The 114089-nt window shown below is 72.4% G+C and carries 94 protein-coding genes, 1 tRNA gene and 3 pseudogenes (2 of these 98 cut by a window edge); 44 read left to right on the forward strand and 54 right to left on the reverse strand.

Features of this window, described 5'->3' with window-relative positions; genetic code table 11:
• A protein-coding gene (locus AB0E98_RS12700; RefSeq protein ID WP_361701663.1) for a HAMP domain-containing sensor histidine kinase crosses the window boundary here: on the forward strand, positions 1–140 show its 3' end. It extends 1159 nt beyond the left edge of the window; 140 of the gene's 1299 nt are visible here — the last part of the coding sequence; its start codon lies off the left edge, out of view; the stop codon is at positions 138–140.
• Positions 141–208: 68 nt separating this feature from the next.
• On the opposite strand, the gene AB0E98_RS12705 is transcribed toward AB0E98_RS12700, so the two are convergent.
• The 5 genes from AB0E98_RS12705 to AB0E98_RS12725 all read right to left on the reverse strand — a co-directional run bounded on the left by AB0E98_RS12705 (position 209) and on the right by AB0E98_RS12725 (position 5789).
• A complete protein-coding gene (locus AB0E98_RS12705; RefSeq protein WP_361701664.1) occupies positions 209–2854 on the reverse strand; it encodes an FtsX-like permease family protein in 2646 nt (881 codons plus the stop codon).
• A gap of 106 nt (positions 2855–2960) precedes the next feature.
• On the reverse strand, positions 2961–3722 hold the full coding sequence (locus tag AB0E98_RS12710; RefSeq protein WP_361701666.1) for an ABC transporter ATP-binding protein: 762 nt from the start codon (positions 3720–3722) through the stop codon (positions 2961–2963).
• Positions 3722–4426 carry an ATP-binding cassette domain-containing protein gene (locus AB0E98_RS12715; protein WP_361701668.1) on the reverse strand — a complete coding sequence of 235 codons (705 nt, stop codon included), beginning with the start codon at positions 4424–4426 and terminating at the stop codon, positions 3722–3724. The genes AB0E98_RS12710 and AB0E98_RS12715 overlap by 1 nt, the downstream gene beginning before the upstream one ends.
• The gene (locus tag AB0E98_RS12720) at positions 4390–4824 is read right to left on the reverse strand and encodes a hypothetical protein (protein WP_361701669.1); all 435 of its coding nucleotides are present in this window, start codon (positions 4822–4824) and stop codon (positions 4390–4392) included. The genes AB0E98_RS12715 and AB0E98_RS12720 overlap by 37 nt, the downstream gene beginning before the upstream one ends.
• Positions 4825–5360: 536 nt before the next feature.
• Positions 5361–5789, reverse strand: a complete 429-nt coding sequence (locus AB0E98_RS12725; protein WP_361701670.1) for a hypothetical protein — start codon at positions 5787–5789, stop codon at positions 5361–5363.
• Positions 5790–6253: 464 nt separating this feature from the next.
• Here AB0E98_RS12725 and AB0E98_RS12730 point away from each other — a divergent pair, with 464 nt between their 5' ends.
• The 3 genes and pseudogenes from AB0E98_RS12730 to AB0E98_RS12740 form a co-directional block, all read left to right on the forward strand.
• Complete coding sequence (locus tag AB0E98_RS12730) at positions 6254–7252, forward strand: helix-turn-helix domain-containing protein (RefSeq protein WP_361701672.1); 999 nt, start codon at positions 6254–6256, stop codon at positions 7250–7252.
• Between the two features lie 80 nt (positions 7253–7332).
• Positions 7333–7668, forward strand: coding sequence for a hypothetical protein (locus tag AB0E98_RS12735; RefSeq protein WP_361701674.1), 336 nt, complete (start codon positions 7333–7335; stop codon positions 7666–7668).
• 314 nt (positions 7669–7982) lie between these two features.
• Positions 7983–8135 (forward strand): annotated as a pseudogene (locus AB0E98_RS12740) (acyl-CoA dehydrogenase family protein); the annotation flags it as partial.
• 10 nt (positions 8136–8145) lie between these two features.
• Here the strand turns inward: AB0E98_RS12740 and AB0E98_RS12745 are convergent.
• A complete protein-coding gene (locus tag AB0E98_RS12745) occupies positions 8146–9171 on the reverse strand; it encodes an alcohol dehydrogenase (protein ID WP_361701676.1) in 1026 nt (341 codons plus the stop codon).
• Between the two features lie 206 nt (positions 9172–9377).
• Positions 9378–10301 (reverse strand): hypothetical protein, encoded by a 924-nt coding sequence (locus AB0E98_RS12750; RefSeq protein ID WP_361701677.1) that lies wholly within the window; start codon positions 10299–10301, stop codon positions 9378–9380.
• A gap of 113 nt (positions 10302–10414) precedes the next feature.
• Between AB0E98_RS12750 and AB0E98_RS12755 the strand changes: the two genes are divergently transcribed.
• The 4 genes and pseudogenes from AB0E98_RS12755 (at position 10415) to abc-f (ending at position 14495) form a co-directional block, all read left to right on the forward strand.
• Positions 10415–10876 (forward strand): MarR family transcriptional regulator, encoded by a 462-nt coding sequence (locus AB0E98_RS12755; RefSeq protein ID WP_361701679.1) that lies wholly within the window; start codon positions 10415–10417, stop codon positions 10874–10876.
• A 112-nt stretch (positions 10877–10988) separates the two neighbouring features.
• Positions 10989–11948: pseudogene (locus AB0E98_RS12760) on the forward strand (quinone oxidoreductase); the annotation flags it as partial.
• Between the two features lie 67 nt (positions 11949–12015).
• Positions 12016–12621 (forward strand): TetR/AcrR family transcriptional regulator, encoded by a 606-nt coding sequence (locus AB0E98_RS12765; RefSeq protein ID WP_361701681.1) that lies wholly within the window; start codon positions 12016–12018, stop codon positions 12619–12621.
• A 221-nt stretch (positions 12622–12842) separates the two neighbouring features.
• Positions 12843–14495, forward strand: coding sequence for a ribosomal protection-like ABC-F family protein (abc-f, locus tag AB0E98_RS12770; protein WP_361701682.1), 1653 nt, complete (start codon positions 12843–12845; stop codon positions 14493–14495).
• Positions 14496–14502: 7 nt separating this feature from the next.
• On the opposite strand, the gene AB0E98_RS12775 is transcribed toward abc-f, so the two are convergent.
• The 5 genes from AB0E98_RS12775 to AB0E98_RS12795 all read right to left on the reverse strand — a co-directional run bounded on the left by AB0E98_RS12775 (position 14503) and on the right by AB0E98_RS12795 (position 22454).
• Complete coding sequence (locus AB0E98_RS12775) at positions 14503–15729, reverse strand: cytochrome P450 (RefSeq protein ID WP_361701683.1); 1227 nt, start codon at positions 15727–15729, stop codon at positions 14503–14505.
• Positions 15730–15779: 50 nt separating this feature from the next.
• Positions 15780–17000, reverse strand: a complete 1221-nt coding sequence (locus AB0E98_RS12780) for a cytochrome P450 (protein ID WP_361701685.1) — start codon at positions 16998–17000, stop codon at positions 15780–15782.
• Positions 16997–20119, reverse strand: coding sequence for an amino acid adenylation domain-containing protein (locus AB0E98_RS12785; protein WP_361701687.1), 3123 nt, complete (start codon positions 20117–20119; stop codon positions 16997–16999). The genes AB0E98_RS12780 and AB0E98_RS12785 overlap by 4 nt, the downstream gene beginning before the upstream one ends.
• A 75-nt stretch (positions 20120–20194) precedes the next feature.
• Positions 20195–20674 (reverse strand): pyridoxamine 5'-phosphate oxidase family protein, encoded by a 480-nt coding sequence (locus AB0E98_RS12790; protein WP_361701688.1) that lies wholly within the window; start codon positions 20672–20674, stop codon positions 20195–20197.
• Positions 20675–20888: 214 nt separating this feature from the next.
• Entirely contained in the window at positions 20889–22454 is a 1566-nt protein-coding gene (locus tag AB0E98_RS12795; protein ID WP_361701690.1) for an MFS transporter, read from the reverse strand.
• A gap of 179 nt (positions 22455–22633) precedes the next feature.
• Between AB0E98_RS12795 and AB0E98_RS12800 the strand changes: the two genes are divergently transcribed.
• From AB0E98_RS12800 to AB0E98_RS12815, 4 genes are all read left to right on the forward strand, one after another.
• Entirely contained in the window at positions 22634–23104 is a 471-nt protein-coding gene (locus tag AB0E98_RS12800; RefSeq protein ID WP_361701691.1) for a hypothetical protein, read from the forward strand.
• Entirely contained in the window at positions 23101–26010 is a 2910-nt protein-coding gene (locus AB0E98_RS12805; RefSeq protein ID WP_361701693.1) for a BTAD domain-containing putative transcriptional regulator, read from the forward strand. Before AB0E98_RS12800 ends, AB0E98_RS12805 begins: the two co-directional genes overlap by 4 nt.
• A gap of 67 nt (positions 26011–26077) precedes the next feature.
• Positions 26078–26884 (forward strand): MerR family transcriptional regulator, encoded by an 807-nt coding sequence (locus AB0E98_RS12810; protein WP_361701694.1) that lies wholly within the window; start codon positions 26078–26080, stop codon positions 26882–26884.
• On the forward strand, positions 26881–28098 hold the full coding sequence (locus AB0E98_RS12815) for a glycosyltransferase (protein ID WP_361701696.1): 1218 nt from the start codon (positions 26881–26883) through the stop codon (positions 28096–28098). Before AB0E98_RS12810 ends, AB0E98_RS12815 begins: the two co-directional genes overlap by 4 nt.
• 100 nt (positions 28099–28198) lie before the next feature.
• Here the strand turns inward: AB0E98_RS12815 and AB0E98_RS12820 are convergent, their stop codons facing one another.
• Positions 28199–28579 (reverse strand): DUF4440 domain-containing protein, encoded by a 381-nt coding sequence (locus AB0E98_RS12820; protein WP_361701698.1) that lies wholly within the window; start codon positions 28577–28579, stop codon positions 28199–28201.
• Positions 28580–28721: 142 nt separating this feature from the next.
• Between AB0E98_RS12820 and AB0E98_RS12825 the strand changes: the two genes are divergently transcribed.
• The gene (locus AB0E98_RS12825) at positions 28722–29621 is read left to right on the forward strand and encodes a helix-turn-helix domain-containing protein (protein WP_361701700.1); all 900 of its coding nucleotides are present in this window, start codon (positions 28722–28724) and stop codon (positions 29619–29621) included.
• 169 nt (positions 29622–29790) lie between these two features.
• Here AB0E98_RS12825 and AB0E98_RS12830 read toward each other — a convergent pair whose 3' ends face one another.
• The 3 genes from AB0E98_RS12830 to AB0E98_RS12840 form a co-directional block, all read right to left on the reverse strand.
• Positions 29791–30309: an AAA family ATPase gene (locus AB0E98_RS12830; protein WP_361701701.1), complete on the reverse strand. Its 519-nt coding sequence runs from the start codon at positions 30307–30309 to the stop codon at positions 29791–29793.
• Between the two features lie 91 nt (positions 30310–30400).
• Positions 30401–32293, reverse strand: coding sequence for an ABC transporter ATP-binding protein (locus tag AB0E98_RS12835; RefSeq protein WP_361701702.1), 1893 nt, complete (start codon positions 32291–32293; stop codon positions 30401–30403).
• Positions 32290–34119, reverse strand: coding sequence for an ABC transporter ATP-binding protein (locus AB0E98_RS12840; RefSeq protein ID WP_361701703.1), 1830 nt, complete (start codon positions 34117–34119; stop codon positions 32290–32292). Before AB0E98_RS12840 ends, AB0E98_RS12835 begins: the two co-directional genes overlap by 4 nt.
• Before the next feature lie 122 nt (positions 34120–34241).
• On the opposite strand from AB0E98_RS12840, the gene AB0E98_RS12845 reads away from it, so the two are divergent.
• Positions 34242–35234, forward strand: a complete 993-nt coding sequence (locus AB0E98_RS12845) for an aminoglycoside phosphotransferase family protein (RefSeq protein ID WP_361701704.1) — start codon at positions 34242–34244, stop codon at positions 35232–35234.
• Between the two features lie 34 nt (positions 35235–35268).
• On the opposite strand, the gene galE is transcribed toward AB0E98_RS12845, so the two are convergent.
• Together galE and AB0E98_RS12855 are read right to left on the reverse strand one after the other, a co-directional pair.
• A complete protein-coding gene (gene galE, locus AB0E98_RS12850; protein WP_361701706.1) occupies positions 35269–36231 on the reverse strand; it encodes a UDP-glucose 4-epimerase GalE in 963 nt (320 codons plus the stop codon).
• Positions 36228–36773, reverse strand: coding sequence for an HAD family hydrolase (locus AB0E98_RS12855; RefSeq protein ID WP_361701707.1), 546 nt, complete (start codon positions 36771–36773; stop codon positions 36228–36230). Before AB0E98_RS12855 ends, galE begins: the two co-directional genes overlap by 4 nt.
• A 71-nt stretch (positions 36774–36844) precedes the next feature.
• Here AB0E98_RS12855 and AB0E98_RS12860 point away from each other — a divergent pair, with 71 nt between their 5' ends.
• The gene (locus AB0E98_RS12860) at positions 36845–37981 is read left to right on the forward strand and encodes a glycosyltransferase family 4 protein (RefSeq protein WP_361701708.1); all 1137 of its coding nucleotides are present in this window, start codon (positions 36845–36847) and stop codon (positions 37979–37981) included.
• A 268-nt stretch (positions 37982–38249) separates the two neighbouring features.
• On the opposite strand, the gene AB0E98_RS12865 is transcribed toward AB0E98_RS12860, so the two are convergent.
• Positions 38250–38441 (reverse strand): hypothetical protein, encoded by a 192-nt coding sequence (locus tag AB0E98_RS12865; RefSeq protein ID WP_358217696.1) that lies wholly within the window; start codon positions 38439–38441, stop codon positions 38250–38252.
• Positions 38442–38551: 110 nt separating this feature from the next.
• Here AB0E98_RS12865 and AB0E98_RS12870 point away from each other — a divergent pair, with 110 nt between their 5' ends.
• Together AB0E98_RS12870 and AB0E98_RS12875 are read left to right on the forward strand one after the other, a co-directional pair.
• On the forward strand, positions 38552–39781 hold the full coding sequence (locus tag AB0E98_RS12870; RefSeq protein WP_361701711.1) for a low temperature requirement protein A: 1230 nt from the start codon (positions 38552–38554) through the stop codon (positions 39779–39781).
• Between the two features lie 38 nt (positions 39782–39819).
• A complete protein-coding gene (locus tag AB0E98_RS12875) occupies positions 39820–40938 on the forward strand; it encodes a P1 family peptidase (protein ID WP_361701712.1) in 1119 nt (372 codons plus the stop codon).
• A 25-nt stretch (positions 40939–40963) separates the two neighbouring features.
• Here AB0E98_RS12875 and AB0E98_RS12880 read toward each other — a convergent pair whose 3' ends face one another.
• Entirely contained in the window at positions 40964–41932 is a 969-nt protein-coding gene (locus AB0E98_RS12880) for a transporter (RefSeq protein WP_361701713.1), read from the reverse strand.
• Between the two features lie 103 nt (positions 41933–42035).
• The gene (locus tag AB0E98_RS12885) at positions 42036–43559 is read right to left on the reverse strand and encodes an MFS transporter (RefSeq protein WP_361701714.1); all 1524 of its coding nucleotides are present in this window, start codon (positions 43557–43559) and stop codon (positions 42036–42038) included.
• Positions 43560–43675: 116 nt separating this feature from the next.
• Here AB0E98_RS12885 and AB0E98_RS12890 point away from each other — a divergent pair, with 116 nt between their 5' ends.
• Complete coding sequence (locus tag AB0E98_RS12890) at positions 43676–44638, forward strand: YafY family protein (RefSeq protein ID WP_361701715.1); 963 nt, start codon at positions 43676–43678, stop codon at positions 44636–44638.
• Between the two features lie 93 nt (positions 44639–44731).
• Here AB0E98_RS12890 and AB0E98_RS12895 read toward each other — a convergent pair whose 3' ends face one another.
• The gene (locus AB0E98_RS12895; protein ID WP_361701716.1) at positions 44732–45736 is read right to left on the reverse strand and encodes a sigma-70 family RNA polymerase sigma factor; all 1005 of its coding nucleotides are present in this window, start codon (positions 45734–45736) and stop codon (positions 44732–44734) included.
• 462 nt (positions 45737–46198) lie between these two features.
• On the opposite strand from AB0E98_RS12895, the gene AB0E98_RS12900 reads away from it, so the two are divergent.
• Positions 46199–46633: a hypothetical protein gene (locus AB0E98_RS12900; protein WP_361701718.1), complete on the forward strand. Its 435-nt coding sequence runs from the start codon at positions 46199–46201 to the stop codon at positions 46631–46633.
• Between the two features lie 112 nt (positions 46634–46745).
• Here the strand turns inward: AB0E98_RS12900 and recQ are convergent, their stop codons facing one another.
• From recQ to AB0E98_RS12935, 7 genes are all read right to left on the reverse strand, one after another.
• Positions 46746–48779 (reverse strand): DNA helicase RecQ, encoded by a 2034-nt coding sequence (recQ, locus tag AB0E98_RS12905; protein ID WP_361701719.1) that lies wholly within the window; start codon positions 48777–48779, stop codon positions 46746–46748.
• A 129-nt stretch (positions 48780–48908) separates the two neighbouring features.
• Complete coding sequence (locus tag AB0E98_RS12910; protein ID WP_361701721.1) at positions 48909–50978, reverse strand: restriction endonuclease; 2070 nt, start codon at positions 50976–50978, stop codon at positions 48909–48911.
• Positions 50979–51045: 67 nt separating this feature from the next.
• A complete protein-coding gene (locus tag AB0E98_RS12915) occupies positions 51046–51660 on the reverse strand; it encodes a hypothetical protein (protein WP_361701722.1) in 615 nt (204 codons plus the stop codon).
• A 107-nt stretch (positions 51661–51767) separates the two neighbouring features.
• A complete protein-coding gene (locus AB0E98_RS12920; RefSeq protein ID WP_361701724.1) occupies positions 51768–53837 on the reverse strand; it encodes an RICIN domain-containing protein in 2070 nt (689 codons plus the stop codon).
• 88 nt (positions 53838–53925) lie between these two features.
• Entirely contained in the window at positions 53926–55584 is a 1659-nt protein-coding gene (locus AB0E98_RS12925; protein WP_361701725.1) for a sigma-70 family RNA polymerase sigma factor, read from the reverse strand.
• Positions 55585–55819: 235 nt separating this feature from the next.
• Positions 55820–55892: transfer RNA gene (locus AB0E98_RS12930), tRNA-Arg, on the reverse strand.
• A gap of 111 nt (positions 55893–56003) precedes the next feature.
• Entirely contained in the window at positions 56004–57362 is a 1359-nt protein-coding gene (locus AB0E98_RS12935; RefSeq protein ID WP_361701726.1) for a M6 family metalloprotease domain-containing protein, read from the reverse strand.
• Between the two features lie 246 nt (positions 57363–57608).
• On the opposite strand from AB0E98_RS12935, the gene AB0E98_RS12940 reads away from it, so the two are divergent.
• Both AB0E98_RS12940 and AB0E98_RS12945 read left to right on the forward strand, forming a co-directional pair.
• A complete protein-coding gene (locus AB0E98_RS12940) occupies positions 57609–58295 on the forward strand; it encodes a TetR/AcrR family transcriptional regulator (RefSeq protein ID WP_361701727.1) in 687 nt (228 codons plus the stop codon).
• A gap of 75 nt (positions 58296–58370) precedes the next feature.
• On the forward strand, positions 58371–59873 hold the full coding sequence (locus AB0E98_RS12945; RefSeq protein ID WP_361701728.1) for an MFS transporter: 1503 nt from the start codon (positions 58371–58373) through the stop codon (positions 59871–59873).
• Between the two features lie 101 nt (positions 59874–59974).
• Here AB0E98_RS12945 and AB0E98_RS12950 read toward each other — a convergent pair whose 3' ends face one another.
• The gene (locus AB0E98_RS12950) at positions 59975–60490 is read right to left on the reverse strand and encodes a MarR family transcriptional regulator (RefSeq protein WP_361701729.1); all 516 of its coding nucleotides are present in this window, start codon (positions 60488–60490) and stop codon (positions 59975–59977) included.
• A gap of 135 nt (positions 60491–60625) precedes the next feature.
• Here AB0E98_RS12950 and AB0E98_RS12955 point away from each other — a divergent pair, with 135 nt between their 5' ends.
• Together AB0E98_RS12955 and AB0E98_RS12960 are read left to right on the forward strand one after the other, a co-directional pair.
• Positions 60626–61405 (forward strand): class III extradiol ring-cleavage dioxygenase, encoded by a 780-nt coding sequence (locus tag AB0E98_RS12955; RefSeq protein ID WP_361701731.1) that lies wholly within the window; start codon positions 60626–60628, stop codon positions 61403–61405.
• Between the two features lie 112 nt (positions 61406–61517).
• Positions 61518–62399: an AraC family transcriptional regulator gene (locus AB0E98_RS12960; RefSeq protein WP_361702120.1), complete on the forward strand. Its 882-nt coding sequence runs from the start codon at positions 61518–61520 to the stop codon at positions 62397–62399.
• Positions 62400–62419: 20 nt separating this feature from the next.
• On the opposite strand, the gene AB0E98_RS12965 is transcribed toward AB0E98_RS12960, so the two are convergent.
• Positions 62420–62968: an EF-hand domain-containing protein gene (locus tag AB0E98_RS12965; protein ID WP_361701733.1), complete on the reverse strand. Its 549-nt coding sequence runs from the start codon at positions 62966–62968 to the stop codon at positions 62420–62422.
• 241 nt (positions 62969–63209) lie between these two features.
• On the opposite strand from AB0E98_RS12965, the gene AB0E98_RS12970 reads away from it, so the two are divergent.
• Complete coding sequence (locus tag AB0E98_RS12970; RefSeq protein ID WP_361701734.1) at positions 63210–63767, forward strand: hypothetical protein; 558 nt, start codon at positions 63210–63212, stop codon at positions 63765–63767.
• Positions 63768–63817: 50 nt separating this feature from the next.
• On the opposite strand, the gene AB0E98_RS12975 is transcribed toward AB0E98_RS12970, so the two are convergent.
• Together AB0E98_RS12975 and AB0E98_RS12980 are read right to left on the reverse strand one after the other, a co-directional pair.
• Positions 63818–64048, reverse strand: a complete 231-nt coding sequence (locus AB0E98_RS12975) for a DUF397 domain-containing protein (protein ID WP_361701736.1) — start codon at positions 64046–64048, stop codon at positions 63818–63820.
• Complete coding sequence (locus tag AB0E98_RS12980; protein WP_361701738.1) at positions 64045–64905, reverse strand: helix-turn-helix transcriptional regulator; 861 nt, start codon at positions 64903–64905, stop codon at positions 64045–64047. Before AB0E98_RS12980 ends, AB0E98_RS12975 begins: the two co-directional genes overlap by 4 nt.
• Before the next feature lie 266 nt (positions 64906–65171).
• Between AB0E98_RS12980 and AB0E98_RS12985 the strand changes: the two genes are divergently transcribed.
• Positions 65172–65411, forward strand: coding sequence for a hypothetical protein (locus tag AB0E98_RS12985; protein ID WP_361701740.1), 240 nt, complete (start codon positions 65172–65174; stop codon positions 65409–65411).
• Complete coding sequence (locus AB0E98_RS12990) at positions 65408–65644, forward strand: hypothetical protein (protein ID WP_361701742.1); 237 nt, start codon at positions 65408–65410, stop codon at positions 65642–65644. The genes AB0E98_RS12985 and AB0E98_RS12990 overlap by 4 nt, the downstream gene beginning before the upstream one ends.
• Before the next feature lie 32 nt (positions 65645–65676).
• On the opposite strand, the gene AB0E98_RS12995 is transcribed toward AB0E98_RS12990, so the two are convergent.
• The 4 genes from AB0E98_RS12995 to AB0E98_RS13010 all read right to left on the reverse strand — a co-directional run bounded on the left by AB0E98_RS12995 (position 65677) and on the right by AB0E98_RS13010 (position 72136).
• A complete protein-coding gene (locus AB0E98_RS12995; RefSeq protein WP_361701744.1) occupies positions 65677–66318 on the reverse strand; it encodes a class F sortase in 642 nt (213 codons plus the stop codon).
• 268 nt (positions 66319–66586) lie between these two features.
• Positions 66587–67150, reverse strand: coding sequence for a hypothetical protein (locus AB0E98_RS13000; RefSeq protein WP_361701745.1), 564 nt, complete (start codon positions 67148–67150; stop codon positions 66587–66589).
• Between the two features lie 279 nt (positions 67151–67429).
• Positions 67430–69223 (reverse strand): glycosyltransferase family 87 protein, encoded by a 1794-nt coding sequence (locus tag AB0E98_RS13005; protein WP_361701747.1) that lies wholly within the window; start codon positions 69221–69223, stop codon positions 67430–67432.
• Positions 69224–69550: 327 nt separating this feature from the next.
• Entirely contained in the window at positions 69551–72136 is a 2586-nt protein-coding gene (locus AB0E98_RS13010) for a serine hydrolase (RefSeq protein WP_361701749.1), read from the reverse strand.
• A gap of 261 nt (positions 72137–72397) precedes the next feature.
• Between AB0E98_RS13010 and AB0E98_RS13015 the strand changes: the two genes are divergently transcribed.
• From AB0E98_RS13015 to AB0E98_RS13025, 3 genes are all read left to right on the forward strand, one after another.
• On the forward strand, positions 72398–73180 hold the full coding sequence (locus AB0E98_RS13015; RefSeq protein WP_361701750.1) for a GPP34 family phosphoprotein: 783 nt from the start codon (positions 72398–72400) through the stop codon (positions 73178–73180).
• A gap of 428 nt (positions 73181–73608) precedes the next feature.
• Entirely contained in the window at positions 73609–74499 is an 891-nt protein-coding gene (locus AB0E98_RS13020; protein ID WP_361701751.1) for a helix-turn-helix transcriptional regulator, read from the forward strand.
• A 231-nt stretch (positions 74500–74730) separates the two neighbouring features.
• Positions 74731–74934, forward strand: coding sequence for a DUF397 domain-containing protein (locus AB0E98_RS13025; RefSeq protein WP_361701753.1), 204 nt, complete (start codon positions 74731–74733; stop codon positions 74932–74934).
• A 170-nt stretch (positions 74935–75104) separates the two neighbouring features.
• Here the strand turns inward: AB0E98_RS13025 and AB0E98_RS13030 are convergent, their stop codons facing one another.
• From AB0E98_RS13030 to AB0E98_RS13045, 4 genes are all read right to left on the reverse strand, one after another.
• Entirely contained in the window at positions 75105–76253 is a 1149-nt protein-coding gene (locus tag AB0E98_RS13030; protein ID WP_361701755.1) for an ADP-ribosylglycohydrolase family protein, read from the reverse strand.
• A 209-nt stretch (positions 76254–76462) separates the two neighbouring features.
• A complete protein-coding gene (locus tag AB0E98_RS13035; protein WP_361701756.1) occupies positions 76463–77743 on the reverse strand; it encodes a hypothetical protein in 1281 nt (426 codons plus the stop codon).
• Between the two features lie 78 nt (positions 77744–77821).
• On the reverse strand, positions 77822–80449 hold the full coding sequence (locus tag AB0E98_RS13040; RefSeq protein WP_361701757.1) for a bifunctional FO biosynthesis protein CofGH: 2628 nt from the start codon (positions 80447–80449) through the stop codon (positions 77822–77824).
• 123 nt (positions 80450–80572) lie between these two features.
• On the reverse strand, positions 80573–81430 hold the full coding sequence (locus AB0E98_RS13045) for a TIGR03619 family F420-dependent LLM class oxidoreductase (RefSeq protein ID WP_361701759.1): 858 nt from the start codon (positions 81428–81430) through the stop codon (positions 80573–80575).
• A 283-nt stretch (positions 81431–81713) separates the two neighbouring features.
• Here AB0E98_RS13045 and AB0E98_RS13050 point away from each other — a divergent pair, with 283 nt between their 5' ends.
• Complete coding sequence (locus AB0E98_RS13050) at positions 81714–83228, forward strand: CehA/McbA family metallohydrolase (RefSeq protein WP_361701761.1); 1515 nt, start codon at positions 81714–81716, stop codon at positions 83226–83228.
• Positions 83229–83328: 100 nt separating this feature from the next.
• A complete protein-coding gene (locus tag AB0E98_RS13055) occupies positions 83329–83802 on the forward strand; it encodes a DUF3574 domain-containing protein (RefSeq protein WP_361701763.1) in 474 nt (157 codons plus the stop codon).
• Positions 83803–83830: 28 nt separating this feature from the next.
• On the opposite strand, the gene AB0E98_RS13060 is transcribed toward AB0E98_RS13055, so the two are convergent.
• Positions 83831–84748, reverse strand: coding sequence for a helix-turn-helix domain-containing protein (locus AB0E98_RS13060; RefSeq protein WP_361701765.1), 918 nt, complete (start codon positions 84746–84748; stop codon positions 83831–83833).
• Positions 84749–85120: 372 nt separating this feature from the next.
• Here AB0E98_RS13060 and AB0E98_RS13065 point away from each other — a divergent pair, with 372 nt between their 5' ends.
• From AB0E98_RS13065 to AB0E98_RS13080, 4 genes are all read left to right on the forward strand, one after another.
• Positions 85121–85363, forward strand: coding sequence for a hypothetical protein (locus AB0E98_RS13065; RefSeq protein ID WP_361701766.1), 243 nt, complete (start codon positions 85121–85123; stop codon positions 85361–85363).
• Entirely contained in the window at positions 85335–85856 is a 522-nt protein-coding gene (locus AB0E98_RS13070; protein WP_361701768.1) for a DUF6879 family protein, read from the forward strand. The genes AB0E98_RS13065 and AB0E98_RS13070 overlap by 29 nt, the downstream gene beginning before the upstream one ends.
• A gap of 15 nt (positions 85857–85871) precedes the next feature.
• Positions 85872–86720 carry a helix-turn-helix transcriptional regulator gene (locus AB0E98_RS13075; protein ID WP_361701770.1) on the forward strand — a complete coding sequence of 283 codons (849 nt, stop codon included), beginning with the start codon at positions 85872–85874 and terminating at the stop codon, positions 86718–86720.
• Between the two features lie 276 nt (positions 86721–86996).
• On the forward strand, positions 86997–87275 hold the full coding sequence (locus AB0E98_RS13080) for a hypothetical protein (protein ID WP_361701772.1): 279 nt from the start codon (positions 86997–86999) through the stop codon (positions 87273–87275).
• A gap of 133 nt (positions 87276–87408) precedes the next feature.
• Here the strand turns inward: AB0E98_RS13080 and AB0E98_RS13085 are convergent, their stop codons facing one another.
• Positions 87409–88083, reverse strand: coding sequence for a TetR family transcriptional regulator (locus AB0E98_RS13085; protein ID WP_361701774.1), 675 nt, complete (start codon positions 88081–88083; stop codon positions 87409–87411).
• A 131-nt stretch (positions 88084–88214) separates the two neighbouring features.
• Between AB0E98_RS13085 and AB0E98_RS13090 the strand changes: the two genes are divergently transcribed.
• A complete protein-coding gene (locus tag AB0E98_RS13090; protein WP_361701776.1) occupies positions 88215–88973 on the forward strand; it encodes a glucose 1-dehydrogenase in 759 nt (252 codons plus the stop codon).
• 115 nt (positions 88974–89088) lie between these two features.
• On the opposite strand, the pseudogene AB0E98_RS13095 reads toward AB0E98_RS13090, so the two are convergent.
• From AB0E98_RS13095 to AB0E98_RS13115, 5 genes and pseudogenes are all read right to left on the reverse strand, one after another.
• A pseudogene (locus AB0E98_RS13095) lies at positions 89089–90560 on the reverse strand (NF041680 family putative transposase).
• Between the two features lie 168 nt (positions 90561–90728).
• Positions 90729–92333, reverse strand: a complete 1605-nt coding sequence (locus AB0E98_RS13100) for an APC family permease (protein WP_361701778.1) — start codon at positions 92331–92333, stop codon at positions 90729–90731.
• A 195-nt stretch (positions 92334–92528) separates the two neighbouring features.
• Positions 92529–94307, reverse strand: coding sequence for a D-aminoacylase (locus tag AB0E98_RS13105; protein ID WP_361701780.1), 1779 nt, complete (start codon positions 94305–94307; stop codon positions 92529–92531).
• A 199-nt stretch (positions 94308–94506) separates the two neighbouring features.
• Positions 94507–95655: an LLM class flavin-dependent oxidoreductase gene (locus AB0E98_RS13110; RefSeq protein WP_361701781.1), complete on the reverse strand. Its 1149-nt coding sequence runs from the start codon at positions 95653–95655 to the stop codon at positions 94507–94509.
• Between the two features lie 97 nt (positions 95656–95752).
• Complete coding sequence (locus AB0E98_RS13115) at positions 95753–96979, reverse strand: amidohydrolase family protein (protein ID WP_361701783.1); 1227 nt, start codon at positions 96977–96979, stop codon at positions 95753–95755.
• Positions 96980–97145: 166 nt separating this feature from the next.
• Between AB0E98_RS13115 and AB0E98_RS13120 the strand changes: the two genes are divergently transcribed.
• The 3 genes from AB0E98_RS13120 (at position 97146) to AB0E98_RS13130 (ending at position 101830) form a co-directional block, all read left to right on the forward strand.
• Positions 97146–100076: a BTAD domain-containing putative transcriptional regulator gene (locus AB0E98_RS13120; protein WP_361701785.1), complete on the forward strand. Its 2931-nt coding sequence runs from the start codon at positions 97146–97148 to the stop codon at positions 100074–100076.
• A 434-nt stretch (positions 100077–100510) separates the two neighbouring features.
• Entirely contained in the window at positions 100511–100774 is a 264-nt protein-coding gene (locus AB0E98_RS13125) for a hypothetical protein (protein ID WP_361701787.1), read from the forward strand.
• 624 nt (positions 100775–101398) lie between these two features.
• Positions 101399–101830: a hypothetical protein gene (locus AB0E98_RS13130; protein ID WP_361701788.1), complete on the forward strand. Its 432-nt coding sequence runs from the start codon at positions 101399–101401 to the stop codon at positions 101828–101830.
• 135 nt (positions 101831–101965) lie between these two features.
• On the opposite strand, the gene AB0E98_RS13135 is transcribed toward AB0E98_RS13130, so the two are convergent.
• Positions 101966–103645, reverse strand: a complete 1680-nt coding sequence (locus tag AB0E98_RS13135) for a FadD3 family acyl-CoA ligase (RefSeq protein WP_361701790.1) — start codon at positions 103643–103645, stop codon at positions 101966–101968.
• A 111-nt stretch (positions 103646–103756) separates the two neighbouring features.
• Here AB0E98_RS13135 and AB0E98_RS13140 point away from each other — a divergent pair, with 111 nt between their 5' ends.
• The 3 genes from AB0E98_RS13140 to AB0E98_RS13150 are packed head-to-tail and all read left to right on the forward strand — an operon-like array spanning position 103757 to position 106152.
• The gene (locus AB0E98_RS13140; protein ID WP_361701792.1) at positions 103757–104917 is read left to right on the forward strand and encodes a lipid-transfer protein; all 1161 of its coding nucleotides are present in this window, start codon (positions 103757–103759) and stop codon (positions 104915–104917) included.
• Positions 104918–104923: 6 nt separating this feature from the next.
• A complete protein-coding gene (locus AB0E98_RS13145) occupies positions 104924–105388 on the forward strand; it encodes an OB-fold domain-containing protein (RefSeq protein WP_361701794.1) in 465 nt (154 codons plus the stop codon).
• Positions 105385–106152 (forward strand): enoyl-CoA hydratase/isomerase family protein, encoded by a 768-nt coding sequence (locus tag AB0E98_RS13150; RefSeq protein ID WP_361701795.1) that lies wholly within the window; start codon positions 105385–105387, stop codon positions 106150–106152. Before AB0E98_RS13145 ends, AB0E98_RS13150 begins: the two co-directional genes overlap by 4 nt.
• 136 nt (positions 106153–106288) lie before the next feature.
• Here the strand turns inward: AB0E98_RS13150 and AB0E98_RS13155 are convergent, their stop codons facing one another.
• Complete coding sequence (locus AB0E98_RS13155) at positions 106289–108817, reverse strand: PQQ-binding-like beta-propeller repeat protein (protein WP_361701796.1); 2529 nt, start codon at positions 108815–108817, stop codon at positions 106289–106291.
• A gap of 223 nt (positions 108818–109040) precedes the next feature.
• Positions 109041–109844: a VOC family protein gene (locus tag AB0E98_RS13160; protein ID WP_361701798.1), complete on the reverse strand. Its 804-nt coding sequence runs from the start codon at positions 109842–109844 to the stop codon at positions 109041–109043.
• Between the two features lie 315 nt (positions 109845–110159).
• Between AB0E98_RS13160 and AB0E98_RS13165 the strand changes: the two genes are divergently transcribed.
• Positions 110160–110807 carry a TetR family transcriptional regulator gene (locus AB0E98_RS13165; protein ID WP_311608829.1) on the forward strand — a complete coding sequence of 216 codons (648 nt, stop codon included), beginning with the start codon at positions 110160–110162 and terminating at the stop codon, positions 110805–110807.
• Positions 110808–111017: 210 nt separating this feature from the next.
• Here the strand turns inward: AB0E98_RS13165 and AB0E98_RS13170 are convergent, their stop codons facing one another.
• Both AB0E98_RS13170 and AB0E98_RS13175 read right to left on the reverse strand, forming a co-directional pair.
• Entirely contained in the window at positions 111018–111503 is a 486-nt protein-coding gene (locus AB0E98_RS13170; RefSeq protein WP_361701800.1) for a nitroreductase family deazaflavin-dependent oxidoreductase, read from the reverse strand.
• The gene (locus tag AB0E98_RS13175) at positions 111503–112768 is read right to left on the reverse strand and encodes an acyl-CoA dehydrogenase family protein (RefSeq protein WP_361701802.1); all 1266 of its coding nucleotides are present in this window, start codon (positions 112766–112768) and stop codon (positions 111503–111505) included. The genes AB0E98_RS13170 and AB0E98_RS13175 overlap by 1 nt, the downstream gene beginning before the upstream one ends.
• A 98-nt stretch (positions 112769–112866) precedes the next feature.
• On the opposite strand from AB0E98_RS13175, the gene AB0E98_RS13180 reads away from it, so the two are divergent.
• A complete protein-coding gene (locus AB0E98_RS13180; protein ID WP_361701803.1) occupies positions 112867–114039 on the forward strand; it encodes an acetyl-CoA acetyltransferase in 1173 nt (390 codons plus the stop codon).
• 41 nt (positions 114040–114080) lie between these two features.
• Here AB0E98_RS13180 and AB0E98_RS13185 read toward each other — a convergent pair whose 3' ends face one another.
• A protein-coding gene (locus tag AB0E98_RS13185; protein ID WP_361701804.1) for a Zn-ribbon domain-containing OB-fold protein crosses the window boundary here: on the reverse strand, positions 114081–114089 show its 3' end. The gene runs 423 nt beyond the window's last position; the window shows 9 of its 432 coding nt (coding positions 424–432); its start codon lies beyond the right edge, outside the window; its stop codon occupies positions 114081–114083.

The following is a 114089-nucleotide window of genomic DNA, read 5'->3' on the forward strand; positions in this document are numbered from 1 at the left end:
GCACGGGCCACGGGATCGGGCTCGCACTGGCCCGCTCCCTGGTGGAGGCCGAAGGCGGACGTCTGATGCTCTCCAGACGATCGCCGCACCCGCGTTTCACCTGGCTCATCGCGGGCCGCTACGAGGAGCCGGGACAGTGACGCACCGCGTTGTCCGCTGAGCGAACCGCCCGCCGCGACGCGGTGCGACGGGCCGGGGGGCTTCCCGCTCACAGTTCGCGCAGCTCGGTCAGAGGTGGCCGACGGGCGTGGCGTACCGCTGTCCACGCCGCCGCGGCCAGGGCGGCCGCGGTGGCCGCGGCCAGTGCGCCGAGGTACCCCCACGGTACGGCGAGGGACGCCGGGGGCGGGTCGAAGACGCCGGACAGAACCTTGACCAGCATCTGGGACAGGGCCCAGCCCAGCACGATGCCGCCGACCGCGCCCGCCAGGGCGACCAGAGCGGCTTCGCTCCACACGAACCCCGACAGCTGCCGTCCCCGGGCGCCCAGCACCGATGCCAGCGCCAGGGTGCGCCGCCGTTCGGTCAGGCCGAGGGCGAGCACCAGACCGCCCGCCGCCGCTCCGATGACCAGGGCGAAGGCCAGCTCGACGCGGGTGAGCCCGCCCAGGTCCACGGCGGTGAGGCTGGACCCGGTCACCGTCCGGGCCGACGGCAGGTCGGTGACGTGCGCGGCGGGGCCGAGCGCTGCCCGGACGTGCCGGGCCACGGCCTGCTGGCCGGTGCCGCCGGTGTCGACCAGCAGCGTGCCGACCGCGCTGCTGCCTGTCGCGGAGGCCACGTAGGAGGCGTTGGCCACCAGGAAGCTGTCCTTGGGGGCGGTGGGGAACTCCTTGACAATGCCCACGAAGTGGAAGGCGACGGGGCGCAGCTGGTGGGTGCGGCCGTCCTGCAGGCGCAGCTGGACCCGGTCACCCGGGTGGAGCTGGAAGTCGTTGGCGGTCTCGGCGCTGACCAGCAGGCCGTCGGGCTGCCGGTCGAGACGGTCCATCAGCTGCCGGGCGGTTCCGCCGGAGAAGTACGCGTTCTGCAGTCGTCCCGTGTCCACGATGGTGGAGGGCCGGACCCCGTACAGGTCCTGGAGGTCGGGGCCGACGTAGGCGAAGCGGTGCTGGAGCGGCTCCACGCGCCGTACCCCGGGCAGTGCCGCCACCCGTGCCGCGTCGGAGGCACCCGTGATGGCACCGGGGGACTCGGTGACGGTGACGTCGGCGCCGTTGGTGAGTACCGCATCGGCCTGGGCCTGCTGGCGGTAGGTGGAGTTGAACACCGCGGTCGAGGCGGCGAACGCGGTCGCCAGCGCGAGCAGCACCACCGCCCGCAGGACCGTGCCCCGCTGCCGGGACAGACTCGCCGCGACCATACCGGACAGGGGTCCGGCCGCCGGCCGCAGCAGCCGGGTCAGCACCGGCCGGCCGCGCCGCAGCACCAGGTCCGTCAGCAGCCAGGTCAGCAGCGCCCCGCCCGTCCACAGCAGGGCCGGTCCGGCGAACGCCCAGTAGTCCACCGACAGGGTGGGCGTGCCTTCGGGGGCGAGGACGAGGGCGTAATTCGTACGGCTGGTGATCCGGAACACCAGCAGCGACACGGCCAGCAGCCCGGCAGCCAGTGCCCACCACGCGGCACGCGGCACCCGGCGGTGCTCCACCGCCGTCCGTCCGGCCACGACGGTGGATGCCTTGAGGTCGCGGCGGGCGGGCAGCAGCACGGCCCCGCCCGCGATGACCGCGCCCACGGCGAGCGCGGCCAGCGCCCAGCCGGTGCTGAAGGATCCGGCCGTGCCGAAGGCCGTACGCCCCAGCAGCGCCGCGACCCCCAGCCCGGCCGCCCCGCCCACTAGGGCCACGACCGCGGCCTCCACGGCCGCCAGCCCCAGCAGCCGCCCCGCGGTGGCGCCCCGGGCGCGCAGCAGGGCCTGTTCCCTGCGCCGTCGGGCCGCCCCCGCCCCGGCGACCGCGGCGGTGAGCGCCCCGGCCAGCAGCGCACCGGGCACCCCGAGGAACAGGAAGAGCATCTGCGCGTACAGGGCGTCCGAGCGGGCCGCGTCCAGCACCGCGCCCAGGTTGTCGCCCACCTGACCTGCTCCGGCGAGGCGTACCTCGGTGTTGTGCGCGCTGCCGGTCACGGCCGTGTAGGCGGCGGCCGGGTCGTGCGGCAGCGCGTGGCCGCGCCGCACGTGGATCTGGTCGTGGACGAGGTCGGGGCGTGCCTTGGCCAGCGGGTCGAAGGCCGCGTGCCAGCGGCCCTCGGGCAGCAGCACCACGTTGTCGGGCGGGGCCGCCGGCTGCGACTGCGGCGGCGCGCCGACCTTCTGGAACAGCGAGTCGGCGTGCGGAAGGTCCACCACACCGTCCACGCGGACCTTGAGCGGCGGCAGTCCGGCCCGTCCGACGGTCACCGTGTCTCCGGGGGCCGCGTGGAGGTTGGCGGCGGTCTGCTGGGCCAGCAGCACCCCGTCCCCGCGCCCGGCCAGCACCCGGATCTCGCCCGGGAACACCGAGCGGTAACCGGCCGGCACACCCAGCACCATGCCGGGTCCGGTGGTCTGGGCAGTGCCCTGGGCAGTGGCGGAAAGACCGCTGGTGCCGGCGTATCCGACCGGCAGCGCCGCCCGCGTGCCGGGAGTGTTCCGCACGGTGGTCAGCACCGACCGGGCGTCCGCGCCGCTCGCCGCCTGCACCTGCCAGTCCACGGTCACGCCGCGCACGGACTGCGCGGTCATCGTCGCCCGCGTGGCGCCGAGGAAGCCGCCGAGCGCCGCCAGCAGCGCCACCGCCGTGGCCACCCCGGCCGCCACCGCGAGCAGCCGTCCGCCACGCCGCCGCAGCAGACCGGCCAGCCAGATCCTGATCATCGCCGTCCTCCTCCCCGGCCCCGCCGGGGCGCCGGCCATCGGGCACCGCCGGCCGGCCGCCCCGGGCGGGGACGCCGACGTGCCACGTCGCTGCCTGCCGCGCTGTTCATCGTGGGCTCCGCCCGGTCGGCGGCCCCGGCCCCGCCCCGGAGCCCGTCTCCGGCTGGACCAGCCGCCCGTCGGCCATGTACCAGCAGGTGTCCAGCTCGCGGGCGACGCGTGGGTCATGGGTGGTCACCAGCACCGCCGCGCCCAGCTCCTCGGCCGCGTCCAGCAGCACCCTCAGCACCTGGCGGCCGGTCGCGCGGTCCAGCTGCCCGGTCGGCTCGTCGGCCAGCACCAGGCGGGGCCGCCGCGCCAGCACCCTGGCGACGGCGACGCGCTGGGCCTGCCCGGCCGACAGCTCGTCCGGTATCCGGCCCGCCAGCGACTGAAGCCCCAGACTTTCCAGTGCCGCCCGCGCCCGGGATGCGGCCTCGCCCTCTCCCACGCCGTCGATCCGCAGCGGAAGCGCGACGTTCTCGGCGACGGTGAGCGGTGGCAGCAGACTCGGGCCCTGGAAGACCACTCCGATGTGCCGGGCGAGTCCGTCCGTGCCTCCGGGGTCGAGACCCGGGTGGCTCACCCGGCCCGTGGTGGGGCGGTCCAGACCGGCCATCAAGTGCAGGAGGGTCGACTTGCCCGAGCCGGACGGCCCGACCACGCAGACGCGGGCGCCGGGCGGCACCGAGCAGGTCAGCCCGTGCACCGCGACGACCGCGCCCGGCCCGCCGCCGTACGTTCGCGCCGCGTTCTCGCAGCGGACCAGCGGTGCGCCGGTGGTGTCCTTCATCTCCGTGAGGCCCACGGCGTCCGAGTGCCGCTTCATCACGCCCACTTCCCGTCCCGCAGCCGCAGCACCCGGTCGGCGGCTCCCGCCACGGCGCGGCTGTGGGTGACCACGACCACCGCGGTCCCGGCGGCGGCACGCTCGCGCAGCAGGGCCAGCAGCCGCCGCTCGGTCTCCCCGTCCACCTCACCGGTCGGCTCGTCGGCGAGCAGTAGATCGGGCGCGTTCGCCAGGGCGACGGCCAGGCCGGCCCGGGCGGCCTCCCCTCCGGACAGCCGGCTCGGCAGGGAGTCGGCGCGCTGCGCGATGCCCACCCGCTCAAGAAGCTCCCGCGGCGGTACGCGGGTACGGATCGGCCCGGGCGCCAGCCGCTGCACGAGCGCGATGTTGTCCCGCACGGTGAGGTGGTCCAGCAGATTGCCCGACTGGAACAGCACCCCGATGTGCCGTGCCCGGACAGCGCCCCGTTCGCGCTCGGCCCGGTGGCTGATCCGCTCTCCCGCGACACGCACCGTGCCGCCGTCCGGCTCGTCAAGGCCCGCGAGGCAGTTCAGCAGCGTCGTCTTGCCCGAACCGGACGGCCCGGTCACCGCGACTGTCTCGCCGCGTTCGACCTCCAGACCGACGCCCTGGAGCGCGAACGTCTCCTCTTCCCCGGCTCGGAAGAACCGGTACAGCGAGCGGGCGCTGAGCACCGGCGCGGCCATCACGACCACCGGAAGGAGTCGGTGACGGTCCGCCACGGGTCGACGTTGTCCGCACCCACGGCACCGGACAGCGTCAGCACGGCCTCGCCCGCACCCGCCTTGTAAAACGCGTACCGCTGCACGTCCAGCGCGACGCGCTTACCGGTCACCTGGTCCGGCGGGGAGTCCGCGTGGTACTCGGCCAGCACCGCCCTGCCGCCGGCGCGCTGCACGGTGGTCACCTTGACCAGGCTGAAGTGCGTACTCGCGGTGCTGATCGCGGGAATGTCGGTGGCCTTCACGGAGTTCACCGACGGGGCCGTCGTGGCATGGACGCGCTCGACGCGCACGCTGTTGAACTTGTCGGTGAACACGGTCGCCGACCCCTGGGTCGTGCGCGACCATCCCTCCGGCACCTTCACCGTGAAGCCACCGCCCGGAGGCGACCAGGGCACGAATGCCTGTGTGTCCGGGATGTCACCGGGCGGATTCGAATCGGCGGGAGCAGGCTTCGAAGTGGACGGTGCCGTGGTCCCGGACGGATGAGAGGGTGAGGACGAGGAGCAGGCCGCGGCCCCGGCTCCGGCCCCGGCGACGAGCACCAGACCGGCCGCGGCGGCAGCGAACGGACGACGCATGATCGGCACCTCCACAGCGGCGCGGGGGAGGGGGAGAGAGATCCGCCACCCCTGCCTCTTCTGCCTTCGTCCATCACGCTAGGGACCCGGCGCCCAGCGCCCGCACTGCGCACGATTAGCGCACGGTTAAAAAATGGGAAACGGCTGTCGGCTGCTCGGTCGCCGGGCACTCGCGGCCGTGTCGGTGTCACGTGGTGACCGGCCCCCGTAGCCGAGCGGGCCGTTCTCCGCTCGGTCGCACGTGTCCCGCCGCACGGGCCGGCCTGCCGGCCTGACGGTGCGCGCCGAACTCGACACCGGCCAGTACCCCCACCGGTATCCAGGTCGGCGACGAGGAGATCGCAGCCCTGCTCTTAGGGGACACACGATGTGATGTTGTTGAGGTAGACCGTGAACCAGCCGTCCCCGGGCCTCTGAATCGAGAGCCTTACGGAGCACCGCGTGCCGAGAGCGCCAACGGTCGCTCTCGAAGCGGACCACTGCTCGCCGGTGTTCACATAGTTGTCGTTCTGGTCGCGGTAGGTCATGTCTATGGCGAAGCGGCACCAGGCCGGGCCGCTGATCTTGGTGATGCTCGCCCACATGGCGTTCGGGTGTGCGTGAGCGGTTGTGTAGCGGAAATACCCATCCGCAACGCAGTCACCGGCCGCGAACTGAATGTCGCCCGATCCGTTGGTCCAGATCACACGATCCCCGGAAGCCGCGCCGGCGGGGACCGGCGAGGCCAGAGCCAGCCCTCCCGCTGCGACTATGGCCAGAGCTGCCTTCTTCGCCTTACCCATGATTTCTCCCTCGAAAGGTCCTGCCGGACCTCGTTGAAATGAATGCTCTGGGACTGACTACCTACGCGCACGACGACGGCGCCCGCGGCCGGCCACCACTCATCGATCCCGCCGGCAGCTTCCTGCCCACCGGCCGGCTGTCGGCCTTCGCCTCGGACATGCTGCTCCCTCCTTCACCCGGGCTTCGACAGGTCAGGACTCTAGGTCTTCCGGGACACGTCAACTGTGCTGCTGCTGCAGAGAAGTTGGCCCTTTGTGCGCGCCTCGGAACCAGTGAGCCCAGCCGCACCGGTCCCCCCGTTGCGCGCCGTGGCGGGCGCTGCCATCCTGAGCGCGGAATCGGCCTTCGGGAGGGGAGGGCACTCAGTGCGGAAACAGCACAGGGGCGACCGTCTTGAACCGCTGTGTCCATCCCCTGCGGTTTTCGGTGCCGCACCAGCGTCCTCGCCGGGTGGTCCTGCTTTGTGAGCGCGACCCTGGACGCGGCGGCCTTTTCGCCGGGGGACCGGGAAGAAGCGGTCCGGCACGCGGTCTGGGAGTCCGTCGTACGGATCGAGATCGACCATCATCCTCCGCCGGAGGACATCTCGGTCAAGGTCAAGCTGGACACGGTCGGCTGCATCGGTGTCTGCTCGGGACGGGCGACCGGCCTGACGATACGGCGGACACGGCGGCTGGCGCGGGAGGACACCGAGCCGAACATCTTCCTGGGTCTCCAAGTGACGGGTACCAGCGTGGTGGCGCAGAACGATCGCCAAGCCGTGTTGAAACCGGGGGAGTTCGCCCTCTATGACACGTCCGTCCCGTACACCCTCGGCTTCGACGCCGGTGTCGACCACCACTTCCTGCGCTTCCCGCGCGCTGCGCTCGCGCTGCCCGAGTCGTTACTGAGGGAAATGACCGCGGTCACGTTCTGCGCCAGCAGCCCCGTCGCGGCCCTCGCCTACGCCTACTTCTCCCAACTGGCCGCCACCGAGGGGCTCCATCAGGACCGGTACGCCCAGGCGGTCACGGACCCCAGTCTCGATCTGATCCGCGCCGCCGTCACATCCCGGCTCGGCGACTCGCCCTTGGCCCGGGAATCGTTGGAGGCGACGCTCAACCTCCGGATTCTCCGGTACATGCGGGCGCACCTGCGCGATCGCGACCTGTCTGCCGCGCAGATTGCCTCCGCACACGGCGTCTCGGTCCGGCACCTCTACACACTGCTGGCCCGGTCGGGGGTCACCCCGGGCGGCTGGATCCGCTCGAAGCGCCTGGAGGAATGCCGGCGGGAACTGGCCGGCCCGAAGGCGCAGCACCGGACGATCGCCGCGATCGGGTGCAGCTGGGGCTTTGTGGACGCGACTCACTTCAGCAAGGCATTCAAGCGGGCGTACGGCATCTCCCCACGCGCCTGGCGCGACCTCAACCGCACCCGCGGCCAAGCAGGTGACCACCCGCAGGGCTGGCACGCGAGGTGATCGAGATTTGCCGGGACGCCTATCGCTCAGCTCGGTGGAGGACCGCTGATACGGCCCTGTGCTCGGGTAGCCATGGCGAAGTGCGCGCCCTCATGGTGCAGGCGATCGACCTCGGCCTCGCGCCCGAAGGCGGCGACCCCGACGGGTGCTTCGCTCTCCACGCGGCGATGGAGCGGGCGTCCTGCGACGACGCGGTCAGGGACGAAGTCCGGCGGATCTTCGCCATCGTCGAGGACGCGCTGTGCGCCACCGTCGCCGAGGGGCAGGCGACAGGCGGGATCGGCGGCGGGCGCGACGCGCGGAGCCTGGCCCGCCATGTGCTGAGCGCGTACTACGGACTGCGCGTCCTCAGCGGGGTCCGGGACGACCGGGAGGCGTTGCTGGACGTGGTGGAGACCACCCTGGCAGGCCTGTAGCCGGACCGTGACCTCGTCCTGTTGTGAGCAGCCGTGAACCCCCACGGTGCGACTACCGCGCCATGGACCTCGGCGAGTGGATGCGAGCCCGGCTGTCCCGAGTGGAGCGGACAGGGGGGCGATCGCTGAGCGTGCTGCCAGGCCGTCGGCGTCAAAAGCCGGACAGCATGGACTACTTGCAAGCGTTAGCTCCGATTCCGGGTGGAGTGCCCGCTGGCCCGGGTGTGCCGGAGCCGTGTGCTACCGGGGTGGCCTGGCAGGCGCTGGCGGTCGCGGTACGCGCCTACGAACTCGCCCGCGCCTACGCCGTCGAGCGTGAGCTCTTCGGCGGCAACGGCATCGTTCTCGACTACGGGATCGCCAAGTTCTTCGCCGACGCCGAGGCCGTCTACTCCTTCGAGGGCACCCGGGAGATGAACACCCTCATCGTCGGCAAGTCCATCACCGGGCACAGCGCCTTCGCGTGACGAGCGGGTGTCAGCCGGTCGTGAGCACCATCCGGAAGCGGGCCTTCCCGGCGAGCATCTTCTGGTAGGCCTCCTCCGCACGCTCCAGCGGTACGGTCTCGGTCATCGGGCGGATGTCGTGGAGGACGCTGAACGCCATGGTGTCCGCCACGTCCTGCGCGGTGCCGGAGGGGTGGCCCCGGAGGACGCGGGCGTCCATGAGCAGCTGGGCCGGGTTGATGCCCAGCGGCGCGGTGTCCGCTCCGATGACCACCAGTTCCCCGCGCGGGGCCAGACCCTCCACGGTGGCGGTGATGGCCTCGGAGTTGCCGGCCGTGGCCAGCACGACCTTGGCGCCGCCGAGGGCCTGGAGCGCTTCGCCGGCCGGGGTGCCGGAAGTACTGTCGACGTAGTGGTGGGCACCGAGCTCCTTGGCGAAACCGGCCTTCTCCGGGCCACGGGCGATGGCCACGGTCTCGAATCCCATCGCGACGGCGTACCGCACCCCGAGGTGCCCCAGACCGCCGAGGCCGAGCACCGCGACCAGATCGCCGGGCCGGGCGGAGCTGCGCCGCAGGCCGTTGAAGACGGTCACGCCCGCGCAGGCCATGGGCCCGGCGTCGGCCGCCGTCAGCCCGTCGGGGATGCGGGCCAGGGCGTCGACGGGTGCGATCACCTTTTCGGCGAACCCTCCGTCGTACGCCCATCCCGGGACCTTCAGGTTCCGGCAGACGATGAAGTCGCCCTTCCGGCAGGGCCCGCAATGGCCGCAGCTGCCGCCGAACCAGCCGACCGCGACCCGGTCGCCGACCCGCCAGCCGTGGTCCCCGGCGCCGTCGCCCAGCTCCTCGACGCGCCCCGCGATCTCGTGCCCCGGCACCTCCGGGAACGACACGCCCGGCAGCCCGCCGCTCACGAACATCGCGTCGGAATGGCAGACGCCGCATGCCTCGACGGCGATCCTGACCTGGCCGGGGCCCGGCCGCGGCACCTCACGCTCGGCCAGTTCGAACGGGCCGTTGGGGGTGGTCACCTGGACGACTCGATAGGTGCTCATTCTCAGCGCTCCTCGGGGAAGTGGTCGCCGAACGTCGGAAGCCCGCTGGGGGATCGGAATCGAGTATTTCAGTGCTCGCCCGAACAGACTTGCTCGACATACGCGCGCGCGTCCACTTCAGGAAGGGTCCGGGGCAGAAAAACGGCCCGGTAGACGCTCGACCCCGCGGAGGCGGCGGCCGGGCGGGTGACCTCTCCGCCGGGCGGTCACGCCGGCCGGCGAGCCGCCTGGAAGTGGGCCAGTGCCTCTTCGGCGGTGACCGGGGCGAAGGGGGCCAGGGCGGTGACGTGGAAGCGGGAGAGGCGGAGGTAGCGCTCGTCGGTCTCGGTCAGGGTCCAGGCGTGGCGGGTGCGGGCGGTCATCGGCCTGCCCGACTTCGCGATGCCCTGCCAGGCGAATTCCATGGTGAGGTCGTGGGTGCGGTCGGCGCCGGGGGTGACGGTCAGGTCGTGGACGTGGTGGATGCTGACGTCGACCAGGTCGCGCGCGCCCGCGTACCAGGCCGAGACCTCCTCGAAGGTGCGCAGGACCCGTCCGTCGCTGAGGGTCATCTCCAGGTCGTCGGCGATGAGCTCGCGGAGCGGCTCGGCGTCGGCGGCCGGCTGTTCCAGCAGGGAGAGCCAGTAGTGGAGGAAGGCGCGCACCCGGTTCTCGCCGTAGGCCTCGGTGAAGGGCGCTTCGTGCCGGGAGACGACCTGTTCGGTGAAGGTGGTGATGCGCGGGAGCCACTCGGTCGCGTCCCGCACCAGCTCGAAGTCGTAGCGGATCACGGCGGCGCCGTCGAGACTCGGGCCGCGGGTCTCGAAGTCGTGGGTGACGACCGCCTTGACGGTGGTGTCGTCGGCGGGTGTCAGCTCGATGCCGCGCAGGTGGTGGGCGTTGGCCTGGCCCGGGTAGGCGTGCGGCAGCCCGTCCAGGTAGGCCTGGCGCCCGGCCACGTCCGGCAGGCCGCTCTCGGGGGCGCGGTGCAGGACGAAGCCCGGGGTGAGCAGTTCGCCGTGGTGGGCGAGGTTCTTCCGCTCGGTCTCGTAGCAGGTGTACCAGCGGTGGACGACGGTCCGGACGCGGTGCTCGAAGGACGCGTCGGTGAGGGCCGTGCGGAGCCTGTCGGCGGCGGTGTTCTCGGACATGGGTGACCTCTTCCGGGCGCGTTCCGTGTGGAGGGGCGGGCAAGCAATGATGTGTGTACACGCACACAATATGAGTTGTGTGCGTCCGCACGCAACTCGATACGATCGACGACATGAACCGAGCCGACCTCACCCTGGGCCCCCTGTCGGAACGGGACCACGCCTTCTACGGCCTGGTCTGGGCGGGCACGACCCTCGCCGCACAGGTGGACCGCGAGCTGAGCCGGGCCCACGGCCTGTCGCTGTCCTGGTTCGAGGTGCTGCTCTGGCTCGACGGCCAGCGCGAACCGGTCGCGGCCTCCGACCTCGGGGCGAAGACCATGCTCAGCCGCAGCCAGGTCTCCCGCGTCGTGGACGCCCTGACCGGTCGCGGCCTGGTGGAACGCTCGGCTTCCGCCTCCGACGCCCGCTCGGTGCGGATCGCCCTCACCGACCGGGGCCGCGCCCTGTTCGCCGAGGCCGACGCCACCCGGCGCGCGGTGCTCGCCCCCGTCTTCACCGAACTGCTCGACGACTCGGACATCGCCGCCCTGGAGACGGTCTGGCGCAAACTCAAGGAAGCTCGCGCCCGTTGACGCCCTGAACCCACTTCTGGACTTGTGGGTCCAATCCTGGCTGCCTACCGTGCTCGGCGGATCACTTCACCACGCGTTTGTTCGCGCCGATTCGCACAGAGAGGTTGCCCCCATGCATGCGATCCGTATCGAGGAACACGGCGGTCCCGAGGTCATGCGGTGGACCGAGCTTCCGGACCCGGCGCCCGGTCCCGGCGAGGTGCTGGTCCGGCTCGGTGTCGCGGGAGTGAACTACATGGACACCGGGGCCCGCGCCCGGGGCGGCCCGGGGTGGGCCGCTCCCGCCGTCCTGGGTGCCGAGGGGATGGGGTACGTCACCGCTCTCGGCGCGGGCGTCGAGGAGCTGGCCGTCGGTGACCGGGTGGCGTGGTTCTATCATCCCGGCAGCTACGCCGAGTTACTCGCCATTCCCGTCGACTCGCTCGTCAAGGTGCCCGACGGGATCACGGACGAGACCGCGGCCGCCGTGATGCTCCAGGGACTCACCGCCAGTCACTTCAGCACCGAGACCTATGCGATCGGGCCGGGTGACACGGCCGTGGTGCACGCGGCGGCGGGCGGAGTGGGGCTGCTGCTCACCCAGATGATCAAGGCGCGTGGCGGCAAGGTGATCGGCCTGGTCTCCCGCGAGGAGAAGGCCGCCGTCGCCGAGGAGGCCGGCGCCGACCATGTGCTGGTCCGGTCCGGGGGCGGCTTCGAGGAGCGGGTCAGGGAACTGACCGGCGGCCGGGGAGCCGATGTCGTCTACGACGGCGGCGGCAGCGAGACGTTCCGCTCCTCGCAGCTCGCCCTGCGCCCCCACGGCGTGCACGCCTACTACGGCCCGTTCATGGGCGTCCCGGCCCTCCGGCCGACCGACCTGCCCAACAGCATCCTGCTGACGTACCCGGTGGTGCACCACCACGTGCCCACCCGCGAGGCCCTGGTCCGCCGGACCGGAGAGCTCTTCGACCTGATCCTCGACGGGAAGCTCACCCCGCGCATCGGAGGCCGCTACTCCCTGGCCGACGCGGCGCGGGCCCACGCGGACATCGAGTCGCGCAGGACCACCGGGAAGCTGCTGCTCCTGCCCGGCCTGCCGTGGCGCAACTCGCCCCGGCACACTTCAATGGGCGCGACAGCTCACACCGGGAGGACAGATGTCGTTGACCCGCAAGGGCGCCGCGACCAGGCAGCGCATCATCGAGGGAGCCGCGGAGGAGATCCGCGATCAGGGAGTGTTCTCCCTGCGGCTTGAGGACGTCATGGGCCGCACGGCGACCAGCAAGAGCCAGCTGTTCCACTACTTCCCCGGCGGGAAGGACGAGTTGCTGCTGGCTGTGGCCCGGTACGAGGCGGCCCGGGTCATCGACGACCAGCAGCCGGAGCTGGGCTCCCTGACCAGTTGGGACGCCTGGTGGCAGTGGCGTGACAAGGTCGTCGCCCGCTACCGCGAACAGGGCGACAACTGCCCGCTGCACGCGGTCATGTCGCAGCTGGGAACGGCCACGGACGCCGCGCGCACCGTGGCCCGTGAGCTCCTGGGGCACTGGCAGGACCAGCTCGCGGCGGGCATCCGCCATATGCAGGACGCCGGCGAGACCGCCCCCGGGCTCGATGCCGATCGCGAGGCCGCGGCTCTTCTGGCCGGGGTCCAGGGCGGCGTGATGATCCTCCTGTCCACGGGCGGCATCGCGCACCTGGAGGCCGCCCTGGACCGGGGCATCGCCCACCTGCGAGGTATATCAGTCGCGATCCCGGCTTGAGTTGTTACACTGGCCAGGATTCTGATCATGCGTTGAGGAGAGTTCAGACATGGTGGCGGACGACGACATCTCCGGGTGATCACCCGGCCCCGACAGGCCACCGGCCGGTGCGCGGAAGCACCGCCGACAGTGGCTTCGTCGGCGTCCCGTCCTTCCCTTGTCTGCTGTCGCCGAGGCAGGAGTGTCATTCCTGCCTCCCTTTCCTCCACGAGGTCACCTTCATGTCCGGCGTCTCCGTCGTCTGCTCGAACCTGTCCTTCTCCTGGCCCGACGACACCCCCGTCTTCCAGGACCTGTCCTTCACCCTGGGCTCCGGCCGCACCGGCCTCGTCGCGCCCAACGGCTCCGGCAAGAGCACCCTGCTCAAGCTCATCGCCGGTGAACTGCGGCCCGGCAACGGGTCGGTCTCCGTGTCCGGCACCCTCGGCTATCTGCCGCAGAGCCTTCCCCTGACCGGTGAGCTCACCGTCGCCGAGGTGCTGGACGTCGCCGCGATCATCCGGGCCATCGACGCCGTGGAGTCCGGGGACGCCGACGAGAAGCACTTCACCACCATCGGCGACGACTGGGACATAGAGGAACGCACCCGCGCCCAGCTGGACCGCCTCGGCCTGACCGACGTCACCCTGGACCGCACTCTGAGCACCCTCAGCGGCGGCCAGGTCGTCTCCCTCGGACTCGCCGCCCAACTGCTGAAGCGGCCCGACGTGCTGCTGCTCGACGAGCCCACCAACAACCTCGACCTCGACGCCCGGCACAAGCTCTACGACGTACTGGCGAACTTCACCGGCTGCCTGCTCCTGGTCAGCCACGACCGCGCCCTGCTCGACCGCATGGAACGCATCGCCGAACTCGACCCGCGTGGTGAACTCCGCTTCCACGGCGGCAACTTCACCGAGTACGAGGAGGCCGTCCGCGCCGAGCAGGAGGTCGCCGAGAAGAACGTCCGCAACGCCGAACAGGAGCTGAAGCGGGAGAAGCGGGAGATGCAGCAGGCCCGCGAACGCGCCGAGCGCCGGCAGAGCAACGCCGCCCGCAACCTGAAGAACGCGGGCCTGCCCCGCATCTTCGCCGGCAACATGAAGCGCGGCGCGCAGGAGGCCGCCGGACGAGCCGGCCAGGTGCACGCCGGCCGGGTCGGCGAGGCCAAGGCCCGGCTGGACGAGGCCGGGCGCGCACTGCGCGAGGAGCAGCGCATCACCCTCGACCTCCCCGACACCAACGTGCCCGCCGGACGCAACCTGTTCCTCGGCGAACAGCTCCGCGTCCGGCTCGGCGGCAAGGACGTCTTCGCCGGGCACGGCATCGACCTGACCGTCCGGGGCCCGGAACGCATCGCGCTGACCGGCCCCAACGGAGCGGGGAAGAGCACCCTGCTGCGGCTGCTCGACGGCGGCCTGGCCCCGGAGAGCGGCGCGATCAAGCGGGCCGACGGGCGCGTCGCCTATCTTTCGCAGCGCCTCGACCTGCTGGACCCGGACCGTACGGTCGCCGAGAACTTCGCCGAGTACGCCCCGGAGCGCTCCGAGGCCGAGCGGATGAACCTGCTCGCCCGCTTCCACTTCCGGGGCGCCCGCGCCCATCTGCCCGTCGGGGTGCTCTCCGGCGGCGAGCGGCTGCGCGCCACCCTGGCCTGCGTCCTGTGCGCGGAACCGGCCCCCCACCTGCTGCTCCTGGACGAGCCGACGAACAACCTCGACCTGGTCAGCGCGGCCCAGCTGGAGAGCGCGCTCAACTCCTACCAGGGGGCTTTCGTGGTGGTCAGCCACGATGAACGCTTCCTGTGGGAGATCCGCGTCGACCGGTGGTTGCGGCTGGCCGACGGAGAGCTGAAGGAGACGGGAGCTCCCGAGACGGGAGCTCCCGAGGTGTGAACCCCCGCTACCAGGTGACCGGAAGCCCCGCCGGCATGATCGCCATGCGGTTGGGGTGCCAGGGCACCTCGTCCACCGGTACCGCCAGACGGATGCCCGGCAGGCGGTCGAGCAGGACGCGGAACGCGTTCTCGGACTGCCGGCGGACCAGGTGGGCGCCGGGGCAGTGGTGGCGGCCGTAGCCGAAGCGGAGGTGGGGGTTGGGGGAGCGGTCGGGGTCGAAGGCGTCGGGGTCGGCGAAGGCGGCCGGGTCGTAGTTGGTCGCGTCCAGCGAGAGCAGGATGAGGTCGCCCTCCCGGACGTCCGCGGTGCCGACCTTGGCGTCCTCGGTGACGAAACGGGGGATGGCGTTGCCCAGGACGACGCTGTAGCGCAGCAGCTCCTCCACCAGCTGGGGCATGGTCTCCGGCCGGGCGCGCACGGCGTCCATCGCCTCGGGGCGCTGGAGGAGGTTGAGCGCCGCGACGCCCAGGAAGCTGGCGAAGTCCTCGTAACCGCTGACGAACAGGACGGAGACGATGTTCGACAGCTGCTTGTCGGTCAGCCCCTTCCGCTCCTCGTTGAGGTCGGCGAGGCGGTCGACGAGGCCACGTGGCCGGCCGGCTTCGCGGGAGGCCATGTAGTCGCTCAGATAGACGCGGATCTCTTCCCAGTTGCGGGCGAGCTCCTCGTTGGTGGGGATCACCATGGTCAGGTCGAGGTCGGCCCGTTCGGCGAGCCATTCGTGGTCCTCGAAGGGCAGCCCGAGGAGGCGGCACATGCACTGGGCGGCGACCCACTCCGCGAAGTGGCGCTGGAGATCGCCCGGGCCGCCGTGCCGGACCATGGCGTCCAGGCCCTCACGGGTGATCCCGGCGACCCAGTCGGCGGGGAGCTCGGGCTGGTTGCGGCCGAGTGCCTGGAGGACCTCGTCCCGCAGCCCGGCCTGCTGGAGGTGGTTCATGGCGTCCAGCAGTTCGGGTGCCAGGATCGGGGCGTCCTGGGTGGGGCCGTCGGGGTCGCCCAGCACGGACCGGGCGAACTTCCGGTCGCGCAGCACGTTCTGGGCCAGCTCGTAGCCGGTGACCAGCCAGGCCTCCTCACCGGAGTTGGTGCTCACCCTGGCCACGGGGCAGCGGCCCCGCAGCTCGCCGAGTTCGGGGGCGAGGCGGTCGCCCTGGGTGCTGAAGGGGTAGTGCGGGAGCTCCGCCTGCGGCAGTTCCTCGTGGGGGAGCTCCGCGTTCGGTGCGGTCACGTTTTCGGGCCTTTCTCGTCCGGTCGTCACGTCGTCGAGGGGGTGGTGCGTCACCAGCGCACCGGAAGCCGGGCGGGGGCCCGCAGGGGAGTGGACTCGTCCCAGGTGATCGACTCCGCCGGCACGGCGAGCTCGATACCGGGCAGCCGCTCCAGCAGCACCTCGATGGCGGTGGCCAGTTGCAGCCTGGTCAGGTGTCCACCGGTGCAGGCGTGCGGCCCGTGCCCGAAGGCGACGTGCGCGTTGGGGGTGCGGGTCAGGTCCAGGCGGTCGGGGTCGGTGAACGCGGCGGGGTCGCGGTTGGCGGAGGCGGGCACCGGGATGACCGCGTCGCCGGCCCGGATGTGCTGCCCGTGCAGGGTGAAGTCCTCCTGGGCGACCAGGATGTTGATGGCGTTCATCAGCGGCACGTAGCGCAGCAGCTCCTCCACCGCGGTACTCATCCGCTGCGGCGACTCGCGCAGCTCACGCAACTGCTCGGGGTGGGTGAGCAGGGTGTACAGCGCGTTGCCGGTGTGCTGGATGTTGGTCTTGTAGCCGGCCATCAGCATGGTGACGACGAAGCTGACCACGTCGTCCCGCGTCAGTCCGCTCTCCGGGCGGCGGCTCTCCGCCAGCAGGAGGTGGATGTAGTCCTCGCCCTCGTCCTCCTTCTCCTTGCGGGAGATGAGGTCGTCGGCGTAGTCCTGGAGCGCGTACAGGGCCGCCAGCACCTCGTCCATCGACAGCCCGGCGGCGCTGAGCAGGGTGAGGGTGTGCGGCAGGTAGATGTCGCGGTCCTCGTGCGGCAGCCCGGTGGTCTCGCACAGGACGCGCAGCGGCAGCGGTTCGACGTAGGCGGCGACGAGGTCGGCCGTGCCGCCGTCGGCGGACTTCACCATGGCGTCGATCAGTTCCCCGGCCATGGCCCGGATCCTGGGCTCCATGACCTCCAGGCGGCGCCTGCCGAACAGCGGCAGCACGGTGCGCCGCACCCGCTCGTGGTGGGCGCCGGTCATCTCCAGGAACGTCGGCAGGGCCGGGGGCGGGGCGTCGGGGCCCTCGCGGGGCGGCCAGGCGGAGAGCAGCGGCCGGACGAGACGGGGGTCGGCGAAGGCGGCCCGTACGTCCTCGTACCGGCTGAGCAGCCAGCCCGTCTCGCCGTTGGGCAGTTCGGCCTTGACGACCGGCTGTTCGGCTCGTAGCCGGGCGTAGCCGCACGGCGGGCCGGCGGTGTCCGGTTCGACGGCCGGGACCTGTATGAGGCCGGTGAGTTCCTCGTGGCCGCTCATGCTGTGTGCTCCGATGCGGGAGTTCCGGGAAGCGACGGGTGTCCGGGGACGGGCCGCGGGATGTAGCCGGAGGAGAAGAAGAACTCCAGGTACCGGTCCAGCAGCGCGGTGTCGACGGGCGGGCAGTCCAGCCCGCTGCCGTCCAGCGCCTCCTCGGCGTTGCGGCGGCCCAGGACCGGGAACACGCCCTTGAGGTACATCTCCTTGACCGACATGTCGGCGTTGCGGCTGCGGTCCACGCACAGGGAGACGAACGGTGCCGTGGCACTGGTGGGGTTCCGGGCGACGTGGCGCACCAGTTCGCCCACCCACTGGTTGTAGGGCATCGTGCGGATCGCGAAGCCCGCCGTGCGCATCCGGTCCAGGACGTCCGACAGCATGGCCGGGCGCGGGTTGGTGAGGTGGTGGACCCGCCAGCGGGCCGGGCGGCGGGTGGCGATGTGGACCACGGCCTCGGCGAGGTGGTCGACGGGGACGAAGTCCATCGGCAGCTCGATGTCGGGGGCCAGCCCCGTCTCGGCGATCGTCTTGAAGAGGGAGCAGATGGCCGTCTCGGTGTTGCACGCGCCGGTCGCCCGGTCGCCCGTCACCTCGTACGGCCGGTGGACCGCCACCGGCAGGCCCGCTTCCGCCGCGCGTCGCAGCACCTCCTCGGCGACCCACTTGCTCTCCGCGTAGCCCATGGTGAGCCCGTCGGCGTGCGCCAGCGGCATGTCCTCGTCGACCTTGTCCACCCCGGCCGTGCCGAATCCGGCGACGACGGCGACGGTGGAGATGAAGTGGACGGGTACGCGGCGGGGTGCCGCCAGCTGGACGACCCTCCGGGTGCCCTCGACGTTGGCCGACCGCAACTCCTCGTACGGGTAGAGGAAGTTGACCCGGGCCGCGTTGTGCACGATGAGGTCCAGGCCGCCGGACAGTTCGGCGGCGTGGTCGGGGGAGAGGCCGAGATCGGGTTCGGTCAGGTCCGCGGGGAAGCACTCCACCCGCTGCCAGGCGGTCTCGTCCAGGCTCAGCCCGTAGCGGGCGAGGGTGTTGCGCACCCGCCGGGTGGCGTGCGCGGCGCTGGACGCCCGTACGGGGCAGTGGACGCGCGCGGACGTCATGCGCAGCAGCCGGTCGAGCAGGAACGCGCCGACGAAACCGGAGGCGCCGGTGAGCAGGACGTTTTGGGGGTCCTCGGGTCGCGGGGCCGGGCCCTGGACGGGCGGCAGCTCGAAGCCGAGCTCGCTCTCGCGCTCGAAGTCGATCGCCGGTGCGTCGTCCCGCGCGGAGCCGCCGCCGCGCAGTTCGCGGACGGCCGTGCTGAAGCCCTCCAGGGTGGGCGCCGCCAGCAGGGCCCTGATCAGGGTGGAGCCCAGCGAGGCGTCGAGGCCCAGCACCGCGAGGGTGCGGGTGACGGTCTCGGAGGCGAGCAGCGAGTCGCCGCCGAGCCGGAAGAAGTCGTCCTGGGGGGTGGGGCGCACCCGGAGCACCTGCTGCCACACCTCGGCGAGGGCGTCGAGCACTCCCTCGACCTTCGACGGGTCCGTCTCCCCGGGCTCCTCGGGCCGGGGCGCGAGGGCCTTCAGCCGGGCGCGGTCGACCTTGCCGCCGCTGGTCACCGGCAGGTGGTCCATGGCCACCAGCGCCGGGACGGTCTGGGGCGGCAGCCATTCGGCGCAGTAGGCGCGGATGCCGGACAGATCCAGCGGGCCGCCGGGCACGGCGGCGGTGACATAGGCGGTCAGGGCGCCGGATTCGAGCTGGACGACGGCCTCGCCGACCTCGGGGTGGGCCCGCAGCCGGGCCTCTATCTCGTCCAGTTCGACGCGCACCCCGCGCAGCTTCACCTGGCGGTCCAGCCGTCCCCGGTACTCCAGCAGCCCGTCGGCGCGCCGGACGACCAGGTCACCGGTCCGGTACAGCGGTCCGTCGGTCTGATGGGCGGGCAGGCCGACGAACCGCTCGGCGGTCAGCCGGGGATCGCCGAGGTAGCCCAGGGCCAGGCCGTCCCCGCCGACGTACAGCTCGCCCTCCTCGCCCGGCGCCGCGGCCGAGCCGTCTGGGCGCAGGACGTGGCAGACGGTGGCGCCGAAGGGGCGTCCTATGGGGACGTGGGTGGCGTCGGCGGGCAGCTCGCGCACCACATGCGCGGTGGAGACGACGGAGTTCTCCGTCGGGCCGTAGAAGTTGACCACGGTGGTGCCGGGGCAGGCGGCCAGTACCTCGTTCGCCAGGCGGGGGTCCATCGCCTCGCCGCCGGCCGAGGCGAAGCGCAGCGGCGCCAGGGCCTGGGGCCGGGTGCGGGCGACGAGGTGGAAGACGCTGGTCGTCAGGTAGGCGACGGTCACGCCCCGGGCGCGGAACAGTTCCTCCAGCGCGGTGGGCGAGAGCAGCTCCTCGCGGTCCGCGAGGACCAGGCAGGCGCCGGTCAGCAGCGCGCCCCAGATCTCGATGGTGGAGGCGTCGGAGGACAGCCCGTAGGCGTGCAGCACGCCGTCGCCGGGGCCGGGCTGGAGCAACTCGCTGTCGGAGAGGACGAGACGGGCCACACCGCGGTGAGGTATCGCCACCGGCTTGGGGCGGCCGGACGAGCCGGAGGTGAACACCACATAGGCGCAGTCGGTGGCGGCGGCGGTGGCGGCGGGGGTGGGAACGGGCCGGTCGTCGAGGTCGACGGTCTCCAGCTCCACGCGGACGGGCAGCCCGCGCACCGGGATCGCGCTGCCCGGCAGTACGACGGCCGCGCGCAGCCCGGCGTCCTCGGCCATGGCCCGCAGCCGGGCCGGCGGCAGGTCCTCGTCGAGCGGGACGTAGGCGCAGCCCGCCTTGAGGATGCCCAGCAGCGCGACCAGCGCCTCCAGGGAACGGCTGCCGCACACGCCCACCGGTGTGCCGGGCTCGACACCCCGGCCGAGGAGGTGGGCGGCCAGCGCGTCGGAACGGGCGCCGAGTTGCCCGTAGGTCAGCGTGCGGTCCCCGTGCCGGGCGGCGAGGGCCTGCGGCCGGGCCGCCGCCTGTTCCTCGAACAGCTCGGGAAGACTTCGGTCACGCGGGTAATCGTGTGGGCCGCTCGTACCGGCTGTCCCGGGGAGGCCGATGGAGGACGGCCGGACGGAAACATCGATGTCTGTCATGAAGACCTGTTCGTTCGTGTTCGGGGGGTGTGGGTGTCATGTCATCCGCCGTGGTGGGTCCGGTGGGTGGGTGGTTCAGCCGGCGGAGTCGCTCTTGCCCTGCTCGGCGAAGTCGGCGGCGAAGGCGGCGAAGTTCGCCGTGCGCCAGTGCTGCGGGCGCATACGGAAGGTGACGTCTTCCTTGAGCTGATGCGCTGTCGCCTTCAGGTAGGCGCGCGCTTCCTCGGGATCCAGATAGCGGTGGGCCATGGCCTCGCGCAGCTCGGGGTCGGCCGGGTCGGTGACCGAGACGATGGGCCCTTCGACGCTCACGTACCGGTACGGGCGGTTGTCGTCCTGGGCGCAGAGGCTGAAGCGGCCCGCCGCGCGCAGGAGCCGGGTCTTGACCATCTCCCGGCCGGTCTGGACCACGACCTCCCCGCCGGGCTCGTAGTGGTACCAGATCGGCACCAGCAGCGGGGCGCGTTCGCCCCGGGGGTCGGTGACGCCCAGCACGCCGATGCGCGGCTCGGCGAGGAAACGTTCACGTTCGTGGTGCGGCATCGTGGGCAGCATGAAGCGCCTTCCTGTCTCGGTGGTGACTCCTCGGGGCAGGCCGATGAGGTCCGGGCTTCCCGACCCTTGTCGAACCCTTGGTGACCTTTCCTGACCCCGGGTAAATCGCCCATAATCCGGCTCTTTTGCGGGACTTACGGCCAATAGTCAGGCTATGGCTGGTTGTTCGGCTGATGAGACTGGACGGTTCTCTTCCAGGTGTCAATCACCAACATCATTTCCGGTCAGGTCCGCTCGCCGTGGTTCCGCCCGGTTTGGCAGGGAGGAGGAAGGACGCCAGGAGCGTGATCGCGAGCAGCCCGGCCTCCGCGCCCAGAGTGATCTCCATGGCGCGGGAGTAGCCCAGGCGGGCCGCCGTTCCGGAGGCATCGGCCTCCGTCGCGGCCGTGACCCGGCCGGCGAGCACGGAGAAGAAGACCGTGCCCAGCACCGCGCTGCCCAGCGCGCTGCCGAACTGCTGCACCGCGGTCAGCGTCCCGGCGGCCGAACCCGTCTCGTGCGGCTCCACGGCGGCCAGTACCGCCTGGAAGAACGGGCCCATCACCAGCCCCATCCCCAGCCCGACGACCACCAGCGCCGGGGCTCCCTGCCACACCGTGACCTGTGGGCCCGCCCATCGCAGCGCGCACGCGAACGCGCCGACGCCGACCGCCATCACCACGACGCCGGTCTGCACCAGCGGGCGCCCCAGCCGGCTCAGCGCCCCCGCGCCGTCCAGCACCTGCACCACCGCGAAGCCGATGACCGTACCGGCGGACCAGGGCAGCACGGCCAGCCCCGCCTTCAGCGGCGAAGCCCCCAGCCCTGACTGGAAGTAGAGGCTGAGCACCAGCGAGAACCCCGCCACCGCGGCGAACAGCGCCGCACCGGTCACCAGGCCGCCCGAGAAGGCCCTCTTGCGGAACAGCCCCGGAACCACCAACGGGTCGCCGCCACCACGTGACACACGTCTCTCGTACCGGCCGAAGGCCCCGAACAGCGCCGTTCCGGCCGCCATCGACGCGAAGGCCCATCCCGGCCACCCCAGTTCGCGCCCCTGCACCAGCGGGAAGACGACCGCCAGCGCGGCGGCCGAGGCCAGCACGGCACCCACCAGGTCCAGCCTGGTCGTGGCCGTGGGCCCCGACGCGGGCAGGAACCGCCACCCGCCGAGGAACGCGAGCACCCCGAGCGGCAGGTTGACCAGGAACACCATGCGCCAGCCGGCCCCGAACCAGTCGGCGCCCACCAGCCAGCCGGCCAGAATCGGGCCGCCCACATAGGACAGCCCCATCACCGGCCCGTACATCCCCATCGCCCTGCCGAGCTCCCGGCCGTGGAACATCTCCTTGATGAGACCGAGCCCCTGAGGGATCAGTACCGCCCCGAACAGCCCCTGGAGCCCTCGCGCCGCGACCAGGACTTCCGGCGACACGGCTGCCGCGCACAGCAGCGAGGCGGCGGTGAATCCCGCCGTGCCGATCAGGAACGTCCGCCGGCGCCCCATGACGTCCCCCAGCCGCCCGCCCGTGATCAGCCCGACGGCCATGGCCAGCGCGTAGGCGGCTGTCAGCCACTGGGTGAGACTGGCCCCACCGCCCAGCTCGGCCCGGATCGACGGCGCCGCGATGGTGGCCACCAGCGAGTCGAGCATGTCCATCGCCTCTCCGGCGAGGATCACCCCCAGGGCCGCCCAACGCCACCGGTAGGGCGGCGGCCCGGGCGAGGCGGAGGGTTCGCCGGGGGCGGAGGGGGCGGAGGGGGCGGGTAAGGGCAGGTCATCGGTACGGGGCTCGGACATGGAAAAGATCTTTCCCCGAAGATCGGCGAGAGAGTCGGGATCGCCGACGGTTGGCGGGAAACCGAGCCCGGCGGTCCCAAAGAGGCGCAAGGGGTCATTTAGCGCTCATCAATTGATCGTGTATGGGCCGCCGCGAGAGTCGTGGGGTGATCGCTCATCCCACGACCGAAAGGCCCGTCATGCGCAGAAGACTCTCCCGCCGTCTTGCCGCCGTCGCCGCGACCACGGTGGTCGCCGCCGCCGGAGTGATGGCGGCCGGCGGAACGGCATCGGCCGCCCGGGACGACAGCCGGGGCTTCATCTGGAACAACGAGACCCTCACCAAGGGTTCGGGCCTCAAGAACGACTACGTCCAGCTGGTGATGCAGGACGACGGCAACCTCGTCACCTACACCACCGACGACAACTGGGCGCACCGCACGCCGACCTGGCACACCGACACGGTGGGTTGCGGGGACCGCGCCATGATGCAGTCCGACGGCAACCTCGTGGTCTACGGCCAGAACAACCGCGTGTGCTGGACCAGCGACACCAAGCGGTTCCGGCCCGGCCCGGACAGCCCGGAGCTGAAGCTCGGCGTGTTCGCCGACGGTACGGTGAAGGTCTTCAGCGAGGCCCCCTACTTCTTTCCGGTCTGGTCGAACCGGTGACGCGCGAGCTCCGGTTCTCCCTCCTCGGCCCCGTGCGGGGCTGGAGCGGTGACGCCGAGCTGGACCTGGGCAGACCGCAGCAGCGGGAAGTGCTCGCGGTCCTGCTCGGCGCCGCCGGACGGACGGTGGCGATGCCGCTGATCGTCGACGGCGTGTGGGACGAGGGCGACCGTCCCGCCAGACCGGAGCACGCGATCCGAACCCACATCTGGCGGCTGCGCCGGACCCTCGACGGGGCCGGCGCGGCGGTGCTGGAGACGGTCGGCGACGGCTACGCGCTGCGGGTCGCCGAACACGCCGTGGACACCTGGTCGGTCCGGGGCGCCCTGGCCACGGCCGAGAAGGCGCGGGCCGCCGGCGGGGCGGACCGCGCCCGCGAGGTCCTCGACGAGGCCCTCGCGCTGTGGGCCGCCGAGCCGCTGGCGGGCCTCCACGGGCCGGCCGCCAGGGCGTCGCGCACCCGGCTGCGCGGCGTCCGGCAGGCGCTGCTGGAGGCCCGGCTGGAGCTCGACGCCGAACTCGGCGACCGCCCCGGGCTGGCCGCGGAGGCCGGCGCCCTGGTGGTGGAGTACCCCGCGAGCCAGCGGCTGCGCGGGGTGCAGATGCTGGCGCTGTACCGGTCGGGCCGCCAGGCCGAGGCGCTGGGGGTCTTCGAGGACACCCGGCGGTTCCTCGGCACGGCCCGGCCCGACGGGGCGTTACGGGAGCTGCACCGGCGGATCCTGCGCTCGGACCCCTCCCTCAGACTCCCCGGACCCGCACACGGCATCCGGGCCGCGGGGCCGCGCCCGGCCGCGCTGCCGCGCGACATCGACGACTTCACCGGGCGCCGGGAACAGGTGGAGACGCTCACCGGAATGCTGAACGGCGACGCGCCGGCCGTCGTGGTCTCCGCGATCAACGGCATGGCCGGCGTCGGCAAGACCACGCTCGCCGTGCACACCGCCCGCGCGCTCGGCGACACGTACCCGGACGGGCAGCTGTACGTGGACCTGCGCGGCGCCGACAGCGAACCGGCCGACCCGAGCTCCGTGCTCGGCACGTTCCTGCGGGAGCTGGGGACCGACGCGAGCGACGTCCCGGACGGCATGGCCGAACGCGTCGCGCTCTTCCGCTCGTCGCTGTCGGAACGGCGGGTGCTCCTGCTGCTCGACAACGCGGCCTCGGGCGACCAGGTGCGCCCGCTGATCCCGGGCGCGGCGGGCTGCGCCGTGCTGGTGACCAGCCGCGCCTGGCTCACCGGGCTGGAGGGCGCGCGGCACATGAGGCTCGACGTGATGCCGCCCGAGGAGGCGCTGGCGCTGCTGCGGCGAATCATCGGCGACCGCCGCGTCGACGCCGAGCCACGGGCGGCGACGGAGCTGGCGGACGCCTGCGGGGCGCTGCCCCTGGCCCTGCGGATCGCCGCGTCCCGCCTGGCCGCGGAGCCCGGCCGGTCACTGGCGGACATGGTCCGCCTGCTCACGGACGAACGGATCCGCCTGGATGAGCTGCGCAGCGGGGACGCGGCGGTGGAGGCCGCGTTCGACCTGTCGTACTCCAAGCTCACCGGCGAACAGTCCCGGGCCTTCCGCCTGCCGGCGGTCCTGGACGTGCCGGACTTCGGGCCGTCGTGCGCCGCGGCGCTGCTGGGACGGGACGCGTGCCGCCCAGAGGACACCTCGGACACCGAGGAACTCCTCGAATCGCTCGTCGACCTGAGCCTCCTGGAGTCCCGCAGACCGGGCCGGTACCACTTCCACGACCTGGTCCGTACGTTCGCGCGGGCCAGGAGCGCCCGCGAGGACACCCCCGGGGAGACGACCCGGGCCTTCGCGGGGCTCCTGGACTTCTGCGTGGCCACCGCCCGCAACGCCGACGCGGTCGCGCACTCGGTGGAACCCGAGGAGCGTTCCCTCATCGACGTGCCGACGACCTCGACGGGCCTCGCGTTCGGCACCGCCCAGGACGCCACCGACTGGATGCGGGAGGAGATCCCCGTGCAGCGCGCGCTGGTCGACCGCGCCTGCGAGGACGACGGCCTGTCGCTGACGCAGGCGGCCGACCTCATGGACAAGCTGAACACCGTACTGTCGGGGATCACCCACCTGTCCGCCGTGGCCGAACGGGCCGAGCGGGTCGCCGGTGCCGCCGCGCGCCGCGGCAGCCCGGACGTCGAGGCCCTGGCCCGGTACGTCCGGGGCAACGCCTTGTGGCACGCGAACTCCTACGCCGAGGCCGAGCCCGAACTCTCCCGCGCCCTGGAGCTGTGCGCGGGCGGATCCGCGCGGCTACGGGCTTCGGCACACCTCACGCTGTGCGCGAACGCCCGCGTCCACGGCCACTTCGACAAGGCGGTCGGCCACGGCGAGGCCTCGGTGCGGCTCTTCCGTGAGCTCGGTGCGGAGATCGCGGAAGGCACCGTACTGGGCGAGCTGGCCTTCAACTACGCCCGCCAGGGCAGGCTCGCCGAGGCCCGGGCCGCCGCCGAGCGGGGCGCGGAGCTGGTCGGCGGCCAGGAGTCGGTGTCGAAGGCCATCGGGCTGTACTACCTGGCCCGGGTCCTGCGGCTGTGCGGGGACGGGAACGCCGCGCTGGACCGGGCGAGGGCCGCGCTGGAGATGTTCCGCGCCCTGGGTGTGACCGCCTTCGAGGCGGCCACGGGCACCCTGATGGCCGAGGTCCACGCGGAAGCGGGGCACCACGCCCTCGCGGCGCGAACCGCCGAGGAGTTCATGCCGCTGGCCCGGCGGACCAGCGGCATGCTCGAGGGCGCCCTGCTCAGGGCACTCGGGCGCAGCCTGTGCCAGTTGCGACAGGGGGCGCGGGCGCGGGCCTGTCTGGAGGCCGCCCTCGACCTCTTCGAACGGCGAGGGGCCACGGCCGAGGCCGAACAGACCCGGACGCTGCTGGCAGGCATCGCCTGAGATCGTTCCGGATTGACCCTCCCCCTACGTCAGGCCCGAGGCTGTAGGCCGACGAAAGGGCAGGTGGATGAGTTACTCCGTGGGACAGGTCGCGGCTTTCGCCGGGGTGACGGTGCGGACGTTGCACCACTACGACAAGGCGGGGCTGCTCTCGCCCAGCGAGCGCAGCAACGCCGGATACCGGCTCTACGGCGACGCCGACCTCGCCCGGCTCCAGCAGATCCTCTTCTACCGCGAGCTCGGCTTCTCCCTCGACGAGATCGCCGCGATCCTCGCGGACCCGCAGGCCAACGCCCTGGAGCAGCTGAGGGCCCGGCAGCGGCGGCTGAGCGAGGAGATCGCCAGACTGCGGCGGCTGGCCGAGGTGGCGGAACGGGCCATCGAGGTCCAGCAGACCGGGGTGGCCCTGACCCCCGAGGAGCGCTTCGAGGTCTTCGGCGACATCACCTTCGACCTGAGCTACGCCACCCAGGCCGAGCTGAAGTGGGCGCACTCGGACGGCCGGCGCGAGGCGATGGCCCGCGCGTCCGCACACAGCAAGGAGGACTGGCGGCGGCTCATGGGCGAGGCCGCCGCCTGGCGCGCGGAGCTGCTCGCGGCCTTCGACGAGGGGGAGCCGAGCGACGGCGAGCGGGCCATGGACCTCGCCGAGGAGCACCGTCTGCACATCTCGCGCTGGTTCACCTCCTGCCCCACCGACATGCACCGGCGCATCGCGGACGACTTCGTCGCCGAGCCCCGCGCCTTCGCCCTGGTCGTACCGCCGTCACAGCAGCGCCCTGGGCTGGCCGCCTATGTGTCCAGGGCGGTCCACGCCAACGCGGCCCGCCACGCCGGCGGCCGCACCGACTCCGTATCCGAGGAGCGCCGATGAGGATCCTGATCGCCGCGGCCGGATCGCGCGGCGACGTCGCGCCCTACACCGGCCTGGGCGCCGAGCTGCGCCGGGCCGGGCACGACGTCACGATCGCCGCCACGGACGCCTACGCACACCTCGTACGCGACGCCGGGCTGGAATTCCGCGGCCTCCCCGCCGACACCCGGCGGCGCGGCGGCGGTACGGGCAGACGCGAGCTGATGCGCACGGCTGCCGCGTTCGTCACCGAACTCGGCCAGGGATTCGCCGACGCGGTGGACGACGACACGGAACTGCTTCTGCTGTCGGCCACCACGGCACCGCTCGGCTGGCACCTCACCGAGGCCACGGGCATCCCGAGCCTCGGCGCGTACCTCCAGCCCACCGCGCCGACCGGCGACTTCCCGCCCGCCGTCACCGGCACCCGCTCACTGGGGCGCCTCGGCAACCGCGCGATGGGGCGCTTCGCCCTCCGCATGGTCGACCGTCTCCACGAACGGGCGGTCGCCGAGCTGCGCGGCGGCCTCGGGCTCCCACCGCTCTCGCCCTCCGCGATGCGCCGCCGTCAGGAACGAGCCGACTGGCCCGTGCTGTACGGCTACAGCACGGTGCTGGTGCCGCGCCCCTCCGACTGGCGCCCCGGTATGCGGGTCGTCGGGAACTGGTGGCCCCACCACGCCCCGGCCGAACGGCTGCCCGCCGAGCTGGAGGACTTCCTCGGCGCCGGGCCCCGGCCCGTCCTCATCGGCTTCGGGAGCATGGCGGGCGGGGACGGGGAACGGCTGAGCGAGATCGCCGTGCGCGCCCTGCGCCGTGCCGGGCTGCGCGGCATCCTCCAGTCCGGCAGCGCCGGGCTCGCGGCCGACGGCGACGACGTCCTGACCGTCGGGGACGTACCGCACGCCGCGCTGTTCCCACGGCTGGCCGTCGTGGTCCACCACGCCGGGGCGGGCACCTCGGCGGCCGCGCTGCGCGCCGGGGTTCCCGCGGTCACCGTGCCGGTCACCGGGGACCAGCCGTTCTGGGCGGGACGCCTCGCCGCCCTCGGCGCCGCCACCGACCCGATCCCCTTCCCGTCCCTCGCCGCCGAACGGCTCGCCGACGCGCTCGGCCGGGTCGTGGACCAGCGGTCGTACGCGCAGGCCGCGACCGTGGCCGCGCGACACATGGCGACCGAGGACGGGGTGGGTCAGGCACTCAAGGCGATCGGGGAGCTGACGGGGTCCGGGTGATACGCCACAGGCGGCGCGGCACGACGGGCCGGTTCCGCGACCTTGCGCGTCAGGTCCGGCCTGGTGGTACGAGCGCCGGTGGAGTCCGGCGCGTTACGGCTCAGGCCGTCCCGAGCGGGTTGAGCACGGCGAACCGCCAGCAACCGTCGGCGCCTTGGCGCGCGACATTGGCGGTGGTGCCGGTCCGGGCGACGCGCTCGCCGTCGGGGGCGGTGATGTCGAGGGTCCAGTCGGTGACGAGCAGCGCGGTCCCGGCGCCGACCAGAGCGTGCCGGGAGGAGTTGGCGAGCCGTCCACGGGCGGCGGCCAGCCCGCTGATCTCCTGACGCAGCGCCTGGTCGCCGGTGATGACCTCGCCGGCCTCGGTACGCATGGTGGCGCCGGGGGCGAACAAGGCCAGGATGCCCTCGATATCACCGCCGTTGAGGGCATCCTCGAACGCGCGGGGCAGCTGTGCGGGATCGGTGATCGTGGTCTTCACAGTGAAGGGTCCTTCCTGGGCGTGCCCGTCCGGGCAGCGATGTCCGGGCGCGCGGCTTGGCCATCGGGCCCGGCAGCGCGCGGTGATGCCTCCACGATCCCGGCCAGGGGGCCCGGGCGGCGAGGTAGAGTCTGGACCCACCATGGTTGAAGTTGGACAACATGACCTCATCGACATCGCCTACCGCAACCCCGACCGCCCCCGGCTGGGCATCGAGGTCCTGACATTCGACGCCCTGCGCCGCCGTATGAGGCGGGAAGTCGCCCGCACCGCGAGCCGTCCGGACTTCCACCAGCTGCTTCTCGTGCGGGGCGGCGAGGGAACCTCGATGGTTGATTTCGCCCCTCAGCCCTGTGCGCCGCGCAGGCTGCTGCATGTACGGCCCGGGCAGGTACAGCGGTTCCCGGCCGACCCGGCGGGCCGCCTCGCCGAACTGGACGCCGTGCTGGTGCTCTTCACCGCCTCCTTCCCGCCACGCCTGCCCCTGACCGCGTCCCTCCTCGACGGCTTCGGCCCGGCCTCCTGGACCCTGTCGCCGGCCGACCACCAGGCCCTCGACCGGGCCCTGACCGAGATCGCGGCCGAGTACCGCGCGGTGGAGAACCAAGGGGAGGACACGGACGCCGCCCCCACCGTCGAACTGCTGCGCCACCTCCTCGGCGCGGTGCTGCTGCGCCTGGTCCGGCTGCCGCATCCGGATCACACCGCCTCGGCGACCGCGGGCGGCGAGGTCTTCCGCGCCTTCCGGTACGAGCTGGAGCGCTCGTTCGCCGTCACCCGTTCCGTACAGAGCTACGCCGCCCGGATCGGCTACTCGGCCCGCACCCTGACCCGCGCCTGCCAAGCCGCCACCGGACGCACCGCCAAGCAGCTCATCGACGCCCGCGTCGCCCTGGAGGCCCAACGCCTGCTGGTCCACACGGACTTGGCCGTCGCCGCGATCGGCCGGACGCTCGGATTCTCCGAGCCCACCAACTTCGGGAAGTTCCTCATCCGCGAGACCGGGCACACCCCAGGCGGCTTCCGCGCACGCCAGCGCTGACCAACGGGACCGGGCAGCACGAAGGCGGCCCTGCCGGCCTCCCCGTCACTGGCTCCCGATCCCGAACCACACGGCTGAGCGGTCTTGCCGAAGTGCGGTGCGGGTCCGCGCCCCGAAGGGGCGCGGGGAACCGCGCGACCATCCACCACCGGCCCGCAGATGACGCACCTCACTTCCCGCGGAGCGCTTGGCCGCCGACCCACTCGGCCAGAGCCGCGGCGGTCCCGGCTGCCGGGCGGCCGCTGGTGGTGAACTCCCGGCCGACGACGCGGCGGAGTTCGGCCGCGTCCTCGACCGCGTCCTCGATCCGGCCGTCGTCCCAGCCGCGCGCGGCGAGACGCGCACGCCGGTCGGCGTCGGCGCAGTCGAGCCGCGCCCAGACGGCCTCCGGCAGGGCCGCCGAGGCGGCCGATGCCGCGTGCCGCCATTCGTCCGGCGCCAGCGGGCACATGACCAGCACGGGCCCGCCGCCCCGCAGCAGCAGAGTGATGATCTCCACCCACAGCTTGTTGTAGCCGGGCCACACCCGGCTCGCCGACGAGGACCTGACGTCCACGCCCAGCAATTCGCCCACAGGGTCGATCAGTTCGTCGAAGTCGACGGCGACGAACGGGTACGCCGCCAGGTGCGCGATCAGCGTGGACTTCCCGGCGCCCGGGGCGCCGGTCACGAGGTGGAGCGTCGGCATGCCGGGCCTTCCAGGTCTTCCGGTGGCGTGGGGCGGCGCGTGCCGGTCATCGTATGCCCGGCACGCGCCGCCCCGGCGGCGTCACCCGGAATCACCGCCCGGCGCACCGCCCGTCCGTGGTCTCCTCGCCGACCGCCGCGATCCAGGTGCGGTACGTCCGGCTGAACGGCCCCGAGGCGTCGATGAGCCGCGCGGGCGGCCCGTCCTCCACGATCCGGCCGGCGTCCATGACGAGGACGCGGTCGGCGGCCAGGACCGTCGACAGCCGGTGGGCGATGATCAGGGCCGTGCGGTCGGCGAGCACCTTGGCCATGGCGGCCTGCACGGCGCGTTCGGTGGGGATGTCCAGGCTGGAAGTGGCCTCGTCCAGCAGCAGCACGGTGGGGTCGGCCAGGAAGGCGCGGGTGAGGGCCACCATCTGGCGCTGGCCCGCCGACAGCCGGCTGCCGCGCTTGCTGACGTCCGTGTCGTAGCCGTCGGGCAGGGCCTCGATGAAGGCGTGGGCGCCGACCGCGGCCGCCGCCGCGCGGATGTCGGCGTCGCTCGCGCCGGGCCGGGCCAGCGCGACGTTCTCCGCGACCGTGCCGCTGAACAGGAAGTTCTCCTGGGTCAGGAGGGTCACCTCGCGGCGCAGGTCCGCCTCGGCGAGGTCCCGCAGGTCCACCCCGTCCAGCAGCACCGCGCCGGCCGTCGGGTCGTAGAACCGGGCGAGGAGCTTGGCCAGGGTGGACTTCCCGGCCCCCGTCTCCCCGACGAGGGCCACGGTCTGCCCGGCGGGAACGGTCAGGTCCAGGCGCGGGAGGACGAGCCGGCCCGTGGGGGAGTAGCGGAACTCCACGGCCCGGAGCCGGAGCCGGCCGCGGCCCGGGCGGTCGGCGTCCAGACGGTCCGGGGCGGCCGGTTCGGGCACGGAGGACCGTACGGCCAGGAAGCCGGAGATCTTCTCCAGGGCCGCGGCGGCCGCGGCGTACTTGTTGGTGAACGTCGCGAGCTCGTCCAGCGGGTCGTAGAACTTGCGGAGGTAGAGCACGAAGGCGGTCAGGACGCCGAGCTGGAGGGTGTCGTTCGCCACCCGCCAGCTCCCGATCGCGAGCACCAGCGCCAGGCAGACGTTGCCCACCAGCCGGACACCGGCCGTGTACCGGGCCACCACGTGGAGGGCGTCGGTGTGGGCGTCGCGGAAGTCGTCGTTGAGCCGGTTCATCCGGCCGGCGGCGCGGGACTCGGCGCGGAACGCCTGGACGGCCCTGATGCCGCCCAGCGTCTCGCCCAGCTCCACGAGGATCTCCGCGACGGTGTTGCGGGCCCTGCGGTACGCCTGCCGCGACCGCTCGCGGAACCAGCGGGTCATCAGGACGAGGGGGACGGACGTCCCGAGGACCACCAGGGCCAGCGGCAGGTCCAGCCACAGCAGCAGGACGGCGATGCCGCCCACCGACAGCAGCGAGGTCAGCAGGCCGTCCAGGCTCGTCTCCACCAGGTCGCGCACCGCGTCGACGTCCGAGGTGAGCCGGGAGACGACGCGGCCGGAGGTGTAGGCGTCGTGGAAGGCGACCGGCAGCCGCTGCGCGTGCTCGAAGATGCGGGTGCGCAGGTCCAGCAGGACGGCCTGGCCGACGCTGCCGCACAGCCGGAAGAAGCCGTAGCGCGCGGCGGCCGCGACCAGGGCGCACACGGTGAAGCCGGCCACGCACCACACCAGGGCACCGGGCCGCCCCGCGACGGCCCCCGGCACCCCGACGTCGATGGCCCGGGCGATCAGCAGGGGCCCGGCGAGCTGCCCGAGGTTCTCGAACACCAGGGCGGCCAGCGCCAGTAGGGACCGTCGCACCCAGGGACGCAGCAGGGAGGCGAGCAGCTTCCGCGAACGGGCGTGGACGCGCGCCTGGGTGGCCTTGTCGAGGACGGGGGCGTCCTCGGCGGAGAGGCCGTCGGCGAGGTCCGGGGCGTGCTCGTCCGTCTTGGCGTACGTGGTGTCGCTCACGGGGTCACCGCCTTGCTGTCCGGCCGCGGGGCGGCCCGTACCGCTTCCACCGCTCCTGGCTCGCCGGGGGTCGCCATCAGGGTGCGGTAGTGGGGGCAGGAGTCCAGGAGCTCCTGGTGGGTACCGACGGCCAGGACGCGGCCGTCGGCCAGGACGGCCACCCGGTCGGCCATGCGCGCGGTGTTCGGCCGGTGCGCCACCACGAGCGCGGTGGCGTCGCGCAGCACCTCGCGCAGCGCCCGTTCCACCTCCGCCTCGGTGTGGAGGTCGAGCGCGGAGAGCGGGTCGTCGAGCACCAGCAGGGCGGGTCGCGGCAGCACCGCGCGGGCGAGGGCGAGCCGTTGCCGCTGTCCGCCGGACAGCGACATGCCGCGTTCGCCGATGCGGGTGCCCGGCCCGTGGGGGCGGAGCGCGTCGACGAAGCCCTCGGCGCCGGCCACCCGCAGCGCCGCGCGGATGCCGGCGTCGGAGGCGGAGGGGGCGCCGAGGGCGACGTTCTCGCGTACGGAGGCGGAGGACAGCAGCGCGTCCTCGAAGGCGCAGCCCATCATCGCCCGCAGCTCGGCCAGGGGCATGTCCCGTACGTCCACGCCGTCGACGGTGACCCGGCCCGCGGTGACGTCCGCGAGCCGGGGGATCAGGGAGGCCAGAGTGGTCTTGCCGGATCCGGTGGCGCCGACGAGTGCCATCGTCTCGCCCGGGCGCACCTCCAGGTCGACTCCGCGCAGCAGCGGGCGGGGCTGCCCCGGGTACTGGAAGTGGACGTCCTCGAAGCGCAGCCGGCCCCGGGCGGGGCCGGCCGGGGAGACCGGCCGGGCGGGGTCGGTGACCGTCGGCGGGCAGTCCCTGATCTCCCAGTAGCGGTCGCAGGCCGCGGCGGCCGTGCTCGTCTCCGACAGCGCCCAGCCGATGCACTCGGTGGGCCAGCGGAGATAGGTGCTGATCGTGATCGCGGCGACGAGCTGACCGAGGGTCAGCCGGCCGTCGGCGATGCCCCAGCCGCCCACCGCGAGCTGACCGGCGATACCGAGTTCGGGCAGGATGAGGAGGCCGGTGGACAGCCCCCCGAGGATGCGGACGATGCGCAGTTCGGTCGACCGCAGCCGGCGGGCCTGGGCCACGAACAGCCGGGTGCGCTCGGACGACCGCCCGAACGCCCTGATGACGCGCGTGCCGAGCATCGTCTCCTCGACGAGGGTGGTGAGGTCCCCGGACTGGTCCTGCGCCCGGCGGGCGACCTTCTTGTAGTGCGTCTCGTAGAAGTATGTGATCAGCAGCAGTGGCGCGGCGCTGATCAGCCCGACCAGGGCGAGTTCGGGCGCGATGGTGAACAGGATCCCCAGACCCACCACCAGGGTCAGGGAGTTGACGACGAGGAAGACCGCCGCGAAGGCCAGGTACTTGCGCAGCGTCACCAGGTCGTTGACCGCGCGGGACATCAACTGGCCGGACTGCCAGCGGTCGTGGAAGGCCACGGGCAGCCGCAGCAGATGGGCGAAGAGGTCGGCCCGCATCCGGGACTCCACCAGCGCGGTGGGGCGGGCGATGAGCTTGCGGCGGGCCCACAACAGGCCGGCCTCCGCCGTGCCGAGCACGGAGACCAGGGCGATCAGCCAGGGCAGCCGGCCGAAGTCGCCGGAGCCGAGCGGGCCGTCGATGACGCGCTGCACCACCAGGGGAATGCCGAGCCCGCACAGCAGGGCTCCGAATGTGGCGCCGGCCGCCCCGGTGACGGGGAGCCATACCGGCCGTAAATACGGGCCGAGCCGGCGGAGTACGGCGAGAGAGGAAGCGTTCGTCGGGATCGGGGCGCCCTCGACGTTCAATGCGCACACCTCGCAATGACGGGTCGAATGGCCGGGCTTCACCGTTGCCCGGCAGGCCGGCCATGTTATCCTGAACCGAATTCGATAGGCATCACCACACGCAGAGAAACCGGGGACCTGCCGTGCCTGAGAATGCCGTGCCCAATAAATACCCCGCCCAGCCGATGGAAATTACATCGGACGAAACCTACGCGAAACTCCGGAACGACCTGGAATTCTGGGAGCCCTGGGGCCGGCGGGCGCTGGCCGCGGCCGGCCTCCCCGCCCCGGGGGCCTTACGGGTCCCGGGGGAGAGCACCAACCCCGTGCTGATCGCCGACACCGGCGTGGTCGTCAAGCTCTACGGCGAGCACTGGTGCGGCCCGGAGAACTACGCCTCGGAGGCCGAGGCCTACGAGGTGCTGGCGGGTCAGGGCCTGCCGGTACCCCCGCTGTTGGGACGCGGCGAGCTGTTTCCCGACGGTGACGCCTGGCCATGGCCGTACCTGGTGATGGCCGCGGCCCCCGGTGCGACATGGCGGGAGGCGACGGCCCGCGCGGACCGGCCGACCCGGCTGGCGCTGGCCCGGCGGTTCGGCGAGGTACTGCGCCGGCTGCATTCCGTACCGCTGACCGGCACGGGAGCGCTGCGACCGGATTCCCCGGTCTTCGCCGAACTGCTCGAGGAACGCCGCGCGGCCACCGTCGAGGACCACCGGGAATGGGGTTACCTCTCCCCGCGACTGCTGGACCGGGTCGATGACTTCCTGCCCTCCGTCGATGCCCTGCTCGACGGCGGGAAACCCGTATTCGTGCATGGCGACCTGCATGGCACCAACCTTTTCGTCGATGCGGGGAACGCGTCGGTGACCGGTCTGATCGATTTCACGGACGTATACGCGGGAGACCCCCGGTACAGCCTCGTCCAATTGCACCTCAACGCTTTCCGCGCCGACCGCGGGCTGCTCGCCGCGCTGCTCGAAGGGGCACAATGGCAGGTGACCGACACCTTCGCCGAGGACATGCTCCGGTTCACCTTCCTGCATGACTTCGACGTCCTGGAGGAAGTGCCCGCGGACCTCTCCGGCGTCGACGACATCGGGGAACTGGCCCGGCTCCTGTGGGACGTACGGTAGCGGAGGCGGAACCCGTCCGCCGGGCGCGTGGCCGTCATGAGCGCGCCCGGCGGAACCGCCACGCGTCCTCGATCATCCCGTCGAGGCCCGGGCGCGCCGGCTTCCAGCCCAGTTCACGACGGACGCGCTCGCCGGAGGCGACCAGGACGGCCGGGTCCCCCGGGCGCCGGCCCGCCACCCGGGCGGGCACGCGACGGCCGGTGACCCGGCCCACCGCGTCGAGGACCTCCCGCACCGAGAACCCCCTGCCGTTGCCGAGGTTGTAGTTGCGGTGCTCGCCGGGCACCGCGCCGCGCAGTGCGGCCAGGTGGGCGTCGGCGATGTCCGCGACATGGATGAAGTCCCTTACGCAGGTGCCGTCGTGGGTCGGGTAGTCGTCGCCGAACACCGCGAACTCCCCGCGCCCCTCCAGCGCCGCGTCCAGCGCCAGCGGGATGATGTGGGTCTCCGGCCGGTGACGCTCGCCCGACTCGCCCAGCGCGCCCGCCACGTTGAAGTAGCGGAGGCTCACGGAGGCGAGACCGTGGGCACGGGCGTACGCCTCCAGCGCCAGGTCGACGGCGAGCTTCGACGCGCCGTACGGGTTGGTGGGCACGGTGGGCGCGCTCTCCTCGATCGGCACCCGCTCCGGCTGGCCGTAGACCGCGGCCGTGGACGAGAAGACGAGCCGGCCGACGCCCGCGCGCAGCACCGCGTCCAGCAGGGTCAGGCTCTCCACCGTGTTGTTGCGCCAGAAGCGCTCGGGGTGGCGCACCGAGTCGTCGATGAGGGCGCGCGCGGCGAGGTGCAGCACCGCGTCGAACGGGCCTCGTCCACCGGTGAGGACGTCGCCTGCTTCGGCCATCGTGCCGCGCACGAGTTCGGCGCCGCGTGGGACGGCATCGGCGAAGCCGGTGGACAGGTCGTCGAGAACGGCGACCCGGTGCCCCTCGTCGAGGAGCCGGCGCGCCACCACACTGCCGATGAAACCGGCACCGCCGGTCACCAGGATCTTCACGCGCGACCGCCTTTCGAGGATGTGAGCAGAAGACCTACGGCCATTCGTAAATCCGTTGTGACAAGGTCCGCCGTGGTATTGTCCGGCGGTTTTCCCGGGCCTTGGAGAAGAACTGTTCCGGTGCCGGCCGCCTTGCCCGCCAGTACGTCCGACTCGGAGTCGCCGATCATCACGGAATCCGCCGGGTCGATGTCCCGGAAATCCCGCATGGCGGCCCTGAGCAGCCCGGGCAGCGGTTTACGGCAGCCGCATTCACCCACCTCGTGCGGGCAGACGTAAACGGCGTCCAGGAACGCCCCGTGCCCGCGCAGCAGCGCGGCGAGCCGCGCGTGCACCGCCGCCAGGTCCGCGCTGGTCATGAGGCGTCTGGCCACGCCCCGCTGGTTGGTCACGAGCACCACGCGCCGGCCGTGGGCGTTCAGTTCGCGCACGGCCTCGGCGGCGCCCGGCAGCAGGACCAGCTCTGCGGGATACCTGATGTACCGGCCGTCGGGCGGCTTCGCATTCAAGGTGCCGTCCCGGTCCAGAAAGAAAGTGCGCACTTCTGCGTACCCGCTTTCGCTGTTATGGTCTTTTCGGCTCCCCAGGGAGCCGGAATGGAGGCAATGCGAGAATGGGCACCGCCGATCGAGCACGACTCCGTATTCTTTTCGTCTCGGCGAACGAAACCGCGCCATGGGGTCCCAGTGAGACGAACTGGGCGCTGGCCGCGCGACACTGGCTGGAGCGGGGCGCCGAGGTCCACGCCAGCGTCAAGGGCTGGGACGAGGTCCCCGCGGAGCTGGCCGCCGCCGAGCGGGCCGGGTGCGTCGTGCACCGCCGCTGGGAGCAGCCCCCCTACGACCTCCGCCCCGTCCACCAACTCCCCTGGTCCGAACACCGGTCGAGCACCCTGGACAAGGTCCGGCCCCACCTGGTCGTCGTCTCCCAGGGCGACAACTACGAGGGCCTGGGCTGGATGGAGGAGTGCCGGACGCGCGGCTACCCGTACGTCGCCTACTCCAACTCCGCCGCCGACTTCGAGTGGCCGGCGGACGACGTCGCCCAGCGGCTGGCCGTGGCCTACCGCGCGGCCCGCGCGTCCTTCTTCGTGTCCGAGGCCAACCGGGACATCACCGAACGCCAGGTCGGCACGCGCCTGCCCAACGCCCGGGTGGTCCGCTGCCATTACAAGGTCGGCTACGACGCGGCCCCGCCCTGGCCGGGCGACGCCGAGCCGCTGCGGCTGGCCTGCCCGGCCCGGCTCGACCCCGTCAGCAAGGGGCAGGACGTGCTCTTCGAGGTCCTCGCCCGGCCCAAGTGGCGCGAACGCCCGCTGACGGTGTCCCTGTTCGGGGCCGGGAGCCACGCCTGGGTGCTGCGCTCCCTGCGCGACCGGTTCGGCCTGGACAACGTCGAGTTCGCCGGGTACACCCCGGACGTCGAGGCGATCTGGCGGGAGCACCACGGCCTGGTCCTGTGCTCGCGGGCCGAGGGCCTGCCCACCGTGATCATCGAGGCGATGCTCTGCGGCCGGCCCGCGATCGTCAGCGACGTGGCGGGTAACGCCGAGCTCCTGGAGGACGGGGTCACCGGCTTCGTCGCGGCCGCCCCGGCCGCCGCCTGCCTCGACGAGGCCCTGGAACGGGCCTGGCAGGCACGCGGCGAGTGGCAGGAGATGGGCCGGCGCGCGGCCGTGGCCGTCCGCAAGCAGATCCCGCCGGACCCGATCGCGGTCCTCGTGGACCAGCTGGCGGAACTGGCCGTCTGACCCCGCCGTCCCCGGGCGCCCCGCGCCCCGGGGCGGGCGCCCGCCCCGCCGGGGGGCGCCCCCCCCCCCGGGGTGGGGGGGGGCCCCCGGGGGGGGGGGGGGGCCGGCGCGGCCCGCGCGAGGACGGCGGCTTCCGAAGTCCGGTGCGGTATCGCGCCCCGTAAGGGGCGCGGGACAGTGCCGATATGCGGCTACCGCCGCGTGGGCGCGACCAGCCCCCACCGGCCCGCGGCGACCGGCCCGCGATCCCGGCGGAAGCACTTGGGCCTCAGATGTGATGAGGCGGCTTCTCGTCCAGGAAGCGGGCCAGGTCGGCGGCGCTGCCGCCGGTGGCCGGGCGGTCGCCCCAGCCGCGGTCGGTGTCGTCCGAGGACTGCCGGTCCAGCGGGTCGTCGAAGATCAGCGCGGCGGCCGGGGACGCGGGGTCCCGGCGGGGCGCGGGCTCAGGGGCGGTGCTCATGCGTCCAGGGTACGGGCGGCGCCGGCCGCGAGGCCGCGCGCCGGACGCCGGGCGGCCTCGCGGCGGGCATTCGGCGCGCGGCGGGCCCGTACGGCGGTGACAATCGCCCTATGAGCGAGGAGCCGCCGCCCGGGGAGCCGCCTCCCGCCCGGCACCCCGGCGTGCTGCGCCGGATGACCGCGCGCGGGCGCGACGAGGAGCACCGGGCCGCGACACCCCTTGAGCTCTTCTTCGACCTGTGTTTCGTCGTCGCGGTCGCGCAGGCCGGCAGACAGCTGGTCCACGCGCTCGCCGAAGGGCATCCCGGACACGGCATTCCGGGCTATTTGATGCTTTTCTTCGCAGTGTGGTGGGCCTGGGTCAACTTCAGCTGGTTCTCCTCCGCCTACGACACGGACGACGTCGTGTACCGCGTCGTGACGCTGATCCAGATCGCCGGCGTACTGATCCTGGCGGCGGGCATCCCCCGCGCCTTCGGCAACGCGGACTACACGGCGGTCTGGCTCGGCTACGCCGTGATGCGGCTCGCGCTCGTCTCGCAGTGGCTGCGGGCCGCGCACGCCTCCGCCGGGGCCGAGCGGCGCATGGCGCTGAAGTACGCCATCGGCGTCAGCCTGTGCCAGGTCGGCTGGCTCGGGCTGCTCCTGCTGCCCGACCGGGCCAAGCCCTGGGTGTTCCTGGTGATGGCGATCGCCGAGATGGCCGTGCCCGCGATCGCGGAGATGCGCCGGCAGACCGCCTGGCATCCGCACCACATCGCCGAACGCTATGGCCTGTTCACGATCATCGTGCTGGGCGAGACGGTCTCGGCCGCCACGGTCGCCGTCCAGTCCGCGCTGGACGAGCACGAGGCGGTGGGCGAACTGCTGCCGATCGCGAGCGGCGGACTGCTGTTGATCTTCGCGGCCTACTGGATCTACTTCGCCGTGCCCATCCACCTCCACCTGGCCTCCAACCACCAGGCGTTCCTCTGGGGCTACGGCCACTATCTGATCCTCGGCTCGGCGGCGGCCATCGGCGCGGGCATCGAGGTGGCGGTCGAGGAGTCGGTGGGCAAGGCGCACATCTCCACGTTCGCGGCGTCGTCCTGCGTGACCGTTCCCGCCGCCCTGTTCATGTTCTGCGTCTGGCTCATCCACTCCCGCCACTACAAGCGCGGCACGGCCCAGCAGCTGGTACTGCCGCTGTCCGCGCTGGCCGTCCTGGCCTGTACGTTCGCGGGCGGGGCGGCAGTGCTGCTGGCGGGTCTGGTCGGGGTGGTGACGGTGGCGGTCGGGGTGACGCTCTCCACACGCAACCCGCCGGAGCCGGCAGGGGCGTCATCCCCTCAACACAGCTGACTCCTCCATCTTTTGATGGCCCGTGATACGGATGTCGTATGACTGACGCTCGTATCGCACCCGCGCCCGGGCCCCAGGACGCCCTCACCGATGTGCACGGCCTCCACGTGGGTCACGCCCGCCGCCAGGGCGACGGCGCCCTCACCGGCACCACGGTCGTCCTCACCGCGCCCGGCCTCGGCGGCGCCGTCGCCGCCGTGGACGTCCGCGGCGGCGGGCCCGGTACCAAGGAGACCGACGCCCTGGACCCCCGCAATCTCGTCCAGCGCGTCGAGGCCGTCGTCCTGACCGGCGGCAGCGCCTTCGGCCTGGACGCGGCGTCCGGTGTCATGGCGTATCTGGAGGACGCCGGCCGGGGCTTCCGGGTGGGGCCGGATCCCGCGCAGGTCGTCCCGGTGGTCCCGGCGGCCGCCCTGTTCGACCTCGGCCGGGGCGGCGACTGGCGGGCCCGGCCGAACGCCGCGCTGGGCCGGGAGGCCGCCGAGGCGGCGGCCCGTACGGCACCGGGGGCGCCCGTCGCCCAGGGCACGGCCGGCGCGGGCACCGGAGCGGTGGCCGGCGGGCTCAAGGGCGGCATCGGCACCGCCAGCGTGGTCCTGCCCTCCGGGGTGACGGTCGCCGCGCTCGCGGCGGTCAACGCCGCGGGCTCCGTGGCCGACCCGGCCACGGGCGTTCTCTACGGGCGGCTGTACGAGGGCCGGCCCGTCGCCTATCCCTCCCCCGAGCGGCACCGGGCGGCCCAGGAGTCCCTGGCGGCGGCGCGGCAGGAGTCGGCCCGGCGCTGGGCGGGTTCCGTACGTCCCCCGCTCAACACCACGATCGCCGTCGTCGCCACCGACGCCGTCCTGACCCGCGCCCAGGCCCAGAAGCTTGCGGGCACCGCCCACGACGGCCTGGCCCGCGCGGTCCGGCCGGTCCATCTGCTGACCGACGGGGACACCGTCTTCGCGCTGGCCACGGGCGCCCGGCCGCTGCCGGAGGAGGAGCACCTGCCCGGCAGCGCGGACTTCGCGGCGGGCGCGGTCAACGAGATCCTCGCCGCCGGGGCGGACGTCCTGACCCGCGCCGTGGTCAAGGGCGTACTCGCGGCGGAAGGCGTCGACGGGCCCGGTGGCGTCTTCCCCTCCTACCGCGACCTGTACGGCACGGACGGCTGAGCCACCGGACCCGCCGGCCCGGCTGTCAGACCAGGCGGCGGCGCAGCACCGCGTATGTCGCCACGAGCAGTGCCGCCGCCAGCCCCAGGAAGATCGCGGTCTCGATCCACTGGAGCGTCCAGAGGTCACCGCTGGGATAGACCTTGTGGTACCGGGCGACGAATCCGTGCTCGGTCATGCACTGCCGCATCTCGGGGCCCGAGAGCCGGCAGTACCGGCTGATGGGGAACTCGCGCCCGGCGGCGTCGAGGTAGCCGAACTCGCCGGTGGACCAGGCGCTTCCGACGTACTTCTTCGGTGCGGCGCCGGGGGTGACGCGGCGCAGCGGTTCGAGCCGGTCCGGGCGGACGAAGGTGAGCAGCAGCCGCGTACCGGCGACCGCGGCGAGGGCCGCGCCCATGGCGGGCGTCGTCCGGCGCAGGAGGGCTCCGGCGGCGGTGCCGACGGCGAGCCCGAACAGGGCGCAGGCGACGGCGGCCGGTCCGGTGGCATTGAAGAGGAAGCCGTCATGCCAGTAAAGGCCGTCGAGCATGTTGGAGACCGGCGCCCACCACCACGCGACGAGCGCGGCGAGGGCGGTGGAGGCGACGACGGCGCACAGCGCCGCCAGTCCGAGGCGCGCGGTGAACCAGTGGCGGAGGCCCGCGCCCTGGGACAGGGCCAGTTTGACGGTGCCGGTCTCGATCTCCCGGCCGATCAGGGGCGCGCCCCAGAAGAGCCCGATGATCACGGGCAGGGCGGCGCTGAAGGCGGCGAGGAGCCGGATGGCGCCGGTGTTGTCCTCGATCAGCCGCTGGGCGAGGGCGACGGTGACGGCGTCGGTCGAGCACTCCTCCGGGTCCCAGCCCTTGCAGGCGGGTATGTGGTGCGCGTCGATGAACGCCGTCATGTCCGCGCGCCGAAGCGCCACCCAGATCGCGCAGGCGGCGAGGGTGGCCAGGGCGGCAACGAGGGCGCGCTGCTGGCGCCAGGCCGGCCAGAGGGTGCCCTTCACACGGGGCGCACGGCAAAGCCCCGGGCCGCCTGTCGGAACAGGCGGCCCGGGGCTCCGGGTCGTGCTTCCGGCCGTGCTCTCAGCCGTACTCGCGAGGGTGGCCCTACGCGGCGGCGGCCAGCTCGGGCCCGGCGCCCTCGGCGCCCTCCTCGGCCGGTGCCGCGGCCGACTTGCGCGGCATCGCGAACATCAGGGCGAGGACCACGCCCAGGACCGCGGCGACCCACCACATGCCGTGCCGGAAGGCGGCGGCGAACGCCTCGCCCGCGTGGCCGCGGGCCACCTCGCCCTCGTCGAGGGCGTCGAAGAAGACGACCGACACCAGGCCGAGGCCCACGGCGTTGCCGAGCTGCTGCGTGGTGTTTATCAGGCCGGACGCCGAGCCCGAGTGCTCGCGCGGCACCCCGGCGATGACGGTCTCGGTGAGCGGGGCGACGATCAGGCCCATGCCGAGGCCCATGACGGTCAGCGGGAGGGCCATCTGCCAGGGGTGGATGGCCAGGCCGAAGTGCTCGGACTCCCAGATGTAGAGCAGGACGCCCGCCATCATCGACAGCGCGCCGGCCTGGAGCACCTTGCGCCCGAAGCGGGGGACGAGCTTCTGCACCGAGAGGCCCGCCGCCACCGACACGGCGATGGAGAAGGGGATGCCGGTCAGGCCCGCCCGCAGCGGGCTCCAGCCGAGCCCGATCTGCATGTAGAGGGTCCAGATCAGGAAGAAGACACCGCAGGCGACGCCGAAGGCGACCTCGACGCCGATGCCCGCCGCGAAGCTCTTGACCTTGAACAGCGACAGCTCGACCAGCGGCGAGCCGTCCTTGCGGGTCTTGTGGCGCTCGTAGGCGACGAAGGCGGCGAAGACGACCGCGCTGCCGGCCATGCTGAGGAAGCCCCACAGCGGCCAGCCCAGCTCACGGCCCTGCGTCAGCGGGTAGAGCAGCATCAGCAGTCCGCCGGTGGCCAGGGCGACGCCCACCAGGTCCAGCTTGAGCGCCTGCGGCGCGCGGGACTCGGAGATGTAGCGGCGGCCCATGATCAGGCCGGCGATGCCCACCGGCAGGTTGACCAGGAAGATCGGCCGCCACTCCAGCCCGAAGAGGTTCCACTGGGTGAGCAGCGCACCGAGGATGGGGCCGGAGACCGCGCCCAGACCGACGATGGCGCCGAACATGCCGAAGACCTTGCCGCGCTCGTGGGCGGGGAAGGTGGCGTGGACGATCGCCAGTACCTGCGGCACCATCAGCGCGGCCGTGGCGCCCTGGAAGACGCGCGCGGCGACGAGCAGGTGCGGGTCGCCCGCGACGCCGCAGAGCATCGAGGCGACGGTGAAGCCGCCCATGCCCAGGAGGAAGACCTTCCGGCGACCGTATATGTCGCCGAGCCGTCCGCCCGTGATCAGGCCCGCCGCGAAGGCGAGGGCATAGCCCTCGGTGATCCACTGAAGGATGCTGAAGGAGGCGCCGATGTCCTTCTGGATGCTCGGCATGGCGATGTTGACGATGGTGACGTCCACCAGGTCCATGAAGGACGCGGTCATCACCACGGCGAGCGCCAGCCAGCGGCGGCGGTCTGCGGTCGCGCCGGGGGACTTCCCGGCGGGCGGATCGGTGGTCGCGGTGCTGGTCACAGGGGTATTGCCTTTCCTCTTCCTGCGCGCCGGATCGTTTCCCTCACCCGGTGCACCCACCACGCTAGGGGCCGTATAGGTCAGGTCATGTCCTAGATACCTGCCACCCTGGTGAGATGACGGACACCCCGGCACGGCTGCTGAATCTGCTCTCGCTCCTCCAGACCCCTCGCGAATGGCCCGGCAGCGAGCTCGCCGAGCGGCTCGGCGTCAGCTCCCGCACCATCCGGCGGGACATCGAGCGGCTCCGCGACCTCGGCTACCCCGTACAGGCAACGATGGGAGCCGAGGGTGGGTACCGGCTGGCGGCCGGAGCCGCCATGCCGCCGCTGGTCCTCGACGACGAGGAGGCGGTCGCCATCGCGGTGGGACTGCGCGCCGGCGCGGGCCATGCCGTGGAGGGCATCGAGGAGGCGTCCGTACGGGCCCTGGCCAAGCTGGAGCAGGTGCTGCCCGCCCGGCTGCGGCACCGGGTCTCCGCCCTCCAGGCCGCGACCGTGCCGCTCACCGGCGGCGACGGAGCGACCGTGGACCCCCATACGCTGACCGTGATCGCCTCGGCCGCCACCGGCCACGAGCGGCTCCGCTTCGCCTATCGCAAGGGCGACGGCACGGAGACGAAACGCCTGGTCGAGCCGCACCGGCTGATCAGCACGGGCCGCCGCTGGTATCTGGTCGCCCATGACGTCGAACGCGGCGACTGGCGGACGTTCCGGGTGGACCGGGTGAGCGAGCCCTTCGCCACCGGCGCCCGCTTCACCCCGCGCGAGCTGCCGGTGCCGGACGCGGCGGAGTATCTGAAGCGGTCCATGGCCCGGCTCCAGCCGACCTACCGGCTGGTGGTCACCTTCCGCGCCCCGGCCGAGTTCGTGGCCGCCCGGCTGCCGAACTGGCTCGGGGTACCGGGGCCCGTCGACGCGACGACGTGCCGGCTGGATGTGACCGCGTCCGACTCCATCGAGTGGGTGGCCCTGCGGCTGGCGATAGTGGACTGCGAGTTCGAGGCGCACGAGCCGCGCGAGCTCGTCGAGCACCTGCGCGAGCTGGGCGCCCGCATCAGCAGGGCGGCCACGGGCTGAGGGTGCGGCCGCCCGCACGCATAAGGGCCCCGGCGCAAGGGGGGGAGATGCGCCGGGACCCGGTCTGCTGGCTTATAACCAGATTAGACCCGATCAGGCCGCCGCGTCGAACCCCGTGGCATGTGCCATCTTCTTCAGCTCCATCAGCGCGTGCTTCTCGATCTGCCGGATGCGCTCACGGGTCAGCCCGTGCTGCTTGCCGACCTCCGTCAGCGTGCGCTCACGCCCGTCCTCGATGCCGTACCGCGCCTTGATGATCGACGCGGTGCGCTGGTCGAGACGGCCGATGAGGTCCTCCAGCTCCTCGCTGCGCAGCAGCGCGATGACGGACTGCTCCGGCGAGACGGCGGAGGTGTCCTCCAGTAGATCGCCGAACTGGGTCTCGCCCTCGTCGTCCACGGACATGTTCAGGCTCACCGGGTCACGGGCCCAGTCCAGCACGTCGCCGACGCGCTCGGGCGTGGTGTCCAGCTCCTCGGCGATCTCCGCGTGCTCCGGGTCGCGCCCGTTCTCGCGGTTGAACTCGCGCTGCACCCGGCGGATGCGGCCCAGCTCCTCCACCAGGTGGACGGGGAGCCGGATCGTACGGGACTGGTCGGCGATCGACCGGGTGATGGCCTGGCGGATCCACCACGTCGCGTACGTGGAGAACTTGAATCCCTTGGTGTAGTCGAACTTCTCCACCGCGCGCACCAGGCCGGCGTTGCCCTCCTGGATCAGGTCGAGAAGGGGGAGGCCACTGCGCGGGTAGCGACGGGCGACGGCGACGACGAGACGCAGATTGGACTTGATGAAGACGTCCTTCGCGCGGGCACCCGCGGCGGCTATCGCCGCCAGCTCCTCGCGCGACGCCTCCCCGGCCCGGTCCCCGCCGGCCTCCTGGCCGTCCAGGATCTGCTGGGCGTAGACGCCCGCCTCGATGGTCTGCGACAGCTCGACTTCCTCGGCGGCGTCGAGCAGGGGCGTACGCGCGATCTCGTCGAGGTACATGCCGACCAGGTCGCGATCGGCGATCTCCCCGCCTGTGGCGCGAACACTGCTTGCCCCGCCAGCCCCACGTGCGGTGGTCTGACGACGGGCGACGGCACGGGTTGCCATGCGTACTCCCTTGCGATGAGACGTGTCGCGGGATGGACCAGGTGCCCCCGGGGCGCCCCGTCCGAAGTAAAGAACGGCCGGAATCCGGACAGAATTCCCCAGGGACGTCTTCTTTTTGTGGATCATGCAGTACCCTGCGCGGCCGCCCGGCGGGCACACAGGGTGATACGGCTCGGGGAAACGCAGGTCAGCCCCGACGACAGGACCCGGTCCCACGGCCCTCGTGAACCCCCGCGGCCACGACGCCCATGAGACGGCCGTCACATCGCGGCCACCCCCGCTTCCTCACCCCCAAGGACGCCGGCAACCGGCCACCGGTTGCCCGAGAAGGCCCGGAAGGTCGGTTTCCCGGCGACCCCGGCCGGGCACCGCGACGGCGTGATCGAGTTGCCCCGGCAAGGGGGCGGGTGTGCCCTGGTGGGACAGAGGGGCGGGACAGACGGTGAGCGAGAGGAGCCCGCCATGACGCACTCGATCATGCCCGGCCGGCACCACGCCCACGAGGGCCCAGGCCCGGTCCCCCGCACCGGCCACGTCCGCCACGAACGCACGGCCCCCACCGCCGGCTGGGCGGTGCCCGTCTTCGGCGGCTTCGCCCTCGGCCTCTACGCGGTCTTCCTCGCCCACGACAACGGCTTCGGCGAACTCCAGGGCTGGATGCTGGGCCTGGTCGCCGCGGTGGTCTCGGCGGGCCTGGGCTATCTGCTGATCCGCAATCGCGACAAGATGATCACCGAGGTCCGCGCCGCCTCGTTCGGCGCGCTCTTCGGCATCTCCATGGGCTTCCTGCGCAGCCTCACCCAGGTCTCGGTACTGGAGTCCGCCTGGATCGGCCTGGTCTTCGGCGCGTGCATGGCCCTGGCCTCGTACTACCTCTTCTATTGGCACGAGCACTGAGTAACGCTCAGCGCCGGACGGGCCGACAAAGTCAGCCCGTCCGGCGCCGAGGACCGGGGGTCCGGGGCGGAGCCCCTGAAAGAAACGGGAAGGGGCGGGGCCGGGGACTTCCCTAGTCCTCAGCCCAGTACGGCGGCTCCTCGTCCGGCCACGGCACCTCGTCCTCGTCCACAGCCTGGGCCCGGGCCGGAGCCGGAGCCTGCGCGGGCACCGGCGCGGAACCCGGCACCGGGGCAGAAGCCGGCACCGGCACAACCGGCGCCGGAACCTCCCCGCCGTGCTCCCCCAGCACCCCCAGAATCCCCTCCCCGTACTTCACCAGCTTGCTCTCCCCCACGCCGCTCACCCCGGACAGCGCGTCCAGCGACGTCGGTCGCGCCGTCGCGATCTCCCGCAACGTCGCGTCGTGGAAGATCACATACGCCGGGACGCCCCCTTCCCGCGCCGTCGCCGCTCGCCACGCCCGCAGCGCCTCGAAGAGCGGCATGGCTTCCGCAGGCAGGTCGACGGGGGCGCGCTTGCCGCTGCCCGACGAGGACTTCGCGGTCTTGGCGCCCGCCGCCCGCACCGGCTTCGGCTCGCGCCGCAGCGACACCGTGCGGCGCGAGCCCAGCACGTCGCCACTGGCGTCGGTCAGGACGAGCGTGCCGTAGTCGCCCTCGACGGCCAGCAGCCCCTGCGCCAGCAACTGCCGTACCACGCCCCGCCATTCGGCGACGGACAGCTCCGTGCCGATGCCGAAGACGGACAGATTGTCGTGGTCGAACTGGATGACCTTCGCGCTCTTCTTCCCGAGCAGGATGTCGATGATGTGGCCCGCACCGAACTTCTGCCGCCGCTCGCGGGCCAGCCGGAAGATGGCCGAGAGGAACTTCTGGGCGGCGACCGTGCCGTCCCAGGTCTCCGGCGGGGTCAGGCACGTGTCGCAGTTGCCGCACGCTTCGGCGCTCGTCTGGCCGAAGTAGTCGAGCAGCCGCGCCCGGCGGCACTCGACCGTCTCGCACAGGGCGAGCATCGCGTCGAGGTGGGCGGCCAGCCGGCGGCGGTGCGCCTCGTCGCCCTCGGAGCCGTCTATCAGCTTGCGCTGCTGGACGACGTCCTGGAGGCCGTACGCCAGCCAGGCCGTGGACGGCAGGCCGTCGCGCCCGGCGCGGCCGGTCTCCTGGTAGTAGCCCTCGACGGACTTCGGCAGGTCGAGGTGGGCGACGAAGCGTACGTCCGGCTTGTCGATGCCCATGCCGAACGCGATCGTGGCGACCATGACGATGCCGTCCTCGCGCAGGAAGCGCGCCTGGTTGGCGGCGCGCGTCCGGGCGTCCAGGCCCGCGTGGTACGGCAGGGCCTCGATGCCGTGCTGGGCGAGGAACGCGGCCGCGTCCTCGACGCTCTTGCGGGAGAGGCAGTAGACGACGCCCGCGTCGCCCGCGTGCTCGGTGCGCAGCAGCTCCAGGAGCTGCTTCTTCGGGTCGTTCTTCGGCGCGATGCGGTACTGGATGTTGGGCCGGTCGAAGCTGGCGACGAAGTGCCGGGCGTCCTGGAGCTTCAGCCGGGTGGCGATCTCCTCGCGCGTCGCCGCCGTGGCCGTCGCGGTCAGGGCGACGCGCGGCACGTCCGGCCAGCGCTCGTGGAGCTGCGACAGGGCCAGGTAGTCGGGGCGGAAGTCGTGGCCCCACTGGGCCACACAGTGCGCCTCGTCGATGGCGAAGAGGGAGATCTTGCCCCGGTCGAGCAGCCGCAGCGTGGACTCCACGCGCAGCCGCTCGGGCGCCAGATAGAGCAGGTCCAGCTCGCCCGCGGCGAACTCGGCCTCCACCAGGCGGCGTTCGTCGAGGCCCTGCGTGGAGTTGAGGAAGCCGGCCCGCACACCGAGCGCGCGCAGCGCGTCGACCTGGTCCTGCATGAGCGCGATCAGCGGGGAGATCACCACGCCGACCCCGGGTCTGACGAGCGCGGGGATCTGGTAGCAGAGCGACTTGCCGCCACCGGTCGGCATCAGCACGAGCGCGTCGCCGCCGCCGACCAGATGATCGATGATCTCTTCCTGGTCGCCGCGGAACGCGTCGTAACCGAAGACGCGCCGCAGACAGCTCAGGGCCTCGCTGTCGAGGCTGCCCGGCTCTGCTGTGGTCTGTGTGGGGTCGGCCATTGAAGAAGTCTACGAGGCGCCGCCGACAGAACCGGGTGGATCAAGGAACTCCCACACGAACGGGTGATCGAGAGATCGAGCAGGCGATCACGGCGGTCGTGGCGATCACCCGGACGATCAGGCGGACGATCAGGCGACCTCTATCCCGTACTCCTGCACCAGCGCCTCCAGCCCGCCCGGGTACCCCTTCCCGCCGAGCACGAAGTCCCAGTCGCCGTTCGCCCGCCGCCGGAAGGAACCCAGCACCAGCGCGGTCTCGCCGGGCCGCCCGTCCGAGACCTCCATCTGCCCGAGCTCGGCGCCCGAGGCGTCGGCGAGGCGGATGCGGGCGTCGGTGAACTGCGAGAGGTCCGCCTCCGGGTTGACCTCCGGGTCTATGGCCGCCACCAGCACCAGCCGGTCGGCGGTGGTCGGCAGCTCCTCGAAGGCGACGCGCAGCGCCGCCTTGTCGGCGAGGGTGGGCTCCAGCGCCCGGACGGAGCCGTCGGGGGTGCGGGGGTTGTTGTAGAAGACGAAGTGATCGTCGCTGAGGACCCGGCCGCCGTCGCAGACCAGGGCGCACACGTCGAGGGCGACCCGCCCCGACCAGGACATACCCAGCACGTTGTGGGTCTCGGGCCGGTCCTCGGCCTGCTCCTCGCCGGAGGAAGCCGCCCCACCGCCGCCCCGGGCGGGGCGGGACGTCCCGCCCCCGAGCCTGCCGCGCAGCCCGTGCTGGGCCAGCAGGTCCACCAGCTCCTCGCCGGAGACGAGCGTGAGCGGCTTGCCGTTGGCGAAGGCGTACGAGCCCGGGCCGAAGCCGGACGTCGTCACCAGGACGCCCTTGTTGGCGCCCGCGCCCTGCACCGTGCCGTACAGGTCGCGCACCGCGGTCGGCGGCACGGTCTTCCGGTACCGCTTGACCTGCACGATGATCCGGCCGCCGCTGATCGGGTCGGGGTCCAGGGCCTCGACGTCCACGCCGCCGTCGTTGGAGCGGGTGGTCATCACCGCCCGCATGCCGCGCGCCCGGAACAGCTCGGCGACGAGCTCCTCGAACTCGATGGGGTCCATCTCGAAGAGGTCCGGGTCGTCACCGCCGCCGTGGGAGACCACGCCGCGCCCGACGTCGCCCGGCACCCGCCCCGGGCGGACTGCGGCGAGCTGGTCGGGCCGGCCGGACAGCTGCCCGCCCAGGCCGTCGACGAGGCAGTCGACCGCGCTGACCTGCTCCAGGCGCAGACCCGAGAAGACGGACCGGCCCACCGTCACCGAGGCCAGGACGATCCGGGCGCGGTGCCCGGTGGCCGGGTCGTGGTCGTCGACGAAGCCGTTGAGGGCGACGGACTCCAGGATCCCGAACTCGTCGGCCGCGAACAGCTCCCGCATCGACAGCAGCACGCACTGCGCCAGTACGTCCCGGTAGGCGCCGCGGCGCTGGGTGACGGGCCGGGCCGTCTCCTTCTCCTCGTCCGCCGTCGGCATGTACCGCACCGACTTGATCTCCGGGACGATCTCGAAGCCGGGCAGCTCCCAGTCGAGGACGAGCTGCCGGGCGGCGGGGTCGTAGGCGGCGGCTATCTGGTGGGGGAACTCGTCCGGCCACGCGGTGGAGGCGTAGAGCGCGGCGGAGAAGTACTCCACCACGGCGTCCGGGTCGCTCTCGCGCAGCGCGGTGATCATCTCGCCGATGCCGGCGTTGTGCCGGTGGATGTCCGCGAGCGCGGCCGCGGCCCACTGGTCGTACTGCTGCCGGTAGGCCGCGAGCTGCTGCCGGCGCTGTGCCTCGGCGGCCTGCGCGGCGTGCCAGTCGTGCTCGTACTGCGAGCGGTTGCCGAAGCCGCGGTAGGCGTTCGGGTCCGGCATGGGCACCGGCTGCCCCAGGTGGCCGGGGTTGAACGGCTCCAGCCGCTCGGGCCGCTCCAGCGCGCTCGTCCGGAAACCGGGCGCCCCGCATCCGGCGACCAGCAGGCTTTCGAGCGCCGACATCCGCGCGTCGAGCTCCTCCGTGCGCCGGCGCGCCTCGGCCTCGCGCGCCTGCCGGTACGCCTGGCGCCGCTCACGGTCCTGGCGCGCCAGATCCCGCTCGGACGCGCGCTGCTGCCGCTCCTGCTCGCGCTGCTGCTGCACCAACGCCCGCTGCCGGGCCTCCTGCTGACGCTGCTGCTGACGCTGCGCCTCGGCCCATATGCCCATCAGTCCACTGGAGCGGCGACTCATCGGTTACGTTCCTCCCCCGGCGGACTGCGCTTGCGTGTCGACTTTAGTCGGCTTGCGCGTGAATTGATCACCGCCTGGCGAAAGACCGCCCCGGACGGCGGGATCGCAGCACGAACCAGCCACCGATCAGCGCGATCGTGCTGATGACCGCTGTGAGGACGACAGCGGTCAGTCGCGCGCCCCCGTCGAAGGCACGGGACGCCGTACCGTCTTCCGGCGCGGCCGGGGACGCCGCCGCGGGCGCCGCCGCGACGCGGGTCGCCGCGGCGGGCGCGGCGGGCACGGTGACGGCGGCCTCGCCGTGGCCGAGGTCGGGGAAACCGCAGTGGAGGGTGACTGTCCAGTTGCCGGGTGGCAGGGACTCGTGGGTGGTGTAGGAGCCCTTGGTGCCGGGGACGGGGACGAGCACCCAGGGCCCCTGGGTGTTCCCGGCGGCGTCCCGGGCCGTGAGGGTGCCGGCGACCCGCCCGTCCACGGGGTCACCGTCGTTGTCCCAGGTCGCGACGGTCCGGATGTGGCCGTCCGACGGGGGTCCGGCGACGGCGAGGCGGATCGTGTCGCCGTGCGCGGCGGCGGGGCCGGCGGCGCCCAGGGCGAGGAGGGCGCCCAGGCAGGCCGTGACAGTCGTGGTCGTCGTCGTGGTCGCAGCGAGCCGGGGAGTTCGGAGAGGCCGGAAGGTCATCGTGCGCTCCAGGGGAGAGGGGGTGGGGGGAAGGGCCGGCGGCCACCGGTGGGGGGTGGCGTGGGGGGTGCTGGTGGCCGCCGGCCCGGATCGGGGAAGGACGGGCGTCAGGAGGCCTTGGCGAGCGTCCAGTTCTGGTAGCCCTGGTCGTTGCGCTGCTGGAGTTCCAGCAGTCGGCCGCCGTAGTACTCGCGGTTGCTGATGCCCAGCACCAGCCGCGAGCCCTGCGGCTGGAGGACGTACGAGCCGTCGCCCGCGGCGATCAGCCGCCACTTCTGGGCGGCCGTGCCGTCACAGGACCGCTGGGCGACGTACTGGCCGGCCACGGCCCGCCCGTCGGTGCCCGGCTGGAGGCACTTGCCGGACTGCACGGACTTGAGGCGCAGCGCGCCGCCGCCCGCGTCCTCGAACGTCCACTGCTGGTTGGCGTAGCCGTGCCGCTGGTAGGCGATGGCGACGGTGCCGTCGGCGGAGGAGCTGCCCCACAGGTCGGCGGCCTGTCCGGTCAATCCGTTGACCAGCACGTACTTGCCGCCGGGCCGGGTCGTGCCGGTGGTCGCCGCGAGGGTGCGGAAGGACGCGGCGCGGCCGGGCGCGGAGACCTTGCCCTGCCCGTCGCGCACGGCGACGGCGACCTTGTGGGCGGTGTCGGGCGTGAGCCGGGTGATCCGCAGGGCGGTGCCCTTGACGTCGGCCAGCTTCCTGCCGTCGAGGACCAGCTCGTAGCCGGTGGCCCCGGTGACCGGGTTCCAGCCGACGAGCGCGGAGTCCGGGCCGATCTGGGTCACCTGGACGTCGGGTCCGGTGGACGGGCGCGTCGGCCCGGACGTGGGCCCGGTGGTGGGGGTGGAGCTGGGGCTGGGCGAGGGGTCGGGGTTCTTGCCGCCGCCCGCGATGAGGAAGCGGTTGTTGGCGATGTTCCAGTGGGTGGCCAGATAGCTGCCCGGGCTCGGGTTGGTGTGGAAGTAGTCGTCGTGGTGGCAGTCCAGGCGCTGGTCGCCGGCGCGGTCGGGGCAGAGGATCTGCATCTGCGGGTAGTTGGGCGCGTCCGAGTAGCACATGATGTCCCACTCGTCGACGCAGTGCCCGGCGCGGCTGGTGTGCGGGGCGCTGTTGTTGACGGCGCCGAGGTTGTGGCCCAGTTCGTGGGCGGGGGTGCTGCCGCCCCAGCAGCCGGAGTCGGTACGGCCGTAGGAGGGGCCGAAGTTGCTCATGTTGTCCTGGCCGGGGCGCTCGTCACCGTTGAAGGTGCCTATGCCGCAGTAGACCTGGGTGTCCGCGAAGATCATGTACTTGCGGTCGCGGCGGTTGAAGCCCTTGGCGGCCAGCGCGTCGTTCGTCGCGCCGAACTCCTGGAGGGCGCCCGCGGACAGCTCGACGTTCAGGACGGACGCGGTGCAGTCGGACTCGGTGACGTAGCGGACGTGCCGTTCGCCGCCGGTCTCCTGGGCGCTCGCGTTGTAGATGAGGTCGGTCTCCGACGCCCACTGCTTGAACGAGGCGGCGTACTGGGCGAAGCGGTCCCGGCCGGGCGCGTGGGCGTACAGCACCTGGACGCGGTTGCCGCTCGCGCCGTCGCCCTCGCAGACCACGCGGGAGCCGGACGGGGCCTGCGGCGTGCTCGTACCGGAGCCGGGGGCGGCCGGGGCCGCCAGGCCGCCGGTGCGGGCGTCGAGGACGGGCTGGGCGCCGCGCAGCGCCTCGGCGGCCGAGGGGGCCCGGCCGCCGTCCCCGGCCGGGTCCGTGGACCCGGAGGCGGTGGCGCGGGCCACCGGCGCGGTGTCCTTGGTGATGTCGACGTCCTTGGGCGGCGCGTCCGGGCCGTGGGTGCACAGGCGCGCGGAGGAGACGCGGTAGACGCCGGCGCAGCGGTCGCCCTTGGGGGCGGGTTCGAGGCCGTCGTAGACCATGCCGCGCGAGGTGTCGGACTTGGGCGTGGTGGTGAGGGGGGCGGGGGGTGCCTGGTGCTGCGGCGCGGCGGCGGGCACGATCGCGGCGTCGGCGAGCGGGGCCTCGACGTCCGGCGCGGGGCCGGTGCCGGAGCCGAGGGCGAGGAACCCGGCGGCGACGGTGGCGGCCGCGATCGTCGCGGCCGCCGTGAGTATCAGTGGTCGTCGTCCGTTCTTCTTCCGACGGTGGGTGGTACCGCGTCTTTCGCGTGCGGGCTTGGAGCGCATGGATGATCCCAACGGTCGTGGAGGGTGTGACGCGAACCGCGCGACGGGCGCGCGGAAGTTCGGTGGGTGGGGGGTGTACGGCGGCGGCTCAGCGGGCGGCGACGACCGGCGTCCAGTGCTGCGGCGAACCGGCGACGAAGGTGACGCCGACGCCGAGTTCGGTCAGCGAGCAGTCGCGGACGACGTCGTGGCGGACCGCGCCGCGCGTCCACACGGTCATCGCTCCGGCGACGTCGGACCGCCCGGCCGAGACCGCGCCCGCGAGACTCCAGCGGTGCCCGGGGGCCGCCTTCTCCTGCTCCCGGGAGACGTCGACGCGGCCGCGTACCGCCAGCTCGTCGGCGCCGCGCCGGGCGACGACGACCAGCTCGGCGCTGGCGCGCAGCGGCCCGCAACCGGCCTTGGCCCGTTCGTCGTTGACCTGGCGCTCGACGTCCCTGGCGGCTTCGTCCTGCTGACCGGTGCCGTTGCCGGGCGTGGTCGCGGGCGCCGGGGTACGGACCGGGGTGGTGGTGCGGGCGGACGGGGCCGCTGAGGGGGTGCGGGCGGGCTGTCGTACGACGGGGCGGTGGGCGGGCGCGGACGCGGGCGTGGGCGTGGCGGTACGGGCCGCCGGGGAGGACGCGGAGGGGGCGGGCGTGGGCGGCGAAGGGAGCTCGGTCCGCAGGGAAGTGAGCGGAAGCACCACGTTCTCCGCGCCCCGGCCCTGGCTTCCGTCGCGCGTCGCGCTGCCGTCCGGCGCGGGGGCGAGGTAGCGGTATCCGCCCAGGACACCGACCGCGACGGTGACGGCCAGGGCGGCGACGGTGACGACCGCACGGACACCGGGCCGACGGCGTACAGCCGGGGCGGGCGCCCCCGAGGACGTACCGGAGGACGTACCGGGGGCCGCCCCTCCCGCGCCGCCCGAGACACCGCCCGACACACCGGCCGTGGCGCAGGCGACGGGCTGAACGCCCGGCATCACGGCGGCGAATCGATCCAGCAGGGCGGCGCTCACCGGGACGAGCCCGAGGCCCGCGAGCAGTCCCTCGGCGGGTATGAGCGCGGTCCAGTGGCCGCCGCACTCGGCGCAGCCGCGCGTGTGCCGGGCGATGCGCTTGCGCCACAGCGGGGACGGTGTGCCGTCCCAGATGCCGACGATGCCCGCGAGTTCCGGGCAGCGCGGGGTCGTGGCCAGGGCCCGTACGACGGCCCGGGCGGTCTCCAGCTGGAGCTTGGTGCGCTGGATGCGTACGGCGGTGTGCTGCGGCGTGAGCTCCAGCGCCGCGGCGACCTCGGCCCGGGTCAGCTCGCCCGTCGCCTCCAGCCACCACAGGGACAGCGCGGCCCGCTCGTCGTCGTCGAGCCAGCGGGTGGCCTCGGCGACCTGCCGGCGCTGTCCCTCCAGCCCGAGCCGGAGGATCGTCAGCTCGACGAAGTCGGCGCCGGGATCGGAGAGGTGGCACGCCTCCTGGAGCCCGCCCACGGGGGCGTCCTGCTGTCTGCGCCAGTGGCCGCGGATCCGGTTCATGGCGATCGCGACGAGCCAGGACCGGAAGCGTGAGGCGTCACGCAGCCCGGAGAGACCGCCCACCATCCGGATCATGGTCTCCTGGACCACGTCGTCGACGTCCGCGTGGCCCTTCAGCGCCCTGCCGACGATGTTGTAGACCAGCGGCAGGCAGGCTGCCACGAGTTCGCCCTGCGCACCCGCGTCCCCGGCCCGCGCCGCCTCGACCACCCCGGTCACACTCTTCACAGTCACGCCTTGCCACCTCGTTTCTGCCCGCCATTCCTGGCGTTCCGATGCATGGGAGACCTGAGGTAACAGGGGGCATAACGAAAACTGGTCCAACTTTTCGGCCACCACTTCGGCACCGCCCGATCACGGCGGCACGGGGGCACGGGGGCTGACAGGGGTGGCGGGCACGACAAAGGCCCAGGGCGGAGACGTGCTCCGGCCTGGGCCTGTGTGCGCCGCTGGCGCGAGGTACTGCCAGTGCCCCCGGGCAGATTCGAACTGCCGACACCCGCTTTAGGAGAGCGGTGCTCTATCCCCTGAGCTACGGAGGCGGGGCGTGAGCGCGTCCGCCGACGCCCGCGGACACCCGTGGGGGCCGCGCGGCCTGCGAGGACGCTCGACGGACAGGTTAGCGGATCGGCGTGCGGCCGGTCAGTGGGCCATCAGGCGTAGTCGTCCGCCGGCGGGCGGCGGGTGACCAGGACGCGCCAGTTCCCGGCCCGGTCCTGGCCGAGGACGTCGACGGTGACACCGGCCGCCGTGCAGCGCTGGCCGGCGCGGTAGGGGGCGTCGGTCAGGGGCGGGCTCACATTGGGGTCGGTGGTCAGACAGCCCCGGCTGCCCGGGGTCGCGTCGGAGGCGCGCACGGGGGCGCCGCCCGAGGGCAGGTCGGATGCGACGGTCGTGACGAGGACGCCGGGGCGGCAGACGGCGTGGTCGAGGCGGCCCGGGGCGCGGGCCTCCAGGGTGATCGCGCGGGTCGGGGAGAGGGGGATCACGGCGAGCTTGGGGCCGCCCGGCACCGAGGTGGGGCTCAGCGTCAGCATCCGGCGGCCGGGCCGGGACACGCAGTGGACCTGCGAGGGGGCCAGCCAGCCCAGCTTCCACTTGTGCCAGGCGAGGAAGTCGTTCGAGGGTCCCCAGTCCTCGTCCATGGGGTCCCAGTGGCCCACGGGGGTGCGCGGCATCCGGTTCTGGTCGCCGCGGTAGAGGTCGGGGAGGCCGAAGCTGTGGGCGTTCTCGTGGTTGAGGACGCGGTAGGGGCTGTCACCGGTCTGCCGGCTCCAGATGAAGGACACGTTCCGGATGGGTGCGCCATTGCGGGAGGTCAGTCCCGTGGCGGCGCCCGCGAAGGTCACCGAGCGGACGTCCTGGACGGCGGGCGGACCGGCCTCCGGCGTGGCCACCACGTTGATCAGGTCGTAGCGCCGGAAGTCGACCCGGCTTCCGACGGCGGCCAGGATCTCCCGGGTGATCGCGTAGTAGCCGTCGTCCCGGTTGGGGTCGAAGGTCGCGCCGCGCGTGATGCCGTACGAGCGGTACGGGCGGGACATGCGGATCCAGCGCGGCCAGGGCGTGGAGCGGTAGTCGAGCCGCCCGTAGGAGCTGACGCGGTAGTAGTCGGAGACGGCCGGGAAGAACTCGGCGTACCGCCCCCGCGCGCTCGTCCTCGCGGGGGCGTCCGGGAAGTCGATGAGGAAGGTGGCGGCCCGTACGACGCCGCTGGACCGGGCGTACCCGCGCGGGGTGCGGGCCGCTTCGGAGACGTGCCGGGTGACGGTGCGCAGCGCGCACGGGCCGCTGGGCGGTCTGCCCCCGCCCCGGAGGCCGGCGGCCGTCCGTCCGGCGGCGGACGGGTCGCCGGCCGGGTCGCGAGCCGTTCCGTCCGTGGTGGCCGCGCGGGCGGCTGCCGCGGCCCCGCCACCGGCGGCCGTGCCCCCGGCCTCCCCCGCCCGCGCGGGCAGCGGCGCGGTGAGGGCGCCCACCGTGGCCGCCGCGACCAGGATGACCAGGGGTCTCATGCCGCCTCGCCTTCATCCCGCCGTCGTCATCTCGTCGTACTCATCACTCACCCTGTGCCCGGTGAGTGGTCCCACGCGCCTTGGACTGCGGCAGACGGGGAGCGGAATCCCGCCATCCGGGGGTGTGATTCACGCCATACGGAGCCCTGAAATATCCGGGGAGGTTCTCCCCGTTTAAGTGAGCGTTCCTGCCAAACGGGGAGTCGCTCCCCGCATAGTCATTCCTCACGGAAGGAGGGCACGGCCTTGGCCACAGCCCCGCAGCCCCGTCTGCGCGCCGACGCCCTGCGCAACCGCGAGCGGATCGTCGCGGCCGCCCGCGAGGCCCTCGTCGAGCACGGGGCCGATTCCTCACTCGATGAAATCGCTCGACGTGCCGGGGTCGGCAATGCCACGCTGTACAGGCACTTCGCGGACCGCCGCGAGCTGATCCACCATGTCACCCTCTCCGTCATGGCCCGTATCGCCGACCGGGCGGAGGCGGCGCTAGCGGAGGAGCCCGATGCTTTCCACGCGCTGAGGCGCTTCGTCCACGCCGCGGCGGACGAGCGGATCGGGGCCCTGTGTCCCCTGCTCGCCGAGGGCGTCGACAAGAGCCACCCCGACCATGTCGAGGCCCGCGACCGGCTGGAGAGCGTCATCGAGGCGCTGATGGCCGCCGCCCGCGCGTCCGGTCAGCTCCGCGCCGACATCGGCATCGGTGACCTGATGGTGGCCATCACCCAGCTCACCAGACCGCTGCCCGACACCGGCTGCCATGACTTCGGCCAGTTCGTCCACCGTCATCTCCAGCTGTTCCTGGACGGCCTGATGAACCCGGCCCGGTCGGAACTCCCCGGTATGCCCGCCACCTTGGCGGACCTGCGCCGGAAGTTCCCCTCGGCAGCGGACTCGGCCGCCGGTCCGTCCACCGGGGACGCACCCCGCCCGTAGCAGCACGCGCGGCCCGCGCACCAGGCAGGCCCACGACCCACCGCACCCACCATTACCGCTAGGTAGGCCCCACCCATGCCAGAACTCCGCACCGAAGCCGACCCGAGGCGCTGGAAAGCGCTGATATTCATCGCCCTGGCCCAGCTGATGGTCGTCCTCGACGCGACCATCGTGAACATCGCGCTGCCCTCCGCCCAGGCCGACCTGGGCATCTCGGACGGCAACCGGCAGTGGGTCATCACCGCCTACGCCCTCGCCTTCGGCGGACTGCTCCTCTTCGGCGGCCGGATCTCCGACCTGTGGGGCCGCAAGCGCGCGTTCGTCACCGGCCTGATCGGCTTCGCGGCCGCCTCCGCGCTCGGCGGCGCCGCGGTCAACACCGGCATGCTGCTGGGCGCCCGCGCCCTCCAGGGCGTCTTCGGCGCGCTGCTCGCCCCGGCGGCCCTGTCGCTGCTCGCCGTGCTCTTCACCGAGGCGAAGGAGCGCGCCAAGGCGTTCGGCGTCTTCGGTGCCATCGCGGGTGCCGGTGGTGGTGTCGGCCTGATCCTCGGCGGTCTGTTCACCGAATACCTCAACTGGCGCTGGACGTTCTTCGTGAACATCCCCTTCGCCATCGTCGCCGCCGCCGGCGCGATCTCCGTGATCCGTGAGCCCGCCGAGGGCCGCAACCCCTCGAAGCTGGACATCCCCGGTGTCATCCTGGCCACCCTCGGCCTGGTCTCCCTGGTCTACGGCTTCACGCGCGCCGAGTCCGACGGCTGGTCCTCGGGCATGACGATCGGTCTGTTCGCCGCGGCTGCCGTGCTGCTGGGCGTCTTCCTGCTCGTCGAGCGCACGGTGAAGGCCCCGCTGATGCCGCTGCGCGTGCTCACCGACCGCAACCGCGGCGGTGTCTACATCTCCCTGGGCCTGGCCGCCATCGCGATGTTCGGCCTGTTCCTCTTCCTGACCTACTACCTCCAGATCGTCCGCGGCTTCTCGCCGGTCAAGACCGGTCTCGCGTTCCTGCCGATGATCGCCATGATGATCACCGGTTCCACGCAGATCGGCACCCGCCTGATGACCCGCGTCCCGGCGCGCTGGCTGATGGGCCCCGGCTTCCTGCTCGCGGCGGCCGGCATGGTCCTGCTCACCCAGATCGACCTGGACACCTCCTACGCCACGGTGGTCCTGCCCGGTCTGATGATGATGGGCCTCGGCATGGGCACCGCCTTCATGCCCGCCATGAGCCTGGCCACCCACGGCGTCCAGCCGCGTGACGCGGGCGTCGCCTCGGCCATGGTCAACACCTCGCAGCAGGTCGGCGGCGCCATCGGCACCGCACTGCTCAACACCATCGCCGCCAGCGCCACCACGGACTACTTCAAGTCCCACATGGCCGGCGCCACCAACCAGAAGATCCTCACCTTCCAGTCGATGGTGCACGGCTACTCCACCGCCGTCTGGTGGGCGGTCGGCATCCTGTCGCTCTCCGCGCTGGTCGCCGTCGTCTTCGTCAACGCCAACCCGGGCGGCCCCGCCGCCTCCTCGGCGGACGGCGAGACGGCCGAGGACGCGATCCCGGTGATGGCCCACTGAGGCCGTGAACGCCACGGTGAACGCCACGTGCGAAGGGCCCCCGCCGAGGGAATCGGCGGGGGCCCTTCACGCGTACGGGCCACGCCCCGGGCGGCTCCGGATCAGCGCAGCCAGGGCAGGTCCGCGCCCTCCGGCTGGAGCCCGGCGGCGATGATCCCGCACACCTCGCCGAACCGGGCGATCTGCTCGGGCGTCAGCCGGTCGAAGACCGCGCCCCGGACCGCCTCCACATGCCCCGGCGCGGACCGCCGCAACATCTCGAAGCCGGCGTCCGTCAGCACGGCCAGCTGCCCGCGCTTGTCCGACGGGCACTCCTCGCGCCGCACCCAGCCGCTCTTCTCCAGTCTGGTGATCGCGTGCGAGAGCCGGGACCGGGTGATCTTCGCGCTCTGCGCCAGCTCGGTCATCCGCATCCGGCGCCGCGGCGCCTCCGAGAGCTGGACCAGCAGGCCGTAGTAGACGTGCGGCATGCCGGCGTCGCGCTGGAGCTGCCGGTCGAGATGGTCCTCCAGCAGTGTGGCGGCGTGCTGGTACGCCCGCCAGGCCTCCTGCTCGGCGTCGGTGAGCCAGCGGGGCCCGTCGGCGTCCTTCGGGCCCTCCGGGGGTCGGTTCGTCATGACATCCACTGTTTCACTCGCGGGTTCCCTCCGGTACGACGACCAGCCATTGCTTGAAGCTTAAATAATAAAGTTGTAAGGTCGGGGACCAGGCAAAAGCTTGATGTTTCAAGTACAGCGAAATCGGAGGCTGTCATGCCGGCACCCGGGCGCATGCCCGCCCTCTACCTCTCCCACGGCGCGCCGCCCCTCGCGGACGATCCCATATGGCCGGGCCAGCTCGCCGCCTGGGCCGCGGACCTGCCCCGGCCCACGGCGATCCTCATGATCTCCGCCCACTGGGAGGAGGCGCCCCTGGCGCTGGGCGCCACCGAGACCGTGCCTCTGGTCCACGACTTCTGGGGCTTCCCCGAGCACTACTACCGCGTCCGGTACACGGCACCGGGCGCCCCTGCCCTCGCGGACCGGGTCCGCCGCACCCTGCGGGGCGCCGGTACGCCCGTACAGGACCTGCCCGACCGGGGGCTGGACCACGGGGCGTACGTCCCGCTCGTCGAGATGTACCCCGGCGCGGACATCCCCGTTCTCCAGATGTCCCTGCCCACCCTCGACCCGGCGCGGCTGCTGGAGATCGGCCGGCGGCTCGCCCCGCTGCGCGACGAGGGCGTCCTGATCATCGGCAGCGGCTTCTTCACCCACAACCTCGCCGCCCTCCGTCACGCCGGCTCCGGCCCGCCCGGCTGGTCGGCGGAGTTCGACGCGTGGGGCCGCGAGGCCCTGGCGGCGGAGGACGTGGACGCGCTCCTCGACTTCGAGCACAGGGCCCCGGCCGGCCGGCTGGCCCACCCCCGTACCGAACACTTCGCACCGCTGTTCGTGGCGATGGGCGCGGCGGGCGACGACCTCGGCGCGCAGCGCAGCGTCATCGACGGCTTCTGGGGCGGGCTAGCGAAGCGGTCGGTGCAGTTCGGGTAGTCCGGGCGGTTCGGGTAGCCCGGGTACGCGACCGGACCGGGCACAGGATGTCGGGTCCGGCAGGGTGGTCCCTTCCTAACGTGAGTGATCGAAAGGGAAGGAGTCCGGGGTGATACTGGAACGGCTGAACCAGGCGCTGGAGCACATCGAGTCACATCTCGACCAGCCCATCGACGTGGCCGACCTCGCGCGCGTCGCGGTGACATCGGAGTACCACTTCCGACGGCTGTTCTCCGCGCTGGCGGGCATCCCGCTGTCGGAGTACATCCGCCACAGGCGGCTGACCGTCGCGGGCGCCGAAGTGCTCGCCGGCGAACGGACGCTGCTGGACGTCGCGACACGCTACGGCTACGGCTCGGCGGAAGCCTTCGCCCGGGCGTTCCGTGCCCTCCACGGCGTGGGCCCGGGCGAGGCCCGGCGAACGGGCGCGACGCTGCGCTCCCGGCCCCGGATGTCCTTCCGCCTCATCGTCGAAGGGAACAGCAGTATGCGATACCGAATCGTGGAGAAGGACGAGTTCCGCGTGGCCGGAAAGAAGGCCCGCGTCCCGCTCGTCCACGAGGGGGTCAACCCGGCGATAGCCGAGTTCATCCGGGGCATCGGGAAGGAGACGCAGGGGCGTATCGCCGCGCTGTCCGACCAGGACCCGGCGGGCATCGTCTCGGTGAGCGTCCTGCTCGACCAGAGCCGCGCGGAGGGCACCGAACTCGACTACTACCACGGCGTGGTGACGCGTGCCGAGGTGCCCGAGGACCTTGACACGCTGGCCGTCCCGGCGGGCACGTGGGCCGTCTTCGAGAACTCCGGCCCGTTCCCGCAGTCGCTCCAGTACTTGTGGCGGGACGTGTTCACGCAGTGGTTCCCCTCCAACCCGTACGAGAGCCGGCCGGGGCCCGAGATCCTGCGGGTGCGCCCGTCGGAGGACGGCACGCGGGCGGACGCGGAGCTGTGGATTCCGGTGGCGCGGTCCGCCACGCCTGTGGCCCGCGACTAATGGCGTTACCAATGGCATGACTAGTAGAGGGCTTCGCCCATCGGGGAGCCGTCGCCGACGATGTAGGCACGGATCGACGCCAGATACGCGGCACGGCCGACCCGGCCGTCGCCGTCGGTGTCGAGCGCGTCGAACGCGGCGGCGGCGTTCCCCGGCGAGTTGTTCAGCGCGGTACGAAGCGACGTGAACTCGGCCTTGTCCAGCGCACCGTCCCCGTCGGCATCGGCGAGATCGAACAGCGAGCCGAGCGCGAACCGGCAGATGTGGTCGAACTTGTCGGCGCCCACCCATGCGTCGTACTCGTCGAAGGTCAGCTTCCCGTCGCCGTTCGCGTCCATCGCCGCCCAGGCCTTCCGGCCTTCGGCACGGGCGGTGGCGACGAGCGGATCGTCCTCCGCGCGCCCGGTGGCCCGGACGGTCCGGTCGATCCGGGAGAGGTAGTCGTACGCCGTGATGGCCCCGTCCCCGTCCGCGTCCATCATGGCGAAGACGCGTGTTCGCGCGGCGGTGGCGGCGTCGGTCGCGTCGGTCGCGTCGGTCATGTCGGTCACGTCGGCCGTGGACCCCACTCGGATCTCCTCCTGCTGTTCGGCAAGGACTCGTGGGCGTTCCCTACCCGGCGCGTTCCGCGTGCCATGCGCTCGGAGGCGAGCGGGTGGGGCCCGGCGGGAGGGGCGGCGCGCACTGGCGGTGCGCGGGGCCGGGCGCGCGCTGGTGGTGCGCTACGAGACGCCTGGGCAGTGAGCGCCTCTGGGGGTAGGCAAAGGCCGGTAATGGGTCGGTAGCGGTGCAGAACGTTCTGGAGGGCATGTGTTCGGTAGGCGCGGTACGGCAGTGGCGCTGGGTTCCCTGCTGCTCGTGGGCTCGACGGTGGTGTGGGCACCGGCCGGTCTGGCCGGGACGGGCGAGGGCGGTGACAGTGGCGGACGCTGGGGCATCACCTGCACTGGCAGCAGCACGAGCCACTACGACCCACCCCTCACCCTCGCGCCCCAGCCGTCCCATGTCCACGCGGACATCACCTACACCTGCACCGTCGCCCCCGGCCACACCGTCCCGGCCACCGGCTCCTTCGACGCGGATCTGCCGACGGCGTCCTGCGTCTCACTCTCCGGCGGGGGCGGAACGGAGACCGTCCGATACGACGACGGCGGCGGCCGGTCGCTGATCGTCTACGACAGCGCCCCGCGCGTACGTGCCGCGGGCGCCCTGCTCCTCGAACAGTCGGGCCGGGTCACGGAGGGACGCGGCAAGGGACACCGCGTCCGGCGAACCGTCGCCGGACCGCCCCGCGAACTCCCCACGGGCTGCCTCACGTCCGGTCTCGGGGGCGGCGGCTACGCGGTTCAGCTGGAGATCCAGCCGTAGTCGCTCTCGGGGCACGGCCGCGCCCCGCCACCACACGGTTCGGGGCGCCTTCAGCCTGCGGCCCCGAACCCCCCGACCCGAAGGCCGGCGATGAACGTCGACCAAGCGCCCGCGCCGAAGGCCAGCGACGGTCCGGTCAAGTCCTTGCTGTCGCGGGTTGCCACCACCCTCTGCCAGACCGCGATCTCGAAACACTGGCCGTTCCCGCTGCTGTAGGAACTCTTGCGCCATATGCCATCAGGGGTCATCGCTCGGCCCACTGCCGCCACCTCTTCTCTCACTGCGTTTCCTTGGCCAGCGCAGCGATCAAATTCGACGTGTCATCAGGGCTGAGCGCCACCGCGCGCAGATTGTCGAAGATCGCGCCGTACCGGCGAATGTCTGCCTCGGCTTCGAGAAAGAGGTCTCCGGCCATGCTGTCGATGTAGACGATCTCGGGGTCTTCGGCCTCGGGAAAGCTCATGAGCACGAAGGAGCCAGGCATCCCGGCATGCGCACCGGCGCCGAACGGGATGACCTGGAGCGTCATGTGCGGCTCCCTGGCCGCTGCCGTCAGGTGCCGCAACTGCTTGTGCATGACATCGCGATCACCCACCATGCGCCGCAGGGCGGCCTCGTCCATGATTGCCCAAAGATGCAGAGGGTCGCTATTGCCAAGCACCGCTTGCCGCTCCACCCGTGCCTGAACTCGCTGCTCGATTTCCCTGGTACTTGCCATCGGCAATACGCCCTTGATCACGGCGCGTGCGTAGTCCTCGGTCTGCAACAGGCCCGGGACGAATAGGGATTCGTAGTTTCGCACCGCACGCGCCTCAGCCTCGAAGCTGATGTAGGCAGTGTATTCCTCGGGAAGTTCGCTGTGATACGGGCGCAGCCAGCCCTGCGCACTCGCGCCTTGGGACAACGCCAAGACCTCATCACGCTGTGACCCGCGCACGCCGTACAGGTCGAGAAGGGCGACCAAAGTCCGCTGCTGCGGACGGACACGCGCGGTCTCGATCCGGTAGAGCGTCGCCGTGTTGATGCCTGTCTGACCGGTGACGTCCTCCCTGGTCAAGTCGGCACCAGCGCGCAGCCGTCGGAGTTCGGCGGCCAAACGCCGGAGGCGGACCGTCGGCATCTGCCGCTTCGTAGGCATGCCCTCCACCTTTCATCTGCACAGGGGGCACGGCGATTCTGTCCGCCAACAGCCCCTACCTGCAAGGAAAGTTCGCACATGCACTCTATGCATTCTCATGCCTTGCATACGCATGCACGGCGGGTGCATTCCGATCCCGCGATCGCTTGGCGCGACGACATCGTCACGCAGAGGTGATCTTGGTGTGTGGCATGCCCAAAAGGAGAACCCCCGCGACCGTGCAGCCGGTCCGGGGGCATGGCCAACGCTAAAGAGGAGCGTCAGCAATGCATGACCTTATCCGCCGATGGCTCGCGTGGGCGAGGGCGGTTTTCCGTACGACCGACTCCGCCTCCCGCGCGGGCGGTGACCGCCCGTGCCCCGCATGCGCGGGGCTCGCGGCCCCGCAGCCCGAGGCCCGGCCCGTCGACGCCGTCGACGACGCGTCGTACTGGGTGTGGATCACCGCGCACGGCATCGACCTCCGCCCCCGCGTGCCCCACCACGACAGGGAGGCGGGCCGATGACCGACAACACAGGCAACGACGACGCGCTGCGCGCGAAGGTGGCCGACGCCAACCACCAGAGCAGGCAACGGCTGCTCTCCGCCAGCGGAAATCCCCCCGAACCGCCGGCCCCTCGTTGCGAAACCTGCTGGGACATCAAGCGCCGCCGCGCGGCCGCCCTGCGCGCCGACGACCGTGAGGAGGCCGCCCAGGTAACGACCGCGATGGGCGTCCATCAGCGCGACGCCCACTGACCGACGGCGAATACGGCGGTGCGGTGCCCTCCTCAGCTCAGCAGCCCCGGAGGGTGCCGCACCGCCGTGAGGTGCGCGTACACCACCACGTTCCCCAGATACTCGTCCGCCTCCGCCGAGAAGCCCCCACCGCAGGTGATCACGCGCAGCTCCGCACGCCCATGGCCGGGCGGTCCGACCGTCCCATAGACCTTCTCCGAGGGGAAGTCGGAGCGGTCGTAGACCTCGATCGCATCGATCGTGAAGACGGCCGTCAGCGCGTCCGAGCGGGCCACCTCCACCGTGTCGCCCTTCTTCAGCGCGCCGAGGTTGTAGAAGACGGCCGGGCCGTTGGCCAGGTCGACGTGGCCGGCGACGACGGCGGTGCCGGCGGCGCCGGGCGGGGTGCCGCCCGCGTACCAGCCGGCGAGGTTGCCGTCGTCCTCCGGGGGGCTGGCGAGGGTGCCGTCGGGGCCGAGGGCGAGAGGGGTCATGGGCGCGTCGACCTGGATGCCGGGGATGCGGACGCGCGTGGGCGCGACCGACGGCAGGGGCGGTACGGCGCGGTCGTCGCGGCGCGGGCCGAGCAGTGGCTCCCCGGGCGTGGGGAACGCCTCGGCCCGGGACGGCTGCGGGGGCGGCTTCTGGTCCTTCGCCCCGTGTTCGATCAGCCAGCTGCCCGTCAGGAGCGCCATCGCCAGGATGACCGCGACGACGGTCTTGCGGCGCGAGTCATGGGGCCGGGGCGGGCACGGTCGTGGCGTGCCCGGCCGGGGCGTGCGCGACCGGGACGGGGGCCCGCCCCGGGAGCCGAGCCGTGCGTACCGCGAACGCGCAGCCGCACCGCGCAGGCACGCGTTCGCCCATCGCCCCGGGCCGGGGGCCGGGCCCCCGGCCCCCGGGCGCAGCGCGCGCGTCCGGGGGCCCAGGGGCGGTCCGGCCGGCACCGGGAACCGTCCTCGGTCAGGCCTGGTCGGCCCGGTCGCCGCCGCCGCGGCGCCGCAGGAACCAGACGCCGACGACCGCCGACGTACCCAGGACCGCCGCGCCGGCGATGACCTCGGCGGTGCCGGAGTCGTCGCTGGTGCCGCCCACGCCGGTCTTCATGCCGCCCTTCGGGGTCATGGGCGACATGCTCGGGGCGGCGGAGGGCATGCTCTTCATGCCCGCGCCCGCCTTGACGACGAGGTCGCCGGTGGCCTCCTTGCCGTTGGCGCACTTGGCGCCGATCCCGTAGGTGCCGGGCTTGGCCGACTTCGGGACCATGAACTGGCCGGCCACGGCCTCCTTGTTCGTACCCGGCTTGAGCTCGAACGACGCCGGGCCGCCCACGGCGCTGGCGTCGCCCATGCCCTTGCCGTCGGGCCCGCAGGCGGTGGTGTTCACCATGACCGTGGCGCCCGGCTGGACGGCGCCCGGGGTGACTTCCAGCTTTCCGAAGTGATCGGCGGCGAGCGCGGGGGCGGCGGCCGTCCCCAGCGCGGCTATGGTCAGCGCGGCCCCGGCGAGCACTCGTGCGTTACGCATGCTTCCTCCGTGAGCGCGGGCGCGGCACGCCGATGTGCCGCAGCGGGAGTCGGAATTCCGCGCTCCTCTCTGCCGAGGGAAACCGCGTCCGAGGGGGCCCGCACCCGGCGGGACGGGCCTCCGGCAGCCCGGGGCGGCCGGGGGCGGGGCCGTATGGGCAGGTCATCCCGGGGGCCCGAGATCATCCGGACGGCCTCCCCGCCAAGACTGCGAACGGGTGACCGAGAGAACACTCTCGGTCACCCGTTCGAGGTGACAGTGCGCGGCCGCTATCGGCGGCTAGCGCGCCAGGTCGTCCGGGCAGCCCGTGCCGCGCGGCAGCTTGTACTTGGCCACGATCCGGTACGTACCGGAGTGCGGGGCGCGCAGCAGGGTCCAGTCGTCCTCCGGCTGGCCCGCGCGGGACTCCTGGACCTGCTTGGCCAGACAGCCGTTGACATTGACCGGCGGCTCGCCGCCCGGCCCGGCCTTGGGGGGCTGGATGTCCTTGCCCTGCGCGTCGACCAGGCCCAGCCACGGCGAGTACGGGACGCGGATCAGCACCGGGCCCGGCTTGCTCACCGTGACGGTCAGCCCCTCGGCGTCCGAGCGGTCCACCACCGCGGGCGGGTCTGCGAGCGGCGTGGGGTCCTTCACCGCGAAGACGCGCCAGTTCTCGTCGGACCACACCTCGCGCAGATAGGACTGGCCGTGCTCGACGAGCTTGGCCTCCTCGACGGCCGCGTTGTCCGGCTCGTCCTTGGGCAGCACCACATAGGCCACGGCCCAGCGGCCGAGCCAGGCGCGGTAGCTGTCCGGGGTGAGCATGCCCTCCTCGTAGAAGAGCGGGTTCCGCTTGAGGTCCGCCTGCCGGTTCCAGCCGCGCGCGAGATTGACGTACGGGGCCAGGGCCGAGGCCTCGCGGTGGCTGCGGGCCGGGACGACCTCGACGCGGCCGCCCGCCGCGTCCAGCTTCTGGAGCTGGTCCACGAGGGGGGCGAGCTCGCGGGCCCAGGAGGCGGCGGGGGTGGTGTGCACTATGTCGCTGATCGAGTTGGCCAGCTGCCAGCCGGTCAGGGTCAGCACGGCGAGCACGGTCGCGAACCAGGCCTTGCCGCGCCTCCGCAACTCGGCCCTCGGCGGCACCTCCATCCCGGTCAGCACAGCGATCAGCACCACGCCGCCGAAGATCATCCCGAGCCGGGAGATGTTCGTACCGATCTGCGAGGGGATCAGCCAGACCAGCAGCACGCCCAGCACGTAGAGCGCCGAGACGGCCCGCACCGTGCGCCAGGAGGAGGGCGCCATGAACACGCCGAAGAGCCCGGCGAGCAGCGGCAGGATCGCCGAGGCGAAGGCCATCGGCTGCTGCCCGGAGAACGGGAACAGCCACGCCGACAGCCCCACCACCACCACCGGGGTCAGCCCCAGCGCGTACGCCGCCGGCCGGCGCCGGCTCAGCCACAGCGCCGCCGCCACGATGCCGACGAACAGGCCGGCCACCGGGCTCGACGCCGTCGCCAGCCCCGCCATCAGCCCGGCCAGCGCGGCCCGGCCCCAGCGGTAGCGGCCCGAGGAGCGCCAGCGCACCGGCCACGCGAAGATCACGGCCACCGCCGCCAGCCCGAACATCGCGCCGAGCCCGAAGGTCACCCGGCCCGATATGGCGTTGCACATCAGCGCGAACGTGCCGTAGAGCGCCGGCCACAGCGGTCTGCGCACGACACGGCTGCGGACCAGCAGCAGCGCGATCAGGCCGGCCGAGACCGTGCCCCCGATCATCATCGTGGTGCGGACGCCGATCGCGGCCATGATGTAGGGCGAGATGACGCTGTACGAGACCGGGTGCATCCCGCCGTACCAGGCGAGGTTGTACGCCGAGGCCGGGTGCTGGAGCGCGAACTCCGCCCACGCGTCCTGCGCGGCGAGGTCGCCGCCGCTGTTGGCGAAGACGCAGATCCAGAGGATGTGCAGCACGGCGGCCACGAGGAGGGTGATCCCGACCGTCCCGGTGAGCGCGGCGTAGCGCCCGCCCTTGCGGTGGTGCGGGACGACGGCCCACGACGGGCGCCGCCACGTGGCCCCACGGGTCATGGCGGGGCGCCCCCTCACGGGTGCGCCGGTGTCACCGGTGTCGTCGCCCGGTGCTTCCGGCTGCTCCGGACGCACGGGCCGTTCCGGCCGTTCCGGTCGCTCCGGGTCTCTGGGCCGCGCCGGCCCCACGGTGGTCACTGCGGCTCTCCCCGTCTTCCCCCTGCGGTCTTCTCCCCCATCTTCACGCATGCTCCGGGTGTGGTGAGCAAACCCTGGCGACGCTAGCACGCGCCGTCGGGCCGCTCCGCCCATCGCGGCGACCGCGAAAGCGGCCCCCGGCCCGTACCCACTCGTACGGACCAGGAGCCGCTCCCCGACCGGTCGGCGTCAGCCCAGGCGGGTCAGCTTGGCGCCGAAGGAGGGCTCGGCCAGCGCGGTCTTCAGCACGACCGGGACCTTCACCGCGTCGGGGCCGCTGCCCACGACCAGCTCGCCGACCTCCGTACCGGCCTTCGCCGAGTGCGGGATCTTCCGGCCGGCGTCGGACAGCGCGAACTTCGTCTCGAAGCCGGCCCAGCCGACGGCCTCGACGTCCTTGGTGGCGACGACGGGCGTCTGCCCGCCGAGACCGTCGTCGACGTGACCGACGACATCGCCCTTCTTCACCACGGTGACCGTCTTCAGAGCGTTCTGGATCGACGTGATCTGCTCGTAGCTCTTGTTCTTGACCTTGGTGAGGCTGTTCTCACCGTTGGGGTCCAGACCCTTGAAGTGCTGGTCCATGGTGGCGCCGACGATCAGGTACTCCTTGCCGTCGAGCACCCGCCGCGCCGCCCACATCAGCGCGCCGCCGGCCGCGCTGCTGGAGCCGGTCTTGATGCCGAGGACGCCGGTGCCCTTCACGAGCAGCGAGTCGTTGTTGTTGTTGATGTGCGGGCCGCCGGGGATGTCGGCGTTGGGCTGCTGGGTGATCTCCCGGACGACCGGGTTCTTGATCACCACCTCGGCCAGCTTCACCTGGTCCACGGCCGTGCTCTTCGTCGTCGCCGTCAGGCCGCTGGGGTCGGTGTAGGTGGTGTTGGTCATGCCGAGTTCCTTGGCGGCGTCGTTCATCTTCTTGACGAACGCGTCCTCGGCGCCGTTGGTGTCCCACCGGGCGAGCATGCGGGCGATGTTGTTGCCCGACGGGATGAGCAGCATGCGGAGCATGTCGTACTCGGAGAACTCCTGGCCCGCGCGGACCGTGGCCGTCGACTCGCCGTCGGCGCCGGACTCCTTCTCCGCCGCCGCGTCGATCGTGATCTTGTTGCCGGTCTTGTCCCCCTTCTTCAGGGGGTGGTCCCGCAGGATCACATAAGCGGTCATGACCTTGGCGACGCTCGCCGTCGGCACGGGCTTCTGCGGGCCGTACGTGCCCACGTCACCGGCGCCCACGACCTTGGCCGCGGACTGGCCCTCGTCCGGCCAGACGAAGGGCGCCTGGCCGCCCTCGAAGGTGTACGACTTCTTCGCGCCGAGCGAGAGCTTCGGGCCGGGCAGCGGCCGGAAGGACTGCACGATCACGAAGACGATCCCGAGCAGCACGACGAGCGGCGTCCAGATCTTGACGCGCCGCACGGCCGACCGCACGGGCGTCTCCGGCGGCGGCGGGGTGTTCGTCAGATGCGCGAGCAGGTCGAGCGGCGCGGCCGGCTCCACGGGCGCGGCCGGGGCGGCGGGGCGCCCCGGGGGCGGCGGGACCTGGGACTTCGCCGGCTCGGGCTTCGCGGGCTCGGCGGGCTCGGGCTTCGCGGGCTGCGGCTTCGCCCCGGCCGGAGCGGCCTTGGCGGGCGCCTTGGCGGCCTGCTTGGCCGGCGCGGCCCCGTCGTCCTTCTTCAGCGGGACGAACTGGCTCTTGCGCTCGCCACCGGGCGTCGGCTGCGGGGTGGGCGCCTTCATCAGCTCGGTCGGCTGGTCGCCGTTGTCGGGCTTGGCGGCACCGGCCTTGGGGGCGTCGACCTTGGGGGCGTCGGCCTTCGACTCGTCCTTCTTGTCCGTCTTGGGGCGCACGGTGCGGAAGACGGCGGTGGCCTGGTCGGTGGCGGGCTTCTTCCCGTCCTCGGACGCGTCGGCGCCACCCTTCGGGCGTACGGCGCCGAAGACGGCCGTGGCCTGGTCGACGCCGGCCTTCTTGCCGTCATCGTCGCTGTCGCCGCCGTTGGCATCGGCACCGGTGGCCTTGGGGCGCACGGCGCGGAAGACGGCCGTCGCCTGGTCGGCGGCGGGCTTCTTCCCGTCCTCGGACGGGTCGTCAGCGGCGGCGGTGGACTTGTCGACGGCAGCGGGCTTCTTCGCCTCGGAGGCCGTGTCACCGCCGGTTTCGTCCGCCTTCGGACGCACCGTGCGGAAAACAGCCGTCGCCTGGTCGGCGCCGGACTTGTCCTGCGCGTCGGCGGCCGCGTCGTCAGCCGCGCCGTCGTCGGACTCGGCCTTCGCAGTCGCATCGGTCCGCGTGGGGCGGTCCGCGGCATCCTTCGCCGCAGGCGCCGCTTCTGCCGGGGCGTCAGCGTCCGTACCGGCACCGGCGTCCGGGCCGTTCTCGTCCTCGCTCGCCACCCAGGCGGCCACGGCGGCCTTCAGCCGGGCGTCGCCCTTGCCGCCGCCGTTCCCGTTCCCGGCGGGCTCGGCGGCCTCGGCCGACTCGGCAGGCTTCGCGGACTTCGCGGCCGCGTCGGTCCCGGAGGTCTCGGAACCGGCCGCGGCGGCCGTCGAGGCGTCCTCGCCGGTCCGGCGGCCCTCGTCGGAGCCTTCGGACGTGCCGGACGCGCCGGGCTTGTCGTCCGCCTTGCCGTCCGCACGGTCCTCGGCCGTGTCCGTGGCGGCCCGGAAGACTCCGAGCCGCGGGTCGCGTTCATTGCCGGTCGTACCAGTGGTGCGAGTCGTCTCCCCCGACGACTTCCGCTGCTCCGACTTGCCGGGGGACTCGCCCGCCACCGATGCCTCCTCGAAATTCCGCGCACGTACACCGAGGCGGGACGACAAGCGCCCCGCGGCCCGGATTCCCTAACGTCTATCAGTGTCCTCTGCCGCCGTCGCGCCAGGGCACAGCTAGTGGGTCACAGAGCGGTGTCCGCCTTCACCCACGTGCAAGACGAGACGACATACCTACCGGTTCCCACCCGAAGTCACCACGCGCTCTCGACAGACCAATGTGAGAGGGGTCACCCTGTCACTCATCCACGCGGGGAGGCATGGATGGGCAGGAGCCGCAGAACAATTCCGGAGGAGCTTCTGCTGCTCGCCCTGGACCCGGCCACGGGTACCACGGCGCAGCCGCAGTCGCTCGACCTCGGTCTCGCCGGAGCGCAGCTCGTGGAGCTGGCTCTGGCCGGACGGATAGCCCCAGACGGGGATCGTATCGCCGTGGTGCACCCACGGCCGACTGGTGATCCGACCCTGGACACCGCGCTCGAGCTGTTGCGCCGCCGCGGCAGCCCGGTGCGCGCCGTCCACTGGATCGGCGGGCCCCGGCTGGGGCTGCGTCAGACGTATCTCACGCATCTGGAGCGGTGCGGCATGGTGCATGCCGTGGCGGGCCAGATGTGCGGGGTGCTGCCGACCACGCGCTACCAGGCGACGGACACGGCGATCAGCCGGGAGATCAGGAACCGGCTGGACAGCGCGATCCGCACCGGCGTCCCGCCGGACCCGCGGACGGCCGCGCTCGCCGCCCTGGCCCACGCGGTCGGCCTGGGCAAGCACCTCTACCCGGGCAACGAGGGCCGTTCCTCGCGGTCCCGGCTGCGCGACCTCATCCGGCACGACCCGATGGGCGGGCTCGTCGCGCACGCCGTGATGGACGTGCAGAACGGGGTCGGGGCGCAACCGCGCCGGGCGCCGGCCACGACCGGTACGGCGGGCGGCGGCGGTTCGGGCCGGCGCGCGGCCGTACGGGCGCCGGTCGAGCCGGCGGCGGTCGGCACGGGCCGGGCGGTCCCGCACCACGGTGGGGTCATGGCCCGCGCGGGTGCCTCGTGAAACGGTTCCGCAACCGCTGACCACGGCCGCATCATCGCCGGCACCACCCTCGGCACAACCTTTCGCACAATCCCACGCACGACCCCAGGCACCACTTCCGCTCCACCGACCGCACCGCGGTCCCCCTGACCCCGGTCCGGGAGCCGCAACAGCGCGGGGCGGCGGGCCGTACCGTCCGAGGACGGTGGTACGGCCCCGCCGCCCCGCGTGCGCGTCCCGGGAGCATCCCGATGGGCGTCGCGTACGCGTAAGCGCGCACGGGCGCGCGCCCGTGCGGTCGTGTGCGTAGGCACGACTACGTCACGCGCATCCGCATCAGGGTCACCACAAGCGGACCAGGTGTAAGCATTTTCCAGCGCCGCCCCGGCCGGTGGTGGCAGGCTGCCGGAGCAGGAGACAGCAGCATGACGGAGCCGGAGGTGCGTCCCGTGGCGTCCAGTGTCAACCCCACCGTAAGACGGCGCCGATTGGGGCAGGAGCTACGCAAGCTCCGTGAGCTCAAGGGCATGACCGCCGAGGAGGTGGCCGAGCGGCTCCTGGTCTCGCAGTCGAAGATCAGCAGGCTGGAGAACGGCCGCCGCAGCATCAGCCAACGCGATGTCCGCGATCTGTGCGGCGTGTACGGCGTCGAGGACCACCGCATCGTCGATTCGCTGATGCAGATGGCGAAGGAGTCACGACAGCAAGGCTGGTGGCATGCCTTCGGCGACATCCCGTACAGCGTCTACATCGGACTGGAGACGGACGCGGCGTCGTTGCGCGTCTACGAGGCGTCGCTCGTGCCCGGCCTGCTCCAGACGCCCAACTACGCCAACGCCGTGACCGAGGGCTCCTGGCCGGAGGCCACCGCGGCGGACGTCGAACGGCGCGTGCAGGTGCGGATGCGCCGTCAGGAACGGATCACGGACCCGGAGAACCCGCTGCGACTGTGGGCGGTCATCGACGAGTCCGCGCTGCGCAGGATCGTCGGCAACAGCGCCATCATGCGCGAACAGATGGAGCATCTGGTGGAGTTCAGCCTCCAGCCGCACATCACCGTGCAGGTGCTGCCGTACGCGGTGGGCGCGCACCCGGGCATGTACGGGAAGTTCTCCATCCTCGAGTTCCACGATCCGCAGGACGCGAGCACGGTCTATCTCGAGGGCATCACCAGCGATCTGTACCTGGAGAAGCCCAACGACGTCCAGGCGTACAGCGTGATGTACGAGCATTTGCGGATGCAGGCGCTCAACGCCGAGGACTCACGGCGGTTCATCCTCCAGGTCGCGGAGGACTGGACGGGGGACGGCCGGAAGGAGGGACCGAACCAGCAGCCGTGAGATGCGGGGGCGGGACCGTACACCCCTTCCCACCACGAAGGAAGGGGAGATGGATATATGCCATCCGGTCGAGTGAACGGGCCATTCATCAGGTGATGTTGGCGCGTAACGTCGATCGCGTCGGGACACCGGCCCTACCGGTCCGGCCAGTGGGTTCCCGGCCGTCTTCCGGCCGGCACCCGGGCGATTCCCGGCCGTACCAGGCAGCACTCATAGGCATCGGAGCAATTCATGGCGATTCAGCAGGGAAAGACCACGTGGCGGAAGTCCTCCTACTCGCTGGCGCACGGCGACTGCGTCGAGGTCGCCTCCCCGCTTGTGCGGTCCATCGCGGTCCGTGACTCCAAGGACCCGCAGGGCCCCGCCCTCGCTTTCTCCTCGGAGTCCTGGTCCGTGTTCGTGACGGGCGTCGGCGACAGCGCGCAGTCCCTCTGACCGACCGCGCGTTGACGCGGATCACCCGGCACAGCGACATAAAACCGCCGTATCGATTTTCCGCAGAGAGCCCTCTTGTTGCCTGGCACCCCGTCCCGGCCGAGAGGGCTCCGCCATGCCCGGAGCCATCGCCTACGCCCGGAGCCATCGCCTACGCGCGGAGCCATCGCCTACGCGCGGGGATACCGCGCCAGCCAGGCCGCCGACGAGGCGGCGCCGGGCGGGCCGTGGAGCGCGGAGCCCTGGGTGAGCTCCATGGCGAAGTCGTCGGCGAGTTCCAGGATCGTGCCCCGTCCCTCCAGCTCCGCCACCCACCCGGGCGGCAGCGCGGTCTCCCCGTGCACGGCGCCCAGGAGGTTTCCGCAGATCGAGCCCGTCGAGTCCGAGTCCCCGCCGTGGTTGACCGCGAGCAGCAGGCCGTGGCGGACGTCCTCGGCCACCAGCGCGCAGTACAGCCCCATCGCCAGGGCCTCCTCCGCCACCCAGCCCTCGCCCAGCGACTGGAGCCGCTCGGCCGAGGGCGGGCCCTGCCGTACGGCGGCCAGGGCGCCCCGCAGCGCAGCGGTGGTCTCCTCGTGGCCGGGCCGGGCAGCCAGCAGCTCCAGGGCCCGCAGGGTGGCGGCCTCCAGCGGCTCGCCCCGTGCCGCGCCGTGGACGATGACGGCGAAGGCGGCGGCCGAGAGCCGGCCGGTGGGGTGACCGTGGGTCTGTGCCGCGCACTCGTCGGCCAGCTGGAGGACGAGACCGGGGGCCCAGTCCGTCAGCAGCCCGAACGGCGCGGAGCGCATCACCGCGCCGCACCCCTTGGAGCCGGGGTTCTTGGGCGCCGCCAGGGTGCCCATCCGGTGGTCGGCGAGGCCGGAGAGGCACGCCCCGCCGGGGGCCCGCCGCGCGTAGAGCCAGTCCTGCCCGGCGAGCCAGCCCGCGTCCCGCACCCGCTCGTCGGGGCCCCAGCCCTCCTGCGTGGCGGCCCAGCGCAGATGCGCGCGGTGGACGTCGGCCGGCGGGTGCCAGGCCCCGGTGTCACGGCGGACGTGAGCCCGGATCAGCCCCTCCACCGTGAAGAGCGTCATCTGGGTGTCGTCGGTGACGGCGCCGCGCCGGCCGTACGCCGGGACGTAGTCGGTCACGCCCGCGGGGCCGTGCGCGGCGCGGATCGCTTCCAGGGAGTCGAACTCGATGCCCGCGCCCAGCGCGTCCCCGATCGCCCCGCCGAGCAGGCAGCCGCGCACCCGGGAGCGGAAGTCCTGCTGATCGGCCCGGCCCCGGGGAAGGGGTCCGGGGGCTCCGGCGGTACCCGCCGCGGCGGTCGTGGTCACGTGTCCGGCCTCCTGGACGGGAGAGGGGCGAGCGGGCCGCGGGCCCCGTTCACCGGGCCCGCGTCGGTCGGCACAGCACTGCTGGTACAGCACTGTCGATACAGCACTGTCGGTACAGCACCGTTCGGTGGACACGGCACTGTTCGGTCGGCACAGCACTGTAGTGCGCCGCGGCCGGCCCGGCGTCGAGGACGCCGGGCCGAAGGCGATTACGCGCCAGGCCCCTTGGCCGGGCGCACCGTGTTCATGATCTTGTCGATCTGGGCCTCGGTGAGCGCGTCCGGAATGCCCTGGTCGGCGTAGATGACCCAGCCGTGGAAGGTGCCGTCGGGCATCTTCTGGGCGATGGACTTCACGATCGCGGTGGGTGGCACGCACGAGCTCGGGCGGTTGGTGACGGTGACCTTGGCGGTCGCCGTCCAGCCGTCGATGCCGTTGTGCTTCCACTCCTTCTCGTCGGTGAACTCCAGCTTGGGCTTGTGGTCCTTGCCGCCGTAGGCCATGAAGCCCCAGTTGCCCGCCCAGTTGCGGGCGTTCGTCTTGAGGTCGCCGTCCTTGCCGCCACCGGTGGTGCCCACCGTGGCGAGCTGGCCCTGGCCGGCCTCGCCGAAGGTGTCGGGGTTGGGCTGCGAGGAGCAGCCGCCCTCCTTGTAGTTGGACGTACCGGTCATCACGACGACCGGCTTGCCGTCCTCGGTGTACGAGATGGCCGTGTCGGTCGGGAAGACCTTCCACTTGTCGGCCTTGCCCGGAACGTCGTACTGGAAGTAGTGATCAGGGCGGGCCTGCGTCTGCCAGCCGGGGACGGTGGGCTGCTGGGCGGCCGGGTCGGACGGGGCGCCGCCGTCCGCCGGCTTGTCCGGCTGCCCGGGCGCGGCGGGGGCCTGCGACCGGGACTGGCCGGCCTGGGGCTTGTCGTTCTTCTTGTCGTCGTCACCGCCGCTGTTGCCACTGAAGGCGAAGTACGCGCCGCCGCCGATGACGGCGAGCGCCACGACACCGCCGATGACGGCCATCAGCGTCTTGTTGCTCTTCCCGGCCTGCGGGCCCGGGGCCTGGCCGTAAGGGGCCTGCCCGTGGAGAGCCTGGCCGTAAGGCGCCTGGCCATGGGGGGCCTGGCCCTGTGGGGCCTGCGGCGGCCACGGCTGCTGGGCCATCGGCGCCTGGGGCATACCGGGCGGCGGGGCCATGCCGGGGCCGGGGACCGGTCCGGGCGCGCCGGGAGCCTGAGCACCCGGGACGGGCCCCGGAGCGCCGGGCACCGGGCCCGGGGCGGGCGGCGGGGGCGGCGGGACCGCGCCCGGGGCGCCGCCCCGCGCGGGGCCGGGCGGCGGCGGTACGGCGGGCTGGGAGATCATCGTGGGCTGGGCGTGTCCGTCGCCGTCCGGGCCCCACGTGGGCGGCGGGCCGAAGCCGCCCTGCGGCGGCGTCGAGGGGTTCTGCGGCTGCTCGGGCTGCTGCGGCTGCGGGGGGTTCTGGGGCCAAGACATGCGGGACACCTTATGCGGGCACTGTCGCCGCCGGGTCGGCGGTCCGCGACAGAACCGCAACACTTGTGCGAACGAAGATCATTCGTTGCCGTCGCCGCCGTCCAGCACCGGGAGCAGCGTGGGCAGATGGCCGTCCGAGGCGAGGGCGGCCTCCTGCCGCTCCTTCGGCACCTCGCCGTAGAGCGTCGTACGGGGCCGCGCGGGGCGCCCGGCGGCCTCGGCTATCGCGACGAGGTCCTGGATCGAGCGGTACGAGCCGTACGAGGAGCCCGCCATCCGGGAGATGGTCTCCTCCATCAGGGTGCCGCCCAGGTCGTTGGCGCCCGAGCGGAGCATCTCCGCCGCACCGTCCATGCCCAGCTTGACCCAGCTCGTCTGGATGTTGGGGATATGGGGGTGGAGCAGCAGCCGGGCCATCGCGGTGACCGCGCGGTTGTCGCGCATGGTCGGGCCGGGCCGGGCGATGCCCGCGAGGTAGACGGGGGCGTTGGTGTGGATAAAGGGCAGGGTGACGAACTCGGTGAAACCCTCCACGTTCTTGGACAACGCGGACCGCTGGATCTCGGCGAGCAGCCGGAAGTGGCCCAGCCAGTGCCGGGGCTGGTCCACGTGCCCGTACATCATCGTGGAGGACGAGCGGATGCCCAGCTCGTGCGCCGTCTTGATGACCTCGACCCAGGTGGCCGTGGGGAGCTTGCCCTTGGTGAGGACCCAGCGGACCTCGTCGTCCAGGATCTCGGCGGCGGTGCCGGGGATGGAGTCGAGTCCGGCCTCCCTGGCGGCGGTCAGCCACTCCCGGATGGACATGCCCGTGCGCGTCGCGCCGTTGACGACCTCCATCGGCGAGAAGGCGTGCACATGCATGCCGGGCACCCGCTCCTTCACCGCGCGGGCGATGTCGAAGTAGGCCGTGCCCGGCAGGTCGGGGTGGATGCCGCCCTGCATGCAGACCTCGACCGCGCCCACGTCCCACGCCTGCGCGGCGCGGTCGGCGACCTGGGTGAGCGAGAGGGTGTAGGCGTCGGCGTCGGTGCGGCGCTGGGCGAAGGCGCAGAAACGGCAGCCGGTGTAGCAGACGTTGGTGAAGTTGATGTTCCGCGTGACGATGTAGGTGACCTCGTCCCCCACGACGGAGCGGCGGAGGTCGTCGGCGACGCGGCAGAGGGCGTCCAGGGCGGGGCCGTCGGCGTGGAGCAGGGCGAGCGCCTGGTCGTCCGTCAGCCGGGTGGGGTCGTCGGCGGCCCGGCGCAGTGCCTCGCGGACGTCGCCGTCGATGCGCTCGGGCGCCATGCCGGGGGCGGCGGCCTCGCGGAGCGCTTCCCAGTCGCCGTAGACCTCGTCGTAGTCCTCGCGGCGGTCGGACGTGCGGCCCTCGGTGTCGATGGCGCGGTGGAGGTCCGTCCGGCCGGAGGCGGTGAACACCTCTTCGGGCTCCTGCCAGGGGATGCCCTTGACCTCGGCGTTCTCGTCGGCCAGGCCGGTCTCGGGGTCGGCCAGGGCGCGGACGTGGGGCAGGATGCGGGGGTCCAGCCAGGGCTCGCCGCGCTGGACGAACTCCGGGTAGACCGCGAGGCGTTCCTTCAGGCGGAAGCCGGCGGCCGCCGAGCGCTCGGCGAGCTCCTCGATCGCGGGCCAGGGGCGCTCGGGGTTGACGTGGTCCGGGGTGACCGGGGAGACGCCGCCCCAGTCGTCGATGCCGGCGCCGATGAGGCGGGCGTACTCGTCGTCCACCAGGTTGGGCGGGGCCTGGAGGCAGCCGGAGGGGCCCATGATGAGCCGGGCGACGGCGACGGTGGCGACGAGGTCGTCGAGGGTGGCGTCCGGCATGCGGCGCATGGCCGTGTCCGACTTGGCGCGGAAGTTCTGGATGATGAGTTCCTGGATGCCGTGGTAGGCGCGGGAGATCCGGCGCAGGGCGAACAGGGACTCGGCGCGCTCCTCGGGCGTCTCCCCGATGCCGATCAGCAGTCCGCTGGTGAGGGGGACGGAGCTGCGGCCCGCGTCCTCCAGGTGGCGCAGCCGGACGGCGGGCTCCTTGTCGGGCGAACCGTGGTGCGGCATGCCCGGCTCGCTCCACAGCCGCTGGGCGGTGGTCTCCAGCATCAGGCCCATGGAGGGCGACACCGGCTTGAGTCGCTGGAAGTCCGTCCAGGTCATGACGCCCGGGTTGAGGTGCGGCAGCAGGCCGGTCTCCTCCAGGATGCGGATGGAGATGGCGCGGACGTAGGCGATGGTGTCGTCGTAGCCGTGGGCGTCCAGCCACTCGCGGGCCTCGGGCCAGCGGTCCTCCGGCTTGTCGCCGAGGGTGATCAGCGCTTCCTTGCAGCCGAGTTCGGCACCGCGCCGGGCGATGGCCAGCACCTCGTCCGGGGACATGAACATGCCCTCACCCGCGCGGCGGAGCTTGCCGGGGACGGTGGCGAAGGTGCAGTAGTGGCAGCGGTCGCGGCAGAGGCGGGTGAGCGGGATGAAGACGCTCTTGGAGTAGGTGATGACGCCGGGCCGCCCGGCGGCCTCCAGGCCCGCGTCCCGCACCCGGGCGGCGGAGGCGCACAGATCGTCCAGGTCGGCACCGCGCGCCCTGAGCAGCACGGCGGCCTCGGTGACGTCCAGAGCGACGCCGTCGCGGGCCCGCTTGAGGGCGCGTCGCATGGCGTTGGCGGTCGGGGCGGTCGGCTGTTCGGGACGCGGGGCGCTCGAAGTCATTGTCCGAGCATACGAGCGGACACCGACACCGCCATGTACTGGAAGCAGACGTTCCATGTGCCTCTCGTCACGTCAGACGGAGGCATCCTCCGGAATGCTCCGGAGGCCTCCATTCCACTGTGTCTAGAGGAACTCCGCGTGCGCGTCCAGCGCCCTCAGCACCTCCGACTCGGGGGCCGACGGGAGCCCGACCGCGATCTCCTCGATGCCCAGGTCGGCGTAGTGCGCGAGCTTGCCCGCCGAGGGGTGGACGGCGTAAGGCATGACCTCCGGCTCCCCCGGCCGCCCCGCCTCCGTCCAGACCCGGCGCAGCTCCGGCAGCATCTCGCTCAGACCGCTGCCGCCCACCGGCATCCAGCCGTCCGCGTACTCGGCGATGTGGGCGAAGAGCTTCGGCCCGGCCGCGCCGCCGATCAGCGTGCGCGGCCCCACCAGCGAGTCCGTGCCCTGGAGCCGGCGCGGGCGCCGGACGGGCTTGGGGTGCGCCCAGCTCGCCTGGACCGAGTCGAATTCGCCGTCGTAGGCCGTCGGTTCCGCCGACCACAGCGCGCGCATCAGCGCCATCCGGTCGCGCACCAGCTCCCGGCGGGTGCGCCAGTCGACGCCGTGGTCCTCGGCCTCCTCCACGTTCCAGCCGTAGCCGACGCCGAGGGTGAACCGGCCGCCGCTGAGGAAGTCCAGGGTGGCCGCCTGCTTGGCCAGAACGATGGGGTCCTGCTGGGCCACCAGCGCGACGCCGGTCCCCAGCTCGATCCGGTGGGTTACGGCGGCGGCCTGCGCGAGCGCCAGGAAGGGGTCGACGGCGCGGCCGTACTCGCGCGGCAGCGGGTCACCGGCCGGCGCGGGGGTCTTGCGGCTCACCGGAATGTGGGTGTGCTGGGGCAGATAGAGCCCGGTGAAGCCGCGTTGCTCCAGCTCACGGGCCAACCGGACCGGGCTGATCGTCTCATCGGTGAGAAAGATCGTGGTGGCGATCCGCATCCCGGGGCACCTCCGTCGTCGCGGCTGTCTCGCGTGTGACCCACGGTATGCCCTGGGGGGCGGCCGCGGGGCGCCACGCGCGGTCGTGTGTCGATGCGTGTCGATTGCGTGTCGACGTGGTGTGTCGACGTGGTGTGTCGACATGTGTTCGCGCACCGGCCGCCACGCGCGTCGGCGGGTGTTCCGCGTCCGGCCACCCGGGCGTAGAACAGTGGGTCACGGCAGTCACACCGCATCGGCACAGATCGGCACAGTCGGACACGGCCCACGCGAGGAGGCGGGGATGAACCGGCGCGACGTACTGAGGATGACGGCGGCCGCGGGAGCGGTGAGCATGCTGACGCTCGAAGGCGTGAGCTTCGCCCACGCGGCCGGAGGCGGGCGACCCGCGTCCGGCGAGGAGACCCGCAGGGCCACCGGACGGCTGCCCGTCGGTGCCCCGGACTTCGTTTACCTCCCCGTGGAAGTGCCGCGCGGCGTCCGCGAGATCGCCGTCTCGTACAGCTACGACAGACCCTCCGTGCCCACCGGCACCCAGGGCAACGCCTGCGACATCGGCATCTTCGACGAGCGCGGCGCCGCCCTGGGCGGCGCCGGCTTCCGGGGCTGGTCGGGCGGCGCCCGCTCGGAGTTCTTCGTGGGCGCCGAACGGGCCACGCCCGGCTACCTCGCCGGGCCCGTCCGCCCCGGCACCTGGCACATCGTCCTCGGCCCGTACACGGTGGCCCCGCCGGGGCTCGCCTACGAGGTCGCGGTCACCCTGCGGTACGGGACGCCCGGAGCCGCTCCGAAGCCGGTGTACCCGCCGCAGCGGGCCCGGGGCCGGGGCCGCGCCTGGTACCGGGGCGACAACCACCTCCACAGCGTCCACTCCGACGGGCTGCGCACCCCGACGCAGATCGCCGCCGCGGCCCGGGCCGCCGGGCTGGACTGGATCACGACGACGGAGCACAACACGACCTCCGCGCACGGGGCGTGGCAGGGCCTGTGGGGCGACGACCTGCTGGTCCTCACCGGCGAGGAGGTCACCACGCGCAACGGCCACGTCCTCGCCCTCGGCACCGACCCCGGCGTCTTCATCGACTGGCGCTACCGCGCGAGAGACCACGCCTTCGGACGTTTCGCACGGAGAATCCGGCAAACGGGCGGCCTGGTCGTCCCAGCGCACCCGTACGCGACGTGCGTCGGCTGCGGCTGGAAGTTCGGCCTCGACGAGGCGGACGCGGTGGAGGTGTGGAACGGCCCGTACACCCCGGACGACGAGATGGCCGTCGCGGCGTGGGACAACATTCTCGTCGCCGCGGCCCGCTCCGGCGGCCGCTGGCTGCCCGCCATGGGCAACAGCGACGCCCACCGCGAACCACAGGTCGTGGGACTGCCCCAGACCGTCGTCCTGGCCGACGCGCTCTCCCGCGAGGCCCTGCTGGCGGGCATCCGCGCGGGACGCAGCTGGATCGCGGAATCGTCGGCCGTAGAGCTGTCGTTCACGGCCGTCGGCGGGCGCGGCGCGCACGCGGGCATCGGCGAGCGGCTGCGCGCCGCGCCCGACGAGCAGGTCACCGTACGGCTGAAAGTCACGGGCACGACGGGCTGCTCGGCGTCCTTCGTCACGGACCAGGGACGGATGTTCACCGCGCCGGTGCCGACGGACGGCACGCTGGAGTGGCGTACGACGCCCGGGCAGGCGGCGTACGTACGGGCCGAGGTGCGGCACCCGGCGAGCGACGGCGGGGCGTCGGGGCTGCCGGGCGCGATGGCGGCGATGACGAACCCGGTGTTCTTGGGCGCGGCCTCCTGACGGTTCGCGAACAGCAACACGCGCGCGGCCTCGCGCCGCTAGAGTTCTGGCGCTTCGTCACCTCTGGCATCACCTCCTATGGAAGGGAACAGCCATCCCCATGCCGAAGACCTCCTCCCGCGTCCGGCTCGCCTCCGTCGCCCTCACCGCCGCCCTGCTCGGCGCGAGCGCTCCCGTCGCGTACGCCGCCTTCGACGACCCGGAGCCCAAGGCCGCCGCCAGCGCGCCGGTGCGGGCGGTCGGCAAGCCGTACGTCAAGACCGAGCTGCTCTTCGGCACGGCCAAGCCCAACGGTGGCGCCCCGGTCACCGACAAGGAGTTCCGTACGTTCGTCGACGAGGTCGTCACCCCGCGCTTCCCGGCGGGCCTGACGGTCGAGAACGCCTACGGCCAGTACCGCGACGCCCACGGGAAGATCGAGCACGAGCGCTCGTACAAGCTCACCCTCCTCTACCCGAAGGGCGAGGCCCGGACCGCTAGCGCCAAGATCGAGCAAATCCGCGCCACGTACAACAAGCGCTTCGCGCAGGAGTCCGTGGCCCGCGTCGACGACAACGAGCTCGTCGACTTCTGATCGCTCGGCGAGGCGGCCCGGCGTACGGTCAGGCCGCCTCGTCGGCTCCCACCACGTGGTCACGACAGTCCCGGCACCGGCCGGGCCCGGTCGCCCGGAAGGCCCGTTCGCAGCCGTCGCAGGTCTGGAACGGCAACGGTCGCGCGGGCCGCTCCGCACCCGAAGCCCGGGGCTCGGCCGGTCCTGCCACAGGCAGGGCGGGCGGCAGCCAGTGGGCGAGGCGGTAGGCGAGCAGGCGGGCGGGCCAGGTGATGGCGCCGACCGGCAGGTCGGCGGTCAGCGTGCGGGCGACCTGCGCGGGCCCCACGTCCCGGTCGAGCCAGGCGCGTACGGCCGGGGCGAGGCGGCGCACGTCCTTCGCGGAGAGCAGCAGCCGGGGATCGCGGCGCCGCAGCCCGGCGAGCAGGCCGGAGGCGGGCTCGTCGACGGGACCGTCAGCGGGCGGTAGCGGCTGTGGTGGCAGTGGCAGTGGCAGTGGCGGTGGCGGTTTCTGCGGCGCGACGGGGCGTTCGGGCCTGGGGGCCGATGGGGATGCGGGTGCGGCCGGGGGCCGCTTCACGAGATCGACCCGCTTGCCGGGGTCCGGAGGCGGCGCGCCGGGACGCTCGTACCAGCGGGTCGCGGTCACGACCCGGCCGCGTTCGGTCCGGAGGCGCCTGCGCTCCAGATAACCGGCGTCCTCCAGCTCGTTGAGGGCCCGGCCGATGACCATCTCGCCTTCGCGGAAGCGGCGGGTGAGGTCCTTGATGCCGATGAGGGCCCCGTCGGGCAGCGACTGGATGTACACACCGAGGCCGATCGCAACGGCGGACAGGTCCGGGTGCTGGGCGAGGTGATTGCCGACGACGGTGAAATTCGCGATGTGCTGGTGCCGGACATGAATCACTCCGGCTCGCGGCAACTCGTCGCGCGTGGACGCGTGCGCGCTAGACTGCGTATCAGTCATAGGGAAGGTGTAGCTTCCTTGATGATCAGGCCCTCGTTCGGGATGCCACTCCCGGCGGGGGCCGTCGTCTGTTTGGGGTTGTCGGCGTGACCGTACCGCGCCCTTCACCGCATCTGCCACGCCTATCACCCGATGGGGTGACACGCGCGCGGTTGGGTGGGTATTGGTTCTTTCCCCAGTTCTTTAACAGGACGTCGTGCTCGCGCAGTTCGCGGCATTCCGGGACGAGGAAACCCCGATCCGGCGGGACGGCTCGTCCAGCCAGGCTGTCTGGCGTTGCAACTTCCTTGGCCTGCCGCCTCATTGATGCTCCAAGCGTCCACGGCAAGTCTCGTAGACGTCCGTAGAACCGGCAGGCCGACGGAGGATGTCATGGCGCTACTGTTCATCGTGAAGGACCCGAACGCCAGCGGCACCCAGCGCCCCACGGCCTGGGTGGACGACGAGGCGCGGGAGATCGTCCTCCAGGGCTGGAAGGCGGGGGAAGCGCTGTTGGTCAAGTGCCTGGAGTCGGGCCCCATTCCGGAGAGTGAAGCGGTGGTGCGGCTGCCGATCCGCATGGTGCCCGCCATCAGGGAGGCTTGTGATGTCGCAGACCGACTTGGCGTTCGCTGACCTACTGGCGAACACTCGGCACTCCGCCATCCACCTTGAGATGCGCGACTCCTACGGCATTGGCGAGGAAGCAGCCGAGTTCGAAGCCTGGCGTGCCGGTTGGCGGCCATCCAGTGAACCGGGGACATGGTGGAACGACTTTCACACGACGGTGCGCGACGCCGTGGCGCGCGGCGTTGTGTTCCGCCGCGCGCGCGTCGTCTCGGAGCCGGTGAGCGACTACATCCGATACGAACACAGCTGCACCTACCAGAACATTGCGGCGGGGGAGCTGGTGCGTTGGCTGCCTCGCCGCCAAGCCTCGGACATCGCCTTCCCCGGCAATGACTTCTGGCTCTTCGACGAGCGAGTCATCATGTGGAACCATTTCACGGGAGACGGCGGGTCCGCCGGACCAGAGCTGGATGAGCGACCCGACGTGGCGAAACTGTGCTCTACCGCCTTCGAGACCGTGTGGGAGCGGGCGACGCCCCACGAGGAGTACCGGATCTGATCAGCGCGCCCAAAGATGCCCACCCCACCCTCATCCAGGGTTCAGGAAGCCCGGAAGGCCGTCGCCGACCGACTAAGGGAGATCCGCCGGGACGCCGGGCTGACCGCCAAGGAGGTGGCCCAGCGCGCCGGCTGGTACCCCTCCAAGGCGTCGCGCCTGGAGAATGCCGTCACGCCACCGTCCGACGCCGACATTCACGCATGGTGTGCCGCATGCGGGGCGGATGACGTCGCTGTGGACCTGATCGCCGCCTCTCGCTCCGCTGACAACATGTACGTGGAGTGGAGGCGGGTTCAGCGCACAGGTCTGCGCAGGCTCCAGGAGTCGTACGTCCCTCTCTTCGAACGCACCCGGGTGTTCCGCATCTACTGCTCGAACGTCATTCCAGGTGTGCTCCAGACCCATGCCTACGCCACGGCGCTCATGAGTGCGATCACGGATTTCCACGGCACCCCCAACGATGTCGCCGAAGCGGTCGAGGCACGGCTGGCCCGGTCGCACGTGGTCCGCGAGGGTAACCACCGCTTCGCGCTGCTGGAGGAGGAATCGGTCCTGCGCCACCGGGTCGGAGACGCCGAAACCATGGCGGGGCAGCTTGGATATCTGCTGTCGGTGATGGCCTATCCATCCGTCTCCCTCGGAGTCATCCCCTTCTCCGCATCGCGGCGCATGTGGATGATCGAGACATTCAGCGTGTACGACGAGGACATGGCACAAGTCGAACTGCTGACAGCGCAGGTGAACGTGACTGCTCCCACCGAGATAGCCCAGTACCTGAAGGCGTTCGGAGAGTTTGCCGGCCTCGCCGTGTACGGCGCCAAGGCACGTGCCCTCATCACCTCCGCCGTGGACGCGCTGGGCTAACTCGCGTGGAACTTCGTAGAACCTTGTTGGGGTCCGCGTAACCGCGTCCCTAGCGTGTCGGCATGGCAAACAGCGAACAGCCGATGCCGGGCAGATCCTCGCTGATGACTGTGCGGGTCAGCCGCGACGGCGGACGAACGTACGGTCCGACACGAGCGGTTCGAGTGGACGGCCCCGTCGTCATCCTGGAGAACCCCGTGAGTTACCCGCCGTGCGAGTGCCCCCACTGCGCACCCGAGCGCCAGGTGACACGAGCCACATCGGCCCGCTGGCCGGATGCTCCCCGTCATCCGCCAAGTCCTCAAGCCGGGCGGAGTGCTCGCGTTCTCCCAACGGCCCCCGGTCGAAGGCTGCTACGGCTGCCAGGCGTCGTACGTCAACCAGGCCGACGACCCGAACCCCCTCGTCGTCAAGCGCTGGGACTACACCTCCGACATGTGGACCGGCCTCCTGAAGGAGCACGGGTTCCGCTACGCCCTGGCGAACGAGATCACTCCGCCGGAAGGCTGGAAGACCGGCACTCTCCTGGCCCGAGCCCTGGCGCCAGGCGCCTGAGCCCCCAACTCCCGGAGCGGGAGGCCCGCTCCACCGCTCGGACGGGCAAGGATGCCGCCTCCGTCAGCGCAGGCGTGAAATCGCCCAGCCGTCCCCACCGGCGCACGCGGCGGAGGGGCGGGTGGGGTCCTGGTCATTCCTCGGTCCTGGAGAGGGTGCCCGCGATGAGGGTTGTCAGCATCTCCTCCAGGGTGGTGGTGAAGTCCATGCGCAGGGCGGCGAGTGAAGAATCAGCTGCATAAGCGGCGAGCATGGCGGCGGACGGCCGGGCATGGGTCCATACCGCGCCGCTCACCATGATGGCCTGGGCGCAGAGCTGGTCGGTGTGGCCGCCGAGTTCGGGGAGGTGTCCGCGGGCGAGTGCGGCCAGAGCGGCGACGTTGTCGAGCGCCGCTCGTTTGTAGCGGGCGGCCACGTCCGCAGAGACGTTGTGCTCCAGGACGCCCGCCTGGGCGCTGAGCAGGTCGCACAGCACCCGGTGCTGCGCGAGGGAACGTGCCAGGACAGCGGCGAACTCCTGACCGCGCTGGATCGGCGGGGCGCCGGGGGTGACCGAGGCGGCGAGCTGTTCGGGAAGGGCGGCGGTCCATTGCCGCCAGTCGCGGTCCAGTAGTTCCAGCAGGACGGCTTCGCGTGACTCGAAGTAGCGCAGCACGTTGGACTTCGCCAGGCCCACGCGCCGGCTCAGTTCGTTCAGGCTGAGTGCGCCTACGGACATCTCGTCAAGCATCGCTGCCGCGGTGTCGAGGATCGCCCGCCGCCGGATCTCGCGCTGTTCCTCGCTGCGCGCTCGCTGGAAGGTCACCATGCCCCCATATTACAGACTGCCGGTCTTTTGACATTAGACCGCCGGTCTCTTAGCGTGAGTGCAAGAGACCGGCGGTCTTCTCAAGCGGATCGCCGGCCGTACCCACCTGTATGGGAAAGAGGTCCACCGTCATGAGCGCTGCCAGCGTCGCCCTGGTCACCGGAGCCACCACCGGCATTGGCAAGGAGACCAGCCTGGCACTGGCCCGCGCTGGTCACGCCGTCGTCATCTCCGGCCGCCGCAAGGAAGCGGGCGAAGCCGTCGCCCGCGAGATCCGCGACAACGGCGGGGAGGCTGCCTTCATGGCCGCCGACGTCGACTCCGAAGAGTCCGTCGCCGCCCTGGTCGCGGCCACCGCCGAGCGCTTCGGCCGGCTCGATGTCGCGGTCAACAACGCCGGGGTCTCCCTCGACACCGGCCGCCTGGCCGACGAGCCCACCAGCCGCTTCCAGCAGATGCTCACCACGAACGTGCTCGGCGTCTTCTGGGGCATGAAGTACCAGATCCAGCAGATGCTGGCCCAGGACACCCCCGGCGGCTCCATCATCAACCTGGCCTCGATCGCGGGCCTGGGCGGCATGCGCTACGCGGCCAACTACTCCGCCACCAAGCACGCCGTGGTCGGCCTGACCAAGTCCGCCGCGCTGGAGTACGCCACCGACGGCATCCGCATCAACGGGGTCGCCCCCGCCGCTATCAAGACCGACATCCTCAGTACCGCCATCGAGGCCGGCACGTGGGACGAGGCCACCATCGCCGCCCTCCAGCCGGTCAACCGGATGGGCCGCCCCACCGAGGTCGCCGAAGCCATCACCTGGCTAGCCTCGCCGGCCGCGTCGTTCGTCACAGGAACCATCCTCAACGTCGACGGCGGCTACAAGGCCCAGTAAAGGTCGGCGAAGCAGACCCGAAAGCCCGTCCTGGTCAGTGCCTGTGTCAGAACCTCCGACCTTGGAACCGGAGGTTCTGGCACAGGCTCTAAGCTTGTTCCTTTACATCGGGCGGTCACTCTCTGCATTGAGGCTCTGATCGTTGCGGTCTGCTTCGGTCACGTTCGATCAGCGTCTCGGGTCGCTTGACGGTTTTGCCCACGTCATGGCGGGCCGGCCGGTGCCGGTTCGGGATGCCTGGGGGCCGTCCGGGGCCTGGCCTGGACGGTTTGGGTGCACGGGCCGGACTGCCGAGGTGTGGTCGGATGTTTCTGAACCTGCGGCGGACGCGGGTCGGGGTGAGCGTGGTGCCGGGCCGGCTGGTCTTCTCCCAGGGCTTGCGCTGGTCCACGGTGAGCGGGAGCGCGAGGCGGAGCTGGGTGTGCGCCGCGATAATCAGCCAGGTCCGCCTGTCCGCCGCCTCCGGGCTCCGCAGCCGTGGCCTGGCCCAGCCGAGGGTCTGCTTGAACAGGCGGAATGTGTGCTCCAGGTCGAAGCGCCGCAGGTAGCACGACCACACGAAGTCGACGTGTTCGGCGTCGGCGCCGAGGGCGGAGGACCACAGCCAGATGGGTGGCGCGTCGCGGTCGCCGGGGAGGTGGTCGACCTTCAGCCGGAGCAGGGTGCCCTCGACCAGGGGAAGTTCTCCGTTGTCGTCGATCCACGCGGAGCGGTGGGTCAGCAAGGGGTGTATCCGGTCCCATGCCTGGGTCTCGGCCTTGCCGTAGCGTGCGGTGTCGTTTCTGGTCAGCACTGTGGGTTCGGGCCAGGTGGCGGGGTCGGCGAGCTTGAACCGGGGCCCGTGCTTCGGAGGCCGGCCGCCTTTGGGGTCGTAGAGGTAGGCCGGCTTCGCGAGCCGCAGGACGCGGTCCGAGCGCAGGCGTCCGGCCACCTCGACCGGTAGATCGGACAGGACGTGCGCCAGGCGCATCGGGTCGTAGCCGGCGTCCATCACGACAAGGATCTTCCTGTCGCTCTCCCGCCACTGCCCGGCCGTGATCAAGCGCTCGACCACGGCCCGCAGCTGGCGGGCGGTCACCAGCGCCATGTCGTCGGCGGGTCCGAGGCGGACCGTGTCCAGGACCTGCGTCCACGAGGTCCGGTCCGGGGTGAGCGCGGCGACGAACGAGTACGGCCAGCCCGGCACCACATGGTCCGATGAGCGGCCGTTGCGGCCGTGGACCAGGCAGAACAGCCGCTCCGGCGAGCAGGCGGCATCCGGCCGCAGCCACGGCGAGACGTCCACCGTGAGCACGGTCCGCCTGCCGAACCGCGGAAGAGGCAGGGATATGAGCAGGTCACGCAGGGCGTTGGTATCGAGCCGGCCATGGTTCAGGGCACCGTACAGCGAGCCGTAACCGCGCCGGTGCTCTGCCAGCAGCGACAGCTCCACCGGCGTCCGCGTCGGGCCGTCCGCACACAACAGGGCGTCGGCACCAGTTCGAAGAACGCGTCGGCCCGCGCGGACAGACACCCGTAGAAGCGGGCTCGGAAGTGTGACAGGTCAGCGAGGGCGTTCCGAGTGCCGTCCTGGTGCAGCACACCCATCCCCACCGGCCTCCCCCGTGAACTCCTTCATCACAACGCAGAGTTCAGGATCACGAGGAAGGCCGCCCCATACCCTGCAAACACTCCAAAGAGTGACCGCCGATGTTAAGGAACAAGCTAAGCGGCGCGGTCGAGAAACACACCAGGGCGCCCCGCCCCCATAGCCCCTCAGTCCTCCGCCACCAGCACCGGCGTCGACCGCCTCAACACCTCACCCCGGAAGAACGCCGGGCTGCGCCGCCGCATCAGCTCCATCAGCACCACGCCCAGGAGCAGCAGCCCCACCCCGATGACGAAGACCGAGCCGACGCCGAGGACCGCGCTGCCGCTTCCGTAGGCCGGGTCCCACATGTCGTGGAGCGTCTTGCAGAAGACAGCGGCCAGCAACAGTCCGCCCGTTAGCGGAAAGAGGCCCTTGAAACACGCGTCCCGCACCGAATTCCGCAGCTCGCTCCGGAAGTACCACGCACACGCGAACGCCGTGATCGAGTAGTAGAAGCAGATCATCAGCCCGAGCGCGTAGATGGTGTCGACCAGCACGTTCTGACTGAGGAAGCTCATCCCGGCGTAGAAGACCCCGGTGGCGACGCCCGCCGCGACCGTGGCGCGGCCGGGTGAGCGGAAGCGTGGGTGGATACGGGCGAAGGAGGGAGGAAGCGCCTGGTAGGCGCTCATCGCGAGGACCGTCCGCGCCACCGGCAGGAAGGTCGTCTGAAGACTGGCCGCGGCGGACGCCAGCACGGCCACGAAGAGCAGGACGCCGAGGGCGGGGCCCATGACGGGGTCGGCGAGCGCGGCGAAGACGTTGTCGGCGGTCGCGGGGTCGCCCAGTCCGGGGCCCTTGTCGCCGACGCCGGCGAACATCTGGGCGGCGACGGCGGTCAGCAGGTACGAGCCCACCAGCACGACCATCGCCAGCAGCGCCGCCCGGCCCGGCGTCCTGGCGCTGCCTTCGGTCTCCTCGTTGACGGTCAGGCACGCGTCCCAGCCCCAGAACATGAAGATGGAGAGCGAGAGCCCCGCCGTGAAGGCGCCGAAGGAGGCGACCTCGAAGGGGTTCAGCCACGTCCACGAGAAGCCGAGGGATCCGGAGCCGGAGCCGGATCCGGGCAGGCCACCACCGGACCGCGCCTTGGTGAACGCCATGGCCACGAACAGGCCGAGCACGGCCAGCTGGAGCCCGACCAGCGTGTACTGCACCCCCTTGGTGGCGGTCATGCCGCGATAGCTGACGGCCGTCGCGGCGGCGATGAACACCAGGCACGTCACGACGTGGACGAGCCGGTCGCCGTCGAGGGCCGCGATGGAATCGCTGCCGGTGAGCCGGCCGAGCAGCAGATAGAAGAAGGACGTCGCGACGCCCGCGAGGTTCGACAGCACGATGATGGTCGCGATGACCAGGCCCCAGCCGCACATCCAGCCGACCCGGGGCCCGAAGGCCCGTACGGTCCAGGTGAAGGACGTACCGCAGTCGGGGAGGGCCTTGTTGAGCTCGCGGTAGGCGAAGGCGACCAGCAGCATCGGGAGGAAGCCCGCGAGGAAGACGGCGGGCATCTGGACTCCGGCCTTGCCCACGGTCGGGCCCAGGGTGGAGGTCAGGCAGTAGACGGGCGCGACGGTCGAGATCCCGATGACGGCACTGCCCAGCAGGCCGACGGAACCGCCGCTCAGGCCCTTGGCCCGCGGCTCCCCGGCGTCGCGGCCCGCGACGCCCTCCGCCGTCCCAGTCCCCACCGTTTCTCCGGCCCCCGGCCGCGGCTGCACCTGAACCATGGCGAGGACGTTAAGCGCTGCTGTATCCGCATCCGGAGAACAATCCTCCGGGAGCCCAGCCTTTAACCCCCAGCCATGAGCGGCTAGTTGATCTTCTTAACGAAGGCCTTCGCTGCATTACGCCAGGTAACACCAAGGGGTAACCCCGACCCCCACCAGGTACGGGAATCGCACCTCCACCCCTTTTGCCCCGGTTCAAAATTTTCCCGTGCCCGGTCCCGTCGCCACCGTCTCCGTGTCCCGCCCCGACCGCAGCACCCGCCCCGGCACCGTCCCCGTCACCACGTCGTGCCGGACGGTCTCCACGCCGTTGACGCGCACGCTCACCACCCCCACGGCCCGGGAGTCCAGCCGGGCGCCGTCGCCCGGCAGGTCCCGGACCAGCGTCGCCGGGCCCGCGTCGACGCGCTCGGGGTCGAAGAGGACGAGGTCGGCGCACCAGCCCTCGGCGATCCGGCCGCGCTCGCGCAGCCCGAAGAGGCGCGCGGGTTCGTCGGTCAGCATCCGTACCGCCCGCTCCAGCGGCACCAGCTTCCGCCCGCGCAGACAGTCGCCCAGGAAGCGCGTCGGGTAGGGGGCGCCGCACATCCGGTCCAGGTGGGCCCCGGCGTCGGAGCCGCCGAGGAGGACGTCCTCGTGGTCCCAGGCGAGGCGGCGCAGCTCCCAGCTGGCGGGGTCGTTGTCGGTGGGCATCGGCCACAGGACGGTGCGCAGGTCGTCGGCGGCGCAGATGGCGACCAGTGTGGCGAAGGGGTCGGTGCCGCGCTCGGCAGCGATGTCCTCGACGACGCGGCCCGTGAGGCCGTCGTTCTCCGGGGCGAAGGTGTCGCCGATGACGTACCGGCCGAAGTCGGTGAGGCGGCGGAAGGCACCGGCCTCCGGGCTCGCCGCGCCGCGCAGCAGTTGGCCGCGGACGGCCGGGTCGCCCAGCCGGTCGATCCGTTCCGGCAGCGGAAGTCCCAGGATCTCGCCCCAGCCGGGGAGGAGATGGAGGGCACAGAAGGTGCCCAGCGACATGTTCATGGGCGTGAGGATCGGCATGGTCAGGGCGACGATCCGGCCGCCCGCCGCGCGCGCCCGCTCGCTGGTGGCCAGCTGGTGCGGCACCCGGCCGGGGACGGTGGACTCGACGGTGAGGACGTTCCAGTTCAGCGGGCGTCCGGCGGCGGCCGTCAGCTCCACGAGGAGCGCGCTCTCGTCCGCCGAGAAGTGGTCCAGGCAGCCGGTGACGATGGCCTCCAGCTGGGTGCCCTCGTGCTCGCCGACCGCGCGGGCGAGGGCGAGGAGCTCGTCGCGGCGGGCGTGCCGGGAGGCGACGGGCCGGCCGTCGCCGTCGGAGTGGGTGTTCGAGCGGGTGGTGGACAGCCCCCAGGCGCCGGCGTCCATGGCTTCGTGGAGCAGCGCGGTCATCCGCCGTAACTCCTCCGCGCCGGGGGTGCCGCCGATCGCGGACGGGCCCATCGCGTACCGCCGCAGCGCGCAGTGGCCCACCATGAAGCCGGCGTTGACCGCGATCCGGCCGTCCAGCGCGTCGAGGTAATCGCCGAAGGAGGACCAGTCCCAGGGCGCGCCCTGCTCCAGGGCGGTGAGCGACATGCCCTCGACCCTGCTCATCATCCGCCGGGTGTAGTCGGCGTCGGCCGGGCGGCCCGGGTGGAGCGGGGCGAGGCTGAAGCCGCAGTTGCCGCCGACGACGGTGGTGACGCCGTGGCTCAGGGAGGGCGCGGCGTAGGGGTCCCAGAAGAGCTGGGCGTCGTAGTGGGTGTGCGGGTCGACGAAGCCGGGGGCGAGGACTAGTCCGGTGGCGTTCTCCTCGGTGCGGGCCCGGTGCCCGACCCGGCCGCCCGCCTTCACCCCGCCCGTACCCCGGTCGATCAGCGCGATCCGGCCGTCCCGGATGCCGACGTCGGCCACGTACGCGGGACCTCCGGTGCCGTCGACGACGGTGGCGCGGCGGATGAGGTGGTCCAGCACGGTGGGCTCCTCTCGCTCGGGGTTCCCGTCAGCGCCGGCCCGCCCGCGCCGGCCCGCCCGCAGACAGGCGGACCGCCCCGGACGAGCGGGACCCGCACGCGGAACGGACGGGCACGGCCCGGACGGACGGGCACGGCCCGGACGGACGGGGCCGGGGCGGCGGCCCGGGAGGCGCCGCCCCGGGGCATGGGGCGGTCGCTCAGGCCGGCCCGGCGTGCCCGGCGTGCCCGGCGGCCTGGCGGTAGCGCGTGGTGCGGTGGACCGGATCGGTGTCTATCTTCGGGATGACGTGCTCGCCGATGAGCCGGATGCTCGTCATCGTGTCCTCGTAGGGGATGCCGATCGGCAGCCCGAAGGACAGCTGGTCGGCGCCGGCCTGCTCCCAGCGCTTGCACTGCCGGAAGACCTCGTCGGGGTCGCCGCAGATCATCAGCTCCTCGGCGATGAGCAGCTCGATGATCTCCTCGGTGTACTCCGGCAGCAGTTCGGGCCACCGGGGGATGCCCTCGGGGCGGGGGAACGTGTCGTGGTAGCGGAAGAGCAGCGACTGGAGGTAGTTGAGGCCGCCGCCCACCGCGATCTCGACGGCCTTGGCATGGGTCTCCGCGCAGATGGCGGTCGAGGTGACCATGACGTTGTCGTTGACGTAGTCGCCGACGGCCCGGGCCTCCTTGACGGCGGTCTTGTAGGAGTCGACGACCCACTCCATGTCGGAGACCTTCTGGACGCTGAAGCCGAGGACGCCCAGCCCCTTGCGGGCCGCCATCGCGTACGAGGAGGGCGACCCGGCGGCGTACCACATGGCGGGGTGGGACGGTCCGTACGGCTTGGGCAGGACCGTGCGCGGCGGCAGGGACCAGTGTTTGCCGTTGAAACCCTCGTAAACCCCCTCCCGCCACATCTTCGGGAACTCGGCTATGGTCTCCTCCCACATCGCCCTGGTGGCGTCCATGTCGGTCACGCCCGGCAGGAAGCCCAGGATCTCGTGGCTACCCGCGCCCCGGCCGGTGCCGAACTCGAAGCGGCCGCCGGAGAGGTGGTCGAGCATGGCGGCCTTCTCCGCGACCTTCACGGGGTGGTTGGCCTTGGGCAACGGGTTGAAGATGCCGGAGCCGAGGTGGATGCGCTCGGTGGCGTGGGCGAGGTAGCCGAGGAAGACGTCGTTGGCGGAGAGGTGGGAGTACTCCTCCAGGAAGTGGTGCTCGGTGGCCCAGGCGTATTTGAAGCCCGACTTGTCCGCCTGGACGACGTAGGCGGCCTCCTCCATCAGCGCGTGGTGCTCGGCCTGGGGGTCGGTGCGCGACCGGCTGGCCGGCACATAGCCCTGCACGAAGATCCCGAATTCCACGGAGGTCACCCCGTCCCTTTTTCTGACGCATCGTCAGATCGATTGACGCGATGCGACTGTGGCACCGGTCACATGCACCGTCAAGGCCACGGAGCCGTCAGGCTCGGGCCCCCGCCCACAGCCCCTCCGGCGTGAGGCCGAGCAGCTCGATGGCGTTGCCCCGCACGACGCGCTCCACGACCTCCGGCGCCAGGTGTGCCATCTGCTCCTCGGCGACCTGACGTGAGCGGGGCCAGGTGGAGTCGGAATGCGGGTAGTCGGTCTCGTACAGCACGTTCCCCACCCCGACGGCGTCGAGGTTGCGCAGCCCGAAGGCGTCATCGAAGAAGCAGCCGTACACCTGGCGGGCGAAGAGCCCGGAGGGCGGCGTGAGCACCTTGTCCGCGACGCCGCCCCAGCCCCGGTTCTCCTCCCACACCGTGTCCGCGCGCTCCAGGACGTACGGGATCCAGCCGATCTGCCCCTCCGCGTACATCAGGCGCAGGCCGGGGAAGCGGTCGAGCTTGCCGGACATCAGCCAGTCGGCGAGCGAGAAGCAGCAGTTGCCGAAGGTCAGGACGGAGCTCACGGCGGGCGGCGCGTCGGCCGACGTGGAGGGCATCCGGGAGGACGAACCGATGTGCATCGCGAGGACGGTCCCGGTCTCCTCGCAGGCGCGCAGGAAGGGGTCCCACGCGTCACTGTGGACGGACGGGAGACCGAGGTGGGGCGGGATCTCGGAGAAGCAGACGGCGCGTACGCCCCGCGCGGCGTTGCGGCGCACCTCGGCGGCGGCGAGCTCCGCGTCCCACAACGGCACGATCGCGAGCGGGATCAGGCGCCCGTGCGCCTCGGGGCCGCACCACTCCTCGACCATCCAGTCGTTGTACGCCCGTACGCACAGCAGGGCCAGCTCCCGGTCGGCGGCCTCGGCGAAGGTCTGGCCGCAGAAGCGCGGGAAGGTGGGGAAGCAGAGCGCGGACTGGACGTGATTGAGGTCCATGTCAGCCAACCGGTCGGGCACGCTGTAGGAACCCGGCCGCATCCGTTCGTAGGTGATCCCTTCCAGTCTGATCTCGTCCCTGGAGCATCCGACGGCGGTATCAAGCCGCGTAAGAGGACGGCACAAATCCTCATAGACCCACCAGTCCGCCTCCGGGCCGTCGTCACCCGGGGTGCCCATGACGGGCGCGAAACGGCCGCCCGCGAAGGTCATGCCCTTCACCGGGGCCCTCACGATCCGTGGCCCGGCACCGTGAAATTTCGCCGGTAACCGGTTCCGCCAGACGTCGGAGGGCTCCACTGTGTGGTCGTCCACCGAGATTATCTTGGGGAAGCTCACCATGGCCGACACCGTAGCGCTGAACTGACGGTTCGTCAGGAAGGGGCGGATCCGGCCCGCGGCCGGACGCTCCCGGACCGTACGGAGAGGGCCGGACCCCTGCTGACGTAGCAGCCCTGAACAAGGCAGACTGGCCGGTGCGACCGAGCAGGACAGGCAGGGGGTCACCATGGCCGGGGATACAGGGCACGGGCAGGCGCTGCGCTTCACCGTGCTCGGGCCCGTCCGCGCCTGGCGCGGCGACGAGGCGCTGCACACCGGGTCACCCCAGCAGCGGGCGCTGCTGGCCGCCCTGCTGCTGCGCGGCGGGCGCACGGCCACCGCGCCCGAGCTCGTGGACGCCCTGTGGGGCGAGGAGCCCCCGCACGCCGCCCTGGCGGCCCTGCGCACCTACGCCTCCCGGCTGCGGAAGGCCTTCGGGCCGGACGCGGACGCCCTGGTCAGCGAGGCGGGCGGCTACGCGATACGGGTCCCCGGCGGCGGCCTGGACGCGGACGAGGCCGAGCGCCTGGCCGCCGACGCCGAGAAGACCCGCGCCAGCGGCGACCGCCACCGCGCCCGCGACCTGATGAACCAGGCCCTGGCCCTGTGGGACGGCGAGCCGCTGGCCGGGCTGTCCGGCCCGTACGCCGACACCCAGCGCACCCGGCTGGAGGAGTGGTACCTCACGCTCCTGGAGACCCGCCTGGACCTGGACCTGGAGGTCGGCGGGCACGCCGAGGCCGTCTCCGAGCTCACCGCGCTGACCGCCGCGTACCCGCTGCGCGAGCGGCTGCGCGAGCTGCTGATGCTCGCCCTCTACCGCAGCGGCCGCCAGGCCGAGGCCCTCGCCGTCTACGCCGACACCCGCCGGCTGCTCGCCGACGAGCTGGGCGTCGACCCCTGCGCCGAGCTCTCCGAGCTCCAGCAGCGCATCCTCAACGCCGACACCGAGCTCAACGTCCACCCCGCGGGCGACCGTCCCAGCCTCGGTCCCACCTTCATCCGGCCCGCGCAGCTGCCCGCGACCGTCCCCGACTTCACCGGGCGCGCCTCCTTCGTCCAGGAGCTCGGCGACCAGCTGGCCACGGCCGAGGGCAGCGTGATGGCGGTCTCCGCCGTCGCGGGCATCGGCGGCGTCGGCAAGACGACCCTCGCCGTGCACGTCGCGCACGCCGCCCGCCACCACTTCCCCGACGGCCAGCTCTACGTCGACCTCCAGGGCGCGGGGCCCGTGGTCGCCGAACCGGAGGCCGTGCTGGGGTCGTTCCTCCGTGCCCTCGGAATCCCGGACTCCGCCATTCCGGACGGGATGGAGGAGCGCGCCGCCCTGTTCCGCTCCACGCTCGACGGCCGCCGTGTGCTGACCCTGCTGGACAACGCGCGCGACGCCGCCCAGGTCCGCCCGCTGCTGCCCGGCAACGAGGGCTGCGCCGCGCTCGTCACCAGCCGCGTCCGCATGGTCGACCTCGCCGGCGCCCACCTCGTCGACCTGGACGTGATGAGCCCCGAGGAAGCCCTCGTCCTGTTCACCCGGATCGTCGGCTCCGAGCGCGTCAGCACCGAACGGGACGCCGCCATGGACGTCGTGGCGGCCTGCGGCTTCCTGCCGCTCGCCATCCGCATCGCCGCCTCCCGCCTCGCCGCCCGCCGCACCTGGACCGTCTCCGTCCTCGCCCGCAAGCTCGCCGACGAACGCCGCCGCCTGGACGAGCTCCGCGCCGGCGACCTCGCCGTCAAGGCCACCTTCGAACTCGGCTACGGCCAGCTGGAGCCCGGCCAGGCCCGCGCCTTCCGTCTCCTCGGTCTCGCCGACGGCCCCGACATCTCCCTGGCCGCCGCGGCCGCCGTCCTCGACCTGGGCCTCGACGCCACCGAGGAGCTGCTGGAGTCCCTCGTCGACACCTCGCTCCTGGAATCCGCCGCACCCGGCCGCTACCGCTTCCACGACCTCGTCCGCCTCTACGCCCGCGCCTGCGCCGAACGCGACGAGCAGCCGCCCGCCGAGCGCGACGCGGCCATGTCCCGCCTGCTGGACTTCTACCTGGCGACGGCCGCCGGCGTGTACGTCCTGGAGCGCCCCGGCGACCAGTTGCTCGCGCACCTGACGCCGACCACCCACCCGGGCCTGACCTTCACCGACCGCGCGGCCGCCGGCGACTGGCTGTTCGCCGAGGCCGGCTGCCTGCTCGCCTGCGTACGCCAGCACGCGCGCGCCACCGGCGACACCCTGCGGCGCGCGGTCGACCTGCTGCTGGCCGCGAAGGACCTCGCCGAGTCCGGCGCCGACTCCCGCCAGTACGAACAGGCGGCGTCCGCCCTGCTGACCGCCGCCATGGAGGCCGGCGACATCCGGGCCGAGGGCCGCGCGCGAACGGTGCTGACGCACGCGCACAGCATCGCGGGCCGGTTCGGACAGGCCGAGGAGCAGGCGCGGCACGCCGTGCTGCTGGGACGCTCCTGCGTGGACCCCATCCCCTGCTGCTACGCCTCCAACAACCGCGGCATCATCGCCATCTACGAGCACCGCTACGAGGACGCCGAGGCCCACATCGGCCACGCCCTGAGCGCCTTCCGCGCCGACGGCAACCGCCCGGGCGAGGCGAGCGCGCTGAGCAACCTCTCCCGGGTGCACCTGGAGACCGGCCGCACCCAGTCGGCCGTCCGCCTCGCCGAGCAGGCCCTGACCCTCTACCGCGAGCTCAACGTCTCCTGGCGGCTCGCCAACGGCCTCTACGCGTACGGGCTCGCCCTCAGCCGCGCCGGGCGCTACGAGGAGTCGCTGGGGCGGCTCGCCGAGGCCCTGCCGGTGTTCCACGACAACAGGCAGCGGCTGTGGGAGGGCATGACCCTCTACCGGATGGCCGAGCTCTACCTGGCCACCCGCCGGCACGCCCAGGCGGCGTCCTACGCCGAGCAGGCGCTGGTGCAGGTACGAGGCATCGGCGGCGAGTGGCGGCGCGGCAACATCCTGACCGTGCTGGGGCGTTCCCTGGACGCGCTCGGGCAGCAGGGGCGCGCGCACGCCTGCTGGACGGAGGCGCTGGCCATCTACGAGGCGCTGGGCTCCGCGGAGGCCGCCGACGTACGGGATCTGCTGACGCCGGCAGCGGCGGCGTAGACGGGGAGAACGGGCGTAGGTCTGTTTCCTCGGCAGAACGTCGGGGTCCCGTGGGCGCTCAAAGGCGTATATGGGCCTGCGCAGGCGGGTGTCGGGCGGAGACCGGCGGGGGAAACGGGCTGCCGGAGCGGGCCGGAGTGGGGCGTTCCGGCGTATCCGGAGGGCGCGTTCCGCGCGGGCTTACCGCCTTACCGGAGGTCACAAACAAGCGGAACCAGGGCGCTAACGTGCCCGTTCATCGATCGTTTATCGTGGCCCGTCAATCTAAGGGATGTCGATCCGTCGCGTCGGGGGGCAGGCGGTTCGTAGGTGAGACCTTCACCTCAGGGCGAGCAGCCCTCACAACCCGTCCGGCGGCCCTCGGGGGAGTCGCCGGACGGGTTCTGCGATCCCTGACCGACCGACGACTCGCAATGCCAACGGGAGACAGCATCATGAGCGACGACAACAAGCTCGACCCGCCCATAGCGGCCAAGCCGCAGGACGACCACGCCACGGGGGCGCCGCTCACCGCGCAGAAACTGACCGGCACGCAGGCCACACCGCAGGACGACCACGCGACGGACGCTCCGGCGATGGTCACGATGGACGACCACGCGACCAACCCGCCGAAGTTCGTGACGATGGACGACCACGCCACGAACCCGCCGAAGTTCGTGGCCCTGGACGACCACGCCACGATCGAGAAGCCGTTCTGAGCACGCGGTACCAAGAAGCACCACTCCGAGCGACACCGCTCTGAGGATCAGCGCTCTGGGAATCACCGCTCCGAGCGCATCGAGTGTGGGGAGCTTCCGCCAGACATCGGCCGGAAGCTCCCGGAGTCCAGGGTCCTCCGGGGGAATCAAGGGGGCGGGCTGTCCGGCGGAGGGAACCCACGGGGGCGTGGGCGACCGACGGGGGAACCGGCGAATGAGCCGACGAGGCGGACACGGGGGAACGACACCGCCTCGCGGAGCACTTGACGGGGGACAGTCCGGCGGGGGACCCGGGTAAGAGAGGCAGGGGCCGGTGCCGACGGCACGGAGGGGGAGCCGTCGGCACCGGCCCTTGTCGTTCGCCCCGGAACGGGCACGCGACGGGGACGGACACGCGACTGTCCCGCGCGACCGCGCCGGGCGCGCCCCTGCCGGGCAGCGCGTCGCGAACGTGCACGCCCGGTCGCGGGGGCGTCCAGGGGCGGATACGTCCTTCGGCGGGGGATTCCCCGGTTCCATGGAGTTTCCCGCCCGAACATCCGTACTTCACGGCAACCCGCCGGTACGTTCTCCGGCACAGCACCACCGACCCACGCACGACAACCCCCGAGCAGAGGAGCCACCATGATCCGCATCAAGACCACCACGATGGCGCGCGGGAAGCAGGCGTTCGCCATACTCGGCCTGGCCGCCGCGGCGGCGGCCATCGGCTCGGTACCGGCGGCCGCCGACGACCACGCGTCCGGCCCCGCGGCGCTGCTCGGCCGGCCGTCGCACACCCTGCGGATCCACGACGACCACGCGTCGACCGCTCCCCGGCTCTTCGACGACCACGCGTCCGGCGCCTCGCTGGCCCCCGGTGACGACCACGCCTCGGACACCCCGCTCCTCCTGGACGACCACGCCTCGGACAGCCCCCTGATCCTGGACGACCACGCGTCCGGCGCCTCGCTGGTCAGGGACGACCACGCGTCGGACAACCCGCTGGTCCTGGACGACCACGCGTCCGGCGGCAACGACGACCACGCCTCCGGCCCGGCGCCGAGCCTCCGCTGAGCCCACGGCGCCTGGAGCGCCGGAGCGACCGGGTCACGGCCCGGCGCGCGGACCAGGGGGTGCGGCCGACGGCGGCCCGAGACCTCCGGAGGACGGCCCACGGCCGCACCCCAGGCCGCACCCCGCCCGTCCGCGTCACTCCCGCTCTTCCGCCCGGCCCTCTTGCTCTTCCGCCCGGCCCTCCCGCTCTTCCGCCCAGCGCCGCAACAGCCCCTTGAGCACCTTCCCGGAGGCATTGCGCGGCAGCTCCCGGACGAACTCCACCTCGCGCGGCACCTTGTAGTTCGCCATCTCACGACGCGCCCAGGCGATCAGCCCGTCCGCCGTGACCGCGTCCCCGGGGCCCGCCCGGCGGACCGCGAACGCCTTGCCGACCTCGCCGAGCCGGCCCTCCGGGACACCGACCACCGCGACCTCGGCTATCCCCGGGTGCCGCGCCAGGACCCGCTCGATCTCGGCCGGGTAGGCGTTGAAGCCGCCGACGACGAACATGTCCTTCAGCCGGTCGGTGACCCGCAGATTCCCCCGCGCGTCCAGCACCCCCACGTCGCCGGTGTGCAGCCAGCCGTCGGGGTCGAGGGCCCGCGCCGTGGCGGCGGGGTCCTCGAAGTAGCCGGACATCACTTGATAGCCACGGACCAGGATCTCCCCGGGCACCCCGGCCGCCCGCGCCCGTCCGTCGGGACCGGCCACCTTGACCTCGGTGCCCGGGACGGCCCGGCCCGAGGTGCTCGCGACGACCTCCGGCGGATCGCCCCGCCGGCACATCGTGACGACGCCGGTCGCCTCGCTCATCCCGTAGGCGGTGAGCACGGTGGCTATGCCCAGCTCTCCGCGCAGCCGGCCGATCAGCCGCCGGGGCACCATGGCCGCGCCCGTCACCACCACCCGTAGCGACGACAGGTCGTACGCCGCGCGGTCGGGGTGGTCCAGGAGCGACTGGTGGAGCGTCGGCGGCCCCGGCAGAACCGTGATCCGCTCGGCGGCGATCCGGGCCAGCACGGTCTCCGGCGCGAAGACGGGTTGCGGCACCATCGTCGCGCCCCGCATCAGACAGGCGATGACGCCCGCCTTGTAGCCGAAGGTGTGGAAGAACGGGTTGACGATCAGATAGCGGTCTCCTTCCCGCAGCCCGGCCAGCTCGCTCCAGACGGCGAACGTGCGCAGCGTCTGCCCGTGAGTGATGACGGCCCCTTTGGGCTCGCCCGTGGTGCCCGAGGTGAAGAGGATGTCCGAGGGCGCCGCGGAGGGTATGGCGTCGGCCCGTGCCCGTACCGTCCGCGCGGGCACACCGTCCCCGGCGGCGAGGAACTCCTTCCAGGTACGGAAGCCGACCGGGGCGTCGTCGGCCAGAACGACGACGTCCTGGAGCTGCGGCAGCCCGGGCAGCGGCCCCCGCCCGGCGCCCGGCGTGCCGAACCGCTCGCCGTTGGCGGCGCTGCGCAGTGCAGCCACGTAGGACGTGCCGAGGAAGGTGCCCGTGACGAAGAGCAGCCGGGCCCGGGTGCGCTCCAGCACCTGCACCGCCTCGGCGCCCTTGAAGCGGGTGTTGACCGGGACCAGCACCGCGCCGGAACCGACCGCGCCGAGGGCGGCGACGATCCAGTCCAGGCTGTTCGGCGCCCAGATCGCGACCCGGTCGCCCGCCTCCACCCCGGCGGCCACGCAGGCGGCGGTGGCGCGCCCGACGCGCTCGCCGAGCTGCCGGTAGGTGATCCGGGTCCGGCCCTCGACCACGGCCTCACGGGCGGCGTACCGCTCGGCGGCCATCCGGACGAGCCGGGGTATCGAGAAGAATTCCAGGTCACCGCGCATCGCACGCCCACCCCCTGCCGCCCCCGGCTTCGCACCCGACCAGCTAGCTGACGCTTCGTCAGATTAGCGATAGCCTTCCGCGCTGTCAGCATCGACAGCACGGAGGCGGCGATGACGGCGACGACGGCAACGCTCAAGGACACCACCGCGATAGTCGGCATCGGCCAGACCCCCTTCGCCCGACAACTTCCCGCATCCGAAAAGACCTTGGCGTGCCACGCCATCCTCGCCGCGCTGGACGACGCGGGCCTCTCCCCCGCCCAGGTCGACGCCTTAGCCTCGTACACCATGGAGACCACCGACGAGGTCGAGGTCGCCAAGGCCATCGGCGCCGGGGACGTCACCTTCTTCTCCCGCGTCGGCTACGGCGGTGGCGGCTCCTGCGCGACCGTCGCCCACCTCGCCGCCGCGATCACCACGGGCCAGGCGACCGTCGGCGTCGCCTGGCGCTCCCGCAAGCGCGGCTCCGGCCCCCGCCCCTGGCGGGACACCCGGGCACAGCTCCCCACCCCGGGGCAGTGGACCCGCCCGTACGGCCTACTGCGCCCCGTGGACGAGATCGCGCTGCTCGCCCGCCGCTATATGCACGAGTACGGCGCCACCCGCGACCACTTCTTCGACATCGCCCTGGCCTGCCGCAACCGCGCCAACCAGAACCCCGCCGCCGTGATGTACGAACGGCCGCTGACCCGCGAGATGTATATGACCTCCCGCTGGATCAGCGAGCCCCTCTGTCTCTTCGACAACTGCCTGGAGACGGACGGAGCCCTGGCCTGCGTCGTCGTGGCCGCCGAACGCGCCCGCGACTGCCGCACCACCCCGGTCTATGTGCACTCCGCCGCCCAGGGGCTGCCCGCCCAGCACCACGGCATGGTCAACTACTGGACCGAGGACCCTCTGTCCGGCCCGTCCTGGACCGCTGCCCGGCAGCTCTGGAAGTCGGCCGACTTCGGGCCCGAGGACGTCCATGTCGCCCAGATCTACGACGCGTTCACCCCGCTGATCCCGCTGTCGCTCGAAGGCTATGGCTTCTGCGGACGCGGAGAGGGCGCGGCCTTCTCGGAGGGCGGCGCGCTCGAACTCGGCGGCCGGCTCCCCCTCAACACCGGCGGCGGCGGTCTCAGCGAGGCCTACGTCCATGGCTTCAACCTCATCAACGAAGGGGTCAGACAACTCCGCGGCACCTCCACGGCACAGGTGCCGGGCGCGACGACATGCCTGGTCACGGCAGGCGAAGGCGTTCCCACTTCGGCACTTTTGCTGAGGAGTTGAGTGCTCATGTCCTCCATGATGCAGGGCACCACTGACAACGGCCTCCTGCTGCCCGTCCAGGACGAGGACGGCCGCCCCTTCTGGGAGTTCGCCGCCCGCGGCGAACTGCGCGTCCAGGCCTGCGCGGACTGCCACCGGCTGCGCTTCCCGCCCCGGCCCTGCTGTCCGCGCTGCCAGTCCTTCGCCGCCGAATGGCACCGCGTCTCGGGCCGCGGCCGCGTCTGGTCGTACGCCCTGCCCCACCCGCCACTGCTGCCCGCCTACGCCGAGCAGGCCCCGTACAACGTCGTCGTCGTGGAGCTCACCGACGCCCCCGGCATCCGTCTCGTCGGCAATCTCGTCGCCGCGCCGGACGCCGCACTCGACTCCGTCGACCCGTCCCGGCTACGGATCGGGGCACCGGTCAGAGTGGCCTTCGCCGAGCTCGCGCCCGGTGTGACCGTGCCGCGCTGGCTGCTGGAGCGCCCATGACCGTCCGTACCGAACGCCGCCCCGACGGCGTCGCACTGGTCACCCTCGACCGGCCCGAGCGGCACAACGCGATCGACCTGGCGACGGCCGCGCGCCTCAAGGAGCTCTGGGCGGAGTTCCGCCGCGACGACGCCGTCCGCGCCATCGTGCTGACCGGCGCCGGGGACCGGGCCTTCTGCACGGGCATCGACCGCACGGCCGACATCCCCCAGCCGGGCTCCCCGTACTCCCAGGACGACCCACTGCGCACCGTCGGCCCCAAGGCCGCCGACCTGTGGAAGCCCGTCATCGCGGCGGTGGGCGGCATGGCGTGCGGGGGCGCCTTCTACCTGCTGGGGGAGACCGAGTTCATCATCGCCGCCGAGAACGCGACGTTCTTCGACCCGCACACGTCGTATGGGATGGTCAGCGCCTACGAGGCCTCGTACATGGCACAGCGCATGCCCTTCGGCGAGGCCGCGCGCACGGCGCTGATGGGCACCGCCGAACGCCTCTCGGCGCGCCGCGCCCATGAGATCGGCCTGGTCTCGGAACTGACCCCACCCGGAGAGGCCACGACGGCGGCCCTGCGCGCGGCGGCGGCCATCGCCTCCTACCCGACCGAACCGGTCCAGGGCACGGTCCGCGCCCTGTGGTCGACCAGGGAGCCGGCGAGATCCCACACGGAGTCCCTGGCACAGCACTTGATAGCGCTGGGCAACATCCCCCCATCAGAGCAGGCAAAGCTCTTCACAACCAGAAGTCGGGACCACCGGTTGAGGTAAGTTGCGGGCGCGCGCTCCCGTACCCGGTTGTGGGCAATCGTCCCGCAGGGCTGGGGGCACCTCCCAGCGGTAGCCGGGGGAGGGTGGGCGCAACCCGACAACGGACCCGCACCCGCCCGTGGGCACAACCGGCGCGTCAGCGCCGAACGTGCCCCGTCCCCTTCCCCGCGTCCAACGCGTAAACGCACCGGTCCTTGCTGCACGCGTAGACGACCCCGCCCGCCGCCACCGGCGACCCCGTGATCTCCCCGCCCGTGGCGAGCTTCCAGCGCAGCTGCCCCCCGGCCGCGTCCACCGTGTAGAGACAGTGGTCGGCGGAGCCGAAGTGCACCCGGCCGTCGGCGACGACGGGCGTGCCGATGATGTCGCCGCCCGCCGCGAAGCGCCACTTCGGCGTGCCCGTGACCGCGTCCAGCGTGTAGAGCGCGCCGCCGCTGCCCAGGTGGACCGATCCCCCGGAGACCAGCACCGGCTCCGTGGACTGCCGGGACTCCGTGGCGATGCGCCAGCGGTCACGGCCGGTGGCCGCGTCCAGGGCGTAGACGGTGCCCAGGTAGTCGGCGATGTAGACGCCCCCGCCGGTCACGGCGGGGCCGGGGGCGAAGGCGGGCGGGCTCAGGAAGACCGCGGGCGCCTCGAAGCGCCAGCGCACATCCCCCCGGGCCACGTCGATGGCGAGCACCCGTGTGCCGGCCGCGACATAGACGATGCCGTCCGGCGCGGGCAGCAGCCGTACGGGCACACCGCCGCACGAGGCCGCGTCGCCCACCGGGTACGACCAGCGCTCCACGCCCGTACGGGCCTCGAGCGCGCGCAGCCGAGCGTCGGACCAGACGTACACCGTGCCGTCGTGGACGAACGGCCCGCAGTCGGGGGTCTCGAAGTCGGCCTGGGCGCCGTTCATCTCCCACAGGAGTTCGCCGTTGGCGGCCTCCCACGCCTGGACTCCCCCGCCGCGCGTGCCGGTGACGATCGTGCCCCGGTCGGCCTTGAGGGAGTAGACCCAGCCGTCCGTGGACAGCCGCCACCGCTCCGTGCCGTCGGAGGCGTCGAGCGCGTACAGCGTCGGCCCGTCGGAGGCGTGTATGCGGCCATCGGCGACGGCCATCGCCCAGGCCACGTCCCGGGTCTTGAACTGCCGCCGCCCGCTGGCCACATCGAGCGCGTGCACCTCGAACGATGTGACGTACAGCAGATCACCGGAGACGACGGGGGTGCCCCAGACATCGTTCGACATCCGGAACCGCCACGGCCGCCAGCGGCCCTGCTCCGCCTGCGCGGTGGCCCCGCCGTCGGGGGCGGCGGGCGCGGCCACCGGAGGCTGGCTGGGGACGACCGCTGCCGACGCGCCGGCCGGGGGCCGGACCCATCCGGTGGTGGCGCCGGCGCCGGTGCCCGCGTGCGGGTCCCGGGCGTCGGCGACCCTCGGCCCCGGGCCGATCGGCACCTGCGACCCGGCCAGCCGCACGGCCCCCTCGGAAGCGGAGGGCGCGCCGGCGTGGCGGCCGTGCGCGACGGCTCCGGCGCCGGCCACCGGCCTGACGCTGTGCGGTCCGCTGAGCCCGCCGCGCGGGTCGGGCGTGCCCGTACCCGCGTGCCCATCGCTCCAGCCAGGGCCACTGTGGCCACCGGGGGCACTATGGCCGCCGGGGCCGCCGTGCGGCTCGTAGGCGGCCACGGGCTCCGGCGCCGGGGGCTGGGCGGGCCGGGGCGGGACGGCCTGACGGGAGTGGCCGGCCGCGCCCGCGCCCTTGTCGGTGGGGCGGTGCCCGGCGCGGCGCTGCTCGATCAGGGTGACGGCGTTGTCGGGCAGCCAGGCCGAGGCGGTGCCGCTGTCGTCGCCCCCGCCGGAGGCGAACAGATGGGGGGCGAGCTGCGACTGGAGGTCGGCGGGGCTCGGCCGGTTCTCGGCGGCCATCTGCATACAGGAGTCGATCAGGGGCCGGAGCTCGTCCGGCAGCCCGCTCAGGTCGGGCCCCTCCCTGAGCAGCATGAACACGGTCTCGACCGGGTTGACGCCGTGGAAGGGGGCGTGCCCGGTCGCCGCGAAGACCAGGGTGGAACCGAGGGAGAAGATGTCGCTGGCCCCGGTGACACTACGGGAGTCGCGCGCTTGTTCGGGCGACATGTACGCGGGCGTGCCGACGGCGACGTTGGTCATGGTCAGCCGGGTGTTGGAGACGCCTGAGGCGATGCCGAAGTCGATGACCCTCGGCCCGTCCTCCACCACGAGCACGTTCGACGGCTTGAGGTCCCGGTGGACGAGCCCGGCGCCGTGGATGGACTGGAGCGCCTCCGCGATGCCCGCGGCCAGCCAGCGCACCGCCTGGGCCGGCAGCGGCCCGCACTCGGTGATGATCTCCTCGAGCGAGGGGGCGGGGACATAGGCGGTGGCCAGCCAGGGCACGGCGGCCCTGGGGTCGGCGTCGACGACGGCGGCGGTGTAGAAACCGCTGACCGCACGGGCCGCTTCCACCTCACGGGTGAAGCGGACACGGAAGAGCTGGTCCTCCGCGAGCTCCGTGCGCACCGTCTTGATCGCCACCCGTCGGCCGGACGCCGAGCGGGCGAGATAGACCAGCCCCATGCCGCCGGCACCGAGTCGGCCGAGCACCTCGAACGGGCCGATCCGTCTCGGGTCGTGCTGCGTAAGCTGCTCCACCACTGACCTGCCACCTCCCCGTGGGGGCTTGAAGGGTTTCAAGCCCCGTGCAGCGTCTCTCCGCGAAATTATCCCGGGGTACGCACCCCAGATTCTTCCTGGCGAAGCCCTCGGTTGCGAACCCGGGGCGCGCTTCGCCGTGTCTCCGCCATATGGGGCCATATGCCGCGCCATGCGGAACGACCCCTCTCACCTGCTGCTCAGCAGCCCTCTCCGCGCCCGTCGGCTACTCCTGCCCCTGGTGCGCGACGTCGATCACGGCGAAGTCGGCCCCCTGGTCGTCGGCGATGACGGCGAACCGTCCGTACGGCGTGTCCTGCGGCTCCCTGCGCACCCGCCCGTGCAGCCGGAGCGCCTCGCGCACCACCGCGTCGCAGTCCTCGACGACGAAGTAGGCGAGGAAGTGGGCGGGCATCTCCCGGGGGAACCGCTCGTCCATGACGGCTCTGCCCGCGACCGCGTTCTCCGGGGTGCCCGGGGCCCCGGCGGGCGTCCAGACGGCGAAATCGATGCCCGCCTCCTCACTCACGTCATGCGTGGTGAAACCGAAGACCGCCTCGTAGAAGGGGTCGACCGCCGGAGCGTCCCAGGTGTACACCTCGGCCCAGCCGTACGAGCCCGGCTCGCCGCGTTTCTCGAAGCCCCGGTGGCGGCCGGCCTCCCAGACGCCGAAGGCGGCACCGCCTGGATCGGCGGCCATCAGCATCGTGCCGAACGGGCCGATGGACATCGGGCCCATGAAGATCTGCCCGCCCGCCGCCCTGATCCGGTCCGCCGTGGCCTCCACGTCGGGGGAGGAGAAATAGATCGACCAGGCCGTCGGGAACCGGCCGTCCGGCTTGGGCGCCAGCGCGGCCACGTTCTTCCCGTCGTGGAATGCCTGGGTGTAGTGCCCGTACTCGCCCCCGCTGTCCTCGAATGTCCAGCCGAGAAGTCCGCCGTAGAAGCGCTTGCCCGCTTCGACGTCTGAGAGCATGGCGTCCGCCCAGCACGGCGCGCCTTCCCGGAATCCTTCCGTGGCTGCGCTCATGGTGCGGCTCCTTCTGCGCGCGATCGGGTTCCGCGCGGGCGGGCGAGACGTCTGCTACGCGGAGTGTTCTCGCAGCCACGGTAGAGGCAGATCGAGGATCTCGCGCGGCCTGTGGATAACCGGAAATCGGAGCCGTCGGCTTCCCCGTCCACAGCTTGTTGATAGGACAATTCACCGGTACGGGCCAATCCGGTCCGGCTCTCCCATCACCCCTTCCAACACCGTCTGACCTGCGATTACATACCTTCGCGCACCCCTGCCCCCATTTGCATGCGGCCGAATCGCGCTCCGATCACCCCTCGGTAAGCTGACGGCATGACAGGACAAGTACGCACCGTCGACGGCCGCGTGGCCGGTCGGCGCGGTCAGGCGACGCGGCAGAAGCTGCTCGACTGCCTCAGCGAAATGCTCAGCTCCTCGCCCTACCGCGATGTCAAGGTCATCGATGTCGCCCGCCGGGCCGGGACTTCTCCGGCGACCTTCTACCAGTACTTCCCCGACGTCGAGGGCGCCGTCCTCGAAATCGCCGAGGAAATGGCGAAGGAAGGCGCGAGCCTCACCGATCTCGTCGCCGGCCGTTCCTGGGTCGGCAAGTCCGGCTGGCAGGCGGCCGAGGAACTGGTCGACGGTTTCCTCGGCTTCTGGCGCAAACACGACGCGATCCTGCGCGTCGTGGACCTGGGCGCGGCCGAGGGCGACAAGCGGTTCTACAAGATCCGCATGAAGATCCTCAACGCCGTCACCAACTCCCTGACGGACTCCGTCAAGGAGCTCCAGTCCAAGGGGAAGGTGGACAAGGACCTCAACCCCGCGGCCGTCGCGGGCTCGCTCGTCGCCATGCTCGCCGCGGTGGCCTCGCACCAGAAGGGCTTCCAGAGCTGGGGAGTCAAGCAGGCCGAGCTCAAGCCGAACCTCGCGCTCATCGTCCATCTGGGCATCACCGGCAAGAAGCCGACCAAGTAGCGATCGCGCGCCACCGCGTCCGACGCGGCCACCCGGCCCGTCCGCGTGCCGCGTTCCATCGCCGCGCTCCCGCGCCGTGCCGGCACCTCGAACGTGCCAGCGCGTCAGGGACGCCCGTCCTTCGTACGTCCTGTCATCGTCGCGGCGGGGCCGCCCGGGCTGCCCGGGTGGCCCCGCCGTGCCGCGTTCCGGCGAAGGGTCCCGACGGCGCTACCGCCGCTCCAGCCGGAAGAGCCGGATCTCCCGTTCCACGCGCTCCTGGTAGCGCGCGTACGGCGGCCAGAACCTCACCACCGCCGCCCACATCGCCTCCCGCTCCGCGCCCTTCAGCAGCCGCGCACCCACCGGGACGTCCTGCCCCTTCCAGCTGATCACTGCGTCCGGGTGCTTCAGCAGGTTCGCCGACCAGGCGGGATGTCCGGGGCGGCCGAAGTTGCTGCCGACGAGGACCCAGGCGCCGACCGTTCCGTCCTCGCCCTTCAGGGGCATGCACGCGAGCGGTGCCCTGCGGGGCAGGCCGCTCTTCGCGCCGGTGGAGGTCAGCAGACAGCTCGGCAGCAGACGGGTACTCAACAGCACCTTGCCGCCTGTCAGCCGGTGCACCGCGCGGTCGAGCGACGGGACGACGTGCGGAGCGAACCGCGCGAACGACCGGGTCGAGGAGATTCTCTGTACGAGGCGTTCGACCGTCGCCATCACAGCACCACCGCTTCCCTCTCCTTCGGAGCGCCAAACGGCCCCGACGTGTCGAATAGCCCGGCCATTCGGGCCGCCCGGGCCCGCAGCCGGTCCACCGGGCCGAACAGCAGCTCGTCCGACGTCGCTCGTTTGAAGTACAGCTGTGCCTCGTGCTCCCAGGTCACCCCGATGCCACCGTGCAGCTGCACGGCCTCGCCGGCGACCTTCCGGGCGGTCTCCAGAGCCTGCGCGAGCGCGAGACCGGCCGCCGCGGGCCGCCCGGACCACGCCGCGTAGTACGCCGCCGAACGGGCGGCCTGCACGGCGACGTACAGGTCCGCCAGCCGGTGCTTGACCGCCTGGAAGGCGCCGATCGGCCTGCCGAACTGCTCCCGCACGCGCGCGTACCCGACCGTTCGCTCCAGCGCCCGGTCCGCCGCCCCCACCGCCTCGGCCGCGAGGACGGCCGCCACACCGGCGCCCACTTCGGCGGGCTCCCCCCGGACACGGGAACCGGGCGGCCCGAGCGGCTCCGCCTGGGTGTCCCGGAGCTCGATACGGGCCTGGGGGCGCGTCTCGTCCAGCGAGGTCAGCCGGGTCCGCGTCACCCCGGAGGCCGTCCCGGCCCGTACGACGAAGAGCAGGGTGCGGGCGTCGGCGTAGCCTCCCGTGCGCGCGGCGACCAGCAGCAGCCCCGCGCTGTGGCCGTCGAGCACCTGACGGGCCTCCCCGTAGAGCCGCCAGCCGTCGCCGGAGCGCCGGGCCTGCACCCCGCCCGCCCGGCCGCCGCCCGCCCAGTCGCCTCCCCACGCCCGGTCGCCGTTCCGCGATCGGCCGCTGTCCCCCGACCGGTCGCCGCCGCTCGGCCCTGTCAGCCCGAGCGCGTCCGGCAGCGTGCCTCGGGGGACGGCGAGCGTCCCGGTCAGCTCGCCGGACACCAGGCGCGGCAGCAGGTCATCCCGCTGCTCCGGCGTACCCAGGGCGGCGATCAGGGGGGCGGTCACGGCGGACGTGGCCAGCAGGGGTGAGGGCAGGAGCGCCCGCCCGGTCTCCTCGCAGGCCAAGGCCAGCTCCAGCAGGCCGCAACCGGCCCCTCCGTACCGCCGCTCGACGGCCAGACCGGGCAGCCCCGGCCGCTCGGCGAGCCGCCGCCACAGGTTCGTGTCATGACCGGCCGGGGTCAGCACCGCCGCCCTGACCTCGTCCATGTCCGCGTGTTTGGCCAGCACCTCGCGCAACGTACGGCGGATCTCTTGCTGTTCGTCACTGAACGCGGCGTCCATCGGCAGAGCCACCTCCTGACTGACGGAGCGTCATATTAGGGAGAGCCGCCACGCTTTCCCAGACCGCGCCCGCGCCTATCTGATGTACCGTCAGCTTTATGACTCCAGGCACGCGCAGGGTCGCTGTCGTCGGCGTCGCCCTCTCGGACTGCGGTCGTCTCGACGCGGTCACGCCCTATGCCCTCCACGCCCAGGCCGCCCGTCGCGCCCTCGACGACTCCGGGCTCGACAGATCCGTGATCGACGGCTTCGCCTCCGCCGGGCTCGGCACGCTCGCGCCCGTCGAGGTCGCGGAATACCTGGGACTGCGGCCCTCCTGGGTGGACTCGACCTCGGTCGGCGGGGCGACCTGGGAGGTCATGGCCGCGCACGCCGCCGACGCCATCGCCCAGGGGCACGCCGACGCTGTGCTCCTGGTCTACGGCTCCACCGCCCGCGCCGACATCAAGGCCGGCCGGCGCACCGCCGCCCTGTCCTTCGGCACACGCGGCCCGGCCCAGTTCGAGGCACCGTACGGGCACACCCTCATCGCCAAGTACGCGATGGCCGCCCGCCGCCATATGCACCAGTACGGCACCACCCTGGAACAGTTGGCGGACATCGCCGTTCAAACCCGCGCCAACGCCTTTCACAACCCGTACGCCCTGTACCGCTCCCCCCTCACGGTCGACGACGTCCTCGGCGGCACGATGATCGCCGATCCCTTCACCACGCTGCACTGCTGCGTACGCTCCGACGGAGGCTGCGCCGTCCTGCTGGCCGCCGAGGAGTACGTACCGGACACGGCGAAGCCGCCGGTGTGGGTGCTGGGCACCGGAACCGCCGTCTCGCACGCGACAATGTCCGCCTGGGAGGACTTCACCGTCACCCCGGCCGCGCTCTCCGGCCCAAAGGCCTTCGCGAGGGCGGGCGTCACGCCTCAGGAGATCGAGGTGGCGGAGCTCTACGACGCCTTCACCTATATGACCCTCGTGACCCTGGAGGACCTGGGCTTCTGCGCCAAGGGCGAGGGCGGCGCGTTCGCGGCGAAGGGCAGGCTGACCACCGACGGCGAGCTGCCCGTCAACACGGACGGCGGCGGCCTCTCCGCCTGCCACCCCGGCATGCGCGGGCTGTTCCTCCTGGTCGAGGCCGTACGGCAGCTGCGCGGCGAGGCGGAGGAGGGCCGTCAGGTGCGCAGGGCCCACGGCCGTCTCCCCCGGCTCGCCGTCGCCTCCGGGACGGGGGGCTGGTTCTGCTCGTCAGGGACGGTCGTCCTCGGCCGCGACTGACGCGTCCGTGTCCGTGTCCGTGTCCGTGTCCGTTCGGAGGGCTACCCGCC

Origin of the sequence: Streptomyces sp. NPDC037389, assembly GCF_040636475.1 — a bacterium.
In the GTDB taxonomy this organism is placed as follows: Bacteria; Actinomycetota; Actinomycetes; order Streptomycetales; family Streptomycetaceae; genus Streptomyces; species Streptomyces hesseae.

What these genes read in the sequence shown, in the direction of transcription:
- AB0E98_RS12705 (WP_361701664.1), bottom strand. Translation starts at nt 2,854, where the DNA reads ATGATCAGGATCTGGCTGGCCGGTCTGCTGCGGCGGCGTGGCGGACGG.
- AB0E98_RS12710 (WP_361701666.1), bottom strand. Translation starts at nt 3,722, where the DNA reads ATGAAGCGGCACTCGGACGCCGTGGGCCTCACGGAGATGAAGGACACC.
- AB0E98_RS12725 (WP_361701670.1), bottom strand. Translation starts at nt 5,789, where the DNA reads ATGGGTAAGGCGAAGAAGGCAGCTCTGGCCATAGTCGCAGCGGGAGGG.
- AB0E98_RS12745 (WP_361701676.1), bottom strand. Translation starts at nt 9,171, where the DNA reads ATGAGCACCTATCGAGTCGTCCAGGTGACCACCCCCAACGGCCCGTTC.
- AB0E98_RS12750 (WP_361701677.1), bottom strand. Translation starts at nt 10,301, where the DNA reads ATGTCCGAGAACACCGCCGCCGACAGGCTCCGCACGGCCCTCACCGAC.
- AB0E98_RS12755 (WP_361701679.1), top strand. Translation starts at nt 10,415, where the DNA reads ATGAACCGAGCCGACCTCACCCTGGGCCCCCTGTCGGAACGGGACCAC.
- AB0E98_RS12765 (WP_361701681.1), top strand. Translation starts at nt 12,016, where the DNA reads ATGTCGTTGACCCGCAAGGGCGCCGCGACCAGGCAGCGCATCATCGAG.
- abc-f (WP_361701682.1), top strand. Translation starts at nt 12,843, where the DNA reads ATGTCCGGCGTCTCCGTCGTCTGCTCGAACCTGTCCTTCTCCTGGCCC.
- AB0E98_RS12780 (WP_361701685.1), bottom strand. Translation starts at nt 17,000, where the DNA reads ATGAGCGGCCACGAGGAACTCACCGGCCTCATACAGGTCCCGGCCGTC.
- AB0E98_RS12785 (WP_361701687.1), bottom strand. Translation starts at nt 20,119, where the DNA reads ATGACAGACATCGATGTTTCCGTCCGGCCGTCCTCCATCGGCCTCCCC.
- AB0E98_RS12790 (WP_361701688.1), bottom strand. Translation starts at nt 20,674, where the DNA reads ATGCTGCCCACGATGCCGCACCACGAACGTGAACGTTTCCTCGCCGAG.
- AB0E98_RS12795 (WP_361701690.1), bottom strand. Translation starts at nt 22,454, where the DNA reads ATGTCCGAGCCCCGTACCGATGACCTGCCCTTACCCGCCCCCTCCGCC.
- AB0E98_RS12800 (WP_361701691.1), top strand. Translation starts at nt 22,634, where the DNA reads ATGCGCAGAAGACTCTCCCGCCGTCTTGCCGCCGTCGCCGCGACCACG.
- AB0E98_RS12810 (WP_361701694.1), top strand. Translation starts at nt 26,078, where the DNA reads ATGAGTTACTCCGTGGGACAGGTCGCGGCTTTCGCCGGGGTGACGGTG.
- AB0E98_RS12815 (WP_361701696.1), top strand. Translation starts at nt 26,881, where the DNA reads ATGAGGATCCTGATCGCCGCGGCCGGATCGCGCGGCGACGTCGCGCCC.
- AB0E98_RS12825 (WP_361701700.1), top strand. Translation starts at nt 28,722, where the DNA reads ATGGTTGAAGTTGGACAACATGACCTCATCGACATCGCCTACCGCAAC.
- AB0E98_RS12830 (WP_361701701.1), bottom strand. Translation starts at nt 30,309, where the DNA reads ATGCCGACGCTCCACCTCGTGACCGGCGCCCCGGGCGCCGGGAAGTCC.
- AB0E98_RS12860 (WP_361701708.1), top strand. Translation starts at nt 36,845, where the DNA reads ATGGGCACCGCCGATCGAGCACGACTCCGTATTCTTTTCGTCTCGGCG.
- AB0E98_RS12865 (WP_358217696.1), bottom strand. Translation starts at nt 38,441, where the DNA reads ATGAGCACCGCCCCTGAGCCCGCGCCCCGCCGGGACCCCGCGTCCCCG.
- AB0E98_RS12870 (WP_361701711.1), top strand. Translation starts at nt 38,552, where the DNA reads ATGAGCGAGGAGCCGCCGCCCGGGGAGCCGCCTCCCGCCCGGCACCCC.
- AB0E98_RS12875 (WP_361701712.1), top strand. Translation starts at nt 39,820, where the DNA reads ATGACTGACGCTCGTATCGCACCCGCGCCCGGGCCCCAGGACGCCCTC.
- AB0E98_RS12890 (WP_361701715.1), top strand. Translation starts at nt 43,676, where the DNA reads ATGACGGACACCCCGGCACGGCTGCTGAATCTGCTCTCGCTCCTCCAG.
- AB0E98_RS12895 (WP_361701716.1), bottom strand. Translation starts at nt 45,736, where the DNA reads ATGGCAACCCGTGCCGTCGCCCGTCGTCAGACCACCGCACGTGGGGCT.
- AB0E98_RS12900 (WP_361701718.1), top strand. Translation starts at nt 46,199, where the DNA reads ATGACGCACTCGATCATGCCCGGCCGGCACCACGCCCACGAGGGCCCA.
- recQ (WP_361701719.1), bottom strand. Translation starts at nt 48,779, where the DNA reads ATGGCCGACCCCACACAGACCACAGCAGAGCCGGGCAGCCTCGACAGC.
- AB0E98_RS12910 (WP_361701721.1), bottom strand. Translation starts at nt 50,978, where the DNA reads ATGAGTCGCCGCTCCAGTGGACTGATGGGCATATGGGCCGAGGCGCAG.
- AB0E98_RS12915 (WP_361701722.1), bottom strand. Translation starts at nt 51,660, where the DNA reads ATGACCTTCCGGCCTCTCCGAACTCCCCGGCTCGCTGCGACCACGACG.
- AB0E98_RS12920 (WP_361701724.1), bottom strand. Translation starts at nt 53,837, where the DNA reads ATGCGCTCCAAGCCCGCACGCGAAAGACGCGGTACCACCCACCGTCGG.
- AB0E98_RS12935 (WP_361701726.1), bottom strand. Translation starts at nt 57,362, where the DNA reads ATGAGACCCCTGGTCATCCTGGTCGCGGCGGCCACGGTGGGCGCCCTC.
- AB0E98_RS12945 (WP_361701728.1), top strand. Translation starts at nt 58,371, where the DNA reads ATGCCAGAACTCCGCACCGAAGCCGACCCGAGGCGCTGGAAAGCGCTG.
- AB0E98_RS12950 (WP_361701729.1), bottom strand. Translation starts at nt 60,490, where the DNA reads ATGACGAACCGACCCCCGGAGGGCCCGAAGGACGCCGACGGGCCCCGC.
- AB0E98_RS12955 (WP_361701731.1), top strand. Translation starts at nt 60,626, where the DNA reads ATGCCGGCACCCGGGCGCATGCCCGCCCTCTACCTCTCCCACGGCGCG.
- AB0E98_RS12980 (WP_361701738.1), bottom strand. Translation starts at nt 64,905, where the DNA reads ATGCCTACGAAGCGGCAGATGCCGACGGTCCGCCTCCGGCGTTTGGCC.
- AB0E98_RS12985 (WP_361701740.1), top strand. Translation starts at nt 65,172, where the DNA reads ATGCATGACCTTATCCGCCGATGGCTCGCGTGGGCGAGGGCGGTTTTC.
- AB0E98_RS12990 (WP_361701742.1), top strand. Translation starts at nt 65,408, where the DNA reads ATGACCGACAACACAGGCAACGACGACGCGCTGCGCGCGAAGGTGGCC.
- AB0E98_RS12995 (WP_361701744.1), bottom strand. Translation starts at nt 66,318, where the DNA reads ATGGCGCTCCTGACGGGCAGCTGGCTGATCGAACACGGGGCGAAGGAC.
- AB0E98_RS13000 (WP_361701745.1), bottom strand. Translation starts at nt 67,150, where the DNA reads ATGCGTAACGCACGAGTGCTCGCCGGGGCCGCGCTGACCATAGCCGCG.
- AB0E98_RS13005 (WP_361701747.1), bottom strand. Translation starts at nt 69,223, where the DNA reads ATGACCCGTGGGGCCACGTGGCGGCGCCCGTCGTGGGCCGTCGTCCCG.
- AB0E98_RS13015 (WP_361701750.1), top strand. Translation starts at nt 72,398, where the DNA reads ATGGGCAGGAGCCGCAGAACAATTCCGGAGGAGCTTCTGCTGCTCGCC.
- AB0E98_RS13025 (WP_361701753.1), top strand. Translation starts at nt 74,731, where the DNA reads ATGGCGATTCAGCAGGGAAAGACCACGTGGCGGAAGTCCTCCTACTCG.
- AB0E98_RS13035 (WP_361701756.1), bottom strand. Translation starts at nt 77,743, where the DNA reads ATGTCTTGGCCCCAGAACCCCCCGCAGCCGCAGCAGCCCGAGCAGCCG.
- AB0E98_RS13040 (WP_361701757.1), bottom strand. Translation starts at nt 80,449, where the DNA reads ATGACTTCGAGCGCCCCGCGTCCCGAACAGCCGACCGCCCCGACCGCC.
- AB0E98_RS13045 (WP_361701759.1), bottom strand. Translation starts at nt 81,430, where the DNA reads ATGCGGATCGCCACCACGATCTTTCTCACCGATGAGACGATCAGCCCG.
- AB0E98_RS13050 (WP_361701761.1), top strand. Translation starts at nt 81,714, where the DNA reads ATGAACCGGCGCGACGTACTGAGGATGACGGCGGCCGCGGGAGCGGTG.
- AB0E98_RS13055 (WP_361701763.1), top strand. Translation starts at nt 83,329, where the DNA reads ATGCCGAAGACCTCCTCCCGCGTCCGGCTCGCCTCCGTCGCCCTCACC.
- AB0E98_RS13060 (WP_361701765.1), bottom strand. Translation starts at nt 84,748, where the DNA reads ATGACTGATACGCAGTCTAGCGCGCACGCGTCCACGCGCGACGAGTTG.
- AB0E98_RS13065 (WP_361701766.1), top strand. Translation starts at nt 85,121, where the DNA reads ATGGCGCTACTGTTCATCGTGAAGGACCCGAACGCCAGCGGCACCCAG.
- AB0E98_RS13070 (WP_361701768.1), top strand. Translation starts at nt 85,335, where the DNA reads ATGTCGCAGACCGACTTGGCGTTCGCTGACCTACTGGCGAACACTCGG.
- AB0E98_RS13075 (WP_361701770.1), top strand. Translation starts at nt 85,872, where the DNA reads ATGCCCACCCCACCCTCATCCAGGGTTCAGGAAGCCCGGAAGGCCGTC.
- AB0E98_RS13080 (WP_361701772.1), top strand. Translation starts at nt 86,997, where the DNA reads ATGCTCCCCGTCATCCGCCAAGTCCTCAAGCCGGGCGGAGTGCTCGCG.
- AB0E98_RS13085 (WP_361701774.1), bottom strand. Translation starts at nt 88,083, where the DNA reads ATGGTGACCTTCCAGCGAGCGCGCAGCGAGGAACAGCGCGAGATCCGG.
- AB0E98_RS13090 (WP_361701776.1), top strand. Translation starts at nt 88,215, where the DNA reads ATGAGCGCTGCCAGCGTCGCCCTGGTCACCGGAGCCACCACCGGCATT.
- AB0E98_RS13100 (WP_361701778.1), bottom strand. Translation starts at nt 92,333, where the DNA reads ATGGTTCAGGTGCAGCCGCGGCCGGGGGCCGGAGAAACGGTGGGGACT.
- AB0E98_RS13115 (WP_361701783.1), bottom strand. Translation starts at nt 96,979, where the DNA reads ATGGTGAGCTTCCCCAAGATAATCTCGGTGGACGACCACACAGTGGAG.
- AB0E98_RS13120 (WP_361701785.1), top strand. Translation starts at nt 97,146, where the DNA reads ATGGCCGGGGATACAGGGCACGGGCAGGCGCTGCGCTTCACCGTGCTC.
- AB0E98_RS13125 (WP_361701787.1), top strand. Translation starts at nt 100,511, where the DNA reads ATGAGCGACGACAACAAGCTCGACCCGCCCATAGCGGCCAAGCCGCAG.
- AB0E98_RS13130 (WP_361701788.1), top strand. Translation starts at nt 101,399, where the DNA reads ATGATCCGCATCAAGACCACCACGATGGCGCGCGGGAAGCAGGCGTTC.
- AB0E98_RS13135 (WP_361701790.1), bottom strand. Translation starts at nt 103,645, where the DNA reads ATGCGCGGTGACCTGGAATTCTTCTCGATACCCCGGCTCGTCCGGATG.
- AB0E98_RS13140 (WP_361701792.1), top strand. Translation starts at nt 103,757, where the DNA reads ATGACGGCGACGACGGCAACGCTCAAGGACACCACCGCGATAGTCGGC.
- AB0E98_RS13145 (WP_361701794.1), top strand. Translation starts at nt 104,924, where the DNA reads ATGTCCTCCATGATGCAGGGCACCACTGACAACGGCCTCCTGCTGCCC.
- AB0E98_RS13150 (WP_361701795.1), top strand. Translation starts at nt 105,385, where the DNA reads ATGACCGTCCGTACCGAACGCCGCCCCGACGGCGTCGCACTGGTCACC.
- AB0E98_RS13160 (WP_361701798.1), bottom strand. Translation starts at nt 109,844, where the DNA reads ATGAGCGCAGCCACGGAAGGATTCCGGGAAGGCGCGCCGTGCTGGGCG.
- AB0E98_RS13165 (WP_311608829.1), top strand. Translation starts at nt 110,160, where the DNA reads ATGACAGGACAAGTACGCACCGTCGACGGCCGCGTGGCCGGTCGGCGC.
- AB0E98_RS13170 (WP_361701800.1), bottom strand. Translation starts at nt 111,503, where the DNA reads ATGGCGACGGTCGAACGCCTCGTACAGAGAATCTCCTCGACCCGGTCG.
- AB0E98_RS13175 (WP_361701802.1), bottom strand. Translation starts at nt 112,768, where the DNA reads ATGGACGCCGCGTTCAGTGACGAACAGCAAGAGATCCGCCGTACGTTG.
- AB0E98_RS13180 (WP_361701803.1), top strand. Translation starts at nt 112,867, where the DNA reads ATGACTCCAGGCACGCGCAGGGTCGCTGTCGTCGGCGTCGCCCTCTCG.